Source organism: Paraburkholderia acidicola (assembly GCF_002362315.1).
In the GTDB taxonomy this organism is placed as follows: domain Bacteria; phylum Pseudomonadota; class Gammaproteobacteria; order Burkholderiales; family Burkholderiaceae; genus Paraburkholderia; species Paraburkholderia acidicola.
In genome coordinates this window covers 858,759-971,887 of the sequence record NZ_MTZV01000004.1, presented here as the reverse complement: position 1 = coordinate 971,887, position 113,129 = coordinate 858,759, and the positions used below count along the sequence as shown (strand labels likewise).

Sequence of the window (113,129 nt, the reverse complement as noted above, 5' to 3'; positions counted from 1 at the left end):
GAGAGTTGCGCGAGATAGATGTACGCCTGGCCTGCGTCCGCGCCCGGCGTCGTTTCGGCTTTCTGCGCATACTGCGTCAGATAGGTCTGGGCTTCGGCCGGTTGCTTCTGCTGGATCTTGATGAGTCCGAGCGCCATTAACGGCGTGAGATCGTTCGGATTGTCCTTGTGCATGATCTCGAACTGCTTCTGCGCGTCGTCGAGACGATTGCTGGCCAGGTAGACCTGGGCGAGCGCGAGGCGCGCATCATGCGACTTCGGATTCTGCTGGACGTATTTTTCGATCGATGCGGTGCCTTCCTTGCGCTCGTCCGGGCCCATCTGCGTCAGCGTCAGTGCTGCCGGCAGGTAGTCGGGCTTCAGGCTGAGCGCCTGCTCGAGCGATTTGCGCGCGCCTGGTGCGTCGTCCGCAACGAGTTGCTGGCGAGCGATGGCCAGTTGCGCTTCGGGTCGGTTCAGGTCGTTTTTCAGCAGGTCTTGCAGCACGTGCAGACCGCCGACACGATTCGGTCCGCGCGACAGCAGCAGCTGCAACGCGAGAATGCCGTTGCCGCGATTGTCGGCCGGAATTCTGGCGAGTTCGCGGGCAAGTAGCGGCTCAGCGTCGTCGGGCTTGCCGGACAGCACGAGCAGCGATGCGTCGAGCTGGGCCGCGCGTTCCGAGCTGGGCGCATATTGCTGCCACAACTGCGCCGCGGTCAGCGCATCGGACGGGCTCTGGGCGGCCAGCGCAATTTCGGTCGCGCGTTGCGCCATGCGCGGGTCGTGCGTGTCACGCGCGAGCGCAAGATACGTCTGATAGGCCGGCGCCGGCTGGTTCCGCTGCAACGCGACTTCGGCCGCGAGTACCTGGAACACGATCTGGCTGTTCAGCTGAATGCTCGGCAGATCCTTCGCTTCAGCGGACGTTTGCGGACCGAGTGCGTCGGGCAACGTCACCGAGGAATCATCGGAATCCGACGATGAGTCTTGCGCGTGCGCAGGCAGCGCGGCAAACGTCCAGGCAGCGAGAACGGCGGCGCCGAGTAGCCGGCGCGGGGAGACGGCGTGCGGCAGATGCGAAGCGCGCGCGGCGCGCTTCATCGAAAGCAGCTTCACGAAGGACAGGTTCATGGAAATCCGTTCAATGTTTCGGACGATTGTAACGCGCTCGCTACAATACGCGCACAACCACTCACGCAAGTTGCAGACCAGTTAGACATGCCAGAGTTGCCAGAAGTTGAAGTTACCCGTCGAGGAATCGAGCCCTATGTGGCCGGCCGCCGCGTCGAACGCGTCGACGTGCGCACGCCCGCATTGCGCTGGCCGATCCCGGCAGGACTCGCCGCAACCTTGCGCGGCCGGATCGTCCACAAGGTCGAGCGGCGCGGCAAGTACCTGCTGTTCGAAGTCGACGACGGCTGGTTCATCGTGCATCTCGGCATGACCGGTACGTTGCGGGTGCTGCGCAATATGCCGCACCCGCCTGTCGCCGCGAAGCACGATCACGTCGACTGGATTTTCGACGAGTTCATTTTGCGCTATCGCGATCCGCGCCGCTTCGGAGCCGTACTGTGGCATCCGCGCGCCGACGGCGATGTGCTCGGCCATCCTTTACTGGCGGGGCTTGGCATCGAGCCGTTCGCCTCGGCGTTTAACGGCGCGCTGATGCATCGCGAGACGCGCGGGCGCAAGGTGTCCATCAAGCAGGTGCTGCTGGCGGGCGAGGTGGTCGTAGGCGTGGGGAATATTTACGCTTCCGAAAGCCTCTTTCGCGCGGGCATCCGTCCGACCACGCCCGCGGGCCGCATCTCGCTGGTTCGTTACGGTTTGCTTGCGGATGCGGTTCGTGTGACGCTCGCGGCCGCCATCGAAAAGGGCGGTAGCACGTTGCGCGATTTCGTCGGTAGCGATGGTGAGAGCGGTTACTTCCAGCTCGACTATTTCGTCTATGATCGCGCGGGGCTGCCATGCCGCGTGTGCGGAACGCCGATCAAACAGATCGTGCAGGGGCAGCGTTCGACTTACTACTGCCCGACCTGCCAGCGCTAGGCGCTCACTATCCATGTACGTATCGTCCTCTTCGCGACGCGCTTCGTCTGCCGCCGCCGATGCTTCCGGCAATGCCGCGGTTTTGCCCGCACCGGCGGTGCGTGCCGGTTTTGCCGCGCGCCTGATTGCCTGGCAGCGCCAGCACGGTCGTCATGACCTGCCCTGGCAAAACACGCGCGATCCCTATCGCATCTGGTTGTCGGAAATCATGTTGCAGCAGACGCAGGTGTCGACGGTGATTCCGTATTACGCGCGGTTTCTCGCGCGTTTTCCGGACGTCGCCGCGTTGGCCGCCGCGCCGCTCGACGACGTGATGGCGCTATGGGCCGGTCTCGGCTACTACTCGCGTGCGCGTAATCTGCATCGCTGCGCGCAGGCGGTTGTCGAGCAGCATGGCGGGGCGTTTCCTGCATCGGTGGATGCGCTGGCGGAATTGCCCGGCATTGGTCGGTCGACGGCGGCGGCGATCGCATCGTTTGCATTCGGTGCGCGCGCAACGATTCTCGACGGCAACGTGAAGCGGGTGCTGGCGCGTGTGTTCGGTGTCGAAGGATTTCCTGGCGAGAAACGCATCGAGAACGCGATGTGGACGCTCGCCGAATCGCTGTTGCCATCGAGTACGAATGACGTAGACGTAAGCGCCTATACGCAGGGTTTGATGGATCTGGGTGCGACGTTATGCGTGCGCGGCAAGCCAGAATGCGGACGGTGCCCGTTCGCGGCCGACTGCGTTGCGAATGCGACCGGACGTCAGCGCGAGTTGCCCGCAGCACGTCCGAAGAAAGCCGTGCCGAGGCGACGTACGTGGATGCTCGTGCTGTGCGATGGCGATGCCGTGATGCTGGAGAAGCGCCCGCCGTCCGGCATCTGGGGCGGACTGTGGAGCCTGCCCGAAGCCGCCGATGAAACCGCGCTCGCAGAGCGCGCGCATGCGTTCGGCGCGAACGGCGCAGTGTCGCCGCTCGCACCGCTTACGCACACGTTCACGCATTTCAAGCTCGATATCGAGCCGCGTATTGCCGAACTTGGACGTGGCGTTGGAGCAACCATTGCCGCGGGTGATGCAGAAACCGCGTGGGTCTCGCTGCGCGATATCGATGCGTACGGTGTGCCCGCGCCGGTTCGCAAGCTGCTCGACGGTTTGCAGGGATCGTTGCTGTAGAGGTGCGATGACGCGCGGAACTAAAGCAGCTGATGTTGCTGCATGTAGTGATGAACCACGTCGATACGCGCCCCTGCATCCTGCAGTTCCATCAGCTTTTGCCGCGCGCGTAGCGCGATCGGCAGCACTTCGGCCAGACGGTTCGATACCCACGACGGATCTTCGAGTCTGAACGGTTCCGCGAACGGCAGACTGTCAGCGTCGCGTTCGCGGATCGTTGCGATGATGCGTTCGAGCACTTCTGCACACGCGCCGAATTTCGCGAGTTGTTCGTTTCCTTCCAGCGGCATATCGTCGCCGAGCGGCTCGGCCATCCCGACCAGCAAACCACCCGTTTCCACTCGATGCGACAGTAAGCGAAAGCGCCGCGTACCGCGTGCGCGGATCAGCAACACGCCGACGGTTTCAACGTCGCATTGCGAAATTTCAGCGAGGCAACCGACTGCTTCAGGTACCGACGGTTCGTCGGACTTCGCGACTTCACCGCCGCTTTTCAGCAGACACACGCCGAACGGCGTTTTAGCGCGCAGACAGTCGCGCGCCATGTCCAGATAGCGCGCTTCGAAAATCTTGAGGGGCAGCAGCCCATCGGGGAACAGCACCGTATGCAGCGGGAAGAGCGGCAAGTCGGCAAGCACGGCAGGGGTAGGCATGGCGCAACGCTTCGGTTAGGGCCGCGCGATACGGCCGGTTAAGCGATCAGTTTCGACGATTCGCCGACCTCGATCGGCGCGTCCCTGTGCCGCACGATGACGTTTGCTGCCTTCGCGAGACGCGCGGCGAGCGTCTGCGCAATGAACACCGAACGATGCTGCCCACCGGTGCATCCGATGGCGACGGTGAGGTAACTGCGATTGTCGTCGCGGAAATGCGGCAACCATTTCACGAGAAACGCTTCGATATCGTCGATCATCTCGTGCACAACCGGCAATGCGTCGAGGAAATCGATGACTGGTTTGTCGAGACCTGTAAGCGGACGCAACTCGCGGTCGTAGTATGGATTAGGCAACGTACGCACGTCGAAAACGAAATCGGCATCGAGCGGCACACCGCGTTTGAAACCGAATGATTCGAACGTCAGCGCAAGGCCGTTGCGTTCCTGTTCGACGAAGCGCTTGACCCATGCGCGTAGTGCATTGGCGCGCAGGTTGCTCGTATCAATCTGGTGGCCGAATTCGGCGAGACCCGCGACCAGTTCACGTTCGCGCTCGATTGCTTCGCCGAGCGAGGTAAGCAGGCCGACGTCGGCGTCGTGCGCGGTCGAGCCCGACAGCGGATGGCGGCGGCGCGTTTCCGAAAAGCGCTGAATCAGCGACTGCGTGCTGGCGTTGAGGAACAGTACGCGGACATCGTGTTCGCGGGCGAGATCGCGGATGATGGCGGGCATTTCGTCGAGCGACGCGCTGGAGCGCGCATCGATGGCGACAGCAAGTTTGTCTTGCCGGTCGTCGGCGAGGTAAGCAGCGAGTTCGGGCAGGAAACGCGGCGGCAGGTTGTCGACGCAGTAATAGCCCGCGTCTTCGAGCGCGTTCAGTGCAACCGATTTGCCGGAGCCGGAGATACCGGTGATCAGGATAATGCGCATGGAGTCGTGAAATCCGTTCGTTTCATCATAGCATCTGCTCTCCGCACCGGTACCCTGCAGAAGCCCGTCAGATCAGCTTGCCGGGGAACTGACTGTCCGGGTCCTGCATCGCGAGACGCTGACGATCCATGAAGTCGCGCAGCGTATCGATGCCGCGCAGTTGCAGGATCGTGTTGCGCACCGCCGCTTCCACCAGCACGGCAAGGTTGCGACCTGCTGCGACCTGAATCGTGACCTTGCTGATCGGCAGGCCGAGTACATCGACGGTCTGGCTTTCCAGCGGCAAACGCTGGAATTCGCCGTCCGGGCGCCGGACCAGTTGAACGATCAACTTCAGCTTCATTTTGCGGCGGACCGCCGTTTCCCCGAAGATCGTCTTGATGTCGAGCAGACCGAGGCCGCGCACTTCGAGCAGGTTCTGCAGCAGCGGCGGACAGCGACCTTCGACGAAATCCGGCCCGAGACGCACGAAATCGACCGCATCGTCGGCGACGAGGCCGTGGCCACGGCTGATCAGCTCGAGACCGAGTTCGCTTTTGCCGAGACCAGAGTCGCCGGTGAGCAGCACGCCCATGCCGAGAATATCGAGGAACACGCCGTGCAGCGTGGCGCGCGGCGCGAGAATCCGCGACATATAAAGCCGCAGACTATCGATCACCGCCGCCGGCGACATCGGCGTCGTAAACAGCGGTGTGGAGGAGCGCGTGCAGCGCAGCACCAGTTCCGGCGGCGCCGCGACACCACCAGCGACGACGAGGAACGGGGGTTCCAGCGCGATCAGTTCGGCCATGTGGCGCGAACGGTCTTCGTCGCTCTGGCGCTGGTAGTAGTTGGTTTCGGCATCGCCGAGCACCTGGATCCGGTTGGGGTGGATCAGGTTCAAGTGGCCGACGAGGTCGGCGCTCGAGGTCGCGGTGGTGACCGTTTCAGCGGAAAACCCGCGTTCCCAGCCTTCATGCCCCGTCAGCCAGCTGAGTTTCAGCATGGCGGCGTTGTCGTCGAAGATGCTTTGGGCGTTGATGCTGGACGTGTCCATGAGTCCGTGACTCCAGTGGGGGCCGTGGCGGCTGCTCGCTCCGTGCAGCCCGCCGCGCTAGCGCGGCGATTCCGGCCAGACTGCGCCGGGTGCGGCAAGAAGCGTCGCCCGCGTGACTGCGGGCTGCCAATAATGCATCAAGGTTGCCACTGAGTCAGCAACTGGTGCAATGCCTCGCGGTTTTCTTCGGTGTGCAGGCGTTCGCGTGTGCCGCGATCGGATAGCAATTGCGCGATCTCCGAGAGAATCTCGAGATGCTGCTGGGTGGCCTGTTCCGGCACCAGCAGGAAGATCAGCAACGAGACCGGCTGGCCGTCCGGCGATTCGAACGGAATGGGTTCGGCGAGGCGCACGAACGCAGCCAGCGGCTGCTTCAGACCCTTGATCCGGCCATGGGGAATCGCGACACCTTCGCCGAGTCCCGTCGACCCGAGGCGCTCGCGCGCGAACAGATTGTCAGTGACCGTGCTGCGGGCGATACCGTTCTGGTTTTCGAAAATCAGGCCCGCTTGCTCGAAGACGCGTTTCTTGCTGGTGACGGTGAGGCCGAGGACGACGTTCTCGAGGGGAAGAAATTTGGCTAAACGATTCATGTTGGCAGGCGAAAACGTGGCCTGGATTTTCCTCGCTGTGGCATTTGAGTGGCGTTCTGCGCCCGACGCAGGCTCGCAATGACGTGCGATTGGGCCTGAAGGCGCGGAACTCCGGCTGAGCGACCCCGACATAGTACGACCGGAAGTAACCGGGACATTATAGAACAGGGTTGCCGCAGATGGTGCGACGCGCAATCGTTGCTGTGCATAGCGAGAACGCCTGTGGAAGGCCGTGACAAAGCGGCCGCAGAATCAAAAAACCGCCCTTGCGGGCGGTCTCTTCGGGGTGAGGTAAACCCTCTAATCTTGCCTATTGCGGTGGCACATCGATTTGCGGCGCCAGCGGCTGATACTTGATCGCGTCATGCTGGTGGCCTTGCAGGCGGTCTTTGTGCTGCACTACCTTGCGGTCGAGCTTGTCGATCATCAGATCGATCGCGGCGTACAGATCGCCGTTCGCGCTCTCGACAAAAATATCCTTACCCTTCAGATGAAGGTTGATTTCAACCTTCTGTCTCTTGTCCTTTTCCTTATGATTGTCGACCGAGAGGACCACACTGCCGTCGATCACCTGATCGAAGTGCCGTAGCACCCTATCCAGTTTGGTGATCACATATTCTCGCAACGCAGGCGTTACTTCGAGATGGTGTCCACTGATCTTCAGATTCATAGTGCTTCTCCAAGCTAGTGGCCGCTTGTCCGCATGTTGCGGGAGCGCTGGTCGATCTGTCGCCCGTTTCGTCGTCCCCGGTGACTGACTGCTGACGGGTCCTATCGGCCAACCTGCTCCGCATAACGCGGGGCGGCCGGAAAATGCCCGCCGCACCACGCAGCAGGCTACAGAGACTTGCGCAGATTGACCGCTGGAATTCGGAGCGCTTCGCGGTATTTCGCGACGGTACGCCGTGCGACCACGAAACCCTGCTCTGCCAGCAGTTCGGCTATGCGGCTGTCTGAAAGAGGAGATTTCGGGTTTTCCGCTCCTATCAGTTGCTTGATGAGTGCGCGAATGGCTGTTGAAGAGGCCGCGCCCCCGGTGTCGGTGGAAACGTGCGATCCGAAGAAGTACTTAAATTCAAGCGTCCCAAACGGGGTAAGCATGTACTTGCCGGTTGTTACACGCGAAACCGTCGACTCGTGTAACCCCAGCGTATCAGCAATTTCTCGCAAAACCAAGGGGCGCATGGCAATTTCGCCGTGCACAAAAAAATTCTTCTGACGTTCGACAATAGCCTGCGCAACCCGCAGGATCGTCTCGAAACGCTGCTGAATATTTTTGATCAGCCAGCGCGCTTCCTGCAGTTGCTGGCGCAACGAACCGCTGCCAGGATCGCTGCGGTTATTGCGCAGGATGTTCGCATACAGATGATTGATACGCAGTTTCGGCACGACTTCCGGATTCAGTTCGGCCTGCCATCCTTGTGCTGTTCTGCGCACCATGATGTCGGGCACTACGTAATCGGCTTCGGCCTTGCCGTACGCTGCGCCGGGGAATGGTTCGAGCGAACGGATCAGGGCGTGAGCGTCGCGCAGGTCGTCGTCGTTGGCCTTCAACTGCTTGCGCAGGCGGGTGAAATCGCGTGCGGCCAGCAGTTCCAGGTGATGTGCGACGATATCGATGGCGAGCGTGCGGGTCGGTGTCGCAACGAGTCGAACTAGTTGCAGGCGCAAGCATTCCGATGCAGACCTCGCACCGACTCCGGCGGGATCGAAGCTGTGCAGCAACGCGAGTGCCGCATTCAGTTCGTCGACGTCGACTTCGAGTTCTTCGGGTAGATCGGTCAGTATCTCTTCGAACGTTGCGGTCAGATAACCGTCGTCGTCGAGCGATTCGATGAGGAACGTGACGAGCGCGCGATCGCGTGGACTTGCCTGCGTGACGCGTAATTGCGCCATCAGATGATCGCGTAGCGAGGTGCTCGATTCGTGGATTTGTAGCGGCGGCAGGTCGTCGTCGTCGGATGCGTTGCCCGAGCGGCCGTAGTCGTCGAGATTCCACTGGCTCGAGTCGGAGTTGCTGTCGTTGCCAAGGCCGTTGTATTCGTCGACGCCGCGTGGTTCGCCATCGTCGCTACGTTCGTTCGATGAAGCCGACGACGTCGACGATGATGGGCCGTTCATCGATTCCGGTGCCGATGTGCCCTGCGTTTGCGCGATCAGCGAACCATCTGCCGCGACGCGCAACGGACTGGCAATCCAGTCGTCCTCGTTTTCAAGCAGCGGATTCTGCGCGATGGCCATCGCCACCTCCTGCTGCAATTCGAGCGTCGACAGCTGCAGCAGCCGGATGGACTGTTGCAGTTGAGGTGTCAGCGCAAGATGCTGCGACAGGCGGAGTTGGAGGCTGGCTTTCATGGCAATGTGAGATTCATTGTAAAGAGTTTGCCACGACCGCGATACCTTGCGACATTCGCGAAAACGCGTGTGCCCGGTTTCGGTGCGACAGGGCGCGCCGCGGGGCGGCCCGTCAGAAATAGCCAGGGGCAAGCGAAGGGACAGGCGTGCCAGTGCGTCGCACTGCCGCGCCCGATAGACGGCCCGCGCAGTTACATGCGGAAGTGTTCGCCTAGATAGACGCGCCGGACGTTTTCGTTTTCAATGATGTCGCCGGGCGCACCGGCGGCCAGCACGCTGCCGTCGCTGATGATGTATGCGTGATCGCAGATACCGAGCGTCTCGCGCACGTTGTGATCGGTGATGAGCACGCCGATATTGCGCTGCTTCAAGAACTTCACGATCTTCTGGATTTCCAGCACCGCGATCGGATCGACGCCCGCGAACGGTTCGTCGAGCAGGATGAAGCTCGGATTCGTCGCGAGCGCGCGGCAGATTTCCACGCGCCGGCGTTCGCCGCCTGACAGCGACAGAGCCGGATTTTCGCGCAGATGTGCGATCTGCAGTTCATCGAGCAGCGCTTCGGTGCGCTGCGAAATCGCGTCTTTGGTGAGGCGTTTGCCGTTGTCGTCGGTTTGCAGCTCGAGCACCGCGCGGATGTTTTCCTCGACGCTGAGCTTGCGGAACACCGAAGCTTCCTGCGGCAGATACGACAGGCCGAGCGAGGCGCGCTTGTGGATCGGCAGCAGACTGATCGACTTGCCGTCGAGATCGATCTCGCCGGCATCGAGCGGTACCAGGCCGACGATCATGTAGAACGATGTGGTCTTGCCGGCGCCGTTCGGGCCAAGCAGGCCGACCACTTCGCCGCTTTTCACGTCGAGCGATACGTCCTTGACGACCGTACGCGAACCGTAGCGTTTCTTCAGATTGCGCACGACCAACGAACTGCTGGTGCCCGCAGGCTTGCGATGGGGGAGCGTAGGCGTATTCACGGCTGGGGTGCTCCGGGCGCGGGGAATTGCGTCGCGGGCACAAGGGTGGCAGAGCCGCCCGTCAGCGGCGCAGGGCCGCCGTTGCGCGGCGCGAGCATCGCACGTACGCGGCCGTTCGGGTTGCCCGGACCGGCGACGTCCTTGCCGGCCTTCGCGGTATAGAAGTCGTTCTGGCCGTCGTAGGTGATCACGCTGCCGTGCACTTCGTCCATGACCGTGGACAGCCCCTGCAGACGATGCACCGTAGCGCGCGTCGTGAGGGTGGTCAGGTCCTGTTTGCCGTCGTAGTCGATCCGTTCGGCCGTACCGTCGATATATTCGTCGAGGCCCTCACGTTTCTGGCGGAAATAGGCGAGATCGTTGCCAGTCGATGTGCCCGTCGCGTACTGGTAGCCCTGCGGATCCTGATGCACCTCGACGCGATCGGCCTTGATCACGATCGTGCCCTTCGTTGCGACCACATGGCCGGTGAAGATGTTGAGCTGCTTCAGGTCGTCGTATGTCATGTTGTCCGCTTCGATGTTCAGCGGCTTGTCGCGGTCGGCGCGGTCGGCGTGCGCGAGCGGCGCAAAACCGGCCAGCGGCAGCGCGACGAGCAGCGCGGCTAGCCCGGCGCGCCATGTGGCGAGGGACGAGGCCAGCGTGCGCGGACAGCCGGTATCAAAGCGGAGGAGCGATTCGTTCATGCAGTCACGCCTGGAATGGATTACCCGGGTTGCCTCAGGGAGCCGCCGGACGAATCTGACGGGGCGATCGCGCCGCGGACGTTGCCGAAGAGCTGTATGACCCGGGTGACGTTGTTGTAGTTCATGCCGCTGGCCGTCATTACAGACAGGCCGCGCTGAAGTTTAACCGGCTTTTCGGTCTCGATCACATCGTCGTTCACGAGCACGCGGAAATGTTCGGAATTGGCTTGCATCTGCGGATCGCCGTCGCCGGGGGCCCGCAGGATCTGCGCGTTGCCGTACAGATCGACGATCGACGCGTCGCCGTTGACCTTGCCGGTATCGCCCGTTGCCGTGACGATCGGCTTGCCCGGCTGGAACGCGCGCAGGGCCGGCAACGTCAGATCGCTGTCTTCGTCGTCTTCGTAGTGGATCAGATGCTTCGCCGTCAGCCGATACTGCGTCGCTCCCGACTGATCGAGTTCGGAAACCGAGAAATTATCGGCGAAGTAGTCGGGTGTATGCGTTTTGGGGCGCACCAGACCTTCATTAGGCGGCGGCAAGGTGGCCTGCAGCAGCCACCACGTGATCCCGGCGAGCGCGGCCATAGCGACGAGCGGCAGCAGCGAGGTCAGACGAAACCGGTTCATCCGTTCACCCTTCGCACGCGGCTTTCAGCAGCGCATCGTAGCGCTGCTGCGCATGCAGCAGCGTGTCGCACAGTTCGCGCACCGCGCCGTGACCGCCGCGTGCCTTGCTGACCCAGTGCGCGCGCGCGAGTACCTCGGGGTGCGAGTTGGCCGGCGCGGCCGCGAAGCCGACTTTCAGCATCACGGCGAGATCGGGCCAGTCGTCGCCCATATAGCCGCATTCTTCGGGCGCAATGCCGGTTTCCTTCAGCAACGCGTTAAACGCGACGAGTTTGTGCTCGACGCCCTGATACAGGTGTTTGATTCGCAGTTCTTTGGCCCGCACGGCGACGATGCCCGACTGCCGGCCGGTGATGATCGCCGTATCGATGCCGCCTTCGCGCAGCAGCTTTGCGCCGTGGCCGTCCATCGAGTTGAACGACTTCATCGTGTCGCCTTCCGCGGTGAACATCAGGCCGCCGTCGGTCAGCACGCCGTCGACGTCGAAAATCATCAGCTTGACGCGGCTGGCGCGTTCAGTGGCGCTCAGGGTGGAGGCAGGCGAGGAAGCCATCAGATCACCTTCTTCGAGAACAGGTCGTGCATGTTGAGCGCACCGATGAGTTTGCCGGCGTCGTCGACGACCAGCATCTGGTTGATGCGGTGGCGCTCCATCAGTTCCACGGCTTCCACGGCCAGATGGTCCGCCCCGATGGTACGCGGCGCGTGTGTCATCACCGATGCGATCGGCAGTTCGCGGAAGTCGCCGTCCCGTTCGAGCACACGGCGCAGGTCGCCATCGGTGAAGATGCCTTCCACGCGGTCGTGATCGTCGACGATCGCGGTCATGCCCATGCGTTTTGCGGTTAGCTGGAACAGCGCGTCGCGCACGGTGGCCGCGCCGGTGACCTTCGGTATCTGGTCGTCGGTGCGCATTACGTCGCGCACGTAGGTGAGCAGGCGCCGGCCGAGCGCGCCGCCCGGATGCGAGCGCGCGAAATCATCGACGCCGAAGCCGCGCGCATCGAGCACCGCGACCGCAAGCGCATCGCCGAGCGCGAGCGCCGCTGTGGTGCTGGCGGTGGGCGCGAGATTCAGTGGACACGCTTCTTTCGATACGAACGCGTTCAGATGGACGTCTGCCAGTTGCGCGAGGCTCGATTGCGGGCGGCCGGTTACGGCGATCAACTTTACGCCGAGCCGCTTGATGGTTGGGAGGATCGCCACCAGCTCTTCGGATTCGCCGGAATTCGACATCGCGACGAACACGTCTTCGGCGGTGATCATACCGAGATCGCCGTGGCTGGCCTCCGCGGGATGCACGAAGAACGCCGGCGTGCCGGTGCTGGCAAAGGTCGCCGCAAGCTTGCGGGCGATATGGCCGGATTTGCCGATGCCCGAGACGACCACCCGACCGCGGCAGCTCAGGATGAGGTCGATCGCTTCGACGAAGCCTTCGTCGAGCTGATCACGAAGCGCGCGCACGGCGTCCGCTTCGATGTCGAGCACGTCGCGAGCGAGCGCAAGTGCCCGGTCGCCATTGATTTTCGCTATCATTCGCGGAGTATAGCAAAGGCGTATGTTCGCCGCGCCGGGCCGGACCAGCCTGGCGGCTGCCCTCAGGGGCCTCTCGACCCTGCCGCGCATGCCCTCGCACCGGGCCCGCGCGCCGGTTCCGCTGACGAACGAGGACGCTTTTCCGATGCGTTACTGCCGATGATTTCCCCGCTCGAAATGACGCTGTTTCTGCTGCTGGCTTCAGTGGCGGGCGTCGTCGTGTTCCGTTACCTGAATCTGCCGCCGATGCTCGGTTATCTGAGCGTCGGCATTGTCGTTGGGCCGCATGCAACCGGCGTCGTGCCGGATTCGGTGGGCGCGCAGAATCTCGCGGAATTCGGCGTCGTGTTCCTGATGTTTTCGATCGGCCTGGAATTTTCGCTGGCCAAGCTGCGCTCGATGCGCCGGCTCGTGTTCGGTCTCGGGCTGCTGCAGGTGCTCGGCACGATCGCGGTTGCGGTGTCGCTCGGTTTCGTGCTGGAGCGCTGGGTGCACATCACGTGGCAGGCGAGCATCGCGCTGGGCGGCGCGCTCGCGATGTCGTCGACGGCGATCGTCAGCAAGATGCTCGCCGAGCGGATGGAGATCGAAACCGAGCACGGCAGAAATATTTTCGGCGTGCTGCTATTCCAGGATCTGGCCGTGGTGCCGTTGTTGATCATCATTGCGGCGCTGGGGGGCGATTCGAAGGATCTGGTTGCCGCGCTCGGGCTCGCGTCGGTGAAGATCGTCGTGGCACTGGCGCTGCTGCTGATCGTCGGGCAGAAGTTCATGACGCGCTGGTTCAACGTCGTCGCGCGGCGGCGCTCGCAGGAACTGTTCATCCTGAACCTGCTGCTCGTCACGCTCGGTGCGGCGTTTATTACCGACAAGTTCGGCCTGTCGCTCGCACTGGGTGCGTTTATCGCCGGCATGCTGATTGCCGAGACGCCGTATCGGCATCAGGTGGAAGAGGACATCAAGCCGTTTCGCGACGTGCTGCTGGGGCTCTTCTTCGTGACGACCGGCATGCTGCTCAATCCGCGCGTGATGTGGGAGCACCCGTTCATCGTGCTCGGCTTCCTGATCGGGCCGCTGTTGCTGAAAACCGTGATGATTACGGCGCTGTCGCGCCTGTTCGGTGCGACGCCGGGTGTCGCGATGCGCACCGGCCTCGGGCTCGCGCAGGCCGGCGAATTCGGCTTCGTGTTGCTGAACCTGATTCTCGACAAACACCTTGTCGATGCGACGCTGCTGCAGGCGATTCTCGCCGCGATGCTGCTATCGATGCTCGCCGCGCCGTTCCTGATCCAGAACGCGGATCGCATCGTGCTGCGGCTGTCGTCGACGGAATGGATGCAGCAGTCGCTGCAGATGACGCGTATCGCGACGCAAAGCCTCAAGCAGAGCGGTCACGTGATCATCTGCGGGTATGGCCGTGCGGGACAGAACCTTGCGCGCATGCTCGAACACGAAGGGCTTTCGTATGTCGCGCTCGATCTCGATCCCGACCGTGTATCCGCGGCTGCGACGGCTGGCGAATCGGTCGTGTTCGGCGATGCGGGGCGGCGCGAGTCGTTGCTTGCGGCCGGTATTCATCGCGCGGCGACGATCGCGATCACCTATGCGAACACGCCGTCGGCGCTGCGCGTGCTGCATAACATCCACGAACTCGAACCGACGCTGCCCGTGATTGTGCGTACCGTCGACGACGCCGATCTCGAGAAACTGCTGGCGGCAGGCGCGACGGAGGTGATTCCGGAGATCGTCGAAGGCAGCCTGATGCTCGCGTCGCATACGCTCGTGCTGATGGGCGTGCCGATGCGGCGCGTCGTGCGGCGCGTCGAAGAAATGCGCGACGAGCGCTATAGCCTGCTGCGCGGTTATTTTCACGGTGCCGACGACGTCGAAGACGACGACGGCCACGAACAGGTGCGGCTACAATCGGTGCCGGTCGATGCAAAAGCGGATGCGGTGGGCCGCACGCTCGCCGAACTGGGCCTGTTCGATGTCGGCGTCGAAGTGACGGCAATTCGACGTCACGGCATTCGCGGCGTCGAGCCGGACCCGTCCACCAAGCTGCGCGCGAGCGACATCGTCGTGCTGCGCGGTTTGCCGGAGGCGCTGGCGCAGGCTGAAGAGCGCCTGTCGAAGCATCGGCGGGCCAGCGCCACAACCGCCTGAGTCCGGCGGTTCATAGTCCATAGCAATCGAAGCCCCTTCGCGATCTTTGGGGCGCACAGCGAAATCGTCAGGGAGACATCATGTCCAACGTGCCAGCGAACCCGCCGTTCGACGCAGCCGGGTTCGTCAACAGCCAGATTCGCACGGTGCCGGACTGGCCGCAGCCGGGCGTGCAGTTTCGCGACATCACGCCGCTGTTGCAGCACCCGAAGGCGCTGCGCGTGCTGGTCGACCTGTTCGTGCAGCGGTATATCGAAGCGAAACTCGATTACATCGCGGGTCTTGATGCGCGCGGCTTCATCATCGGGCCGATCGTCGCGTATGAGCTGAACCTCGGTTTCATCCCGATTCGCAAGGCTGGCAAGCTGCCGTATCGGACCGTGTCCGAATCGTACGATCTCGAATACGGCGCGGCGACCGTGGAGATTCACGAAGACGCGTGTGGTCCTGGCGACCGGATCGTTATCATCGACGATCTGATTGCGACGGGCGGCACGATGATGGCCGGCAAGAAACTGCTCGAACGGCTCGGCGCCGTCGTGGTGGAGGGCGCGGCGATCATCGATCTGCCGGATCTCGGCGGGTCTGGACGGTTGCGTGCGACGGGTTTGCCGCTCTATACCGTTACGGAATTTGGCGGTCACTAGGCTGTTCTCGTTCAACTCGATACTTAGGTTATCGACTATGCCCAATTTCCTGCTGTTTCTCGCGACCTCGGTTGCCATTACTTTTGCGCCTGGCCCGGACAACCTTCAGGTGCTCGCGCGCGGCATTTCGCAGGGCCGTGCGGCGGGCCTCGTCGCCGCCTTCGGTTTTGCCGCCGGCCTGACGTTTCACACCACGCTGGCTGCGCTTGGCGTTGCCGCGGTGCTGCGTTCGTCGCCGGTGGCGTTCGAGATCATCAAGCTTGCCGGTGCTGCGTATCTGGTGTGGATCGGTATCAAGGCGCTGCGTAGCCGCGGGCTTTCTACCGCTCATGAGCGCCCGCCGCAGCCGCTGTCGACGGTGTTTCGCCAGAGCGTGCTCGGCAACATCCTGAACCCGAAGGTCACGCTGTTCTTCATCGTGTTCCTGCCGCAGTTCGTCGATCCGCACGGCTCGCAGGGCGTCACGCTGCAGATGCTCGAACTCGGCTTGCTGTTCATGCTGCAGACCGTCGTGGTGTTCTCGATTTTCGGCGTGTGCGCGGGGATGATCGGCGGCTGGTTGCGGCGCCGGCCGAGCGTCGGTGTGTGGCTCGACCGGCTTGCTGGCGCGACCTTCATCGCGATCGGCATCCGCGTAGCGCTGCGCGACTAGAAGACGCATCGACACGAGGAGTTCGCATGAGCTTGCCCTGCATTACCGCTGCACGTCGTTTCGATCCGGCTGCGCATCGACCGTTCTGGATCGACGCGCAGCAGGTCGGCTGGATTCGCGCCACCGACGTACCGCTGCTGACGCGCTGGCCCGATGTGTTCGAGATCGACGCATCACGTATCGCGCTGGCACCACATTTCGCCACCGCCGACGAACGTAGCGCCGCGCTCGGCGCGGTAATCGGCGCGCTGGCCGCGGATGGCCGGATTCCAGGTTGGCGCGACGAAACTTACGCGATCCGCAATGCATTCGATGCAGCGCCGCTCGCCTACATCGAGCGGGCCGCGTCGCGTTTCTTCGGCACGATGACGTACGCGGTGCATCTGAACGGCGTCGTAGAATACGCGGACGGTGCGCCGCAGATGTGGATCGCGCGGCGCAGCGACACAAAGGCAACCGATCCGGGCATGCTCGACAACGTCGTGGCGGGTGGCATCGGTTGGGGCTTTGGGATCAGTGAGACGATCGTCAAGGAATGCTGGGAAGAAGCGGGCATTCCCGAGGACATCGCCGCGCGCGCGACACCGGGCCGCACGGCTCACGTGCTGCAGTCGCTGCCGGAAGGCACCCAGGCCGAACAGATCTTTATTTACGACCTCGCGCTACCTGCTGGCTTTGTGCCACGCAATCAGGATGGCGAAGTAGGCGAGCACCGGCTTGCGCGCATTGACGAAGTTGCACGCTCGATCGAAGAGGATGCGATGACAGTCGATGCGAGCCTGGCAACGCTCGATTGCCTGCTGCGCCGCCGATGGATCGACGAAGAAGCCTGCACGGGTATCGACGCAATATTTGCGCCGCCGGTGCTGCGCTGAACGCGCTATCCATTGAACATTGAAATCAGTCAACGATTAACCCAGGGAGCCCTCAGCGCATGTCGACCGATCACAGCTTCATTCTCAAACTTTCGTGTGCCGATCGGCCGGGCATCGTCCATGCGGTATCGGGTTTTCTGTTCGACCTCGGTAGCAACATTCTCGACTCGGCGCAGTTTGGCGACAGCGGGACTGGCGAGTTCTTCATGCGGGTGCATTTTCAGCAGGTCGGCGGCGATCCGGGTCTGGATGCACTGCGTGCGTCATTCGATAAGCTTGCGCAGCAGTTTGGTATGCGTTGGGAGCTGCACGATGCGACGGTGAAACCGCGCGTGGTGATCATGGTGTCGAAGATCGGACACTGCCTGAACGATCTATTGTTTCGCTATCGCACGGGACAACTATCGATCGAGATTCCCGCGATCATTTCGAATCACAAAGAGTTCTATCAACTGGCTGCCAGCTACGATATTCCGTTTCATCATTTTCCGTTGCTAGGTGGCACACCGGATGCGAAGGCTGCGCAGGAGGCGCGTGTGCTGGAAGTGATCGAAGAACAGCGTGCGGATCTGGTCGTGCTTGCGCGGTATATGCAGATTTTGTCGCCGCAGCTATGCGAGCGGCTGGCTGGCCGGGCGATCAATATTCATCATTCGTTTCTGCCTAGTTTTAAGGGGGCGAAGCCTTATTACCAGGCGTTCGATCGTGGTGTGAAGTTGATTGGTGCGACAGCGCACTATGTGACTACTGATCTCGACGAGGGTCCGATTGTCGAGCAGGAAGTGGAGCGTGTGGATCACAGCATGACGCCGGAGCAATTGACGGCTATTGGGCGCGATGTAGAGTGTGTGACGTTGGCACGTGCCGTTAAGTGGCATGTGGAGAATCGGATTTTGATCAACGGCAGCAAGACCGTTGTATTCAGGTAAAGGTTTGGTGCCTCAGCGCGGCGCAGGCGTTGGCCCGGGTCTCCAGTCCGCACACTAGATAAGAAAAAAGCCTGCCACCACGAGGGTTGCAGGCTCCTTAATTACATTTCACGAAAGATATTCGTTAGAACGGAATATCGTCATCCATCTCATCAAACCCACCGCCCGCCGGCGCGCTCGGACGGCTTGATCCGCCACCACCGCCGCCACCACTACGCGCCGCGCCGCCACCCGACGATGCCGGCCGCCCACCACCCGAGCTACGCTCCGACGGCTCGCCGCGGCTATAACTGGCGCCGCCGTCATCGCCTGCACCCGCTGCACCGCCGCGCCCACCCAGCATCTGCATCTGGTCAGCCACGATTTCCGTCGAATAACGGTCGGTGCCGTCCTGAGCCTGCCATTTACGCGTACGGATACGGCCCTCGATATACACCGACGAGCCCTTCTTCAGATATTCCGACACGATCTCCGCGAGCCGTCCGAAGAACGACACGCGATGCCATTCGGTGGCTTCCTTCATTTCGCCGGACGCCTTTTCCTTATAGCGGTCGGTCGTGGCAAGGCGGATATTCGCCACCGCGTCGCCGCTCGGAAGATAACGGACTTCCGGATCGGCGCCGAGATTGCCGACGAGAATGACCTTGTTCACGGATGCCATGAGTTTCTCCTGTTGATCCTGATTCCGTTTCGGGCGGCGTTGCGCTGCGCGGTTTTCGCGTCGCGGCCGCCTGTTGACAGGTCGCCGGCAGCGGAAAAGACCACAGCCGGCGGCCCGGTAAGTTCTGTTACGCCTTGCGTGGCGGCGGCTGCATATTTGCGGCGATTATAAGCCAGCAGAACACCAGAGCAGAACACGCGTAAAACACCACACTCGCCCCGTCCGCCTTGAGCAACCACCCGCCCACCACGCCGCCGAGCGCGAGCCCAATAGACTGCGTCGTGTTGTACACGCCCACGGCCGCGCCCTTGCGCGTACCCGGTGCGAGCTTCGACACCAGCGACGGTTGCGACGCTTCGAGAATATTGAAGCCCAGGAAATAGACGAAAAGGATAGCGGCCACGCTCAGAATCGTATGCGGAGCGGCGCCGAGCAGCAATTGGCCGATCAGGATAAGAGCGATCGCCGAGACGAGGACGACCTTCATTTTTCCGCGCTTTTCTGCAGCGATGATCGCCGGCACCATCATGACGAACGACAGGCCCATCACGGGCAGATAAATTTTCCAGTGTGACGCAACCGGTAACCCGCCCGCTTCGAGGATGCGCGGCACCACGAGAAACAGCGCGGTCTGAGTGGCATGTAGCACCAGCACGCCGAAATTGAGTCGCAGCAATTCGACGTTATGCAGCACTTCCGCGAACGGCGCCCGCACGTGTACGGGCCGCGGCGCATCGGGCACGATCCACAGCACGACGCCAACCGCGAGGACCGACAGCGCACCGACAATCGTGAACAGCCCGCTCATGCCGACCCAGTGGAACACGATCGGCGCACCGACAATCGCCACCGCGAACGACACGCCAATGCTCCCACCGACCATCGCCATCGCCTTCGTGCGGTGTTCCTCGGCGGTCAGGTCGGCGATGAACGCCAGCACCGCCGACGACACCGCTCCCATCCCCTGAATCACCCGCCCGACGATGATCCACGTCATGTCGTGCGCGCCCGCCGCGACGAAACTGCCGAGCGCGAAGATCAGCAAGCCCGTGGCGATCACCGGCTTGCGGCCGACCTTGTCGGAAATCCAGCCATAGAAGATGTACAGCATCGACTGCGTGACGCCGTACGCGCCGAGCGCGATACCGACGAGCAGCACGTTGTCGCCGCCGGGAATCGTCTTCGCGTAGATCGAGAAGACCGGCATGATCATGAACAGGCCAAGCATGCGCAACGCGAAGATCGCGGCCAGCGACACGGTCGCGCGCAACTCGGGCGCGCTCATGCGTGAGGAGAGAGCGGTCGGATTGGTGGACATCGGGGACGATTTTCGGATGATCGGGCAGCGTGCGGAGCGACGCTTCGGCTGCGAACCCGCCGCTACCTTGCAGTCGCGGGAAATGACCGCAACTACCGGTGGAACGCCCCGATCACGAAACCTGCGCGCGACGCTGGGCCGTTGCCGCGCCGCCTGCGTCGCGTCTTCACGCGCCGTCAGGACGCCGTAACGGCGGTCTGGAAAAGTCGTTATAGTAGCAGGTTTGGTTTCCTCCTCTTTCCGCCAGTTCAGGAATAAATGCGTGGAACAAATCCGTATCCGTGGGGCCCGTACCCACAACCTGAAGAACGTCAACCTCGACCTGCCGCGCCATAAGCTGATCGTGATTACCGGGCTGTCCGGCTCGGGAAAATCGTCGCTTGCGTTCGACACGCTCTATGCAGAAGGCCAGCGGCGCTACGTCGAAAGCCTGTCGGCGTACGCCCGGCAATTCCTGCAATTGATGGAAAAACCGGACGTCGATCTGATCGAAGGGCTGTCGCCGGCCATTTCTATCGAGCAGAAGGCGACTTCCCACAACCCGCGCTCCACGGTCGGCACTGTCACGGAAATCCATGACTACCTGCGGCTGCTGTACGCCCGCGTCGGCACACCTTACTGCCCGGATCACGACATTCCGCTCGAAGCGCAAAGCGTGTCGCAGATGGTCGACGCGGCGCTCGCGCTGCCGGAAGACACCAAGCTGATGATCCTCGCGCCGGTGGTCGCCAACCGTAAGGGCGAGCACGTCGAGCTGTTCGAGGAGATGCAGGCGCAGGGTTTCGTGCGCTTCCGGGTGCGCTCGGGCGGTGGCACAGCAAACGAAGGCGTCGCGAAGATTTACGAAGTCGAGACGCTGCCCAAGCTGAAGAAGAACGACAAGCACACGATCGACGTGGTGGTCGACCGTCTGAAGGTGCGCGCGGACATGAAGCAGCGTCTCGCGGAATCGTTCGAAACTGCGCTGCGTCTCGCCGACGGCCGCGCCATTGCGCTCGAAATGGACAGCGACGTCGAACATCTGTTCAGCTCGAAGTTCGCGTGCCCGATCTGTTCGTATTCGCTGCAGGAGCTGGAGCCGCGGCTCTTCTCGTTCAACAATCCGATGGGCGCGTGTCCGGAGTGTGACGGTCTCGGGCAGATCACGTTCTTCGATCCGAAGCGGGTGGTTGCGCATCCGTCACTGTCGCTGGCGGCCGGCGCGGTGAAAGGCTGGGACCGGCGCAACCAGTTCTACTTCCAGATGTTGCAAAGTCTTGCGGCGTTCTACGAATTCGACATCGATACCGCATTCGAAGACCTGCCGGAGAAGGTTCGCAAGATCCTGCTGTACGGCTCGGCCAAACAGACCATCCCGTTCTCGTACATCAACGAACGCGGCCGTACGTCGGTGCGCGAGCACGTATTCGAAGGGATCATTCCGAATCTCGAGCGGCGTTATCGCGAGACTGATTCGGTTGCAGTGCGCGAAGAGCTCGCGAAGTACCAGAACAACCAGGCTTGCCCGGCGTGCGAAGGCACGCGGCTGCGCCGCGAGGCGCGCTTCGTGCGCATCGGCGCGGGTGGCGACGCACGCGGCATTTTCGAAGTCAGTGGTATGCCGCTGCGCGATACGCTCGGCTACTTCCAGATGCTGCGGCTCGAAGGCTCGAAACGCGAGATCGCCGACAAGGTCATCAAGGAAATCGTCGCGCGGCTCACGTTCCTGAACAACGTCGGGCTCGACTATCTGTCGCTCGATCGCAGCGCGGAAACGCTGTCCGGCGGCGAGGCGCAGCGCATCCGTCTTGCTTCGCAGATCGGCTCCGGCCTGACCGGCGTGATGTACGTCCTCGATGAACCGTCGATCGGTCTGCACCAGCGCGACAACGATCGCCTGATCTCGACGCTCAAGCACCTGCGCGACCTCGGTAATTCGGTGATCGTCGTCGAGCACGACGAAGACATGATCCGGATGGCCGATTACGTGGTCGACATGGGGCCGGGCGCGGGCGAACACGGCGGCATGATCATTTCTGAAGGTACGCCGACGGAAGTGCAGGCCGATCACGCATCGATAACCGGCCAGTACCTGTCCGGCGCGCGCACGATCGAATACCCCGACGAGCGCAAGACGCCCGACGAGCGTCACCTGCGCATCGTTGAGGCATACGGCAACAACCTGCGACACGTCACGCTCGATCTGCCGGTGGGCTTGCTCACCTGCGTGACGGGCGTGTCGGGTTCGGGCAAGTCGACGTTGATCAACGACACGCTGTATCACGCGGTGTCGCATCACCTGTATGGATCGTCGACCGAGCCTGCGCCGTATGAATCGATCGAAGGGCTCGAGCATTTCGACAAGGTGATTAGCGTCGACCAGTCGCCGATCGGCCGCACACCGCGCTCGAATCCGGCTACGTACACTGGCCTGTTCACACCGATCCGCGAACTGTTCGCGGGCGTGCCTGCAGCGAAAGAGCGCGGCTACGATCCGGGCCGCTTCTCGTTCAACGTGAAGGGCGGCCGCTGCGAAGCGTGTCAGGGCGACGGCGTGCTGAAGGTCGAGATGCACTTTCTACCGGACGTGTACGTGCCGTGCGACGTGTGTCACGGCAAGCGCTACAACCGTGAAACGCTTGAAGTGCAGTACAAGGGCAAGAACGTCAGCGAAGTGCTCGACATGACCGTCGAACACGCGTACGAATTCTTCCGTGCAGTACCGGTCGTCGCGCGCAAGCTGAAAACGCTGCTCGACGTGGGGCTTGGCTACATCCGCCTCGGCCAGTCGGCCACGACGCTATCGGGGGGTGAAGCGCAACGGGTCAAACTTTCGCTGGAACTGAGCAAGCGGGATACCGGTCGCACGCTATATATACTCGATGAACCGACTACCGGTCTGCACTTTCACGACATTGCGCTGTTGCTCGAAGTGATTCACCGGCTTCGCGATCAGGGCAACACGGTCGTGATCATCGAGCATAATCTCGACGTGATCAAAACCGCCGACTGGGTCATCGATCTCGGTCCGGAAGGCGGAGCGGGGGGCGGCCAGATCATCGCGCAAGGCACGCCGGAGCAGGTGTCGAAGTCGAAGGCAAGTTTTACCGGTCGATATCTGGCGCCCCTATTGAAGCGCGCAGCGGCTGCCCAGCAATAAGATTTACGCAACCTGAAGCTGGAGACTGGAAGGAGCCATGACCAAGCGTAACGAGGCGCCCGAGGAAGGGCAGGTGCAGGACCTGCGCCCACGCCAGGTCAGGCTGACGAGCGATATGAGCCTGCCGAAGCTATCGGCGGTCGAGGTCGGCAGCTATGTGGTCGCGCTGTTCGTGCTGTGGGCCGTGCTGTATCTGAAGCTGCTTGGTGCGCTCCTCGCGGGCATGCTCGTCTATCAACTCGTTCACACGATAGCCCCGCGCATCGAGCGACATATGTCGAGCAAGCGGGCGCGCTGGCTGTCGGTGGTGCTGTTGTCGGTGGTGATAGTCGGCGGGCTGACGGGATTTACGCTCGGCATCATCGAGCATTTCGAGAACGACGTGCCGAGCGTGCAGGCGCTACTCGACCAGGCGATGCAACTGATCGACCAGGCACGCGGCCGTTTGCCGGAATTCGTTGCCACCTACCTGCCGGTCGATACCGACCAGATGAGGCAGAAGGCGACCATGCTGATGCAGACGCATGCGAGCCAGTTGCAGCAGGGCGGCAAGAGTGCGGCGCGGGTGTTCACGCATGTGCTGATCGGCATGATCATTGGCGCGATCATCGCGGTCGGTGCGCAAAAGCAATCGGCGCGGCTACCGCTGTCAACCGCCTTCGTCACGCGCGTGAGCCGGTTCGCCGATGCGTTCCGCCGCATCGTCTTTGCGCAGATCAAGATATCGCTGTTGAACGCGGTGTTCACCGGTTTGTTCCTGCTGGTGCTGCTGCCGCTGATGCATGCGCAGCTGCCGCTGTCGAAAACGCTGGTGATGGTGACGTTTATCGTCGGGTTGCTGCCGGTGATCGGCAATCTGATTTCGAATACGTTGATTGTCGCGGTGGCGTTGTCGGTGAGTTTTCCGGCTGCGATTACGTCGCTAGGGTTTTTGATCGTGATTCACAAGCTCGAGTATTTTTTGAATGCCCGGATTGTGGGTGGGCAGATTGAAGCGCGGGCGTGGGAGTTGCTGGTTGCGATGCTGGTGATGGAAGCCGCGTTTGGAATTCCTGGGGTTATTGCTGCGCCGGTTTTCTATGCGTATATCAAGCGTGAGTTGATTTATTTGCGCTTGGTATAGGTTTCGTGGCGCTGCCTATGCTGACGCCGGCTCGGCAGTGACTGTCTGCGGCAAATGTTCCTCAAGCATCTTCACGACAAGTTGTGTCTTCGTAGGAACCGGCCGTACGACAGGAAGTAGCGCATGCAAGTCGAATCCGGGAACAAGATAATTCGGCAACAACCTGATTAGCTTCCCGGTCTTCAATGCGTCGAGACATACGATTTCCTGAAGCACCCCAATCCCGACACCGTTGAGCAGTAGCTGATACACCGGACCCCAATGGCTGACTGACGCGACGATATTGATAGGAGTCGATCGTGCTGCTTCGTGTCGATGCAAGAGATGAAGTTGTCCATCGCCGAAGAGTCCAGCAACGCGGATAAAGGGATGTCCAACCAGCTCGGTTGGTTCTTTCGGCAGACCGTGCTTCTCAACATATTCCGGAGAGGCCACGAGAACACGGCGGATATGGCCGAGACGCCGCGCCACAAAATTTCCATCTCCCATTTGACCGAGCCGCAGCGATATATCCACGCCTTCCGTGACCGGATCGGTTACCTCGTCGTTCAGTATTAAATCGATATGCAGTTCAGGGTTCTGATCCCGAATGATCGCAATGATGTCGGGTAAAACGACATCCCCGAGCCCATGAGGCGCTGCAATCCGTATTCGTCCCCTGACTATTTTATTGCCGACTGTCACCGCCGCTTGCGCCTCGTCGGCCGCGTCAAGAACAACCTTGCTCTTTTGATAGAAAAGCGAGCCTTCGTCCGTACACGACAGGGCACGTGTACTTCGCAGCAGGAGCTTGACGCCGAGATGCTGCTCAAGGCGCTCTATCCGGTCGCTGACGGCGGGTTGACCCAGACCAAGATCTTTCGCGGCTCTCGATAGATTACCTCGCTCGACAACCCGCACAAAAATACGCATTGCGGCTAGCAAATCCATGATTTTCCCAATGGGTTTTCGAGCATCGTAACGAACCTGTCATTCATCAGTATCTCTGATAGCTGAGATCGAAAGCGCGAATCTACTCTCAAGTGGGGCCGTCGGCTACTGTGGGCACCAAGTTCAATCGGTAGAGGTCCCGCATGTCGAAATTAGATTTGAAATCACTAGGCCCATGCCTGCTCGCGATCGCGATCGATGCAATGGGATTTGGTCTGGTCTATCCGATCATGGCCGCCATTTTCTCCGATCCCCACTCGGGAATTATCAGCGCAGACGCCAATCAACATCTGCGCAATTTCTACCTCGGACTCGGATATGGCGTGTATCCGCTTTGCATGTTCTTTGGTTCGTCGCTGATGGGCGAGCTGTCTGACGGGTATGGCCGCCGGAAAATCCTGCTGCTGTGCGTATTCGGTCTGGCGCTCAGCTATCTATTGATGGCGGTGGGCGCGTTGATGCCCAGCATCGCGCTCCTTCTCATCGGACGTGGTCTGAGTGGCCTGATGGCCGGATGCCAGGGTATCGCGCAAGCGGCCATTACCGATGTGAGTACGCCGGAAACCAAGGCGTACAACATGAGCATCATGTCCATCGCGTTCAGTGCGGGCGTCATCGTCGGGCCGGTGCTCGGTGGCGTGACCTCGGATCGGACGATCGCGCCGTTCTTCAACTACGGTACGCCGTTTCTGCTCGTCGCCGCGCTCTCGGTGGTGTGCGGCCTCTGGACTTTCTGGTTCTATCGCGACGCCGTCGCGCCCAAGGGCGGTGCCCGCGTCGATCTGTTGCTGCCGCTGCGCATCATCTACGAAGCGGGCAAGCACCATCGCGTGGCGTTTCTCTCCGTCGTGTTCTTCCTGATGCAGGTCGGCTACGGCCTCTATCTGCAGACCATCATGCTGGTGCTGCAGACCCGGTTCCAGTACACCAGCTCGCAACTGGGTCTGTTCAGCGGCCTGATCGGTATCTGCTTTGTGTTCGGGCTGATGGTCGTCGTCCGGCTGATGTTGAAGGTGTGGGGCGTCGTCGACATCGCGAAGACCGGGCTGCTGATTGCCGGCATCGGACAGATTCTCTCGGCGCTGCTGCCGCACGAAGGAATGCTGTGGGTACTCGGCATGGTGGTGGGCTGCTTCGACATGGTCGCCTACACGACGATGTACACCGCTTACTCGGACGCTGTCGCCGTCGAGCGGCAAGGCTGGGCACTCGGCGTCGCCGGATCGGTGATGGCGATTGCATGGGTAGTGACGGGCTTTCTAACCAACCTGCTGCCTGTACTCGGCGAACTCGGTCTGCTGACGGTGGGTGGTGTCAGCTTCATTCTCAGTTTCCTGATGATGATGGCGTACGGCCGCAAGTGGTCGAGGCCGACCGTCAGTGTCGGTACGCGCGTCTACGACTGACCTTGGGCGGTTGCGACGTGCCGCTCGTCTCTCGCCTCTCAACATTGAAGGATCAACATGCTGACTATCGCTAAAGAAGATAAACGCTACGACATGGTCATCGTTGGAGCGGGTGTTGCCGGTCTGTACATGCTATATCGCGCCATGAAAGCCGGATTGACCGCGCGGCTGTTCGATGCGGCCGGCGGTATCGGTGGAACCTGGTATTGGAACCGCTATCCCGGCGCTCGCGTGGACATCGAGAGCTTCGAGTACTCGTACTCGTTCTCCGACGAACTTCAGCAGGAATGGCAATGGTCGGAACGCTACGCTTCGCAACCTGAACTGCTGCGCTACCTCGATCATATCGCGCAACGCTTTGGGCTCCATGAACACATCCAGCTCGATACGCGTATCGATTCAGTCGTATTTGACGAAGCACGTGCTGAATGGACGGTCGGGACACAGACGGGAGAAACATTCCAGTCATGCTTTTGCGTCATGGCAACAGGTTGCCTGTCTGCGCCGAAGGTACCCGACATCCCCGGATATGGGCGCTTCGCAGGCGAGAGCCACTTTACATCGCGCTGGCCAGATGAGGCGGTCGAGTTTGCCGGCAAAAGGGTTGGCGTGATTGGCACCGGCTCGTCGGCGATCCAGCTGGTTCCAGTCGTCGCTCAATCGGCCAGCCACCTGACGGTTTTCCAGCGCACGCCGAACTACAGCATTCCGCTTCGCAATCGCCCGATGGACGCTGCGTACGAGAAGCACATGAAAGCGAACTACACGGCGTTGCGCGACATGGAGTGGCGCTCGTTTGGCGGTTTCGTCTGCGTGGGCGGCGAGCCCCGGCCGCCGCTTCAATGCTCGGCGCTGTCGGTATCGGCCGATGAGCGTCAGCGTGAGTATGAAGCGCGCTGGGAAGCAGGCGGGCTGTGTTACTACACGTCCTACAGCGATCTACTGACAAACGATGAAGCTAACGCCACGTTATCGGAATTCGTGCGCGCGAAGATTCGCGAGAAGATCAACGATCCCGCCATCGCGGACAAACTTGTTCCGCGCGATCATCCGATCCTCGCCAAGCGCCTGTGCGCAGATAGCGGTTACTTCGAAACCTTCAATCGCGACAACGTCTCGCTCGTCGATCTTCGGGAAGGGCCGATCGAGGCGATGATGGAACGCGGCATTATCGTAGGCGGTGCCGAAATCGAACTCGACATGATCGTGTTTGCAACGGGATTCGATGCGGTCACCGGGGCCTTGCTGAACATCGATATTCGCGGCCGGCATGGTCAGTCCTTGCGAACCGCATGGCAGGAAGGACCGCAGACGTATCTGGGTTTAATGAGCGCCGACTTTCCGAATCTGTTCAATATCGCGGGCCCGGGTAGTACCGCATCGCTGAGTAGTGCGATTCCGTGCGACGAGCATCAGGTCGACCTGGTCGCGAAGCTCGTCGAACGCGCGCGGTGTGCTCGCAGACCGGTCGTCGAGCCGACCCACGCGGCCCAGGCTGCATGGACCACACGGATTCTTGCCATCGCGGAAGGGTCGCTGATTCATCGCAGCAACTCATGGTACGTCGGTGCCAACGTGCCAGGTAAGCCGCGCGTGGTGTTGCTGGATCTCGAGGGATTCGACTCGTATATGGCTTTCTGCGATGGCGTTCTGGCGCGTGATTTTGAGGGGTTCGTGTTTGGTGAGGTAGAGGCACCCAAAGTCGGGATCGAAAAGCTGCTCGCCGTCTGACGTTGAATTACGCACGTCATCAACGACGACCAGGAACTTCGATTGCTCCTACATCGACCGACCGGAGCGCGCTATGACCGCGGCGTGCGCGTCACGACACGGGCCCCGGCGTTATCGGTGACGGGATAGTCGCGGTATGCCGAGAACCCGTAGTTCAGAAGGCTACCCGCTCCCGCAATCCGGTCGTTCGCCGTCGGTGCACCCAGCACGACGGCGAACACCCGCCGCATCATCGGCGGCGCCGTCTGTTTGCGTTTTGCCGTCGCGACAATGCAGAAACCCGCTGCCTGAGTGTGCCCCGTCTTCATTCCATCGACGGACGGATCTTTGCCGAGTAGCCAGTTCTTGTTTCGCTTCTGGAACTTGCCATAAGCGAAGTGCTGTTCTGACGAGAAGGTGTAGTACTCCGGGAAATCTTTCGTGAGACGCAACGCGAGGACGGACAGGTCGCGAGCCGTTGTGTAGTTGCCGTCGGTTGTGATGCCAGAGGGTGTCGAGTAGTGGGTGTGATTCATTCCCAACTGATGAGCCGTCGCGTTCATCAACTGCTCGAAGCCCGCGGGCGAGCCGCCGATGCGCTTCGCGAGAACTAACGCGGCGTCGTTCGCAGACGCGGCGATGAGGCCCTGGACGAGTTCCCTGACCGGCACTCGTTGCCCTGGCACCAGGTACATTCTTGCTTCATCGTTTCCGACATGGTCGATGTCGGCATCATTGACCAGTAGCTTTTCGTCCCAGCTTAGTGTGCCGTGCTTGAGAGCATCGAACACGACGTAGGCGGTCATGAGCTTGGTGAGCGAGGCCGGTTGACGCTCGTTGTCTGCGCCATGTTCGACGAGCGTCTGACCTGATTCGCCATCGACAACGATCCATGACACAGCATGAACGTTAGAGGGTGGCTCGGCGGCGGTGCTTCCGGTTGCGGTGATGAGGCACGATGCGATAGTCAGGGTAAAGATCGATCGTCGGAGAAGAGATGGGCGTAGTGGTGATTTCAAGTTGCGATCTACGTGAAGGGGTTGTTGCGGGGTAAGAAAAGCAGTCGTTGACGCAGTGGCGTCATGCTATCAGAGCTGTAGCATCGTGGCCGGTTCCATCAGATGCCAAAGCTAGACATCGCTAGGTCACATCGCGCAGCCCGTGCCTGATCAGCGCGACGTCGTCGTAGCCGTAGTTCCATCGAAGTTCTTCATCCGCTTCGATCTCATTCGCTGCGAAGAAAGCGACGAGCGAAAGCGGTATCCCCTTCGCTGTCTGGCACCTGAACGACTGCGCATGCACGTTATGAGGCCGGGTATCCTGGGCGACAGCTCGTCCTGTGTCGTCGAACAGCAGCATCGTGTTCATGAGGCTCAGGATATTTTCCCCATTCACGAAATAGTCGGGTCCACCGGGAGCGGTCACCTTCGCGAGATAGCGTTTGTCCGACAACATGATCAGGCTCTCGCTGTCCAGCAACGTACCGCCATAGACGCCGATGCAAGTGCCTTCGGCAATGCGGTGTCTGGCAAACACGCCCCATTGACCGACCAGTGCGCGTTCCTGCGGCTGAAGCAAATCGCTTTCGATGATTGGCCTGCAATAGAGATTCGCAGCATACAAACTCGCGCGATCCGAGTTGGACGACGCCGGATCGACGTAGGGTTTGATCCGATCGGATTGAGCCTGACTGAGATCGTTAGCGGGATCCGCATCGATTGTCACCGCAGCCTGCTCGCCATCGAGCCAGCGGAATGGATAGGCTCCGTCCAGCTCGACATCGTAACTGCGCCTTGGATCGGTGAATTCGTTCGGCGCGATGCTCCACAAGACGTGGTCCACCGTGGCCAGTACCAGGTTAAACAGGCGCAGTTCGTGCCTCGCACGCACCGTGGGATCGCAATCTTCGGGGCTGGCAAACGACGGCGGTCCGATCTCGCTGCTCGCCTTCTCAACCCAGGGCCAACTCGGGTTCCAGAAGAGATCGCTTCCGCCGAGCGTATTGAGTACCGCCCAACTCTCCTGAGAGATGAGCCGCTGACTTTGCTGGAGCATCTCGCGGGTCATCGACCAGAACGCGTCCTTTTTCGCCGTTACGTCGCGAGTCTCATGGATTGCCGTAAATTGCCGTAGTACCTGCGCTTCCAGCGCGTGCATCTGATCATCGGCGGAGCGGTATTGTGCGACGGTCTCCGCCAGCCCGGTGAGGTCTGGGTCGAGGGCACGGGCGTCTGTTATCGGAGATGAGGTGAGGGTCGACATAAGCATTCTCCGCAGCGATATTCCGGGTCGAGCATTGACGCAACGGTACCCGGAAAATCGCTACTGATCGGTTTTATCTCCAGATAGTCGCGCTTGAGTGGCGAAGCTCAGCAAGGAGACGTGACGTGGATCTAGCGATTCCATCGAGAGAGTAACGCGCAGATTGGCGAGCCACCAGGCGAGCTTCGCAAACTGGCAAAGAATTTCCGATTGTGTTTCGATTCGCTATGTCGGATGGGGGTTCTAACTCGCCTGCTGTCTATCTTTGGCAACGCGTTCTCATGGATTCTGCGACCGTAGATGAGCTTGCGTCAGCGTGCTGACCGTATACGCCAGCGTCCAGGCCATCTGGCAATGGTGCGAATCTTTCACCTGCCTGACATGCAGAAAACGCCCACGATGCCAGATCGGACATTCTCACCTTTCGACGTCACGGCCGTCTGGAGCCTGCGCGCTCACGGCAAACTGCGGCCCGGTGTGTGCATTCCTGCGAGCGCAGGGTCTGGTCGTCGGGTACTGCTTTTAGCGAACGGCCGGACTCTGGAATTCTGCAAGATCGCTGCGCGGGCTTATCAAAGCCCATACCCGCGCGATCACTGCACGTTGAAATGCACCCGCACGTCGCGATGACTTTCGACAGGACGGCCGTTGTCTAGCGCAGGGAAGAAGCGCCAGTTGTGTAGTGCTTCGAGCAGAATCTGATTGAGGCGCGGATTCTGTGTCGGCTTGATCAACTCCACATCGCAGGTGCCGTCGACGTGAACTGCGAAGCGCGCAATGGCTACTGTCTGATAGGCGACTTCGCGCAGATCGTCGGGTAGTTCGGGCAATGGTTGCGATAGCAGGCGTGCTTCGGCGAAACCGGTTGGTTTCGGAGTATCGGTAGCGGTGGCGGTGCTGGGTGCATGCGCTGTGGGTGCCTCTGTGGCTGCTGCGGCGGGCGCGGGCGCTGGCGATGGGGCAGGCTCCGCAGGCGCCTCCGTCTGCGCACGATGCGGCGCCGCACGCTCGCGCACCGCTGGCTGCGATGGACGCGCCGCGGTCGTATGCGACGGCGATTCAACGGGAGACGGCGCAGGCGATGGCGTCGGAGGCGATGGAGGCGGCGGCAGTTCGACCAGTTGCATCTGCAGAGCGGGTGGCGGCGTGACAGGTTTCGCGTCGTCGCCGAGCCATCCACCGATCCGCGTCAACAGCAACGTCCATACGATTGCCGCAACAACGAACGCACCGGAAAAACGCGCACACGACTGGTCCATCACCGCAAGCACGTACCGCATACCGCTATTCACGATGCACGGCGACGAGGAAATGCACGGCGCCTGCCTGACGCGCGGCGAGCATCGCCTGCACGACGATGCCGTGCGATGCGGTGTCGTCGGCGGCGACGATGACGTTGCCGTCGCGATGCAGCAGCTTCGCCACCGCCTCGGTCACCTGGTCGAGCCGCACCGGTTGACGGTTGATATAGATCTGGTTGGTGCGCGTGACGGCGAGCGTCAGCGGTCCGTCTGCGGACATCTGTTCCGCCCGGCCTTGCGGCAGATCGACGCGCACGGCGTCGAGCCGCTGCATCGCCAGCGACGTCAGCATGAACGTGGCAAGCAGAAAGAACATCACATCGATCATCGGAATGATCTCGATGCGACCGCGCTTTGATGCGCGCGTGCGACGCAGCTTCATGACCGCACCGAGCCCGGTTGTCCGGCCAGATGGACACCGGTGTCGCGCTCCTCCACGAGACGCATCTCGCCGAGGCACTCGTTCGAGAACGATTCAAGCTCATCCATCAACCGGTCGATGCGGCGCGACAGATAGTTGAACGCGAACAATGCGAGCAGTGCGATGACGAGGCCGATCGCAGTCGCGATCAGTGCCTGCGCGACGCCGCCCGAAACACCGGCGGGATTGACCAGACCATCGCCACCGATCAACCGGAACGAATGCATCATGCCGACGATCGTACCAAGCAGCCCCAGCAGTGGAGCCGCCGTGACGATCGTTTCGAGCAGCCAGAGACCGCGGCTCATGTCGCGCTCGATTGCAGTAGCAGCCGTCTGAACCCGCGCTTCGATTTGCCAGCGCGGCGCACGGGCATCGAACAGCCGGCCGATGCGACGCAGTGCGTGTTGCGGTGGCAGCGTGTCGTGGATGCGGGGTATGCGGGTATCGCCTGCATGACCCGCATCCACATCGGCGGCCACGTTCGATTCAGGCATGCGCGCGAAACGCCACAACGCATACGTGCGGTCGAGCACGATCGCCAGCGCGAGCACGGCGAGCAGCGTCAACGGATAGATCACCCAGCCGCCGAGGCGCAACGCATCGGCGAGACTCGTCCAGTCATTCATCGTCAGTCCTTGCGCGCGATGTATCAGAAGTGTTTCGTGATGCCCGCGTAGATCGCGCGCTGCGGACCGTATTGCGGCGCACCGACACCGATGCCGGAGCCGTCGCGCAACTGGTATATGCGCCCGAATGCGTTCACAAGCACGAGGCGCGCATCGACTTTGCCGATGTACGGTTCATTGAAATGCTGGATCACACCCAGATTGATCTGCGCGTACCACGGCAGCTTGTCGGTGTTCGCAAAGCCGCTGCGCAGCCCGCTACCTACAATGCCGTCAGCGGTCAACGTGGTCTGGCCAAGCGTGTACGAACCGCCGAACGACGCCGTCACGCGCTGATCGTGATCGAGAAAGACCGAGTTGCTCGCGATGAAGTTCAGTTCGTCCTGCCCGAAGTTGAACTGCGCCGACTCGATGTTCTTGCCCTGCGCGCGGCTATACGCGATGTTCAGATAGGCGGAGACGTTGTCCTGCCGGTAGCTCGTGGTGAATTCGAGCCCGTACACATGACCGTACTGATAATTGAACGGCGTGTAGATCAGTGCCGAACCGAACTGCCCTTCGTCGAGCAGGTCCGATGCTTTTTTGTAGTACGCGTCGAGCCCGACGGTCAAGGCAGGCGTGAGGCGCTGCGTGACGCCGATGTCGAAATAGTGACTGCGCTCGGGCTTGACCGGGCTGTTCTGCGACGTCGGACTCTGGTTCGTCGTACCGTTGAACAGACTCACCGTCGAATCCGACACGAGTTCGAACGCGGGCGGCGTGAAATAGCGCGAGTAGCCCGCATGGATCGTGGTGGCATTGGTCGGCTGATACACGAGCCCGATTCGCGGGCTCAACTGGCTCGCCTGCACGTATTCGTCCATGCGGTCGTAGCGCAGCCCGTAGTTCAGCGTGAGCTGGCTCGTCAGCTTCCACTCATCCTGCACGTAGGCGCTATACAGGTAGCCGGTCTTGTGGCTCGAATCGTTGATCGTGAACGGCACGCCGGATAGCTGCCCGCCGTCGGCATTCGTAGCGAAGACAGACACGCTGTCGTCGAACGCGGCGTGTTCCTGCTGGAACATAAGCCCCGCGCGCACCGTGTGCGTATCGTTCAGACGCCAGGTCGTATCCGCCTGCACACCGTTCGCGCGGTTGCTGTGGAAGTCCTTCGACGCCACGCCATTGAACATCAGATCGCCGATCGGATCGGGATTGAACTGGGTGCGCGTGTACCGTGTGAACAGCGCGACCTGATAGTCGAGCGCACCGCCGTTCGTGCCTTGCAACGCGAGTACGGCGAAGTTGTTCAACTCCGACTGGGTCTCGTTGAGATCGGCTGAATTGAACGACGTGCGGCCGTCCAGCGTGAATTGAGTCGGCAGGTTCGGTGTGTTGGGAATCTGGAACTGGTTGCTCGCGGTGCCGAACATCAAGCTCACGCGTGTGAGCGGATTGATCAGGTACGACATGTAGCCGAAGCCGTTGCCTTGCCGCGTGTGATCGTGCAGCGGACTGCCATCGGAGGTGGGCGCCTCGATACCGAGGTTGTTCACGCCTAGCGAGCCCGTGAAGTAGTAGCTGAACGGTCCCTGCGAGCCGAAGACGTCGGCGCTGGTCTTCAATGTCTGGCGGCTGCCGCCGTAGACATCGATCGATCCACCGTTGCCGGTGTCGCCAGATTTCGTGCGGATGTCGACGACGCCGGCCGTGCGATAGCCGTACTGTGCGGGTAACGCGCCGGTAATCAGGCTCACCTGATCGACGATACGCGTATCGAACGACTGACCAAATCCGCTGATCGGCTCCGGCACGACAATGCCATTGATCCGGTATTGCAGGTCTGCATGGTCGCCGCGTACATGAAGCTGACCGTAGGAATCGTTGGCGACGCCGGGTGCTTGCAGCAGCACCTGGTTGAGCGGCGTGTTGGCGCCCTGCGGCAGCGTGGCGATGTCAGCCTGAGTGATGCGGTAGACGCTGGCACCGACTTCCGGCAGCAAGCCGTTGCGCGCACGATCGAGACGCTGCGCGTTGACAGTGACATCGAGCGTGGCATCCTGCTTCAACACCACCTTCAACGGATGAGGCGTCTGCCCGGCTTCGACTGTCGCAATGCTGGTCGTACTGCTGAAGCCCTTTGCATCGATGGTTGCCGAGTAGGTGCCAGCTCCGACACCGGGCAGACCGAAGCGACCGTCGTTGCCGGTTCTCGTATGGCCGACTGTATTCCCGCTGGCATCCTGAATCGATACCTGTGCGTTAGCGACGCCGTGTCCCTGCGCATCTGTGACGGTGCCCGCGAGTTCGGCGGAGGCGCCGGCGGCGAAAACATGAGCGGATAGTGCCTGAGCGAACAGCAGCATGCTGGCGCGCGCAATCAACGTGCGGTGGTTCATTTTTCTGGTTCGGAGCGAGTGGAAAGAAAATGCAGGCGTGCGACGACAGCGCGATGCCGGAGCGGCTCATCGCGATGTCATGGAGCGAGGTCGAACGATTTTGTTACTAGATGTTATAACATAACAATTCCGCGTTGCAATCGAAATGATGGTTCTGCGGTTGCGGCGGTTTTTGCAATTACCGGAGCGAGCTGGAGCGGTGGTCGCTGTGCCGGATGAAGCTCAACGGCCATGCGGCGGCGATGGCCACCCCAGGCAACGGTGGCTTCTGCGTTGATCCGGAGGATGCGTAGTTGCGCGTACTTTGCGCTATCCAGCCTCGTGCGCGAGTGCGACACGCGCCTTCGCTTCCGGGCTGCCGTCGACAAAGTATTTCGCCGACCATCGGTTGTCCGGCTGCAGGATCAGCCGTTCGCGCGTGCCATGTTGGCGTTGCTCTTCGATTGCGATTGCGCGTGCCCGGTAGTGCTCGTACAAACGCAGAAATTCCGCGAGATAGATGCCCGCGATTCGTTTGTCGCGAATCTCCAGCAGGTTCTCGTCGTTGTAGTGTTCCGAGTTCTGGCTCATGTTGGCCGAACCCGAGTACACGATCGGATCGCTGCCTTCCGCGTCGATCACCAGAAACTTGTGGTGAACGATGACCGGTGCGTACGGTGGTGCCTTCTCGCCGGGAAACACCTGCATTTCCGGCGTGAAACCCTCCGGCACGGTGGCGGGCGAGAAGTAGTTCGCATCGATGACGTCACGCTCGTCGCGGCTGCGGTGATACAGCTCCAGGTTCGCCAGTTGCGTCGTGCTGACGATCTTGCCCGCGTGCTGCGCAGCCTCGGCAGCAACGGCCGATGTCGTGCTGATGTGATTGACGAGCCCGAACATCATCAGGTCGCGGTCTCCGGCGCTGAAGCACGCATCGCGCAGCGGTGCGTCCGTTGGCATGAACAGACAGAACACGACCGAATGTTTCGCGCGACCGATTGCATCGACGATCGTATCGATCTGCGTGCGCTGGTCTTTGGGCTCAGGCGAATAGCAGACGCGCACCTTTGCGCTTCCCACGGTCACGCTGTTTGACCAACCCGGCGTGAGTTGGGCGGTGGCTGCGATCGTCGGATTGCTCGACAGCGCTGCGGCACGATCGCTATAGAACTGTGCCAACTGAGGTGATTCGAACAGATGCAGCACGTTCGCCTGTTCGGTGATGCCTTCGGTGGTGAAGTTGGCGGAACCGGTCAGCACATGCGAGGGCGCGGTCCCCGCGTTCCCATCGCCAGCGACGATAAACTTGTCGTGCATGATGTGCGTTTTATCGCGCGGCAGGCAACGCGCGATATCACGCAGCGCATCGACGGCTGGCTGGTTCGGTGACGGCTCCGACGGCTTGCCCTTCACTTCGACCCGATGCGCGTCGTACACCACTGCAAGCGCGTCCTTGCCATGCGCTTTACCGAATGCCTCGAACGCGGGAAGCGCCCACAGTGCGTCGGTCAGGTGATACACCGCCGACGCCGCCCGCGCCGCGTCAGCAAACACGGTTTCGAAGACCTGCTCCAGATCGTTGGCAAGCCACGTGCGCAGACGCAGCGCCTGCTGCGGCGAAGGCACATCGCCCTTACCGATCCGCATCGCGGCCACCTGGTGCGCGAATGCCTGGGAACTCACGACTGCGCGATTGAACCACGTACCGATGCCGTCCTCGATATGCGCGGGCAGCGTAACCGAACAATGGCCCACGTCGGCGTCGAGCCGCTGCGGCGCGGCCGGTGTGCCGACCACCGGATAGACATCGTAGGTGAAAGTCTTCTGCCGGTCGGGAGGATCGATACGTGCGTCCCACCACATGAACTTCTGGATCGGCGCTTCGGTGGTCGGCGCATCGTGTTGCGGGTCGGCAGCGGGGCCCGCGAAGGTCACGCGGTTCGGCAGCCAGCTACTGGTTTCACGCGTATGCCCGTCTACACTCAGGAACCCTGGTGTGCGCCGGATCGCAAATCCGAGGAAATCACTGCGCGCATGGCCTTCGGGCCAATCGAACGCGAGCAGCACGAGTGTCGGGGAAACATAGCTCCGAACGCTGACCTTCATCCTTCACCTCCGCCGTTATCGATCGGATGAAGTATGCCCGCGCTGCTTGTTGAAAAGATGACGGCGAGGGTCGTCCAGATGGCTAATCGTGCAGGGCAAAGCAAACGGCGCCCGCCCTCCGGTCTCAGCTAAAAAGCCGCGTCAACGCATCGCGCGCATTCGTCACCAGTGAGCTTTCGCCAGGCCGCCCGGGCAACAGGTGAAACTCCACCGACGGCAGCGCCGGCAACCCGCTGCCCGCAGCACAGGCCACGACACCCGCACCCAGCGACGATTCGTTCAGACAGGAAATGCCCAGTCCCGCCTTCAGCGCCAGCAGCAGCCCCGCCACCCCCGATGCCGAATGCGAAATCAGATACGGCACCTTGCGTTCATCGAGCAGCTTCACGACGAAACGCTGTAACTGGCAGCTCGACGGCAGCAAGACCAGCGGGTAGGGCCGCACCGCACGCGGATCGGTATCGGCCGCGCTCACCCAAACCAGCTTCTCGCGACGGACTACCGTGCTACGCGCGTGCGCACTGCCGCCCGACGCATGTCCGCGGCCCGGCGTAAGGAGCCGCAGCGACAGGCCGATATCGTAGGCCGCGTTGTCTTCGGCGCCGCTGTCGATGGTCGCGCTCGGCATCACCGTTACGTGCAGGCGCAGACGCGGATGCTGTTCCGAGAAAGCCTTCAGCACGCGGGCGATGTCGTGCGGACGGTAGTAGTCGGTGATCGCGATGCGCAGTTCGCCGTCGAGCGAGCGGCCTTGCAGGTCTTCGAGCGCGGCCTCGCTCATCGCCAGAATGCGGCGGGCGTGATCGAGCAGCTTCGCGCCCGCCGGGGTGGCCGTGACGCCCTGCTTGCTGCGCACGAAGAGCGGCTGGGCCGCGCGCTCCTCGAGTTTCTTGAGCTGCTCGCTCACCGACGACTGCGACAGAAAAATCCGTTCGGCGCCCGCCGACACGCTGCCCGCCTCGGCCACGGCAACAAAGGTCCGCAACTGGTTCAGATCGAATCCACGCTGGCTCATGATTCGGAATATCCGATGGAAGGTATCCTATTTTCCCGCTTTTCCGATGATAGGTCCATCCCTACGATAACGCCATCAATCATTGGAACGGGAGGCAGTTGTCATGGAATCGAACCGCTCAAGGGCCGGCGGGCTCGCCGGTAATCATCGATGGAAGGTGCTGGGTGTGGGTTTTGCCGCGAACGCGAGCTTTTCGGCCGCGTTTTCCGGCATTCCGACTACCGCGGTGTTGCTGCGCTCGGGCTATCACCTCGGTAACGGCGGCCTCGGTCTCGTGCTGGGGATGCTCGGGCTCGGCATCGCGATCAGCGAGCTACCGTGGGGCATGCTGACCGATCGCTGGGGCGACCGGCGCGTGCTGCTGCTCGGGCTCGGTGCGACGGCGCTGGCGCTGGCCGCGATGGCGCTATTCGTCGTGCCTGGCGCAGCGTCGGTCCCCGGCGTGTCCGCGCTGGCGCTGTGGCTGCTGCTGGTCGGGCTGCTGGGCGGCAGTGTCAATGGATCGAGTGGGCGCGCGGTCATGGCGTGGTTTCGCGAAGGCGAGCGTGGCCTCGCGATGAGCATCCGCCAGACCGCGGTGCCCGCCGGCGGCGGTCTCGGCGCGCTGATGTTGCCGGTGCTTGCCGTACATCTCGGCTTCAGCGCAGTGTTTGGTGTGCTGGCGATCCTGTGCGCGGTGACCGCAGGGTTCGCATGGCGCTGGCTGCACGAGCCCCCCGCAACCCACACAACCGATGCCGCACACGGGACGCAACGTGGCACCGTATCAACCGTAGCGACCGCATCGACCTCGCCATTGCGCAACATCCCGGTCTGGCGTGTTGCGATCGCGGCCGGCATGTTGTGCGCGCCGCAACTGGCGGTCATCACGTTTGCAACGGTCTTTCTGCACGACTTCGGTCACGCCAGCATCGTCACGATCAGCGCGACGATGGTAGCCGTGCAAACGGGCGCCGCGATAGCGCGTGTCCTGAGCGGCCGCTGGACCGATCGCAAGGGTAACCGGCGCGCCTATATGCGGGCCTGCAGTCTCGTCACCGCGGTTTTGTTCGCGGCGCTTGCGCTGATATCGGCCGCGGTCGGCATGCCGCACACGGTGATGATCGCGGTGTGCGCGGCGATGATCGTCGCCGGTGGCGTATGCGCGTCGGCATGGCACGGCGTGGCGTTCACGGAGCTCGCGACGCTCGCCGGCACGAGTCGCGCCGGTACCGCACTCGCAATGGGCAACACCTGCGTGTTCATCATGCTGTTCCTGACGCCGCTCGCGATTCCTGTGTTGCTGTCGGTCACGTCGTGGCCGGTGGTGTGGGCAGTCGCGAGTCTCTTTGCGTTGATCGCACTGCCCGTGTTCCCGCGTGCAGTCGTCGTGCGGAAGGCGAGTACGGCGCACGCCTGAGCGCGCAGCGTCGACCGCCGCAGGGCGGGCGATGCCGTCTGTCCGACGGCGCCCTCGCATTTTTCTTCGCAACGCCCCGTCGATTCAGACACCTCCTATTTTTGTCGACCAAAGGCGGTGCTCTGATGGCGGAACGCGCCGCCTGTGCGGCGCGCTTCGCATCAGTAGGGGACTAAGAGAAAAACATGGGGAACCTTCGCGTCATCGTGGCGGACGATCATCCGTTTGTATTGCTGGGAATTCGGGCCGCGCTCGCCGCGCAGGACGGCATCGACATTGTCGGAGAAGCGGATAGCCCGACGGCGCTGATCGATCTGTTGAAAACCACGCCGTGTGACGTGCTCGTCACCGATCTGACCATGCCCGAGGCCAGCGGCCTCGCGGAGGATGGCCTGCGCCTTGTGCGGCGTGTGTGCCGCGACTGGCCCGAGGTGCGCATCGTCGTGCTGACTGCTCTCACGAATGCCGCAATCCTGCGCGCGATCATGTCGCACGGCGTGACCGGCATGCTCAACAAGACTGAGTCGATGGAAGATCTGGTCGTGGCGATTCGCTGCGCCGGGTATGGCCGCCCTTACGTTGGCCAGCCGATACTCGATGCGCTCGCCACCGCGAGCGGCGACCCGGTCGGTCTCGGGCCGATACGCCGGTTGTCGCCGCGCGAGATGGAAGTCGTCAGTCTCTTCGCGGGCGGTCAGTCCATCTCCGAAATCGCGCACACACTTAGACGCGATATCCGCACCGTCAGCCGGCAAAAGCGCAATGCGATGATCAAGTTTGGTGTGAGCAACGATGCCGGGCTGTTCATCTACGTGCGCGCATACGGAATTTCCTGACGTATCGGATGTCGGGTTATTCCAGCGCGGCCACAATTCAGAACTGTCTTATATCGACGGGTTAGCCGATACCGCACGCTTGTGCGCGGACTCGTCGCTATGAACACACAGCGCGAGCCGACGACGCGGAGTCGCCGCATGCCGGCCAGTTGACGGTCAGCATCGTAAAGACGCGACACCGTGAGTTCGATACGTCCCGGGGATGCACGTAGTGCAGGGACGTCATGGGTATAACGACAATCAAATGAAACAGCATATCCGCGTCATCGTCGCCGACGATCACAGTGCGATTCGCGTCTGCGTACGCCATCTGCTTTCCTCCGTTGCGCATATGTCGCTGGTCGGTACCGCGTCCGATACCGCATCGCTCGCCGAACTCTTCGATACCTGCCCTTGCGATGTGATCGTCACCGATATCGGCATGCCGGCTGTCAACGGCGAAAACAGTGCGGTCTCGCTACTGCGCCGGATCTTGCGCGATCCTGCCTGTCCACCGATCGTCGTGCTCACGATGCTGCGACATCCGCCCGTGTTGAGCGGATTACTGGTGCTCGGCGTGACCGCGATCGTCGACAAGCGCGACACCGTGCATGAACTGATCGATGCGATTGATGCGGCCAGAACCCGCACGCCTTATCTGTCTGAGCGCGTACAGATCGTACCGGAGTCAGACGACGCGTCGACTCAGCCACGTATCGGCATGCTGAGTGCGCGTGAGTGGGAGGTGTTCCGGTTTTACGCACGCGGTTTCGGCGTTACGCAGATTGCCTCAACCCTGGGCCGTAGTGTGAAAACGGTCAGCACGCAGAAGCGCAATGCGATGCGCAAGCTCGGTCTTGAGACCGACGCTGAGCTGATGAGTTATGCGAATCAGATAGGTCTGGCGTAACGATTTGCGTCGATAAACAACACGCTGTAGATCAGGCATCGACGGATACGACACACAGATTGCCATTTGCGATTCTTCCTATTAGTTCTGGGTAGACGGCAGGGTGCCGCTGCAAAGCGCTGAATGGAGGGTGGTATGGCATGTGTGGGGAAGGGGTTGTCGATTTGCGCGGGTTCGATGCAGCTCGCGTGGTCCGGCGAGCAGGGCCCGGGCGTATCTCGTGTGCCACGGGAACGGGCGGTTGGCGTGTCGCTTCTGTTGGGTGCGTCGCAATCGCTGCTACGTACCATGACCATGGCAGTCATGTTTCTTGCAAGCGATATTGCGCAGGCAACGGACGATCCGCGCCGAAGCGCCGAGCGAGCAAGCGGCGCATTTCTGTCGATACACACTGCGGTGGCGGTCAATCACACGGGCGCGCGAAATAACGATCGCCCGGTGATCAACCCGCGCTGTGACGATTGCAACATGCTGTTGTCTAAAGCAAGCGCGCAAAGTGTGGTCGCGGATAGCGCGGTACGCACTCGCAGGCATGACGCGCGCGCTGTGGCTAGCGACAATAGCGAGTGGCGTATCTACACGTTGTGCCTGCTGCCGTTACTGCTCGCAGTCATCGCCGCCCTTCTGATTGCGTTGCGCACACTCCGCCTGCTGCGGCGTGAAATCATCGAGCGCAAACAGGATAAGCAGCGGCTCACGTCGCAACTCAATCTCGCCCAGACCACGTCGCAAACGAAGGACGATTTTCTCGCGACGATGAGCCATGAATTGCGTACTCCGATGAACGGTGTGCAGGGCCTCGTCGACATGCTGGAGCGCATGCCACTCACCGGGGAACAGCGCGAGATGCTCGGCATGATCAACGGCTCGGCGACCACGTTGCGGCAGATTCTCGACGACCTGCTCGACTACTCGAAAATCGAAGCCGGGCACCTCACCGTCGAATCCGGACCGTTCGACATGCGGGAATTGATCGACAGCACGGTGGGCCTGCTGGCGATCCGTGCGCACGAGAAAGGATTGAGTGTCCGGACGGACATCGCATCTCGCCTTGCGGCGACACTGCGAGGCGACAGTACCAAGTTGCGGCAGATCCTTCTCAACCTGCTCGGCAATGCGATCAAGTTCACGTCGGTTGGGCAGATCGACGTGCGTGTCTCGGTTGCGGATGCCGGTGCACAGCACCAGGCCGTTGAGATCGCAGTGACGGACTCGGGCATCGGCATTGCGCCGGATATGCAGTCCCAGATCTTCGAGCCATTCGTGCAGGCGGAGCCATCGACGGCTCGGCGTTTCGGCGGCGCGGGCCTCGGTCTTGCGATCTGCAGACGGCTTGCTCATCTGATGGGCGGCACGCTTGAGTTGCGCAGCGCACCGGGTGTCGGTACCTGCGTGACATTGCGCGTTGTTTTACCGGTCGCGTTGGATGCGCCACACGAACGGCCGATACCGTCGTCGCCCACATCCGCCGATGACACACCCGCGTCGCCCGATCGCAATCTCGCGATTGCCAGCAAAACACTCGTGCTAGTCGCCGAAGACGATCCGGTTCACCAGGCGTTGATTCGCCATCAACTGACTTTGCTTGGCTTTGCCTGTGATATCGCGGATGACGGTGCGCAGGCGCTCGCCGCACTCAAGCAGACGCACTACAGTTGCCTGATTTCAGATTGTCATATGCCGGGAATATCGGGCTACGAGCTGGCAAGGTGGGTACGGGAGAACGAGCGGGACACGCACGGCATAACGCAACGAATGCCGATTCTCGGCATCACGGCGAACACCGGCCCCGACGATCTACGTCTGTGCCGCGAAGCCGGCATGGACGGCTGCATCGTCAAACCCGTGCGCCTCGCTACCTTAAGCGAGCTTCTCGGCAAATGGTTCGGTGGGCCTGTTGCAGACACGTCGTCCGCGTCGTCGGTACAAGAGACGCCACGACCGGATGCATCGATCGATCTCACCTGCATGATCGAGTTATGGGGCAGCGAAACGACGGTGAAGACGCTACTGGAGGCTTTTGTGTCCGCGGTACGCGACGACGTCCGCGCGCTGCAATCATTGCTCGACGATCCCGATGTGGAGCGTCTGATGGAGTGGCACCATCGCGTCGCGGGTGCCGCAAGCGTGCTGCAATATCCGCCGCTACTCGATGTGCTCGAAGCGTACCGGCGCGGTATCGTCACGAAGCCCATCGAATGTTTGCGCGCCGATGGGCTCGCCTTGCTCGATACCTGCAACGCGATGCTGGACGATATCGAGGCGCAGGCGGCGTCACTCGCCTAGCGAAAAAAAACGCGGCCGAAGCCGCGTTTAAACTTGGAGACATCCTTCGATGAAGGAGTCACTTCTCGCAGACGTAGCGTAGCAGGGGTTTGCTACGGCATTCAGTGCGAATCGCGCAATTGTCTATTGGAGAATGTGGAGGGTATCGTCGTCAGGCAGCGGGAATTCACGCGCCTGCACACCCTGCGCGCAGGTTCGATCGAGCCGCGCGGCGGGTCTGAAATTGCCCTAGTATGTGTTCACCCCGCGCGGGCAACCGCTTGTGCGGTGCGATACGAGTCCGGAGAAAAAGATGATTGCGATACGCAAATTGAATCTGGCTGTCGTGTTGTGGGCGCTCGCAACGGGCGTGGCGTTCGCCGATACGGTGGCGCTCAAGGCCGACCTCGAACCGTCCAGCGAAGTGCCGCCGCGCGTGAGTCATGGGCACGGCATGCTGAATGCATCGTTCGATACGTCGACGAAAGCGCTGCAGTGGACCGCGACTTACGAAGGCCTGACGGGCCCCGCAACGATGGCGCATTTCCACGGGCCTGCGCCGGTCGGACAGAACGCGAAAGTCCAGGTGCCGATCGACAAGAGCGCGCTCGCCAGTCCGATCAAGGGCGCAGCGACGTTGACCGATCAGCAGGCCGCCGATCTGATGGCCGGCCAGTGGTATTTCAATGTGCACACAGCGCAGAACCCGTCAGGTGAAATTCGCGGGCAGATCCTGCCGGCCAACTAGACAGCTTCACGGCCGCTGCGTTTAGAGCGGCCCGTCGAACGGTGCGTTGCCGATCGCACGTACCATGGCCGCCTGGCCGTCCGAGGAGCACGTTCCAATGAGTTGGCAAAGCACGATCGCCTGCTGGTTCATCCGCAGGAAATTCCGTCCGCACACGTTGCGGACAACAGTCAATGCCGAAGCGGCCCGCGCCGTGATGAACAAAGGCGCCCGGGTGCCCCGCGTGCCGGCGGGCTGGACGCTGCGTGAGCAGTACGGTCCGGACGACGCGCCACTGTATGGTGAATGGTTCGAGCGTGCCGGCGCGGCGCCGACAGCGCCCGTCATTCTGTATCTGCACGGCGGCGGGTATTACTTCTGCTCGCCGCGTACGCACCGGGCCATCACCTTCGGGTTGGGCACGCGCACCGATGCGCGCGTGTTCTCGCTCGACTATCGCCTCGCTCCCGAGCATCCGTTTCCCGCTGCACTCGACGATGCGCTCGCGGCCTATCGCCGGCTGGTTACGCAGGGCATCTCGCCCGGGTCAATCGTGATTGCCGGCGATTCGGCCGGCGGCGGACTGGCTCTCGCGACGCTGGTCGCACTGCGCGATGCCGGCGACGTACTGCCGGCCGGCGCGATCCTGTTTTCGGCGTGGACCGATCTTGCCGCGACCGGCGCGACGATCCGCACCAACGATGGCGCCGACCCGATGTTCAGCGGTCCGGCAATCGGCCGTGCGGCGAAGCTCTATCTGGCCGATACGCCCGCCACGAATCCGTATGCGTCGCCGCTGTATGCCGACCTGCACGGCTTGCCGCCGCTCTTCATGCAGGCTGCGAGCACCGAAGTGCTGCTCGACGATTCGCGCCGGGTCGCCGACAGCGCTCGCGCAGTCGGCGTGACCGTCGACTTCGAAATCTGGCCGAAGATGCCGCACGTCTGGCAGATCTGGACGCCGTTCATTCCCGAGGCCCGCCGCGCACTCGATCGCGCCGCCGATTTCGTGCGTCAGGTCACGCGCGTAGAGACCGCTCAGCCCGCGAGCGAAATGTCGATCGTCTGATATGCGGCTTCGACGGTTTCGGTGCCGTACTGACGCTCCAGCCTGCGCACGGTGAAGTGGCCGTGCGCGACCTGCTGGAAGTGATCGATGAAAACCGTGTTGACCATCGCGCCCAGTACTGCACCGATCGCCGGAATCGATTTCGCCGCGACCTGCTCGCTGACCTGCACCGAAAAGCGCGCGGCAATCGTGTTCACAAGCCGCAGTAAAGCGGCCGAACCATGTGTGGCAAATCCCTTGCTCGCAATCTCCGATGATGCCTTCGATACCGCCTGCGCCAGCGCACCGCGCATGATGAAGTAGCCGAAATCGGCGTCGTCGTCGGCGTTCGACGCGCTGCCCATACCGAGCACGGTTAGACACTGCAACTGCGTTTCCACCGACGACAGATCCTCTCCTTCGCTACGCGCGATGTCGCAGATCGAACGGAACATCAAGGTTGTCGTGACCGGCAGTTCGACCGGTAGGGCAAACAGGCCGAACGCGCCGCCTGCCGCGCCGGTCGTCGCAACTGCGAACTTGTGCAGCAGGTTGCTCGGCTTATCCAGCGTAGCCGGTGTAGTTGAAGAGGCTGCTGGATCCGCCCGGTTGAGCGTGCGCAACGCGAGTTGCAGGCATTTGCGCAACGCGAGCTGGGTGGCATCGCCGACCTTCTCGTTGGCGAACGCAGGCATCCGGGCCAGCAGTTTTTCCAGCGGCGCACCGACGATACTCGCGAGCTTCATCGTCAGCGCGGGGCTTTCGAGTTCGTGTTTCGCGCGGCGCAGCGCGTTCAGATCGTCGGGGGACAAGACGGGTGTGGCGAGCGGATTCGACTCCATGGACCTCCCGGTCATCGTTGCGAGTGTTGCAAGTACGGCTTGGCCGACTTTAACCGCCGACCGGGCCAGTTTAGAACTTCCCGCTATGGTATGATTCCCGATCGTTTGACGAGTCAACTGTTGCACGATCAAAAATGGCTGTCCATACTGCGGCCCACCACTCGAGTGGGCAAGTTTTACCGTTCCGTGAATCGCTACTAGCGATGCTCGGCATCTCCTTCGTGACGATGCTCGTCGCGCTCGACCAGACCGTGGTCGGCACGGCGTTGCCCACCATCGTGTCCGAGCTGAAAGGCTTCGACCTCTACGCGTGGGTCGCAACCTCCTACCTGCTGACCTCCGTCATCACCGTTCCGATCTTCGGCCGGCTCGGCGACTATTACGGGCGCAAGCCGTTCGTGATTGCGTCGATCGTGCTGTTCACCGGCGCGTCGGTGCTGTGCGGCGCCGCCAACAGCATGCTGTTCCTCGTGATCGCGCGTGGGCTGCAGGGGATCGGTGGTGGCATGCTGGTCGGCACCGCGTTCGCGTGCATTCCCGACCTGTTCCCCGATTCGGTCGTGCGCCTGCGCTGGCAGGTGATGATGAGCTCGGCGTTCGGCATCGCGAATGCGGTCGGACCGTCGCTCGGCGGCTTTCTCACGCAGTATTCGGGCTGGCGCTCGGTGTTCTACGTGAATCTGCCCGTCGGTCTGCTCTCGCTGTTCTTCGTCTGGCGTTATCTGCCGCATCTGCGGCAGGTCGTGCATAAAGGCAAGATGCGACTCGACTGGCCCGGCGCCTTGCTGATCGCCGCCGCGCTCGGTTGCCTGCAACTCTTCGTCGAAATGCTGCCGAAGCACGGGGTGTCCGTCGGTACGATCGCGCTGCTCGCAATCAGCATCGCATCGGCATACGGCTTGTGGCGCTGGGAAAAGTCGTTCCCGCAAGCCATCCTGCCCGTCGACATGTTCCGCAATCGCAGCCTGTCCGCGCTGTTTACGCTGTCGGTGCTCGGCGGCTTCACGATGTTCTCGATGCTGTTTTACGCACCGCTGCTGTTTCAGGGCGGGTTCGGCATGTCGCCGAAAGAGGCGGGTCTCGTCATCACACCGCTCGTCGTGTTCATCACGATCGGCAGTATCGCGAACGGCCGCATCGTGTCGCGGGTACGCAATCCGAATCTGATGCTGTTTGTCGGCTTTGCGCTGCTCGCGATCGCGTGCCTCGGCGTCGTCGTCGCGACGCGCTCGATGCCGCAATGGCTGCTGATGTCGTTCATGGTTATCGGCGGCCTGGGGCTTGGCTTCGTGATGCCGAATCTGACCATCTTTGCGCAGCAGACCGCGGGCCGCGAGCACCTCGGCATTGCGACCGCGCTGCTGCAATCGCTGCGGATGATCGGTGGGATGCTCGGCACAGCGCTTACCGGCACGCTCGTCACGCACATGTATGCGAGCGGCGTGCGCAATGCGCTGGAAAGCGATCACGCGATGCAGTGGATTACCGATCTCGGCGATCCGCAGATCCTGATCAATCACGACGAGCAGCAGACCTTGCTCGGCCAGCTCGCGCATGCCGGACACAATGGCGGCATGCTGCTGGAGTCGGCGCGCGAAGCGCTCGTCGGTGCGATCCATGTCGGGCTCGCACTGGCCGCGGTGATCGCCGTCGTGTCGATCTGGCAGAGCCGGCGCGTGCCGCCCATCAAGCTGCATCGACAGGTTGAACCGACGGTTCACGTGGACTGATCTGATACACCGATTTCGCCCAGGCAGATTCTTATGGAAGTACACGACCGCGTCGCCATTGTTCAGCAGTTCGGCCGCACGTATCGCGCGTTCATGGCGGCGTTCGAACAATATGTCGGCCACCCGATGCCGCGTTGGCGGATTCTGCTCGCGCTACACGAGCACGAAGGGGAGTCGTCGCAGAAGCGGCTGGTCGAGCGTCTGCGCATTGACCCGGGCGCGCTCACGCGTCAGCTCAAGACACTCGAACAAATGGGCTGGATCGCGCGCAGTATGGACACACGCGACAACCGCGTTACCAACGTGAAGCTCACCGACGAAGGGCGTGCGGTGGCGGAAGCGAGCATGCCGCGTCGCCAGGCGTTCTTTGATGACACGATGGGGGCGCTACCGGACGATGCGGTGGTCGCGCTGTCCGGTGCGTTGGGGATGCTGGAGACCCGCATCGGCGAGGTCGCTGCGACGGCGATCACAGAAGCCGACGAGAGTTAAACCGCGAACCTCACCGTGTACGGTGAGGTTCTTGGCGCAGACGCGCGACGCGTCAGAAAAACGTCTCGATGACTTCCGTCACGCGATAAGCCGGATCGACAACCAGCAACTGACGCCATTTGTCGAACGTCAGGCACGGATGCGAGATGTCGAAGGCGATCATGTCGCCGACTTTCAGATCGGCGCCTGCCGGGATGCGCAGATACGCATGCTGGTCCATCAGTCCGAATATTTCCCAACCTTCGCTCGCGGCGATGTCGCGCGGCTGTCCACCAGTGCCTGGCCGATAGTGACGCGCCGGCTCTGGCATGCCCGAATCGAAGGCGGAATCGCGCTTGCCGAGACCGATAATCGCGCGATCGGGTTCAGGAATCGACTGCACGTAGGCCCACAACTGCAACGCCGGCAATAGCCCTTCGCCCATTTTCTTCGCCACTGGATTGCGCGCGAAGATATCGGTCTGCGCCTTCCGGTACACGCCGACATCGTGCGTCAGATAGCAGCCGGGGCGCAGTACGATCTCGATGCGCTCGCCATCCGACGCCTTCGAGAATTCTTCCGCGACCACGTCGTACCACGCCGATCCCGCACCCGACAGCACCGCCGGCGTGCGCGCGAAACGGCCTGCATCGGCAAGTGCGAGCGTCGTCGTCACCGCGCTGCGCAGAAACGCGCGTACTTCGTCTTCTTCCTTCAACACGCCTTCATACATCTCGACGCCGGCGAGCTTCAACGCATCCGGATAGCGCGCAATCGCGTCGAGCACCGCGTCACGCTGTGCCTCGTTGCGCACGCCGGTGCGGCCGCCCGGCACGCCGAGTTCAAGCAGAACCTGCAGCGACTTGCCCACCGAGCCGAAGAATTTCCCCAACTGCTCGACACCATCGACGGAATCGACAAGGCAAAAGAATTCGAAGTTCGGATCGCTCAGCAGCTCCGCGATCATCAGCATGTTGCGCTTGCCGACCAGTTGATTTGCCATCAGCACACGCGACACACCGCCGTGATACGCAGCCCGCACCTGATGCGCGGTCGCGAGCGTGATGCCCCACGCACCGGTTTCGATCTGCCGGCGAAACAGCTGCGGCGCCATCGTCGTCTTGCCGTGCGGTGCGAGCTTGAGACCGTACTCCGTGACGAACGCCTGCATCCACTTGAGGTTGTGTTCGACACGCTCCGCATACAGCACAGCGGCCGGCAGGCTGACGTCTTCGTCGAGCAGATTCCATTCGAGACGCGCGGCATCCGTCAACTGGATGCTGGTACCGGGAACCATGCCCAAGCCCTTGCTATAAGGATCAATCGTCGCGCCCTGATAGTTTGTAACTTTCATGTAATCCGGCTCCATCATCCAGTTAAATCGATTCGAAGTTGACTTTAATATGGTACAGAAAGTACGATGATCTGCGAAATGTTATTTAGTACCAGCGTTCGTGGTACCCCACCCACGGCCTTGCCGATGAATTCAACGACCGAACCGCTTGCCTTCGATATCGTCGCGCGCATCGCCGAATGCGCGCCCGATCTGCGTTCGGCCGAGCGCAAGGTGGCGGCGCTGATTCTCGACGATCTGACCGGCGCATCGCGCGCGAGCATCGGTGCGCTTGCGCAGCAGGCGGAGGTGAGCGCGGCAACTGTGACGCGCTTTGCGAAAGCGGTCGGGTGCCGCGACGTGCGCGAACTGAAGCTGCGGCTTGCGCAGGCGGCCGCGGTCGGACAGCGCTTCCTGAAGGCCAGTACCTCTGCGGATACACCCGAGCCGCTTGCCACACGCGTCTTCGACGAAGTGCAGACGGCTTTGACCCACAATCACGCCTTGCTGCGCCAGGCGCCGCTCGCTCAAGCCGCAGCGGCGTTACGCGAAGCGCGCATGATCTACGTGTTCGGCATGGGCGGTGGTTCGACCGCACTCGCCGATGAAATGCGCTTCCGGCTCGTGCGCCTCGGCCGTCCGGTCGCAACCTACCAGGAAGGGTTGCTGCAGCGGATGGTGGCCAGCACGGTGTCGCGCGAATGCGTGGTGATCGCACTGTCCGCTACAGGCCGCGTGCCTGAGATTGTCGAGAGCTGCCGGATCGCGCGCAGCTACGGCGCGACGCTGATCATGTTGACCGCGCCAGCCTCGCCGCTCGCAAAGCTCGCCGACTGGCTGATTCCGATCGTCGCCTTCGAAACCGATTTCATCTACAAGCCATCGTCGTCACGCTACGCGATGATGATGGCACTCGACGTGCTCGTCACCGAACTCGCCGTCAGTCTCGGTGACGAGAGCCGCGAACTGCTGCGTCGCATGAAGCATGCGCTCGATGCGCATCGCGGCGGCGACGACCGACAACCAATAGGAGACTGATTCATGCACTCGCATCCCGAAGCTGCCGATACATTGATCGTCGGTGCGCAGTTGTACGACGGCACAGGTGCGCCGCCTGTCGAACGCGATATCGCGGTGCGCGACGGTCGCATCGCCGCGATCGGCAATCTGTCGAACTGGCTCGCGGAAGAGGTCGTCGAAGCGAACGGCCGCGCGGTTGCGCCCGGCTTCATCGATGTCCACACGCACGACGACACGCACGTCATCCGCTCGCCGCAGATGCTGCCGAAAATCACCCAGGGCGTGACGACGGTGATCGTTGGCAATTGTGGAATCAGCGCGTCGCCGGTCTCGCTGAAAGGCGAGCCGCCCGATCCGATGAGCCTGCTCGGCGAGCGCGATGCGTTCAGCTACCCGACGTTTGCCGCTTATGTCGAAGCGGTGAATGCAGCGCGGCCCGCGGTGAATGTCGGCGCGTTGATCGGCCATACGGCGCTGCGCAGCAACCACATGGACAGGCTCGACCGCGGGGCGACGCCGAGCGAGATCGACGGCATGCGCGCGCAGCTCGAAGAAGCGCTCGCGCATGGCGCGCTCGGTCTGAGTACGGGGCTCGCGTATAGCTCCGCATTCGCCGCGCCGACTGAAGAAGTGATGGCGCTCGCAGAGCCGCTCGCCGCAGCGGGCGCGCTATACACGACACACATGCGCACCGAGTTCGACGCGATCCTCGATGCGATGGACGAGGCATACCGCATCGGCAAGCATGCGCATGTGCCGGTTGTGATCTCGCATCTGAAATGCGCGGGCCCGTCGAACTGGGGGCGCAGCCGCGAAGTGCTCGAATCGCTGGATGGTGCGCGCCGGTTGCAGCCGATCGGTTGCGATTGCTATCCATACAACCGTAGCTCGACGACGCTCGATTTGCGGCAGGTGACGGGCGATATCGACATCACCATCACGTGGTCGCAACCGCACCCCGAAGCCGCGGGCAAGCTCGTGAAGGACATCGCAGCGGAGTGGGGCGTGACGCAGCAGGAAGCAGCGAAACGTCTGCAACCGGCGGGCGCGGTCTATCACAACATGTCGGAAGACGACGTGCGCCGCATCCTCGCGCATCCCGCGACGATGGTCGGTTCCGACGGCCTGCCGAACGATCCGCTGCCGCATCCGCGGTTGTGGGGCGCGTTTCCGCGCGTGCTCGGCCACTACGCACGCGATGCAGCGTTGATCCCGCTCGAAGAAGCCGTGCGCAAGATGACCGGCTTGTCGGCGCGACGCTTCGGGCTCGCGCAGCGCGGCGAAGTGCAGGTCGGCTATCACGCGGATCTGGTGCTGTTCGATCCGGCGCGGGTGCGCGATACGGCGACGTTCGAGAAGCCGCAACAAGCCGCCGACGGCATCGACGCCGTGTGGGTGAACGGCGTGCTGTCGTATCGCGACGGCCAGCCGACCGGCGAACGAGCGGGGCATTTCGTTGCGCGCGGTGCCGCGTCGCGCGGCGATGCGCACGGCGCATTCTGAAATCGAAACAGTGCGCGGGGATGAATCCGCGCGCACCTTGTCATGAACTTGAGGAGCGAAACGATGAAGCGATATGGTGTGGAAGGCGGTAAAGGAACGGGCGGACAGCATATGCCGTTTGCGCGCGCAGTCGAAGCCGACGGCTGGCTGTACGTGTCGGGCCAGACACCGATGGAAAACGGCGAAGTGATCGACGGCGGCATCGTCGCGCAGTCGCACAAGGCGATCCAGAACGTGTTCGCGATCCTGAAAGAAGCGGGCTATGGCGCGGAAGACGTCGTGCGCTGCGGCGTGTGGCTCGACGATCCGCGTGACTTCGCTTCGTTCAACAAGGTGTTTCGCGAGTATTTCGGTGAGAACCCGCCGGCACGCGCGTGTGTGGTGTCGAGCATGGTGATCGATTGCAAGGTCGAGGTGGATTGCGTGGCGTACAAGGCGCCTGCGGGAGCCTGATCGCTCGATGTAGACGGATGGAAACGGCCGTGATATCTCGGCCGTTCGGGAGGGGCCGCGTATGCGGCCCCTTTTGTTTTTGCGGTTGAAGACCAAAAACGCCCGATTTCCCAATATATGAATCGAACACTCACATATTGGAGATTCTGAAAACTCCGTCCTACAATCCGAACCAGCAAGCCCGCCGCAGGACACATCGCCACGCGGCAGAGGCAGCAAACACGGAGACAACCCGGCCATGCCGTTCACCTCGAGACAGGAAGTACGCGTGCAGCCCGCCCCGCCGTCCCGCGCACGCACCAGCGCGACGGCACCCCAGGCCACGCCCGCCCCGCACGATCCCGCCGATTCGATCGCTCTGCCCAGCACCTTGCTCGACATCACGCCGCAGCAGGCCGGCACGCAGACGTTGTTGCGCGGTCTCGCGATACTCGAAGCCGCTGCCGCGGGCGTGCGCGATCTGCGCACCTTCGGCGCGGCGCTCGGAACGACGCGCAGCACGACGCACCGGCTCGTCAGCAGCCTCGTCCAGGCGCGCTATCTGCGCCAGGTACAGGGCGGCTATCTGCTCGGTCCGAAGCTCATCGAACTCGGCACGATCGCGCTCGAACAGATGCCGCTGACCGCGGTCGCGCGTCCGCATCTCGAGTCGCTGGCCGAACAGACGCTCGACACGATTCACCTCGGTGTGCGCGATGGCGACGACGTGCTGTACATCGACAAGATTCCCGGCACGCGCGGCCTCGAAATGCGTTCGCGCGTCGGCCACCGGATGCCGCTGGCATCCACGGGCATCGGCAAGGCAATGATGCTCGACCTCGTGCCCGACGTATGGCAATCGCTTTTCGATGCATCGCGCCGTGCGCTCGCTGGTGTCAGCTTCAAGCCCGACAACCGGCCCGATTCGCCGACCTTCATGCAACGCATGACGAACTACGCAGCGGGCGGCTACACGTTCGATCTCGAAGAAAACGAAGCGTCGATTCGCTGCGTCGCCGCGCCAGTGCGCGACGCGTCGGGGGCGATCGTCGCGGCGGTGTCGGTGGCGAGCACGATTCCCTACATGTCGCTCGAACGCATGGACGAACTGATTCCGGTCCTGCAACGCGAAGCGCGCGCGATCTCGGAAGAACTCGGCTGGCGTGCGCCGCAACCCGTCACACGCAGGATCAAACGATGACAAGATCGGCTTCACCCGTGCCGGCACCCGGCACGGCGACAGACGCAGTTGCCGTCCCTTTCGCGCCCGCCGGCGATGTCGGCGCCCAATCCAGCCGTGAGCTTGCCGCGCGTGCCGCCTTGATCGCGCTCGACTGGGGTACCACGTCGCTGCGTGCGTATCTGTTCGACGCAGAGGGCCAGGTGCTGGCGACGCAGGCATCGGGCGCGGGCATCATGAATCTGCCGCATGCGGCGAGCGCAGGCGGTTTCGACGCAGCGTTCGATGCAGTGTGCGGCGCATGGCTCGAAGCTGCACCGACCCTGCCGGTGATCGCAGCGGGGATGGTCGGTAGTGCGCAGGGCTGGGTGGAAGCGCCGTATGTCGATGCGCCCGCCGCCGCCGATGCGCTGGTCGCCGGCATCGTCCGTGTGCAGTCTGCGCGCGGCACGACGCTGCATATCGTGCCCGGTGTGCTGGAGCGCGGCGAACTGCCAAACGTGATGCGCGGTGAAGAAACACAGATTTACGGCGCACTTTCCGGCGACGCGGCTTTTGCAGACGACGGCGATAGTGAAACCCGCACGCTGGTCGGTCTACCCGGCACGCACGCAAAGTGGGTCGTCGTGCAGGATGGCCGCATCGAACGGTTTCATACGTTCATGACCGGCGAAGTATTCGCGGCACTGTCCGAGCATACGATTCTCGGCCGCACGATGAAGACGCCCGATCAACCCGATACCGATGCGTTCGTGCGCGGCGTGAATATCGCGCGGCAACGAGGCGAAGCGGGTCTGCTCGCGACCGTGTTCAGCACCCGCACGCTCGGCTTAACCGGTCAGCTTCCCGGCGACAAGCAACCCGACTATCTGTCTGGTTTGCTGATTGGCCACGAACTCGCGGGTCTCGAAGCGGTGCTTGCACAACAACAGACAACCCTCGCCGGTCGCCCGCTACGACTGATCGGCAACGAGGCGCTGTGCGAACGTTACCGCCTCGCGCTCGAACAGTTCGGCTGCCATGAAGCGGTGCTGGTGAAGCAGGCCACCGAGCGCGGCCTGTGGCGTATCGCCAGCGAAGCAGGTCTCGTCGCACCGGTTGCAGGCGCGGCCCACGCTGTGCACGCCGGCTAACGGCAGCGCAGACGACCCGACGACATTCAAAGGAATCGACATGCAACCCCACATCACTCTGCCCGCACCGTATCTGCCGCACACGGGTCTGATGGCGGCCTTCGAAGCATGTCCGCTGATCGCCATCCTGCGCGGCGTGACACCCGCCGATGCCGCCGAGCATGCACGCGCGCTCTACGAAGCGGGCTTTCGCATCGTCGAAGTGCCGCTCAATTCGCCTCGACCGTTCGACAGCATCGCCGCGATTCGCGAAGCGTTGCCGGTCGATGCGATCGTCGGCGCGGGGACCGTGCTGCATGCGAGCTTCGTACACGACGTGAAGGCCGCAGGCGGTGAACTGATCGTGATGCCGCATAGCGATCCCGAAGTCGTATCGGCAGCGAAAACACATGGCATGGCGTGCGCACCGGGCGTCGCGACGCCGACGGAAGCGTTCATCGCGTTGAAGAACGGCGCGGACGTACTGAAGATGTTTCCCGCCGAGCAGCTCGGCGTACACGTGGTCAAGGCATGGCGCGCGGTGATCGCCGCCGAGGTGCCGCTCGTGCCGGTCGGTGGAATTTCACCGGACAACATGGGGCCGTTCCTGTCCGCGGGTGCGAACGGTTTTGGGCTTGGTTCCGCGCTGTACAAGCCGGGCCAGAGCGTAGCAACGACGGCGGCGCACGCACAGGCGTTCGTCGACGGATTGCGCGCTGCCCGGGCGGGTGCGAAGTCATGAATCGACTGACCGGCAAAGTCGCGCTGATCACCGGTGCCGGTCGCGGCATCGGTGCGGCGATTGCCGATGTGTTTGCGCGCGAAGGCGCAGCGGTCGTGCTCGCTGAACTCGATCTCGAGACCGCGCAACGTACCGCGCAGGAAATCGAAACCCGGCACAGCGCACGCGCACTCGCCGTGCAGACCGACGTGACGCAATCGGCGTCGGTGCAGCATGCGGTCAGCGAAGCGGAACACGCGTTCGGTCCGCTCGACATTCTGGTGAACAACGCGGGCATCAACGTGTTCTGCGATCCACTGACGATGACCGATGAAGACTGGCGCCGCTGTTTTGCTGTCGATCTCGACGGTGTGTGGAACGGCTGCCGCGCGGTATTGCCAGGCATGGTCGAGCGCGGCGCGGGCAGCATCGTGAATATTGCGTCGACGCATGCGTTCAAGATCATTCCCGGGTGCTTTCCGTATCCGGTGGCGAAGCATGGTGTGCTCGGCCTCACGCGCGCGCTCGGTATCGAGTACGCGCCGCGCAACGTACGCGTCAACGCGATCGCGCCAGGTTATGTCGAAACGCAGTTGACACACGACTGGTGGAATGCGCAACCCGATCCGGCCGCTGCGCAGCAAGCCACGCTCGCGTTGCAGCCGATGAAGCGCATCGGTCGTCCGGAAGAAGTCGCGATGACCGCGGTGTTCCTCGCATCGGACGAAGCGCCGTTTATTAACGCAAGCTGCATCACAGTCGATGGCGGGCGCTCGGCGCTGTATCACGACTGAGACGCGAGCCTGCTGCAGGGCAAGGCAGAGCAGGACGCGCGCGACGAACACGGGAGAGCGCGCGGCAGGAGTAGTAGAAAAAGTGTGAACCGGTTTAACGCACGGGCCGCGTGTGTCGAACCGGCAACAAGAAGACGCGGCCGATACCTTCTCGTTACCAATTAGTCAGGAGACACGCATCATGAAACGTAGAATTTTTCTCACGCTGGCCGCCGCGGCGACAGGAGTGCTCTTCAACGCACCGGTCGCGCAGGCCGCTGACCCGGTGAAGATCGGCTTCCTCGTGAAGCAACCGGAAGAACCCTGGTTCCAGGACGAGTGGAAGTTCGCTGAAATCGCAGCGAAGGAAAAGGGCTTTACGCTCGTGAAGATCGGCGCGCCGTCCGGTGAAAAGGTCATGAGCGCAATCGATAACCTCGCTGCGCAAAAGGCCCAGGGCTTCGTGATCTGCACGCCTGACGTCAAGCTCGGACCGGGCATCGTCGCAAAGGCGAAGGCCGACGGCCTGAAGATGATGACGGTCGATGACCGCCTCGTCGACGGCTCGGGCAACCCGATCGCGAGCGTGCCGCACATGGGCATTTCGGCGTACAACATCGGCAAGCAGGTCGGCGACGGCCTGGCTGCGGAAATCAAGAAGCGCGGCTGGGACGTGAAGGATGTCGGCGCGATCGACGTGACGTACGAGCAGTTGCCCACTGCACATGACCGCACGAGCGGCGCGACCGATGCACTGGTTGCCTCGGGTTTCCCGAAGGCCAACGTGATCGCAGCACCGCAGTCGAAGACGGACACGGAAAACGCGTTCAATGCAGCCAACATCGCGCTGACGAAGAATCCGCAGTTCAAGCACTGGGTGGCTTACGCGCTGAACGACGAAGGTGTGCTCGGCGCGGTGCGTGCAGCAGAAAGCCGCGGCTTCAAGGCCGACAACATGATCGGCATCGGTATCGGCGGTTCGGACTCGGCGCTCAACGAGTTCAAGAAGGGCTCGCCGACGGGCTTCTACGGCACCGTGATTATCAGCCCTAAGCGCCATGGCGAAGAAACCTCGACGCTGATGTACGACTGGGTCACGCAAGGCAAGGAACCGCCGCTGCTCACGCTGACGACGGGCATGCTCGCCACGCGTGACAACGTCGCCGACGTGCGCGAGAAGATGGGCCTCGCGTCGAAGTAAGCGACGGTATGTGGCGGATGCGCGTTGCATCTCGCCGCAAGCCAGGCAGTGCAGGCATGCGCGCGGTACGGACGAAGGTTCGCGCCGCGCGCACGCAGGATGAGACAGGCCGCCGCCGGCCGCGCAGACAATCTGCGTGACCGGACTCTGGCGGCGTATGGATGCAACAGGAGGCGAAGTGTCAGCGACGCTACGTTTTGACGAAATCGGCAAGGTGTTTCCAGGCGTGCGTGCGCTGGACGGTGTGTCGTTCGACGTGCATGCGGGTCAGGTGCACGGCTTGATGGGTGAGAACGGTGCCGGCAAATCGACGCTGCTGAAAATTCTCGGCGGCGAGTATCAGCCGGATTCGGGCCGTGTGCTGATCGACGGTAACGAGGTGCGCTTTTCGAGCGCGGCCGCGTCGATCTCAGCCGGTATCGCGGTGATTCACCAGGAATTGCAGTACGTGCCGGATCTGACCGTCACGGAAAACCTGCTGCTCGGCCAGTTGCCGAATTCGCTCGGCTGGGTCAACAAGCGCGAAGCAAAGCGCTTCGTGCGCGAGCGGCTCGCGGCGATGGGCGTGGCGCTTGATCCCGATGCGAAGCTCGGCAAGCTGTCGATCGCACAGCGGCAGATGGTCGAGATCTGCAAGGCGCTGCTGCGCAATGCGCGCGTCATTGCACTCGATGAGCCGACCAGCTCGCTGTCGCACAGCGAAACCGAAGTGCTGTTCAAGCTCGTGCGCGATCTGCGTGCGGACAATCGCGCGCTGATCTACATCTCGCACCGCATGGACGAGATCTATCAGCTGTGCGACGCGTGCACGATCTTCCGCGACGGCCGCAAGGTCGCGTCGCACCCGAGCCTCGTAGACGTGAAGCGCGACACCATCGTCAGCGAGATGGTCGGTCGCGAGATTTCCGACATCTACAACTACACACCGCGCGCGTTGGGCGAAGTGCGCTTCTCGGCGCAGGCGATTGTTGGCCATGCGCTGGCGGAGCCAACCAGCTTCGAAGTACGGCGCGGCGAAATTCTCGGCTTTTTCGGCCTGGTCGGCGCAGGGCGTAGCGAACTGATGCACCTCGTGTACGGCGCGGATCACAAGAAAGGCGGTGAGCTGAAACTCGATGGCAAGCCCATCAAGGTGCGCAGTGCCGGTGAGGCGATCCGTCATGGCATCGTGCTGTGCCCCGAAGACCGCAAGGAAGAGGGCATCGTCGCGATGGCGAGCGTGTCGGAGAACATCAACATCAGTTGCCGCCGCCATTATCTGCGCGCGGGCATGTTCCTCGACCGCAAGAAGGAAGCTGCTACGGCGGACCGCTTCATCAAGCTGCTGAAGATCAAGACGCCCGGTCGGCGTCAGAAAATCCGCTTCCTGTCGGGCGGCAACCAGCAAAAAGCGATTCTGTCGCGCTGGCTCGCGGAGCCTGACCTGAAAGTGGTGATCCTCGACGAACCGACGCGCGGGATCGACGTCGGTGCAAAGCACGAAATCTATAACGTGATCTATCAGCTCGCGGAGCGCGGCTGCGCGATCGTGATGATCTCGTCGGAATTGCCGGAAGTGCTGGGCGTCTCGGACCGCATCATCGTGATGCGCCAGGGCCGCATTTCCGGGGAGCTCGCGCGCGGCGAAGCGACCGAACAGTCGGTGCTGGGCCTTGCATTGCCGCAAAGCTCGACCGCGCCCGAAACCGCTCAGGCGGCCTGAATCTGAAGTCCAACCCGTGGGGAACGGGAGGAGTATTGACATGCAAGCTAGAGAAAACCTCGCGCAACAGGCCGCCGCAAGCGCGACCGAAGCGCTGATTCCGCAGGGCAACGACCGGCAGAAGTGGTGGCAGCACGTCACCGAGTACAGCCTGATCGTGATCTTCGCGCTGATGTTCATCACGATGTCGCTGACCGTCGATCATTTCTTCTCGATCGAAAACATGCTCGGCCTCGCGCTGTCGATCTCGCAGATCGGCATGGTCGCCTGCACGATGATGTTCTGTCTGGCGTCGCGCGACTTCGATCTGTCGGTGGGCTCGACCGTTGCGTTTGCTGGCGTGCTGTGCGCGATGGTGCTTAACGCGACCGGCAATACGTTTATCGCGATCATTGCGGCGGTCGCGGCCGGTGCTGTGATCGGTTTCGTGAACGGCGCGGTGATTGCGTATCTGCGCATCAACGCGCTGATCACGACGCTCGCGACGATGGAAATCGTGCGCGGCTTCGGCTTCATCGTGTCGCACGGCCAGGCGGTCGGCGTGTCGTCGGATACGTTTATCGCGCTCGGTGGCCTGACGATGTTCGGCGTATCGCTGCCGATCTGGGTCACGTTGCTGTGCTTCATCGTGTTCGGCGTGATGCTGAACCAGACCGTGTACGGCCGCAATACGCTCGCGATCGGCGGTAATCCGGAGGCGTCGCGCCTCGCTGGTATCAACGTCGAACGCACACGTGTCTATATCTTCCTCGTGCAGGGCGCGGTGACCGCGTTGGCCGGTGTGATCCTCGCGTCGCGTATTACGTCGGGACAGCCGAACGCCGCCGAAGGCTTCGAGCTGAACGTGATCTCGGCGTGCGTGCTGGGCGGCGTGTCGCTGCTCGGCGGGCGTGCAACGATCTCGGGCGTCGTGATCGGTGTGCTGATCATGGGCACGGTCGAGAACGTGATGAACCTGATGAACATCGACGCGTTCTACCAGTACCTGGTGCGCGGCGCGATCCTGCTGGCCGCCGTGTTGCTCGACCAGTTGAAGAACCGCGGCTCGCGCGACTAAGATTCATTCCCAAAGCTTACGAAGGAACCGAACGATGTCTTCTCCGGCAAACGCAACCGCCCGTCAGGCAGACGACCTGTACGCGCGCTATCCGAGCCTCGTCGACCGCACGGTGCTGATCACCGGCGGCGCGACCGGCATCGGCGAATCTTTCGTCGAGCATTTTGTCGCGCAGGGTGCGCGCGTCGCCTTCTTCGATATCGATGCAGGCGCCGGCGAGGCGCTGGCCGACCGGCTCGGCGATGCGCGTCACAAGCCGCTGTTCCTGACGTGCGACCTCACCGATATCGATGCCTTGAAGAAAGGCATCGCCGATGTGAAGGCCGCGCTCGGTTCGATCGCGGTGCTCGTCAATAACGCGGCCAACGATCGCCGTCACAAGATCGCTGAAGTCACGCCCGAATCGTTCGATGCGGGCATCGCCGTGAACATCCGCCATCAGTTCTTCGCGGCGCAGGCCGTGATCGAAGACATGAAGGCTGCGCACAGCGGCGCGATCATCAACCTCGGCTCGATCAGCTGGATGCTGAAGAACGGCGGTTACCCGGTGTACGTGATGTCGAAATCAGCGGTGCAGGGGCTCACGCGCGGACTTGCGCGCGATCTCGGACCGTACGGTATTCGCGTGAATTCGCTGGTGCCGGGCTGGGTGATGACGGAGAAACAGAAGCGTCTGTGGCTCGACGACGCTGGGCGACGCGCGATCAAGGAAGGGCAGTGCCTCGACGCTGAACTGCTGCCCGCCGATCTCGCGCGCATGGCGCTGTTCCTCGCCGCCGACGACAGCCGGATGATCACCGCGCAGGACGTGATCGTCGACGGAGGCTGGGCGTGAGCGCAACGGCACATACGTATCGCGCGACGTTGCTCGTCGATGCGAAATGCACGCTCGGTGAGGGTGCGACGTGGTGTGCGCGTAGCGGTCGCTTCTACTGGACCGATATCGAAGGCGCGCGACTGTGGCGCTACGATCCGCGCGACGGTAGCAGCACGTCGTGGTCGATGCCCGAGCGGCTCGCCACCTTCGCGCTGTGTGCCGACGAGAACGTGCTGTTGCTCGGCCTCGCTACGCATCTTGCGTTTTTCGATCTCGTCAGCGGCGAGATTCAACCTATCGTTGACGTCGAGCCGGGTATGAACACACGCGTGAATGACGGTCGCTGCGATCGTCAAGGGCGCTTCGTGTTCGGCACGAAAGACGAGAGCACACCGGTGCGACCGGTAGGCGGGTTCTACAGGCTGAATCACGATCTAACGCTCGAGCGTCTGCCGTTGCCCGCACCGGCGATCTCGAACAGCATCGCGTTCAGCCCGGACGGCGCGACGATGTACTACTGCGATTCACCGACCCGCGAGATTCGCACGTGCCGTTACAGCGCACAGGGCCAGGTGTCGCACGATCATGTATTCGTGCGTCTCAGCGATATGACAGGCGAGCCCGATGGCTCGACGGTCGATAGCGATGGCGGCTTGTGGAATGCGCAGTGGGGCGGCAGCCGGGTCGTTCGCTACGACGCGCACGGCGCGGAAACCGCACGCGTTGCCGTGCCGACCGTGCAACCGAGTTGCGTTGCGTTCGGTGGTCCGCGGCTCGGCACGCTGTATATCACGAGCGCACGCATCGGTCTCGATGCGGCTGCGCTCGCTGTCGACTCGCGAGCGGGCGGTGTGTTCGTCTCGACACCTGCGCGACGCGGCTTGCCGGACGCAGTTTTTCGGGGACGCCCACGCAGCGCGTCTGGCGCGGCACACGGACGTCGCCGCAGTAACGTGTCGTTCTCCGGGTAGTACGAGTACGGTAGTACGTTTCGTAGCAGCGCACGCAGTACAGACCTGAAGAGGCGGCAACCGGTTGTCCGAGCCGCCCGCAGACGCAGCCGTCGTCGACGGTTGCCGTGTTCTACGCCTCTCGATGGAGCCTGATATGACAGTCGCGAATCCTGCCGGCCCGTCTACTTCACCGTCGTCGCGGCTGCGTCGTGCGCGGCTCGCGGCGACTTCACATCCGGTGCTTCCCGGGCCTAGCACCTCGGCGGTTGCGATCGGTGCGGGCATCGACAGCGATATCGCGGGCGTGACGCTGGCCAACGCGCATCTGCGTCTCGATGTGGCGCCGCTGCTTGGCGGCGGTGTGACGCGTTTCGACTGGCGCAGCGACGGCAACTCCGTGCCGATCTTTCGCCGCTGCCGGCACGTCACCGCCGACACCGATCCTAACGAACTCGCCTGCTATCCGCTGCTGCCGTTTTCGAATCGGCTGGGCGGCGGACGCTTCAGCGTGGCGGGGCGCGTGATCGACGTGCCGCGCAATCGCGCCGCCGAAGCGCTGCCGATTCACGGCGACGGCTGGCTCGCGTCGTGGCAGGTCGATGCGGCGAGCGACGAAAGCGTGCGGCTGACGCTCGATCGCAGTGACGGCAAGCCGTACGCGTATCGCGCGGTACAGACCTACACGCTCGAAGGTTCGACGCTCGCGATCGCGCTGGAAATCGAAAACGTTGGACGCGATGCGCTGCCGTTCGGTCTCGGCATCCATCCGTTTCTTGTGCGCGATGAGGATACGGTGCTGTCGGCAGCCGCGGGCGGTCTATGGCTATCCGGCGACGACTGGTTGCCCGTGCGCCACGTGCCGGTGCCGCCTGCGTGGCAGTTCGGCGTTGCGTATCCGTTGCCTGGTGCAGTCGTCAATCATGCGTTCACAGGCTGGAGTGGCCAGGCCACCGTTGCATGGCCGAAACGGAGGCTGTCGCTGACGGTGGCGGCGAATACCGATTACTACGTCCTGTACACACCACCCGGTGAGACGTTCTTCTGCTTCGAACCGGTCGATCATCCGATCAATGCGGTCAACTTGCCTGGTGGTGCAACCGAGCACGGCATGACCCTGCTCGCACGCGGCGCACGACTCAGGCGTGAGTTCCGCTTCACGGTCGAGCCGATCGGATTGCGCGCGACGGCGACGGCCGGCGGTCGCGCGAAGCGGCAAGCGCACACTGACAACTGACCGCTCACAGTTAACGCGCGTCGCATCTTCGCTGGGCCGCGACCCGGGCCGGGTAAAATACAGCTCCTACCCGTCATTCCGCCGCGAGCCCTTCACCATGCCTTCATTCATCCAGACGCTCAACGGCGCGTGGCAGCGCACGAATTCGCTGCTGTGCGTCGGTCTCGATCCCGATCCCGCGAAGTTTCCCGGCGCGCTCGCGAACCGGGCCGATGCAATCTTCGATTTCTGCCGCGCGATCGTCGATGCGACTGCGCCTTACGCGTCTTCGTTCAAACCGCAGATCGCCTATTTCTCGGCACACCGCGCCGAAGATCAGCTCGAACAACTGATCGCGCACATTCACGCACATCATCCGGGCTTGCCGGTTGTGCTCGACGCGAAGCGCGGCGATATCGGCAGCACCGCCGAGCAGTACGCGCGCGAAGTTTTCGAGCGTTACGGTGCGGATGCGGTTACGGTCAATCCGTACATGGGTTTCGATTCGATCGAGCCTTATCTCGAGCATGACGGCAAGGGCGTGATCGTGTTGTGCCGTACGTCGAATGCGGGTGGTTCCGATCTGCAGTTCCTCGACACGGCGGGACGTCCGCTGTATCAGGTGGTCGCGCAGCTTGCGGCAGAAAAGTGGAACGCCAGCGGACAACTTGGGCTGGTGGTGGGCGCGACGTTCCCGAAGGAAATTGAAGTCGTGCGTGGGATCGTCGGCGATATGCCGCTGCTGATTCCGGGCATCGGCGCGCAAGGCGGCGATGTCGAAGCGACCGTGCGCGCAGGGCGCACGGCGTCGGGGGCGGGGATGCTGATCAATTCGTCGCGCGCGATCATCTATGCAAGCAAGGGCGATGACTTCGCGCAGGCTGCTGCGGCTGCAGCTCAATTGACGCGCGATACGATCAACGCATCGCGCTGAAGCTGCGTATCAAGTGACGCGTCGGTCGGCGTGGCCGATCGACGCTACAGCGGTTTTTTAACGCGGCCCAAGCCGCGCGATCAGCCCACGATGCTGCGGCCACGCCTGCTCCAGCGCGCTCGCATCGGCGAGCTCGAACTCGCTGAACTCGAAACCGGGCGCCACCGTGCAACCGACGAGCGCAAAGCTCGCCGGATCGGCGCATTCCGCGGCAAACCACAAGCCAGCCGGCACCACCGCCTGAAACACCGTGTCCGGATGCGTCAGCGCATTGCCGAGCCGATGCGTGGTGAGCTGTCCGGCGTCGTCGAGCACGTGCACGTCGAGCGGTTCGCCGGCATAGAAATGCCAGACTTCGTCGGAGCGAATGCGATGCCACGAGGAATGGGCGCCGTCGCACAGCAGGTAGTAGATCGCTGTCGACGCCGAACGCAGCTCGGTTGAGCCTTCGCGATGCACGCCGTCTGCGGCCCGATAGGTTTCACTGAAGAAGCCGCCTTCCGGATGCGGCTTCAGGTCGAAGCGGCGGATCAGGGCGTGTCGATCGAGGTCGTTGGTCTGCATGGGAACCATGAAAAAGGCCAAGGTGGCGGCCCGCAGCAAGGGCCGGCGGAAATCACGCAACAAGAATACTAAGAGACGACGAGCGGCGCTTCAGCGTTCCTGCTCGTCGAGCAGCGCAAGCACGCCGCGCAACGCGTGCGCGGCAGCCTGTACCCGGATCTGCTCGCGGCCGCCCTTGAACACGACGGTTTCGACGGCAGTATGCAGACGGTTGCTCCAGCCGAACGACACCATGCCGACCGGCTTGGCCTCAGTGCCACCGCCCGGCCCGGCCACGCCGGTAATCGACAGTGCAACCTGCGCGCGACTGTTGCGCAGCGCACCCTCCGCCATCGCACGCGCGACCGGTTCGCTGACCGCGCCATGACGGTCGATCATCTCCGCGGGCACACCGATCATTTCGCTCTTCGCCTGGTTCGAATAGGTGACGAAGCCGCGTTCGAACCAACCGCTGCTGCCGGAGATATCGGTGATCGCGGTGGCGACCATGCCGCCGGTGCAGGACTCGGCGGTGGCGAGCATCAGGCGTCCGTCGCGCAGCCGGTTGCCGACGCGGATGGCGAGCTGATGGACGACGGAATCGGTAGGCATGCGGGGGTCCGGTAACGGGTGTCGGTCAGACCGACATGCGCCACAGCGCGATCACGAGCAACGTGTAGAACGCGGCGGCAAGATCGTCGAACATGATGCCAAAACCACCTTTCAGCTTGCGGTCGAAATAACCGATGGGTGGCGGTTTCACCATGTCGAAGAAGCGAAACACGACGAACGCCCACAACTGCCCCGTGAACGTGACGGGTGTCACCATCAGTAGAACGAGCCAGAACGCGACGATTTCGTCCCAGACGACCGGTGATGGGTCGTTGGTGCCGAGCCGCTTCGCGGTGAAACCGGTGATGACGATGCCGGCGAAGAACCCGATGACGATTAGCAAACCCCAGTCGATGACCGTCAGATAGCGGCTGAACGCATCGAACGAGGCCCACGCGAACAGTGTGCCGACGGTGCCGGGCATGATCGGCGAGAGCCCGCTGCCGAACCCGAGCGACAGGATATGAAACGGATGCGACAGCATGAAGCGGGGGTTCGCGCGGCGCGGTCCCGGTTTGCCGGGGTTGGGGCCGGAGCCGCCGGGGAGATCGTCGGTGGGGACGAGCGGGGGTTCAGTCTGCATGGAAATGATCGAAGCCTTGCAACGTCAGGGTGAGCGGTGTGCCGGCCGCGTCGCGCCAGGCGATCGCGGGCGCGGTTGCAGGTGCGCCTGCCTCCGCTTGAAGAGCGGTTATTGTACCGATGCGCGTCACGGTTACGCTGGCCTCGCGGCCCGCGGCTTCGACCGCCGCGCGCGCTGCCTGCGGAGCGGTGAAGCACAGTTCGTAGTCGTCGCCGCCGGCGAGTGTGCAGCGCTGCTGTATGTCGGCGGATAGCTGGCGCAATGCGGCGGAACGCGGCACGGCGTCGACATCGACGGTCGCGCCGACCTGCGAGCGCTCGAGGATATGCAGCAGATCGCCGGCGAGCCCGTCGGACAGATCGAGCGCCGCGTGCGCGATGCCGCGCAGCGCAAGGCCGAGCGCGACACGCGGCTCGGGCCGCTCCATCGCGCGACGGAAAAGCGCGGCATCCGCGTCGTTCGTCTGCCATTCGCCGCGCAAAACACCTAAACCGGCTCGCGCGTCGCCGAGTACGCCCGAGATCCAGATGTCATCGCCGGGCTGGGCCGCGTCGCGTCGCAGTGCATGCTGAGGCGGTACCGAACCGAACACGGTCAGACACAGATTGAGCGGTCCGCCCGTGGTGTCACCGCCGATCAGCGGACAGTCGAATCGCTCGGCCAGTTCGAACAGGCCGTTGCTGAACGGTTCGAGCCACGCTTCGCTCGCTTGCGGTAGCGAGAATGCCAGCGTGAACCCCTGCGGCCGCGCGCCCATCGCCGCGAGGTCCGAGAGGTTGACCGCCAGCGCCTTGTGACCCAGCGCATGCGGATCGACATCGGCGAAGAAATGGCGCCCTTCCACCAGCATGTCCGTCGAAATTGCCAGCATTTCTCCGGCACGTGGTGCCAGCAGCGCACAGTCGTCGCCGATACCGAGCGGCACGTCGGCGCGCGGCGCACCAGCCGCGGCGCGCCGGGCAAAGAAGCGATCGATCAACGAGAACTCGGAGAGCATGGGGGTGTCCGGCGTGCGCCAAAGCGAAGGCAAATGCGGTTAAAAGCGCGCATGGTAGCGCGTACTGCACGGTAAAACCAGGCAAGTAGCGATGTAGCGCAATTACCGTGGCGGTTTTTTCAGCGCTATTTCGGGTGCGGCAGTTGTACCCTTTCCGACGGAATCAGGCGGGGGATTGGCGCTACAATGCCGTCGAATATCCATTCTAATCCGCACCTCGAAGCCCGCCTCATGTCCAATCCCACCGATAGCAAACTTCGCGAAGCCGCACTCGATTATCACGAGTTTCCCACCCCGGGAAAGATCGCGATCGCGCCGACCAAGCAGATGATCAACCAGCGCGATCTCGCGCTCGCGTACTCGCCGGGCGTCGCTTTCGCGTGCGAGGCGATCGTCGAGAATCCGCTGAACGCTGCCCGCTTCACCGCGCGCAGCAACCTGGTCGGCGTCGTGACGAACGGCACCGCGGTGCTCGGCCTCGGCAACATCGGGCCGCTCGCGTCGAAGCCGGTGATGGAAGGCAAGGCGGTGCTGTTCAAGAAGTTTGCCGGCATCGACGTGTTCGATATCGAGCTGAACGAATCGGACCCGCACAAACTGGTCGACGTGATCGCCGCGCTCGAACCGACGTTCGGCGGGATCAACCTCGAAGACATCAAGGCGCCCGACTGCTTCATCGTCGAGCGCGAGTGCCGCAAGCGCATGAAGATTCCGGTCTTCCACGACGACCAGCACGGCACGGCCATCGTCGTCGCGGCGGCGATCACCAACGGCCTGAAAGTGGTCCAGAAGGACATCAAGAGCGTGAAGCTGGTCGCCTCGGGCGCCGGCGCTGCCTCGCTTGCGTGTCTGGACCTGCTCGTCGATCTCGGCCTGCCGATCGAAAACATTCTGGTGACCGACCTCGCCGGTGTCGTCTACAAAGGCCGCGTCGAACTGATGGACCCGGACAAGGAACGCTTCGCCCGTGAGACCGACGCGCGCACGCTGGCCGAAGCGATTGGCGGCGCGGATATTTTCCTGGGGCTGTCGGCGGGCGGCGTGCTGAAGCCGGAAATGGTCAAGGGAATGGCCGCCAGGCCGCTGATCCTCGCACTTGCGAACCCGACGCCGGAAATCATGCCGGAGCTGGCGCTCGAAGTACGACCGGATGCCGTGCTCGCAACCGGCCGCACCGACTATCCGAATCAGGTCAACAACGTGCTGTGTTTTCCGTTCATCTTCCGCGGTGCGCTTGATGCCGGCGCCACGACGGTGACGCGCGAGATGGAAATTGCCGCAGTGAATGCGATCGCCGAGCTGGCTCGCCAGGAGCAGAGCGATATCGTTGCGACCGCTTATGGCATTCAGGATCTGTCATTCGGGCCGGAGTACCTGATTCCGAAGCCGTTCGACCCGCGCCTGATCGTCAAGATCGCGCCGGCTGTGGCGAAGGCCGCGATGGATTCGGGCGTGGCGACCCGGCCAATCGAAGACATGGATGCGTACGAACAGCATCTGCAGCAGTTCGTCTATCACAGCGGCACGACGATGAAGCCGATCTTCCAGCTGGCGCGCAGCGTCGAGCCGGAGAAGAAGCGCATCGTATTCGCGGAAGGCGAAGAGGAGCGCGTGCTGCGCGCGGTGCAGATCATCGTCGACGAGAAGCTCGCGAAGCCGATCCTGATCGGTCGTCCGTCGGTGATCGAACAACGCATGACGCGTTATGGGCTGCGGCTCACGGCTGGCCAGGACTATACGGTCGTCAACACCGATCACGACGAGCGCTATCGCGATTACTGGCAGGAATATCACAAGATGATGGCGCGCAAGGGCATCAGCGAGCAGATGGCCAAGCTCGAAATGCGCCGCCGCACGACGCTGATCGGCTCGATGATGGTGAAGAAGGGCGAAGCGGACGGGATGATCTGCGGCACGATCAGCACGACGCATCGCCATCTGCACTTCGTCGACCAGGTGATCGGCAAGCGCGCAGGCTGCAGCGTCTACGCGGCGATGAATGCGCTGGTGCTGCCGGGCCGGCAGATCTTCATCGTCGACACGCATGTGAACGTCGATCCGACGCCGGAACAGCTCTGCGAAATCACCATCATGGCCGCCGAAGAAGTGCGCCGCTTCGGTATCGAGCCCAAGATCGCGCTGGTCTCGCATTCGAACTTCGGCACGAGCCACGCGCCGTCCGCGCAGAAAATGCGCGACACGCTGGCGTTGCTGCGTGAGCGCGCGCCGGATCTGGAAGTGGACGGCGAAATGCACGGCGACGTAGCGCTCGATGCGAACCTGCGCCGCGAAGTGCTGCCGGAATCGACGCTCGAAGGCGACGCAAACCTGCTGGTGCTGCCGAACATCGACGCGGCAAATATCTCGTACAACCTGCTGAAGACGGCCGCCGGCAACAACATCGCAATCGGTCCGATGCTGCTGGGCGCGGCGCAACCGGTGCATGTGCTGACTTCGTCGGCGACGGTGCGCCGGATCGTCAACATGACCGCATTGCTGGTCGCGGATGTGAGTGCTTCGCGCTAATTTCCCGTAGAAAATTCGCCCGGATAAAAAGAAAGGCGTGCCTGCCACGGCACGCCTTTGGGCGAACAGGGGAATGTCGCCCGAAAATGGCTCCGGCGCTACTGCGCCAGCTCCGGGTGGCCCTGACGATCGAGAGGGAGAAATGCTCCTACGAGGCCCTCTCGACGTGTCATTGAGTTAATTTTATCTTGATCTAGATAGAATATTTGTCAAAAGTCGTCAAAACTACCGTTTTGCGAGGCTTTTCTGTGCCAAAGGAACCTTGCATACGGCGCATGAACATTGATTCCAAAGGCTATTAGCGATACCCTTACGGCTTTCATGGTCGTCGAACTCGTGATTCAACAACGGGAATCCTGATTCATGGCACGCAAGTGGCTCCGCAACGGCGTGCTCATCGCCGCCCTGACGGTCAGTCTGTGCGGGGGGCTAGTCCCAGGCGCTTCGGCGCGCGACTATGCGGCTCCAGCCGGAATTCAGGCGCAGGGTACCGTCGCGGTGGCGCAACTGCCCCGCGAAGCAGTCAATACATTGAACTTGATTGCGGCAGGCGGGCCTTATCCGTATGAGAAGGACGGCATCGTATTCGGCAACTACGAGCGGTTGCTGGCGCCGCAGCGGCGCGGCTATTACCACGAGTACACCGTTCCCACGCCCCGTGCGCGCAACCGCGGTGCACGGCGCATCGTCTGTGGCGGTCCGCTCAGGCAGACCGACAATTGTTTTTACTCCGACGACCACTACACCAGTTTTAAACGTATTGTTGAATGATATTGGGATGAACGGCATGAGCGACAACGTCTACGCGCACGACACTGGAGTCGCGACGGATCTTTTCGCGGCCGGCGACGGCAATCTGTTCCAGCGCGTCATGCAGATGCGCGCCGCCGGTCACGACGGGGACAACCAGAGCGAAGCCAGCACGGTGCTTTCATCGAATGAGGAGCCCATGAGTCTTTTCAAGACCGTACGACCGAACATCGTACAGTCGATCCGCGCGTTTCGCGTGCAGGATCTGGCCGACGAGGCAAACCAGCTCGGCCAGCATTTTCTGTATGCGCAATGCGCGTGCGCACAATCGAAGCAGGAAGTGCTCGAAACGATCGCGACGTCGTTTTTGTTTCCGAAGCATTTCGGCAAGAACTACGACGCGCTTTTTGACTGCCTGACCGACCTGGTTCTCAAGGCCGGCGAGCAGCCTGGTTTCGTGATCGTGCTCGATGCCTTGCCAGTGGCGCAGAAATTCGACAAGGAAGGCCGCGAAACGCTGCTCGACGTATTCCGTGAAGCCGCCGAGTTCTGGGCCGAGCGGAAGGTCGCGTTCCGGGTGTTCTATTCGTTTGCCTGAGCGTCGCGTGATTTGACTGCGGGCGTGATTGCACGGCGCGAGCGTCGTTCGATATAGCAGACAGGAAGCACAGGGCCCGCCATCTGGCGGGCCCTGTGCTTTTCGACGTGCGAGCGCCAAGCGCTACTAGCGGACTACCGCGATCACCATCCGCCCCAGCGCGCCGCCAGTGCGGCGAGCACTGCGATGCCGGCGGTTTCGGTGCGCAACACACGCGGCCCGAGCGCGACAGCGGTGAATCCGCGGGCTGTCGCCGCTTCCTCTTCCTCAATCGACAGGCCGCCTTCTGGGCCGATCAATAGAATCGTTTCGCCGCGCGGCGGTTCGGCTGGCAATGCTGTGAACGCGATGCTTGCGCGCGGCGATAGCAGTAATCGCAATTCGCCGTCAGTGGGCGTTGTGCTCAGTGTGTCGAGCCACGCGGTGAATTCGCGGACCGGCGCGACGGTGGGCAACCGGTTGCGCCCGCACTGCTCGCAGGCCGCCCGCACGATGCCTTCCCAATGCGCAAGTCGTCGCTGCGCCCGTTCGCCGGCAAGACGGACGACGCTGCGTGCCGTTGTCAGCGGTACGAAGTTCGAGGCGCCGAGTTCGACCGCCTTCTCGATCAGCCAGTCCATCTTGTCGCCGCCGGCGATGCCCTGCGCGAGCGTCAACCGATACGGCGGTTCCGCTTCCGCGGCGTCGAATGCGCCGATCTTCACCGACGCCGAGCGTCGCTCCACTTCAATCAATTCCGCCTGATATGCGCCGCCCTCACCGTTGAACAGCACGAGCGAGTCGCCGGCCTGCAGGCGCAGCACCTGGATGTGACGCACGACATCGTCGGGAAGCGACACGACATCGCCGGATTGAAACGACTTGCCGACAAAAAAACGGGGCATCGATGCAGCACTCCCAGGATCACGAAATGCGCCGGGCGAGCGCCCAGCGGTAGCCGTCCAGATCTTCGATCTGGGCGAAACGGTCGCCCCAGAACTGGTCCTGCGGCTCACTGAGGGACTTCGCGCCGGCCGCGAGCGCCCTGGTATAAACCGCATCGACATCGTCGACATACAGATAGAACGACTGCGGTGCGATTGCGCCTGCGCTCTTCGGCGTCTTTGCCGTCGAACCGAACGCGCCTTCGGGCGCGAACATCACGATCAGTTGATCCTGCCAGGTCATCTCGACGTGCATGATCACACCTTCGTCCTGCACGCTGTCGCGTAGCGCAAAACCGAAGGCCGCTTCGTAGAACGCGATCGCGGAGCGTGCATCGCGCACCGTCATGTAAGGAGTCAACCAGGGTACACCGGCTGGGCGAGGCACAGTCATCAAATTCTCCGTATCCAGGGGGCGTCCATGCAGTGCGCCGGTCGGACGGCTGTTGCGCCAGGGCCGTCGATGGCTAGCTGCGGCAGCGTCCGCCAACGTCACCGCGATGGCTGTAAGACTCTGCTTAGTTTATCGCGCACTGCGTAAGGTTCTGCAAATAATGCGGCGTGCAGTGCCGGGTCGTACCACTTCAACCCGGCGATGTCTCGCGTGGCGAGTTGGGCGGCCGCTTGTTCCGCGGTGAGCGCGGCGGGATCGAGCGTGTCGCTTGCCGTTGCCATCAGCCACAGCGTGCCGTAGAGCGGCACGAACGCCGCCATCGTGCGGACCACCGCAAATGAAGCGCGCAGATCGTCGAGTAGCGCCTCGATGCGGGCAGCGTGGAAGTACGGCGCGCCGAGATGGATCGACAGTGCTGCTTGTGGCGCCATCGTGCGTTTGAGCGCGGTGTAGAAGCTTCGCGTGTACAGGCCGGCTGCGGGCGAATCGGGCGGTGTCAGATCGAAGACCACGAGATCGAACAGCTCATGCGATTGCTCGACGAAGACCGCTGCGTCGCCGATCGCGAGTTCGACGCGCGGATCGTCCCACGCGCCACCGTGCACGTCGGGTAGATGCTCGCGTGTCAGGCGGACGACGTCCTCGTCGAGTTCGGCGACGACAATTCGCTCGATGCCGGGATGCTTCAGCAGTTGTTTCGCCGCGCCGCCATCGCCACCGCCGAGCACGAGCGCCGCACGCGGCGCGGGATGCGCGAGCGCAGCCGGGTGGACCATGCACTCGTGATAGATGAATTCGTCACCGGCGGACGTCATTGGCCGACCGTCGAGCGTGAACAACCGGCCGAGCAGCGACGTGTCCCAGATCTCGATGTGCTGGTAACGCGAATCGACGCGCGCGATGCAGTGTGCGTCCGCAAAACCGTAGACGGCATCGGGCGAAGGGCGGAACAGCAGCGGAGGGTTCACGGCGGCGGGGCGCAAGGGCGCGGCGTTTCGATGGGCGAATTATAGTGCCGCGGATTACGGTAGAAGCTCGTCACCAAGCCCCGCCCAGCCCCCACCCGTCCCGGTCCGCAGCGAACGATCTGCTAGAATGTCACGCTTTGCAGCCCCGTCCGTTTGCTCTGCCCGTCTCGCGTCTTCAGGCGCCGCACCGTGCGCGCCACCGGACTGCCGTCGAGCTTCCGGACACCGCCCGCGCCCCGCTTTTTGGACCCGTTCTCCGGACTCGACATGACGACCCCATCTCCCGCTCCCACCTCCCTGATGGCCAACGCGATCCGCGCGCTCGCGATGGACGCCGTTCAACAAGCAAATTCCGGCCACCCCGGCATGCCGATGGGCATGGCCGAGATCGGCGTGGCTTTGTGGTCGCGTCATCTGCGCCACAACCCGGCCAATCCGAACTGGACCGATCGCGACCGCTTCGTGCTGTCCAACGGTCACGGCTCGATGCTGCTCTATTCGCTGCTGCACCTGACCGGCTACGACCTGCCGATCGAAGAGCTGAAGAACTTCCGGCAGATGCATTCGAAGACGCCGGGTCACCCGGAATACGGCATCACGCCGGGCGTCGAAACGACCACCGGCCCGCTCGGTCAGGGGCTCGCCAACTCGGTCGGCATGGCACTCGCCGAAGCGCTGCTCGCCGCCGAATTCAACAAGCCCGATGCGAAGATCGTCGATCACCACACGTACGTGTTTCTCGGCGACGGTTGCCTGATGGAAGGCATCTCGCACGAAGCGTGTTCGTTTGCGGGCACGCTGAAGCTGAACAAGCTGATCGCGTTCTACGACGACAACGGCATTTCGATCGATGGTGAAGTCGTCAACTGGTTCCACGACGACACGCCGAAGCGTTTCGAAGCGTACGGCTGGAATGTGATCCCGCACGTGAACGGCCATGACGTCGACGCAGTCGACGCTGCGATCGTCGCAGCGAAGCAATCGAACAAGCCGACGCTGATCTGCTGCAAGACCGTGATCGGCGAAGGTGCACCGACCAAGGCTGGCAGCCACGACGCGCACGGCGCGCCGCTCGGCGCCGAAGAAATCGCGAAGACGCGTGCGGCGATCGGCTGGAAGTGGGAGCCGTTCGTGATTCCGCAGGAAGTCTATGCCGCGTGGGACGCAAAGGAAGCCGGCAAGCGCTTCGAGTCCACATGGAACGATGCATTCGCGCAATACCAGGCGAAGTATCCGCAGGAAGCGGCCGAATTCACGCGCCGCACCGGCAAGAAACTGCCCGCCGACTGGGCGCAGAAAGCACAAGCGATCATCGCTGCTGCCAACGAACGCGCCGAAACGGTAGCGTCGCGCAAGGCGTCGCAGCAAACCATCGAAGCGCTGGCTGCGGTGCTGCCGGAACTGCTCGGCGGTTCGGCCGATCTGACCGGCTCGAACCTCACCAACTGGAAGGCATCGAAGCCGGTGCGCGCCGCGCATGACGGCGAAAGCGGCATCCAGTGGGGCAACCACGTCAACTACGGCGTGCGCGAATTCGGCATGAGCGCCGGGCTCAACGGCATTACGCTGCATGGCGGCTACAAGGCGTTCGGCGGCACGTTCCTGACGTTCTCCGACTACAGCCGCAACGCACTGCGTATGGCCGCGCTGATGAAGGCGCCGTCTATCTTCGTGTTCACGCACGACTCGATCGGCCTCGGCGAAGATGGCCCGACCCACCAGTCCATCGAGCACGTCTCGAGCCTGCGGTTGATCCCGCATCTGGACGTGTGGCGTCCGGCCGATACGGTCGAAACCGCGGTGTCCTGGACGCAAGCTGTCGAACATCACGGCCCGTCGGTCCTGATCTTCACCCGTCAGAACCTGCTGTTTTCGGCGCGCACCGATGCGCAGATCGCGAACGTTGCGAAGGGCGGCTATGTGCTGCGCGACTGGAACGACGACATCGTTGCGCGCAAGGTGATCCTGATCGCGACTGGCTCTGAAGTCGAACTCGCGCTGAAAGCGGTCGAACCGCTCGCGCGCGACGGCATTGCGGCACGTGTCGTCTCGATGCCGGCCACCACCGTGTTCGACCGGCAGGATGCCGAGTACCGCGAACGCGTGCTGCCGAAGGGCGTACGCCGCGTGGCGATCGAAGCGGGTGTGACGGATTTCTGGCGCAAGTACGTGGGTCTGGAAGGCGGCGTGGTCGGCATCGACACGTTCGGCGAATCGGCCCCGGCTGGCGTGCTGTTCAAGCATTTCGGTTTCACCGTCGAGCATGTTGTCGAGACGGCGAAGGCTGCACTGGGCTAAGCGGCGCTAATTGGCGTTGTAGTGGCGCACGCGGCGTGCTTCACGCTGCGGCGCTCCGCCCGCAGGACCGATCGAACGTATTTTTTTCAGCCATCAGGAGATAGACCATGACGATTCGCGTCGCAATCAACGGCTACGGCCGGATCGGCCGCAACACGCTGCGCGCCTTCTATGAAAACGGCAAGAAGCACGACATTCAGTTCGTGGCGATCAACGACCTCGGTGATGCGAAGACCAATGCTCACCTGACGCAATACGACACCGCGCACGGCAAGTTCCCCGGCGAAGTCGCAGTGGACGGCGAGTACCTCGTCGTGAACGGCGACAAGATCCGCGTGCTCGCAAACCGCAACCCGGCCGAACTGCCGTGGGGCGAACTGGGCGTCGACGTCGTGCTGGAATGCACGGGCTTTTTCACGACCAAGGAAAAGGCTGGCGCCCACATCAAGGGCGGCGCGAAGAAGGTGGTCATCTCGGCACCGGGCGGCAAGGACGTCGACGCAACGATCGTCTACGGCGTGAACCATCATGTGCTGAAGGCCGAGCATACGGTGATCTCGAACGCATCGTGCACGACGAACTGCCTCGCACCGCTCGTCAAGCCGCTGAACGACAAGATCGGCCTCGAAAACGGCCTGATGACGACGATCCACGCCTACACGAACGATCAGGTGCTGACCGACGTGTATCACGAAGACCTGCGCCGCGCGCGCTCAGCCACGCATAGCCAGATCCCGACGAAGACAGGTGCTGCTTCCGCCGTCGGCCTCGTGCTGCCGGAACTGAACGGCAAGCTCGACGGCTACGCGATCCGCGTCCCGACGATCAACGTGTCGATCGTCGATCTGTCGTTTATCGCGAAGCGCGACACGACGGTCGAAGAAGTGAACGCGATCATGAAGGAAGCGTCGGAAGGTTCGTTGAAGGGCATCCTCGGCTACAACACGGCGCCGCTGGTCTCGATCGACTTCAACCATAATCCGGCTTCGTCGACATTCGATTCGACGCTGACGAAGGTGTCGGGTCGTCTCGTGAAGGTGTCGAGCTGGTACGACAACGAGTGGGGCTTCTCGAACCGCATGCTTGATACGGCGGTTGCGCTGGCGAACGCGAAGTAAGCAGGAAGTCGCTGTGTCGTAGCGCATCAAAAAAGCCGCTCTTCGGAGCGGCTTTTTATCGAGGCTAAGAGCGACGACGGTTCAATGCTTGCGATGCGGGCAATTCTCTTTTATGCAGGCGCCGTACAGCGCGAGCGCGTGTTCCTGTAGCTTGAAGCCACGCTCTTTTGCGATGGCCTGCTGACGGGTTTCGATTTCCCCGTCGAAGAATTCTTCGACGAGCCCGCAATCGAGACACACGAGATGGTCGTGATGCGTGCCTTCGTTCAGTTCGAACACGGCTTTGCCGGATTCGAAGTTGCTGCGCGACAGCAGCCCCGCCTGCTCGAACTGTGTAAGCACGCGGTAAACCGTGGCGAGGCCGATGTCGAGCTCTTCGTGAAGCAGGTTCCGGTAGACGTCTTCTGCTGTCAGATGGCGGACTGGGCTATGCTGGAAAATCTCCAGAATCTTGAGGCGCGGAAGGGTCGCCTTGAGCCCGATATTCTTGAGATCGGTCGGATTGGTCATGACAAGGGATCCCTAGAGTACAATGCACGGCTCCAATAGTAATGTGTTTTTGCGGTTCAAGGCCATCTTCGGCGGAATGAAACTCGCGCGGCTTGTCATCGAGCCCGCACGGTGATGAGTGAAATGATTTCAAAATCTTTATCGATCTACCGGGGGAGCCGCATGCGGGGTACCTTGAGCGCGGTTGCGGCAGTGGCGGTTATGACCGTACTCGTCGGATGTTCTACCTATGACAACCTGACGCAGCGCATCGCGCAACGCATCACACCGTATCGCATCACGGTCGTGCAGGGCAACTTCGTTTCGAAGGAAGCCGCGGCGCAGATGCAGGTTGGCATGACGCGGGCGCAGGTTCGCCAGGTGCTGGGCACGCCTCTGCTGGCCGACATGTTCCATGCTGACCGCTGGGACTACGTCTTCTACTTCAAGCGCGGCTCGACGTCGATCGTCCAGCAGCGCGATTTCGTCGTGATGTTTGCCGGCGATAACGTCGCGAGCTGGTCGGGCGGCGAGGATCTGCCGTCTAATCTGGAACTGCTGGCGGAGATCGACGGCGACCGGTTGGGCAAGAAATACAAGGCAGCTGCGGCTAGCGCGGCCAGCGCGCCGTCTGCAGCAGCATCAGACACGGCGGCAGCCGCTGCGCCCGCCGCCACCGATGTCGACGCCAACGCACAGGCCGCACAAGCCGCGAACCGTGCGACGAGCGCGGCGGAAACGTCGTCCGACAGGCCGCGAGTACGCGCAGGTGTACCGCAGTCGAACGGTGGCGTGCCGCAAGGCGCAACGGCGCCGGGACAGCCGCAGTTCCAGTTCCACCGTCCGCCGCCGCCGACCGTCCAGGGTGTGCCGCAGGACAATCCAGTGGGACCGACCGGTTCGAGCAGTGGTGGTCCGACGCTCAACGCACCGTTGACGGCGCCTACGTCGGGAACGAGCAACTAGGCTGACTGTCCACTGGTGTGACGGGCCCTGCGCAACGCGCGGGCTCGTTGCGAGTCGCCAGGTTTCCTGGGCACGTCGCGCGCGGCACGCGGATTACCCGCGTGCTTTTGCGTTACCGCCTTTGCGTCGTCGCTTTTCGCGGTTGTTTCTTACGCTTGCTTTTCGCGGATTACCCATGAAGATTGCCATCGCCGGTGCATCGGGCCGTATGGGCCGGATGCTCATCGAAACAGTCCTGAACGATTCCGCTACCACGCTCTCCGGCGCGCTCGACCGTGCCGGCTCGCCGCAGCTTGGCCAGGACGCGGGCGCGTTCCTCGGCAAGCAGACCGGCGTCGTGCTGACCGACGACCTCGACCGGGTGCTGGCCGAATCCGACTACCTGATCGATTTCACGCGTCCCGAAGGCACGATGCAGCACATCGAGGCCGCGCTGCGTCACAACGTGAAACTCGTAATCGGCACGACTGGTTTCGATAACGCGCAGAAAGCGCAACTGCATGCGGCCGCCGACAAGATCGGCATCGTCTTCGCGGCGAACATGAGCGTGGGTGTCAACGTCACACTGAAGCTGCTGGAATTTGCCGCGCGCCATTTCGCGACCGGCTACGACATCGAGATCATCGAGGCGCATCATCGTCATAAGGTCGACGCGCCCTCGGGCACGGCGCTGATGATGGGCGAGGTCATCGCCGATGCGCTCGGGCGCAATCTCGACGAATGTGCTGTCTATGGTCGCGAAGGCGTGACCGGCGCACGCGATCCTTCAACCATCGGTTTTTCCGCGATTCGCGGCGGCGATATTGTCGGCGATCATACGGTGCTGTTCGCTGGTATCGGCGAGCGTATCGAGATCACGCACAAGTCCGCGAGCCGCCTGTCGTATGCGCAAGGTGCGCTGCGCGCCGTGCGCTTCCTCGAAGACCGCTCTACTGGTCTTTACGACATGCAGGACGTACTCGGCCTGCGCTGAGCACGCTGAGCGTTCTCCGGCAGCCGGCGGCGTATAGCCGCCGCCGCGCTTCATCCAGACAGCGAGGCCCGATGGCAAGCACCGGCATCATCCATTACCTGCAAACCAGCGACGCGATCACGCACGCCGTCGCTTATGTGCTGCTGGCCATGTCGGTTGCGAGCTGGTGCTTTCTGATCGTCAAGAGCTGGATGCTCGGCCGCGCAAAACTGCAGGGGCCGCGCGCAATCGCGAAGTTCTGGCAGGCGCCGACGCTGTCCGACGGTGTGGACGTACTGCGCCGCGCCGATCGCGAACGGGTTTTCGCGCCGCTTGCCGAAGCTGCGTTGCATGCGGCCGAAGCCGACATTCCCGGCATGCTGCTGGCCCGCGTCGATCGTAACGAGCGCGTCATGCGCGCATTGCGGCAAGCGCTCAACGCGTCGCAACGCCGGCTTGAATTCGGCCAGGTGCTGCTTGCCTCGGTGGGCAGTACGGCGCCGTTCGTCGGATTGCTTGGCACCGTCTGGGGCATCTATCACGCGCTTGGCAGCATTGCTTCGAGCGGCCAGGCGATGATCGAGAACGTCGCAGGCCCGGTCGGCGAGGCGCTGATCATGACCGCGTTCGGTCTGGTCGTCGCGATTCCCGCGGTGCTCGCGTACAACGTGCTCGGACGGATGGTGCGGCAATTGTCCGAGGAACTCGACGGCTTCGCGCACGACCTGCACGCGTACGTGTGCGCGCCCGCGAACTGACGCATCCCGGTATCGCGGCAGGCGGAGGACGATATGGCATTCGGCGGATTCGAGAAGAAGCAGCAGGCCGCGCCGATGGCGGACATCAACATGACACCGCTGATCGACGTGATGCTGGTGCTGCTTGTCATCTTCATCATCACGGCGCCGCTGTTCACGCACGCGATCCGGCTCGATCTGCCGCGCGTTGCCGCCGATTCGGCGCGCCAGACGCCGCAAACTATTTCCATCTCGATCGATGTGGCGGGCAAGCTGTACTGGAATGGCAATCCGGTCGCGCTTGACCAGCTACGCGCGCAACTGGTTCAGGCCGGACGTAGCGCGGACCAGCCGGAGATCCATCTACGGGCGTCCCGCGATACGCGCTACGAAGTGATCGCGCAGGTGATGGGCGCGGCGCAGCAGGCGGGGCTTGAGCGGCTCGGTTTCGTGACCGATCCGCCGCCGCCGGGACAGAAGCCCTGATGCACGACGTCGGCGAACGCCTGGCGTAATCGCCTCGGCTTCACGCCTGGCTGGTATTTGCCGCCGCCGCTGTAGCGACGTGGCGCCCACCGCGCGCAGCCACCGGCGCGCAACCCACGGCGCGCAACCCACGGCGCACCGCCCGTCGGACGGTATAATCAGCGCTTTCCCCGTCCACGGGGAGCCGACGACATTTCGTTACGCAGAGCACCACGTCCGGTGCGAAAGCACCGAACCCAGCGATCCATCACACCATGCAAGAAAAATACGTTCCCTCCGACGTCGAATCTGCCGCGCAGTCCGAGTGGCGCGCCAGCGACGCCTACAAGACGACGGAACTCGCCAGCAAGCCGAAGTTCTACTGCGTCTCGATGCTGCCGTACCCGTCGGGCAAGCTGCACATGGGACACGTACGCAACTACACGATCAACGACGTGATGTACCGCTATCTGCGGATGAACGGCTACAACGTGCTGATGCCGATGGGCTGGGACGCGTTCGGCATGCCCGCCGAAAACGCCGCGATGGCGAACGGCGTGCCGCCGGCGCGCTGGACCTACGACAACATCGCGTACATGAAGGGGCAGATGCAGTCGATGGGACTCGCCATCGACTGGTCGCGCGAAGTCGCGACCTGCAGCCCGGCCTACTACAAGTGGAACCAGTGGCTGTTCCTGAAGATGCTCGAAAAGGGCATCGCGTACAAGAAAACCGGCACCGTGAACTGGGACCCGGTCGACCAGACTGTGCTCGCGAACGAACAGGTGATCGACGGGCGCGGCTGGCGCTCCGGCGCGCTGGTCGAGAAGCGCGAAATCCCGATGTACTACATGCGCATCACGCAGTACGCGGATGAGCTGCTGAGCGACCTCGAAGGCCTCGGCTGGCCAGAACGCGTGAAGGTCATGCAGCAGAACTGGATCGGCAAGAGCTACGGCGTGAACTTCGGCTTCCCGTATGAGATCGACGGTGAGGAAAAGCTGCTGCGCGTGTTTACGACACGCGCCGACACGATCATGGGCGTCACCTTCTGCGCGGTGGCCGCCGAGCATCCGCTCGCCACGCGTCTTGCGCGGGACAAGCCGGAACTGCAGGCCTTTATCGAAGAGTGCAAGCGCGGCGGTGTCGCGGAAGCCGACGTTGCGACGATGGAAAAGAAGGGCATCGGTACCGGCTTCTACGTGACGCATCCGCTCACGCAGGAACGCATCGAAGTGTGGATCGGCAACTACGTGCTGATGAGCTACGGCGAAGGCGCGGTGATGGGTGTGCCGGCGCACGACGAGCGCGACTTCGCGTTCGTGAAGAAGTACGGTTTGCCGATCAAGCAGGTGATCGCTATAGAAGGCGAGTCGTTCTCCGCCGACGCATGGCAGGAGTGGTACGGCAGCAAGGAAGGCTGCGTCTGCATGAATAGCGGCAAGTACGACGGCCTGAACTACACGCAGGCCATCGATGCAGTGGCTGCCGACCTCAAGGCACTCGGTCTCGGTGACAAGCAGGTCACCTGGCGTCTGCGCGACTGGGGCATTTCGCGGCAGCGTTACTGGGGCACGCCAATCCCGATCATTCATTGCGACACGTGCGGCGACGTACCGGTCCCGGAACAGGACCTGCCCGTCGTGTTGCCGGAAGACCTCGTGCCGGATGGCACCGGCAATCCGCTCGCGAAGTCCGAAGCGTTCGTGAACTGCGTGTGTCCGAAGTGCGGCGCGCCGGCCAAGCGCGAGACCGACACGATGGACACCTTCGTCGATTCCGCGTGGTACTTCTCGCGTTACGCCGCGCCCGATGCGGAGACCATGGTCGACGAACGCACCGACTACTGGATGCCGATGGACCAGTACATCGGCGGCATCGAACACGCCATCCTGCATCTGCTGTATTCGCGCTTCTGGGCCAAGGTGATGCGCGACATGGGTCTCGTGAAATTCGCCGAGCCCGCGAAGAACCTGCTCACGCAGGGCATGGTGCTCAACGAAACCTATTACCGCGAGAACGACGCAGGCAAGAAGGCGTGGTTCAATCCCGCCGATGTCGTCGTCACGCACGACGACAAGGGTCGCCCGGTCGGTGCGACGCTCAACGCCGATGGTCAGCCCGTGGTGCTCGGTGGCATCGAGAAGATGTCGAAGTCGAAGAACAACGGCGTCGATCCGCAGATCCTGATCGACCTGTACGGTGCCGATACCGCGCGCCTCTTCACGATGTTCGCGTCGCCGCCGGAGCAGCAGCTCGAGTGGTCGGGCGCGGGTGTCGAAGGCGCGAGCCGGTTCCTGCGTCGCGTGTGGTCGTTTGGACAGAGCAATGAAGCGGTGTTGCGCGGTGGTTCGTCGGCGGCTACGCAAGCGCCCGGCGATGTCGACAAGACTGTGCGTCGCGAGATCTACAGTGTGCTGAAGCAGGCCGATTTCGATTATCAGCGGCTGCAGTACAACACGGTTGTCTCGGCGGCGATGAAGATGCTCAACGCACTCGAAGGCGCGAAGGGCGCGCAGCCCGCTGTGCTGCGCGAAACCTACGGCGTGCTGTTGCGCGTGCTGTACCCCGTCGTGCCGCACGTCACGTTCCAGTTGTGGCGCGAACTCGGCTATGCCGACGAATTCGGTTCGCTGCTCGACGCGCCGTGGCCAAAGGTCGACGAAGCCGCGCTCGAGCAAACGGAGATCGAACTCGTGCTGCAGGTGAATGGCAAGGTGCGCGGTGCGGTGACGGTCGCGAAGGACGCATCGCGCGAAGCGATCGAAGCAGTAGCGCTCGCGCACGAGATGGTTACGAAGTTCAGCGAAGGCAAGCCGCCGAAGAAGATCATCGTCGTGCCGGGCCGGCTGGTGAACATCGTCGTTTGATATCGACGCGGAGCGCCATGTGATGTCGTGTTGTCCGCCGCAGTGCGCGGCGACACACGATGCACCGCGGGATTTACTGCGAACCAGGGAGCCAATGTGATTCGCAAATCGTTTCTGATGCTGACGTGCAGTGCGCTGCTCCTGTCGGCGTGCGGCTTTCAGCTGCGCGGCCAGCAGGACTATGCGTTCAAGCGCCTGGCCATCGCCGGCGGACAGGCAGCCGGTATCGCGCGCCTCACGCGCATGGTGCAGGGCGGCAGCGACACCGTGGTGGTGAACAACGCAGCCAACGCCGACGCGACGCTGCATCTGTCGGAAGGGCAGGGCACCAGCGTGCTGACGCTGAATGCGCTGGGAGTCGTCGAGGAATACCAGATCAACTACACGCTGAACTACTCGCTCGTCGGCGCGGACGGCACACTGCTGATTCCGCCGAGCGCGATCGCACTGAACCGTGCGATGACCTATAGCGACCAGTATTCGCAGGCGAAGTCCGCGGAATACGACCTGCTGATCGCCGACATGCGCAACGACGCCGTCGACCAGTTGATGCGCCGTCTCTCGGTCGTTCACACGCTGCACCCGGGCCCGGGCCAACAGGTACCAGGCGTCGCGCCGCGCGCACCGTTGCCGCCGCCGCCGCTGTGATCGGCATGACGATTTTCACCGGCCACTAGCCATGCAACTGCGACTCGACTCGCTCGAAACACACCTCGCGAAAGGGCTCGCGGGCCTCTACGTCGTGTACGGCGACGAGCATCTGATCGCGCAGGAAGCGTGCGACCGCATTCGTGCGTCGGCGCGTGCCGCTGGCTTTACCGATCGCTCGGTGTTCACCGTGGAGCGCGGTTTCGACTGGAGTTCGCTACTCGGCGCGAGCCAGTCGATGTCGCTGTTCGGCGACCGGCAACTCGTCGAGCTGCGCATTCCATCGGGCAAACCCGGCAAGGAAGGTGCGGATGCGCTGAAGTCGCTGGCTGCTGCGGTGAATGACGAGGTGCTGACGATCGTTACGCTACCGCGGCTCGACGCCGCGACGCAGAAGGCTGGCTGGTTCACCGCGCTATCCGAAGCGGGCGTCGCCCTGAAGATCGATTCTATCGAACGGGCGCAGTTGCCGAACTGGATCGGTCAGCGGCTGGCGCAGCAGGGACAGCGGATGGCAGCCGGCGAAGACGGGCGGCGCGCGCTGCAGTTCATCGCTGAGCGTGTGGAGGGCAATCTGCTCGCCGCACATCAGGAAATCCAGAAGCTCGGGCTGCTCTATCCAACTGGTGCGTTGAGCTTCGAGCAGGTTCACGATGCGGTGCTGAACGTAGCCCGCTACGACGTGTTCAAGCTGAACGAAGCGATGCTCGCCGGCGATGTCGGGCGGCTTTCGCGCATGCTCGACGGTCTGCGCGGCGAAGGCGAAGCGGCGGTGCTGGTGTTGTGGGCCGTGGTCGAGGAAGTGCGCACGCTGTTGCGTATCAAGCGCGGTGTCGCTGCGGGCAAACCGCTCGCGATGCTGCTGCGCGAGAACCGCGTATGGGGTCCGCGCGAACGGCTCGTCGGACCGGCGCTGTCGCGCATCACCGAGCCGGCGCTGGAAAAAGGTCTCGCGCTTGCCGCGCGGCTCGACCGGCAGGTGAAGGGGCTGTCGGGCAACACGCCGGGCCAGCCGCGCGACAATCCGCCGCCTGATCCATGGGATGGCCTGTTCGAACTGGCGATGAGTGTTGCCGCGCCGCGCAACGCGCCATCGGCTGGTGCGCCAGCGCGTCGCGCGGGCTAGCCTAAGCGTCGTAGCCCGCCTGGCGCAACCTCATGCGGTAGTGCGAACAGTCAGCCCGACGCTACGGAGCGGCGCCTGACAAACCAGCGCGACAAGACTTACAATCGACGCATCTCCCGCTCAACCCCGCAGTACGCCGCGCCGGCCGCGATTGGCAGTTTCCGGTCCGCGTGGGCACCCGAGAATCACGAAGATGGATATCGACCAGTACATGACGGACCTCGGCCGCCGCGCCCGCCTCGCATCGCGTGCGATGGCGCGGGCGTCGACGGCGGCGAAGAATGCCGCGCTCGATGCGGTTGCGCGCGCCATCGAGCGCGATGCCGCGTTGCTCAAAACCGCCAACGCACGCGATGTCGCGCGGGCTCGCGAGAAAGGGCTCGACGCTGCGTTTATCGACCGGCTCACGCTGTCTGACAAGGCGCTGAAGACGATGGTCGAAGGCTTGCGTCAGGTCGCCGCGTTACCCGATCCGATCGGTGAAATCACCAACCTCAAATATCGTCCGAGCGGCATCCAGGTCGGTCAGATGCGCGTACCGCTCGGCGTGATCGGAATCATCTACGAATCGCGTCCGAACGTAACGATCGATGCTGCCGCGTTGTGCCTGAAATCCGGCAACGCGACGATCCTGCGCGGCGGTTCTGAAGCACTCGAATGCAATACGGCGCTCGCGAAGCTGATCGGCGAAGGGCTGGAAGCAGCCGGCCTGCCGCAGGACGCGGTGCAGGTCGTCGAAACGTCGGATCGCGCGGCTGTTGGTGTACTGATCACGATGACCGAATACGTCGACGTGATCGTGCCGCGTGGCGGCAAGAACCTGATTGCGCGTCTGATGGAAGAAGGGCGCGTGCCGATGATCAAGCACCTCGACGGCATCTGCCACGTGTATGTCGACGACCGCGCGGATCTCACGAAGGCGCTGACCGTGTGCGATAACGCGAAGACGCATCGCTACGGCACCTGCAACACGATGGAAACGCTGCTGGTCGCACGCGGTATCGCCAGCGAGGTACTGCCGCCGCTCGGCAGGCTGTATCGCGACAAGCAGGTCGAGCTGCGCGTCGATCCGGCAGCGCGCGCGGTACTCGAAGCGGCGAAGGTCGGCCCGCTCGTCGATGCCACCGAAGAAGACTGGCGCACCGAATATCTCGCGCCGGTGCTGGCGATCAAGATCGTCGATGGCCTCGATGCCGCGATCGATCACATCAACACGTACAGCTCCGCCCACACCGATGCGATCGTTACCGAAGATCACGATCGCGCGATGCGTTTCCTGCGCGAAGTCGATTCGGCGAGCGTGATGGTCAACGCGTCGACGCGTTTCGCCGACGGTTTCGAGTTTGGTCTCGGCGCGGAGATCGGCATTTCGAACGACAAGCTGCATGCGCGCGGGCCGGTTGGACTCGAAGGGCTGACCTCGCTGAAATACGTCGTGCTTGGGCACGGTGAAGGGCGGCAGTAGATCGCCTGTAAAGCGGCGCGCATTGCATTGCATTAGCGCGCCGTCTGCTTCTCGTACCCGCAGTCAATCATGCCTTGTAGCGACCATGCGAGTCGCCACAAGGCAACAACATCTCATCGAGGACCGCCGATGCTCTGGGTCAAGACGTTTCACATCGTTCTGGTGGCTGCCTGGTTTGCAGGACTGTTCTACTTGCCGCGCATTTTCGTGAACCTTGCGATGGAGACGGAGCCTGCGGCGATCAAGCGTCTGCTCATCATGGCGCGCAAGCTGTTTCGCTTCATGACGTTTATCGCGGTGCCTGCGTTGCTGTGTGGACTGTGGCTGTGGCTCGTGATCGGCGTCGGACGCGGGCAGGGCTGGATTCACGCGAAGGTCGGTGTCGTCGCGCTGCTCGTGATCTATCACGCGTATTGCGGCAGGCTGCTCGCAACCTTCGAGCGCGGTGAAAACCGCCGTTCGCACAAGTGGTATCGCATGTATAACGAACTGCCTGTGCTCGGCCTGCTAGCAGCCGTTGCGCTGGTGGTGATCAAACCGTTCTAAACGACTCGATGCGGGGCCGGCCCTGCCGCCAGGCACGCCGACCTTGTAACATGCCGCAACGCTAGCCAGCGTTGCGCGCCTCCGCCTCACTCCTTCGGACCAATACGCCTGCGCGTAATCAAGTCCTTCGCTCCCGCCAGCTTTTCCGTCAACGCCGGTCCGCACTGCAGCGCGACACCGACCGCGAGAATATCGCCGATCGCGAGATGCGACGTTCGCGAGGTCATCGGTGAGAACACGTCGGTGTCTTCGTCGACGTTCGCGTGCAGCCCGACCGATGCGAGCCGCGCGAGCGGCGAATTGCCGTGCGTAACCGCGATCACTTTTGCGCCGCTTTCGAGCGCGGCTTTCGCCGCGTCGACGATGTCGCGTGTGCGCCCGGTGTTCGAGATCGCGACGACCACATCGCCTGGACCGAGCAGCGCCGCCGACATCAGAAACGTCTGCGGATCCGAATACGCGACGCTCGGCATGCCGAGCCGGAAGAACTTGTGCTGCATGTCCTGGGCTGCGATGCCGGACCCGCCCGCACCGTAGAACTCGATGCGCCGCGCGCCCGCGAGCAGCGTGATCGCATCGGCGACCGAATCCGACGAAAGATTGTTGCGCACCTGGATCAGCGCACCGATCGTCCGGTCGAGGACCTTCGCCGCTACGCCGGGTACCGGCTCGTCGGGGCGCACGTCGCGATAGACGGCGGGTACGTCGGCGGCGACGCCTTGCGCGAGGCGGATCTTGAATTCGCGGAAGCCCGAAAATCCGAGCGCGTGACAGAAGCGCGCGATGGTCGGTTGGCTCACGCCGGCACGCTGCGCGACCTCCGTCATCGACAGATCGAGCACCTCGCGCGGCGCTTCGAGCACGTAATCGGCGAGCTTGCGCTCGGACGGCCGCAACTGATCGCGCATCGCTTCTACCTGGGACAGCATCATCGGAAAACTCGCACTATGCTGAAAGATCCGTGGACTATAGCGGATTCACGGGTTTGTACAAATACTACATATCCTGCCTAGGTATATTCCCTGGGTTGTCGATGAAAAGCCTGTAAGTGCCGTGTGTATTGGGCTTGTGCAAGGCGCGCGCACAACGAGTCAGGTCTGAATTGCCGTTGCGAACGTGTAGTTTTTCTACTAACATTCGAATCAAGATGCCGGGACCACCCGGCCGCGCCTTACCTGTGCATCACGTCCCCGCCAGAAGACGAAGGAGATTCGATGGTTTCCCCGCATTCGCATTTGATGAAGGTCACGCGACGCGTGATCGAGCGCAGCAAGCCCACGCGCGCAGCCTATCTCGCCCGTATCGATGCAGCGCAGGGCAAGTTCCCGGCGCGCGGCGCACTGTCGTGCGCGAACCTCGCACACGGATTCGCGGGCCTCGAAGGCAACGACAAGCTCACGATCAAGGCCATTCGCGCGCCGAACATCGGCATCGTCTCCTCGTATAACGAAATGCTGTCGGCGCATGCGCCGTACAAGGACTATCCCGATCTCATCAAGCAGGCTGCGCGCGAAAACGGCGGCGTCGCGCAGTTCGCAGGCGGCGTGCCCGCGATGTGCGACGGCGTGACGCAGGGCAATGCGGGCATGGAACTGTCGCTGTTCTCGCGCGAAGTGATCGCGATGAGCACAGCGATTGCGCTGACCCACAACATGTTCGATGCCGCACTGTGTCTCGGCATCTGCGACAAGATCGTGCCGGGTCTGCTGATCGGCGCATTGCAGTTCGGCCACCTGCCCACGATCTTCGTCCCCGCGGGCCCGATGGCAAGCGGTCTGTCGAACGACGACAAGGCGAAGATCCGCCAGCAGTTCGCGACCGGCAAGGTCGGTCGTGACGCGCTGCTCGAAGCTGAAGCTGCCGCATATCACGGCCACGGCACATGCACGTTCTACGGCACCGCGAACAGCAACCAGATGTTGATGGAAGTAATGGGCCTGCATCTGCCGGGCTCGGCCTTCGTTCACCCGCATACACCGCTGCGCGATGCGCTCACGGCTGCCGCGGCGCGGCGCGTGCTCGATCTGACGGTCGAGCGCGGTCATTACACGCCGGTTGGCCACGTGGTCGACGAGAAGGCGATCGTCAACGGCATCGTTGCACTGCTTGCTACGGGCGGCTCGACCAACCACACGCTGCACCTCGTCGCGATTGCGCGGGCGGCTGGTGTGATGATCGACTGGGACGACTTCGACGAATTGTCGCAAGCTGTGCCGTTACTCGCGAAGATTTACCCGAACGGCAAGGCCGACGTGAATCATTTCCACGCGGCGGGCGGCGTTGCGTTCCTCGTGCGTAACCTGCTCGAAGGCGGCTTGTTGCATGAAGACGTGACGACGGTCGCGGGTCGTGGTCTGTCGCACTACACGCAGGAACCGAAATTGCTCGATGGTCAGTTGACATGGGTCGACGGCGCGCCGAAGAGCGAAGACACGACCGTGCTGCGTGGCATCGAAGACCCGTTCCAGGCAGATGGCGGTTTGCGTCTGATGCAAGGCAAGCTCGGGCGCGGTGTGATCAAGATTTCGGCGGTAGCGGCGGCACATCGGAAGGTGACCGCGCCCGCGATCGTGTTCGATTCGCAGGAAGCGGTGCAGGAAGCATTCGACAATGGCGAGCTGAAGCGCGATTTTGTCGCGATCGTGCGGTTCCAGGGTGCGCGCGCAAATGGCATGCCGGAACTGCATCGTTTGACGCCGCTGCTTGGTGTGTTGCAGGATCAGGGTTTCCATGTCGCGCTCGTCACGGACGGCCGTATGTCAGGCGCGTCGGGCAAGGTGCCTGCCGTGATCCACGTGTCGCCCGAAGCACTGCTGCAAGGGCCGCTCGGCAAGGTGCGCACCGGCGACACGATCGTCATCGACGCCGAGGCGGGCGTACTCGACATCGATATCGATGAGACGGAATGGGCCGCGCGTCCGGAAGCCGAGCCGGTTCATCAGGCGGGCAACGAAGTCGGCTTTGGCCGGGAGCTGTACGGTGTGTTTCGCGCGGCGGCGGCTCCCGCGGAACTGGGTGCATCGGTATTCGGTCCGCTGGTTGGAGAGCGCGCTGAGATCCATCACACCCTCCAGGAACTGCAGAAACAAGGAGCATGACCATGACGACAAAAACAGTAAGCGACATCGTGCGCCTCGGCCCGGTCATTCCGGTCCTCGCATTCGATTCGGCGGAGCAGGGCGAAAGCGTTTCGCGCGCGCTGCATGCGGGCGGCGTGAAGGTTCTCGAGATCACGCTGCGTACCGAAGCGGGTCTGAAAGCAATCGAACGCGCGAGCGGGCTCGCCGACGATATCGTCGTCGGTGTCGGCACGATTACGCGGCCCGAGCAATGCGCACTCGCGAAGAAAGCGGGCGCGCAGTTCGGTGTATCGCCGGGTCTGACGAAGGAGATGCATCAGGCTGCGCTCGATGCGGGCTTGCCGCTGTTGCCCGGCGTCATGACGCCGACGGACATCATCGCGGCGCTCGAACTCGGCTATGAGATCGTCAAGTTTTTCCCCGCGCAGCCCGCGGGCGGCGTGCCGATGCTGCAAGCCTTTCACGGTCCGTTTCCGACGTTGAAGTTCTGCCCGACGGGCGGCATCACCGCAGAATCGGCGCTGAATTTCCTCGCGCTGCCGAACGTGGTGTGCGTCGGTGGTTCGTGGTTGACGCCGAAGTCCGCCGTAGCTGCGCAGAACTGGGCCGAAGTCACGCGCCTTGCGCGTGCAGCCAGCGAACTGGCACCGCCTGTGCGCTGAACGTAGACGTGCGCACGGATCGAAGCTAGCGGGAACGACGCTTGCATACAGAGCCTCGCCGATGCAGCCAGCAGGCTGTGTGGCGAGGCTCTGTGCTGTCGGAACCATGCGCCACACGCAGCGGTCGTGCTGCCGCGCGCTGCACTGCAGCGACGTCAGCCCACATCCCATGCAATGTTCACGCGCCATCCGCGACAACAAACAGTAGAATTCAGCGACCACGCGGCGGTTTCATCGGTACCGCGTCGAGTTGCCACGCAGGATGCCCGCGCGCTGCATCCATATCGATAACGCAGAGGAGGCGCTTCACTCATGGACGCAGTTCACGGCAGCATGCTGCTCGTTTACGCATTGATCGCCATCGCGGCGCTGATCCTGTTGATCACGCGCTACAAGGTGTATCCCTTCCTCGTCCTGATCATCGTCTCGCTGCTGCTCGGGCTTGCGGTCGGCATGCCGATGGGTCAGATCGTGAAGTCGTTCGAAACCGGTAACGGTAATACGCTAGGACACATCGCGATCGTCGTTGGCCTTGGCACGATGCTCGGCAAGATGATGGCCGAATCGGGCGGCGCGGAGCGCGTCGCGACGACGTTGATCGACTGGTTCGGCGAGAAGAATATTCACTGGGCGATGGTGTGCGTCGCGGTGATCGTCGGCTTGCCGGTGTTCTTCGAAGTCGGCTTCGTGCTGTTGATCCCGATCGCGTTCAACGTCGCGAAGCGCACCGGTAAATCGCTGCTGCTGATCGGGCTGCCGATGGTCGCGGGGCTATCGGTTGTACACGGACTGATTCCGCCGCATCCGGCCGCGATGCTCGCGGTGCAGGCGTATCACGCCGACATCGGCAAGACCATCCTGTATGGGTTGATCGTCGGTATTCCGACGGCGATTGTCGCCGGTCCGTTGTTCGCGCTGCTGATACACCGCTATATCAAGCTGCCGGAACACAATGCGCTCGCGGCGCAGTTCACCGGTTCGAGTTCGCAGGATGCTGTGAAGGGCGATGCAAAGGGTGACGCGAAGCCGGATGCAAAACGTACGCTGCCGAGCTTCGGTATCACGCTCTTCACGATCCTGCTGCCGGTGATCCTGATGCTGATCGGCAGCTGGGCCGATCTCGTTTCGACACCGAAGACCCTGCCGAACGATCTGCTGAAATTCGTCGGCAACTCCGACGTCGCATTGCTGATCTCCGTACTCGTGAGCTTCTGGACCTTCGGTGCAAGGCGCGGCTTTAATCGCGAGCAGATCCAGAAATTCTGCGGCGACTGTCTCGCGCCGATTGCGGGGATTACACTGATCGTCGGTGCGGGCGGCGGCTTTGGACGCGTGCTGATGGACAGCGGCATTTCGAAAGAGATCGTCGAAGTCGCAACGAATGCGCATCTGTCACCGCTGTTATTCGGCTGGTTCGTCGCTGCGCTGATCCGCCTCGCTACAGGCTCCGCGACGGTCGCGATGACGACAGCCTGCGGTATCGTCGCGCCGATCGCATCGGCGGCCGGCGCGCAGGTGAGCCCGGAACTGCTGGTGCTGGCCACCGGTTGCGGCTCGCTGATCTTTTCGCACGTGAACGACGGCGGTTTCTGGCTGGTCAAGGAATACTTCGGCATGACAGTGGGGCAGACCTTCAAGACATGGTCGCTCTGCGAAACCATCATTTCGGTGATGGGTCTCGGTTTGACGTTCGCTCTCGCGGCGGTCCTGTAAGGAGCAGTAGATGATCTTGATAGCAATGGGCGTGTCGGGCGCAGGCAAGACGCGCATCGGCGAGATGCTGGCGGAACGCCTGCACTGCGGCTTCACTGATGGCGACGCGTTTCACAGCGCCGCCAACAAGGAGAAGATGCATCACGGTATTCCGCTGACCGACGAAGACCGCTGGCCGTGGCTGCGCACAATCCGCGCGGCGATCGAAGAAAAGCAGCGGGCCAGCGAGACTGCAGTGTTCACGTGTTCGTCGTTGAAGCGCTCGTATCGCGACATTCTGCGCAATGGCGATCGCGACGTAGTTTTCGTGTATCTACATGGTTCGCTGGAAACGCTGCGCGAACGGTTGAAGACGCGCACGGGTCACTTCTTCGATCCGTCGCTGCTGCAAAGCCAGCTCGATACGTTAGAAGAACCGGACGCTGAAGAAGCGATTACGGTGAGCATCGATCTGACGCCGGAGCAGATCGTCGATGAGGTGTTCGCGCAACTGAAGACGCGCGACGGGGTGTAGTTAGCAGTAACGCGGCAGGCGGCAGGTCGGCACATCGACCGCACGAAAAAAAAGGCACTCGCAAGGAGTGCCTTTTTCATTGCTGGCGGCGTGTGCGTTACTTAAAGCCGCCGCCGTTCATGCCGCTGCAGCAGGACCTTTACTTGATCCGCTTCGCCAGTTCAATCGCCTTGCCGACGTACGACGCAGGCGTCATCGCGAGCAAACGCTCTTTCGCATCCGCAGGAATCTGCAGGCCGCCGATGAACGTCTGCAACGCATCGCGCGTGATGCCCTTGCCGCGCGTCAGTTCCTTCAACTGTTCGTACGGATTCTCGATGCCGTAGCGGCGCATCACCGTCTGCACCGGTTCGGCAAGCACTTCCCAGCAGTTGTCGAGATCGTCGTTCAGACGCTGCGGATTGACTTCGAGCTTGTCGAGACCGCGGATCAACGCATCGTAGGCAAGCAGCGAGTAACCGAACGCAACGCCGATATTGCGCAGCACCGTCGAGTCGGTCAGATCGCGCTGCCAGCGCGACACCGGCAGCTTGTCGGCGAGATGTCGCAGCGTCGCGTTCGCGAGGCCGAGATTGCCTTCCGAGTTTTCGAAGTCGATCGGATTGACCTTGTGCGGCATCGTCGACGAACCGATTTCGCCGGCCTTCGTTTTCTGCTTGAAATAGCCGACCGAGATATAGCCCCACACGTCGCGGTCGAGATCGAGCAGGATCGTGTTTGCACGCGCGACGGCATCGAACAGTTCGGCCATGTAGTCGTGCGGTTCGATCTGGATCGTGTACGGATTGAACTTCAGCTTCAGGCGCTGTTCGACCACATCGCGCGAAAACGCTTCCCAGTCGAACTCCGGATAGGCGGACAGATGCGCATTGAAGTTGCCGACCGCGCCGTTCATCTTGCCGAGCAGTTCGACTTTGGCGATGCGCTCGATCGCGCGTTCGAGCCGCGCGGCGACGTTGGCGATTTCCTTGCCGAGCGTCGTCGGGCTGGCGGGCTGACCATGCGTGCGCGACAGCATCGGCTGTTCGGCGTGCAGGTGTGCGAGCTTGACGAGGCGCTCGTACACCGAGCGCAGCGCCGGCAGCATGACGTGCTCGCGCGCACCGGCGATCATGAGGCCGTGCGACGTGTTGTTGATGTCTTCCGACGTACACGCGAAGTGGATGAACTCGCTTGCGCGTTCCAGTTCGGGCTGGCCTTTCACCGATTCCTTCAACCAGTATTCGACCGCTTTCACGTCGTGATTCGTCACGCGCTCGATGTCCTTGATGCGCGCGGCATCGTGCGCGGTGAAGCGCTCGACGAGTTGCAGCAGGAACTGTTCGGACGCATCGGAGAAACGCGGCACTTCGTCGAGGCCGGCGCGCGACAGCGCGATCAGCCAATGGATTTCGACGGTCACGCGATGGCGCATGAACGCAGCCTCCGAGAGCCACTCGCGCAGGGCTTCGGTTTTCGACGCGTAGCGGCCGTCGAGCGGGGACAGCGCAGTCAGCGCGAACAGGGTGTCGGGGCGGGTGTCGGACATGATGGGGCGGACCGGAGGGTGAAGATCGGGAGAACCGCGAATTTTACCACCGTGCGGGCCGTGCCCCTTCCAGGGTCTGCTTTGTACGTGCGCCGTGCCGCCCGAATCGCGCCGCGCCGCTAGAATGCCGCTACTTACTGCCCGCTGCCCAAGGTCCCATGGAACTGAAATGGCTTGAAGACTTCGTTTCGCTTGCGGAAACCCACAGTTTCAGCCGCTCGGCGGAATTGCGTCATGTCACGCAGCCGGCGTTCTCGCGTCGCATCCAGGCGCTCGAAGCGTGGCTCAGCACGGAACTGATCGATCGTTCGGTCTATCCGACGCGGCTCACGGGGGCCGGGCAGGTGTTCTACGAGCAGGCGCTGGCGATGCTGTCGCAGTTCCACGAAGCGCGCACGCTGCTGCGCGGGCACACCGGAACGCCGGCGGCGACCATCGAATTCGCCGTGCCGCACACGCTCTCGCTTACGTATTTTCCGGGCTGGCTGCAGCGCATCGAATCGCGGCTCGGTCCGGTGCACACGCGGCTGCGCGCACTGAACGTGCACGATGCGGTGCTCTCACTGGTGGAAGGCGGCTGCGACCTGGTGATGGGCTATCACCACCCGAGCCATCCGGTCGCGCTCGACCCGGCCCGCTATGACATGCTGACCATCGGGATCGAAACGATCAGTCCGTTTTCGGCTGCGTCGCGCGCGGGGCGGCCCCGTTACACGCTGCCAGGCACGCCCGACGCGCCGGCGCCGTATCTGTCGTACACAGCGAACGCGTACCTGGGGCGCATGACCGAGGTGATCATCTCGAACGCACCGGCGCGGCTCTACCTCGACCGCGTGTATGAAACCGATATGGCCGAAGGGTTAAAGGCCATGGCGCTGGCCGGGCACGGCATTGCATTCCTGCCGCATAGCGCCGTCGAGGATGCAACCGCCGACGGCCGCCTCGTCCGGCTCGATCGCGCGACCCGCGGCGTCGCCGAAGGCCAGTTCACACTCACGATGGAAATCCGCCTGTATCGCGACAAGATGGCCGTGCAGGGCGACGATCCGCGCCATGTGCTAATCCGCAAGCTCTGGGATATCGTGAGCGCGGAACTGGCGGAGCGTGCCGGATGAGCGAGATTGCGGCCATGCCGTTTCGCGACCGCTTTTTTCGACTTTTTCGACGTTATGCGTGAAAAGCATAACGGGATGAACAAACGGCATTGGATTTCACGACGGCGTTTTTCGACAATGTGCGCACCCGATCGACGCTGGAGCGTTCATGTCATCACAACCGCAGTCCGCATCATCTTTGCAGTCCGTCCCGTCCTACCTCAATAGCGACAATCTCGGCCCGTGGGGTAACTATCTGCGGCAGGTCGACCGCGTCGCGCCGTACCTCGGCCCGTTGTCGCGCTGGCTCGAAACGCTGAAGCGCCCGAAGCGGATCCTGATCGTCGACGTCCCCATCGAACTCGATAACGGCACAGTTGCCCACTTCGAAGGCTACCGCGTGCAGCACAACGTATCGCGTGGTCCGGGCAAGGGCGGCGTGCGTTATCACCAGGATGTCACGCTGTCGGAAGTGATGGCGCTGTCGGCCTGGATGTCGGTGAAGAATGCGGCCGTGAACGTGCCGTACGGCGGCGCGAAGGGCGGTATCCGTGTTGATCCGCGCACGCTGTCGCGTGGCGAACTCGAGCGCATGACACGTCGCTACACCAGCGAAATCGGCATCATCATCGGACCGAACACCGATATTCCTGCGCCGGACGTCAACACGAACGAGCAGATCATGGCGTGGATGATGGACACCTACTCGATGAACCAGGGCCAGACGGCCACGGGCGTCGTGACGGGTAAGCCGATCACGCTCGGTGGTTCGCTGGGCCGCCGCGAAGCGACGGGCCGTGGTGTGTTCGTTGTCGGCTGTGAAGCGGCGCGCCGCATCGGCTTCGACATCGAAGGCGCACGCATTGCGGTGCAGGGCTTCGGCAACGTCGGCGGGATCGCCGCACGCCTGTTCCAGGACGCCGGTTCGAAGATCGTCGCGGTGCAGGATCACACGGGTTCGCTGTACAAATCGACTGGGCTGGATTCGGCCGCGTTGCTCGAACACGTGGCGAAAACCGGTGGCGTAGGCGGTTTCGCCGGTGCCGATCCGATCGCGAACGACGAATTCTGGACCATCGAAACCGACATCCTGATTCCGGCTGCACTCGAAAACCAGATCACCGAAAAGAACGCACACAAGATTCGCACGAAGATCGTCGTGGAAGGCGCCAACGGCCCGACCACGACCGCCGCCGACGACATCCTCCATGACAAGGGCGTCCTCGTCATTCCGGACGTGGTGGCGAATGCGGGTGGTGTGACGGTGTCGTACTTCGAATGGGTGCAGGATTTCTCGAGCTTCTTCTGGACCGAGGACGAGATCAACCAGCGCCTCGAACGCGTGATGCGCGAAGCGTTTGCAGCAGTGTGGCAGGTATCGAGCGAACAGAAGGTGTCGGTGCGCACGGCGGCGTTTATCGTCGCGTGTAAGCGCATCCTGCAGGCGCGTGAAATGCGCGGCCTGTACCCCTGATCGACCTGAATCCGGGCTGATTTCCGGGTTCATTCTCGACGTTCACACGCGGTCGACAGGACTGCGTGCAGTACCGGCGGGTGGCATCCATGCGATGCCGCCCGCTTTTTCACGTCTGCGCATTACCAAAGCACTACGGCACGCTGTCAAAACCAACATGGTTTACAACAATTACTTTCATATTGGTTACTTTGCTAAACTGACGCGGTTATGCCAAGGAGATCACACATGAAGGTTAAAAAAGCTGCGCTGCTGCTCGCCACCCTGGGGCTGTTTACGGTGGGTGCACACGCACAGGAAGCCGGAACGCTGAAGAAAATCAAGGATACGGGAGTCATTTCGCTGGGCCACCGCGAGTCGTCGATTCCGTTCTCGTATTACGACGACAAGCAGAACGTCATCGGTTACTCGTATGAGTTCCAGATGAAAGTCGTCGAAGCAGTGAAGCAGAAGCTTAATCTGCCCAACTTGAAGGTCAAGTTCACGCCGGTCACGTCGCAGAACCGGATTCCGCTGGTACAGAACGGTACGGTTGACATCGAGTGCGGTTCGACGACGAACAATCTCGAGCGTCAGCAACAGGCGGCATTCTCGAACACGATTTTCGTGATCGGTACGCGCCTGATGACACGCAAGGATTCGGGCATCAAGGACTTCGCCGATCTGAAGGGCAAGACCGTCGTCACGACGGCAGGCACCACGTCCGAGCGGCTGCTGCGCAAGATGAACCAGGACAAGAGCCTGGGCATGAACATCATCAGCGCGAAGGACCATGGTGAATCGTTCCAGACGCTGGAAACGGGCCGTGCCGCTGCATTCATGATGGACGATGCGCTGCTCGCGGGCGAACGCGCCAAGTCGAAGTCGCCGAACGACTTCGTGATCGTCGGTACGCCGCAATCGCATGAAGCGTACGGCTGCATGATGCGCAAGAACGATCCTGAGTTCAAGAAAGTGGTCGACGACGCAATCGCGAAGGTCGAAACCTCGGGTGAAGCGGACCAGATCTACAAGAAGTGGTTCGAAACGCCGATTCCGCCGAAGGGTCTCAACCTGAACTTCCCGGAAAGCGACGACATGAAGGCGCTCTTCAAGAGCCCGAACGACAAGGTAATCGATTAAACCTTGGCAGTCAGTTCAGTACGCTGAACGAAACGGAAGAGGCAACGCGCTTCTTCCGTTTCTTTTTGTTGTGGAGTCTTCGTTATGTCATATCACTGGAACTGGGGCATTCTGCTGAGTCCGGTTTCCACCGGCGAGCCGACTACCTACCTCGGCTGGTTGATCTCCGGCTTCTGGGTGACGATCACGGTGTCGCTGGCGGCATGGGTGATCGCGTTGATTGTCGGGTCGTTGTTCGGGGTGCTGCGCACCGTGCCGAATAAATGGCTGTCCGGCATCGGCACCGTCTATGTCGGAATCTTCCGGAACATTCCGCTGATCGTGCAGTTCTTCATCTGGTATCTCGTGATACCGGAGTTGCTGCCCGCTTCGATCGGTACCTGGTTCAAGCAACTGCCGCCCAACGCGCAGTTCTTTTCTTCGGCGATCATCTGCCTCGGTCTCTTTACCGCCGCGCGCGTGTGCGAACAGGTGCGCTCAGGCATCAACGCGCTGCCGCGCGGACAACGTGCCGCGGGCCTCGCGATGGGCCTCACGCAATGGCAAACCTATCGCTACGTGTTGCTGCCGGTTGCGTACCGCATCATCGTGCCGCCACTTACGTCGGAGTTCCTGAACATCTTCAAGAACTCGGCGGTTGCGTCGACGATCGGGCTGCTCGATCTGTCCGCGCAGGCTCGTCAGCTGGTCGATTACACCGCGCAGACCTACGAGTCGTTTATCGCGGTCACGCTTGCGTACGTGATCATCAATCTCGTCGTGATGCAGCTCATGCGCTGGGTCGAACGCAAGAGCCGTTTGCCCGGCTATATCGGAGGTAAGTGATGCATCATTTCGACTGGAGTGGTATTCCGGGCGCCTTGCCGACGCTGTGGACCGGCGCAATCGTCACGATCCAGATCACCTTGCTCGCTATCGTGATCGGTATCGTCTGGGGCACGGTGCTCGCCGTCATGCGGCTGTCGTCGTTCAAGCCGTTCGCATGGTTCGCGAAGGGCTACGTCACGGTGTTTCGTTCGATCCCGCTCGTAATGGTCCTGCTGTGGTTCTTCCTGATCGTGCCGCAAGTGCTGCAGAACGTGCTCGGTCTTTCGCCGGACATCGATATTCGCCTCGCGTCTGCGATGGTGGCGTTTTCGCTGTTCGAGGCGGCGTATTACTCGGAGATTATTCGCGCGGGGATTCAGGCGGTGCCGCGCGGCCAGGTCAACGCGTCGTTCGCGCTCGGCATGAGCTACAGCCAGGCCATGCGCCTCGTCGTGCTGCCGCAGGCGTTTCGCGCGATGGTTCCGCTGCTGCTCACACAAGCCATCGTGCTCTTCCAGGATACGTCGCTCGTCTACGTGATCAGCCTCGCCGACTTCTTCCGTACCGCTACGAATATTGGCGACCGTGACGGCGTGAATGTCGAAATGGTACTGTTCGCGGGCGCGTGTTATTTCGTGGTTTGCGTGATTGCGTCGAGCCTTGTCAAAGGTCTTCAGAAAAAGGTCGCACGATGATTTCTATCAAGAACGTCTCGAAGTGGTACGGTCAATTCCAGGTACTGACCGACTGCACGACGGAAGTCAAAAAGGGTGAAGTGGTAGTGGTTTGCGGACCTTCGGGGTCGGGTAAATCGACGCTCATCAAAACGGTGAACGGACTCGAGCCGTTTCAGTCAGGCGAGATCCTGATCGATGGACAATCGGTCGGCGACAAGAAGACGAACCTGTCGAAGCTGCGCGCAAAAGTCGGCATGGTGTTCCAGCATTTCGAACTGTTTCCGCATCTGTCTATAACGGAGAATCTGACGCTGGCGCAGATCAAGGTGCTCGGCCGCTCGAAGGATGAAGCGGCGGCGAAGGGGCTGAAGCTGCTCGATCGCGTGGGTTTGCGTGCGCATGCGGACAAGTTTCCGGGGCAACTGTCGGGTGGTCAGCAGCAGCGCGTGGCGATTGCACGGGCATTGTCCATGGACCCGATCGCGATGCTGTTCGACGAACCGACCTCGGCACTCGATCCGGAAATGATCAACGAAGTGCTCGACGTGATGGTCGAACTCGCGCAGGAAGGCATGACGATGATGTGCGTGACACACGAAATGGGCTTTGCCCGGAAGGTCGCGCATCGCGTGATCTTCATGGACCAGGGGCTCATCGTCGAGGACGATCGCAAGGAAGAGTTCTTTGCGAATCCGAAGTCGGATCGGGCGAAGGAATTTTTGGCGAAGATCCTGCATTAGGCGTCGCGCCGAACGGTGCAATAAAAAAGCCCCGCATTTGCGGGGCTTTTTTACGATCGTGGCAACGCACGTGTTGTGCAGCCTGCGGCTCAGGATTCGAATGCCGCCGCGTCATCTGCTTCGAGATCGAGTGCCACCGGCTCGCGGACCATGGTCGCCGACGCGGATACGTCGCATGCCGGGTTGCGCGCCTTTTCGAGCACGGCGGGCGGCACCGGCACATTCACACGGCCGATCACTTCGCCGTGCTGGAACATCAGCAGATCGCCGGGTTCGAAGGCAGTCCACACTTCGTCGTCGGTGAGCGGTTGCGTCGCGATGACCGCAACGCGATCTTCCGGTGTCGTGTACTTCGCGAAATCGATCGATACGTCCGTGTCCACCAGATGCGCGGTCGAGAACGGCCAGCGGCGCACGAGGTAATGCAGATGTGTCGAGCAATGCGCGAACAGCGCCTGGCCGTTCGACATCAGGAAATTGAACACGCCGAACTGCGTGATTTCGCGCGTCAGCGTTTCGAGCGCGGCGAAGAGTTCGTCGAGCGGCGGCTGGCTGCCGGGAAACTGTTTGCGCAATCCCTGCAGCAACGCGCAGAACGCGAGTTCGCTGTCGGTGGTACCGACCGGCTGATAGACACCAGTGAGAAACGGCTGATAGCCCTGCAGGTCGCCGTTGTGCGCGAAGATCCAGTGGCGTCCCCACAGTTCGCGCATGAACGGGTGGCAGTTTTCCAGCAGGATGTGACCTTGGGTCGCCTTGCGGATGTGCGCGATCGTGTTCTTCGACTTGATCGGATAGCGCTTGACCATCTCGGCGATCGGCGACGTGGCCGACGACTGATGATCGATAAACAGGCGGCAGGCCTTGTCTTCGAAGAACGCGATACCCCAGCCGTCGGCGTGGTGGTCAGTGACACCGCCGCGCGCCGCGAAGCCGGTGAAGGAGAACGTGACGTCCGTTGGCGCGGCGCAGTTCATTCCGAGGAGTTGGCACATGATGCTGAGGCGGGGCCTGTGAACGGGATCGACCCGTTACAATGATGATTTTCCAAGCATATCACCGAGCCAGGCGCGGCAAAGAAGCAAATAGCAAAATTGACGGGGATGCGATCCGTCATGTTGCGGTTTGTCCACGTCGCGCGACCACGCGGTGAATGCCATCCTCCTCGCCATGACCGCTTCTACCGCTCCTATCGATTCCCTGACGCTGGCCCGCCCCGACGACTGGCACCTGCACGTACGCGACGGCGCGATGCTCGCAGCGGTGCTACCGCATACCGCGCGGCAGTTCGGCCGCGCGATCATCATGCCGAACCTGCGGCCGCCGGTCACAACCACGGCTCAAGCGCTCGCGTATCGCGAGCGGATCGTCGCGGCGATTCCGCCCGGCGTGAAGTTCGAACCGCTGATGACCCTCTACCTCACCGACAACACCCCCGCCGACGAGATCCGCCGGGCGCGTGAAAGCGGCGTCGTACATGGCGTGAAGCTTTATCCGGCAGGTGCGACGACGAACTCGGACGCGGGCGTGACGAGCATCACGAAGTGCGCGAAGACGCTCGAGGCGATGCAGGAAACCGGTATGCCGCTGCTCGTGCATGGCGAAGTCACCGATGCATCGATCGATCTGTTTGACCGGGAGAAGGTGTTCATCGATCGCGTGATGACGCCGCTGCGGCGCGATTTTCCGGCGCTGAAGGTCGTGTTCGAACACATCACGACGAAGGACTCAGTCGACTATATCAATGGTGAAAATGCGGCGCCCGGACTGCTCGGCGCGACGATCACCGCGCATCACCTGCTGTACAACCGCAACGCGATTTTCCTCGGCGGTATCCGTCCGCATTACTACTGCCTGCCGGTGCTCAAGCGCGAGACGCATCGCGTGGCGCTGGTTGAGGCGGCGACGTCGGGCAATCCGCGTTTCTTCCTCGGCACCGACAGCGCGCCGCATGCGAAGGGACTCAAGGAACATGCGTGCGGATGCGCGGGTTGCTACACCGCACTGCATGCGCTCGAGCTGTACGCGGAAGCGTTCGACAATGTTGGCGCGCTGGCGCGCCTCGAAGGCTTCGCGAGCTTCTTTGGCGCGGACTTCTACGGTCTGCCGCGCAATACCGAACAGGTGACGCTGCGTCGCGAACAGTGGACGCTGCCCGACGAAATCACGGTCGGCGAGACGCCGGTCGTGCCGTTGCGCGGCGGCGAGGCGATCGGCTGGCGTCTCGTCTGACGGCGGAGCGCGACACTGTGTCTTCGGTCGCGAGGAAGGCGCCTGGCTTTGCCGACATCGACTGGTCGGCGCCCTGGTTTGCACCGTTCGCGGTACGCGGCAGACGCTGGCAACAGGCGGCACTGACCAGCGAGGTCGCTTTGCTCGACGCTATGAACGCGGATGCGCAGCTATCGCAGCACACGGTGCTCGACGGTCGGCATCTCGCGTTCGTCGCGCAAGCCGAACTGCCCGCGCATACCGCCTACGAAGCCCATATCGGCGCGACCGGCTGCGTGCCGACGCGACACAACCTGCACGATTTCTTCAACGCGCTGTCGTGGTTTCAATTTCCACGGATGAAGGCGACGCAGACCGCACGTGGCTCGGCGGCGGTGGGTTCGTTGGGCAGGGGACCGACGCGCGGCGGGACGCGCGACGCGTTAACGCTCTTCGATGAAAACGCTGTGCTGTTCGCGAGCGCCGATCCGTCGCTGAGCGCGGCACTGCGTGCGTTCGACTGGCAGCGCCTGTTCGTCGCGAACCGGGATGCGTGGGGACAACGCTGCGAGTCGCGCTGCTTCGGTCATGCGTTGCTAGAAAAGCTGACGACGCCGTTCAAGGCATGCACCGCGCATGCGTGGATCGTCGATGTACCACTTGAGTATTTCGCATGGCCCGACGAGCACCGCAGTGCGTGGCTCGATGACTCGGTCAGCCGCGAGTTTTCCGGCAACGAGCCGCTCAGCAGCCAGGCATTTGCGCCCTTGCCGGTGCTCGGCATCCCCGGCTGGTGGCCCGCAAACGAGGAACCGTCGTTCTACGACGACGTGTCGGTGTTCCGCCACGGCCGGCGCACCCGATCCAGCGATGCTAGAATCGCGCCCAGCAAAGCGAGCCAGGCAGTCGCGGCTTTTCCGGTTTCGGCCGGGAAGGGCGAGGAAAGTCCGGACTCCACAGGGCAGGGTGATGGCTAACGGCCATCCGTGGTGACACGCGGAACAGGGCAACAGAAAGCAAACCGCCGATGGCCCGGCGCAAGCCGGGATCAGGTAAGGGTGAAACGGTGCGGTAAGAGCGCACCGCGGCTGCTGCGAGGCAGACCGGCACGGTAACCTCCACCCGGAGCAATTCCAAGTAGGCAGGCTAGCATCTTCGAGATGCAGGATGGGGCCCCCGTCACGTCTGCGGGTAGGAAGCTTGAGCGCGTCAGTAATGGCGCGTCTAGAGGAATGACTGCCACGCGTTGGTATCTTCGGATGCGGGCGCGCACAGAATCCGGCTTATCGGCTCGCTTTGCCACTAAACAAAAAATGCCGGCGTCCAGTGATGGACGCCGGCATTTTTCCTTGTGACGGGCGGGCGTAATGCCCCGCACGTCGGCTCAGCCTGCGACGATATCGAACGAGTGCGTCAGTTCGGCCGTCTTCGCGATCATGATCGACGCGGAGCAGTACTTGTCGTGCGACAGATTGATGGCGCGTTCGACGGTTGCGGGGTTCAGGTTCTTGCCCGTGACCGTGAAGTGAAAGTGGACCTTGGTGAATACTTTCGGATCTTCGCTCGCGCGCTCGGCTTTCAGCGTGACCGAGCAGCCGGCAATTTCCTGACGGCTTTTCTTCAGAATCATTACGACGTCGTACGCCGTGCAGCCGCCGGTTCCGAGCAGGACCATTTCCATCGGGCGCGGCGCAAGATTGCGGCCACCGCCTTCCGGCGCGCCATCCATCGCGACCAGATGACCGCTACCGGTCTCCGCCGCAAACGCCATGCCATCCGTCCCCATCCAGCTTACTTTGCATTCCATGCCCGTACTCCAGCTCGCTTTGCTTACATTCGAGACGGCATTGTAGTCCTTCGTTTACGGGTCTGCCCGAAGTCATCTGGCATGTCGGATCGGTGCCGAGGGCCTTGTGTGCTGCGGCGCGGCATGCTGGGCGCATAAGGGATTGCCCCGACAATTTTTAGGGGCATCCCTCTACTCTGGGCCCTCTTAAAAGGGAGTGGTACGCGGTGGGATATTGTTTTTAAAGGATTTTTTCATCGTGACGCGCATATTACGCATTTTTCGAATGATGAAATCACTTTTCGTAATGCAACCATTCTTGCGTCGCACAAGGTCTGTTCATATACTGCTTCTCATTGGTCGTCGACGTCTGACAACCTCCGCATGTCTCCTCCACCCTCCTCCTTTGGTGGATTAAACCCGAACCGCGAGTTCGGGTTTTTTTTGCCTGCCTTTTTACCCGCCCGGTTTCCCGATCTACCGAGATTTTGACTTGGCCGCTAGATTTCCTTTATAATTCAGGGCTTTTCCGCATATGCCCGCGGGAGAAGAACAGGGAGAGCCTGCACAGCGCCTCGATGCGCGACACACTAAGCAGGAAAAAACACAGGGCACAGCATTTTTATTTTGGATCGATCATGAAGACGTTTTCCGCAAAAGCCCATGAGGTGACGCGTGAATGGTACGTGATTGACGCGACGGATAAGATTCTCGGACGTGTCGCCAGCGAAGTGGCACGCCGTCTGCGCGGCAAGCACAAGCCCGAGTTCACCCCGCACGTCGACACCGGTGATTTCATCATCGTCATCAACGCCGGCAAGCTCAAGGTCACGGGTAACAAGACCACGGACAAGAAGTACTATCGCCACTCGGGTTACCCGGGCGGTATCTATGAGACGACGTTCGGCAAGATGCAGGAACGCTTCCCGGGCCGCGCGCTCGAGAAAGCGGTCAAGGGCATGCTGCCGAAGGGCCCGCTCGGCTACGCGATGATCAAGAAGCTGAAGGTCTACGCCGAAGCAACGCACCCGCATTCGGCGCAACAGCCGAAAGCGCTCGAGATCTAAGGGGAGCCCAGATGATCGGTAACTGGAATTACGGAACGGGCCGCCGCAAGAGCGCCGTCGCACGTGTCTTTATCAAGGCAGGCAAGGGCGACATCGTGGTGAACGGCAAGCCCATCGCCGACTACTTCTCGCGCGAAACGTCGCTGATGATCGTGCGCCAGCCGCTGGAACTCACGAACCACTCCGGCACGTTCGACATCAAGGTGAACGTGACGGGCGGCGGTGAAACGGGTCAAGCCGGTGCGGTTCGCCACGGCATCACCCGCGCGCTGATGGACTACGACGCAACGCTGAAGCCGGAACTGTCGAAGGCCGGCTTCGTGACGCGTGATGCCCGTGAAGTCGAACGTAAGAAGGTCGGCTTCCACAAGGCACGCCGCAGGAAGCAATTCTCGAAGCGTTAATCGTTTCGGGAAGCCGGTTCCGCTTTCGGGCGGGACCGCTGCGAAAAAGAACCGCCTGCGCATCCGCAAAGGCGGTTTTTTCGTTGTTGCAGCAAGCGTGCGGAAAGCTTCGCCAGTCGCAATACCCCTGAAGAACCTGTTGATTTCATGGGCTTCAGCACGATATTGGGATCAGCCCTACAATAGCGGCTAGCAGCATTTTTTGGAGAGTTCGAATGAACGCAGTCACCGACACCCCCGTGGCCGAGATGCCGGGTCCGTTTGTCTTTACCGACGCCGCGGCTGACAAGGTCAAGCAACTGATCGAAGAAGAAGGCAATCCGGACCTGAAGCTGCGCGTGTTCGTGCAAGGCGGCGGCTGCTCGGGCTTTCAGTACGGCTTTACCTTCGACGAAGCGGTCAACGAAGACGACACCGTGATGGACAAGAGCGGCGTGCAGTTGCTGATCGATTCGATGAGCTACCAGTATCTGGTCGGCGCCGAAATCGATTATAAGGACGACATCAACGGTGCGCAGTTCGTGATCAAGAATCCGAATGCGACGACGACTTGCGGTTGCGGTTCGTCGTTCTCGGTCTGAACGACTGGTTTTACCTACCGGTATGGTTGTAAAGAGAAACGGGGCTTCGGCCCCGTTTCTCGTTGTCGTGCTGCCTGCGCCATGCGCAGTCAATGCGGATAGATCGCTCCCAGTATCCGTTCGCCAGCTGCACCCGTGACGGACGGCACATTCCCCGGCAGGCGCGCGACGCAGCGCATCGCCAGCCAGGCGAACGCGAGTGGCTCCACCTGATGCGGCGGCACGCCGAGCGCTTCGGTGGTCAGGACCGGTACGCCACTGACGCCGCTTTCTTCCAGCGCACTCTGCAGAGCCTTCAGCAGTTCGGGATTGCGAGCGCCGCCACCGCACACGTAGACCGCCCGGCAATCCGGCGCATGCAGCTCGATCTCGCGTGCAACCGTCACGGCAGTCAACGCGGCGAGCGTCGCCTGGACATCGGCGGCGGGGAGTGATGTGAATGGCTGGAGCTTCGCATCGAGCCATGCGGGGTTGAACAGGTCGCGACCGGTGCTTTTCGGCGGCTTTTCCGCGAAGAACGGCTCGTCCAGTAGCGCATGCAGCAGCGGCCGATGCACCTGCCCGCTGGCCGCGAAATGGCCGCTTTCGTCGAACGGTTTGCCGAGATGCCGTTGCGCCCATTCGTCGAGCAACGCGTTCGCGGGGCCGCAGTCGAAGCCGCGCACATTGCCCGATGCGCTGAGTATCGTGATGTTGCTGATGCCGCCGAGATTGCAGACGACCCGCGTTTCGCCCTTCGCGCCGAACACCGTCGCGTGAAACGCCGGGACGAGCGGTGCGCCCTGACCACCGGCCGCGACGTCGCGGCTGCGGAAATCGGCGATCACGTCGATGTGCGCCATTTCCGCGAGCAACGCCGGATTGTTGATCTGCCGCGTGTAGCCCTTTTCCGGGCGGTGCCGCACAGTCTGTCCATGTACACCGATCGCCCGCACTTCGCTCGCGGTCAGGTTGCCGCCGCGCAGCAGCTCATGACAGCAGACCGCATAGCGCGCGGCGAGCGCATTGGCGGCCAGCGCTTCACGCTCGATTTCGTTGTCGCCAGGTTGTTGCAGTTCGAATAGCGCGTCGCGCAGGCCCGCCGAAAAGCCCACGAACGCCTCGGCCCGCACGACCGGCGGCTTGCCTGCGGCGAACTTGACGGCGATGCCGTCGACGCCGTCCATGCTCGTGCCCGACATCAATCCGAAGTACACGCCATCTACCGTGTCTTGCGCCACGTTTTGCTCCTCTCGGTGGTCGTTGCGAACGTTGTATGTTGTAGCAGATTATCCGCGCAAACGAGGGGTCAGGCCACGCGCTTCCGCCTTGGGGCGCGCGACGCGCTATCTATGGGACAATCTCTCTTTTTGCGACCTTCCGTATCCAGCATGAGCACCGAGTCCACGTCCAAACCCAGCGCCGCGTTCCCGATCACCGACGAAGTCCGCCACGCGCTTGCCGTCACGAAGCGCGGCGTCGACGAACTGCTGATCGAAGAAGAGTTCGCGCAGAAGCTCGCAAAGAGCGCCGCCACCGGCACGCCGCTGCGCATCAAGCTCGGTCTCGATCCGACCGCGCCCGACATCCATATCGGCCACACCGTCGTGCTGAACAAGATGCGTCAGCTGCAGGATCTCGGCCATACGGTGATTTTCCTGATCGGCGATTTCACGTCGCTGATCGGCGATCCGTCGGGCCGCAACGCAACGCGTCCGCCGCTCACGCGCGAACAAATCGAATCGAATGCGAAGACGTACTTCGATCAGGCCGCGCTGGTGCTCGATCGCGAGAAGACCGAGATTCGCTATAACAGCGAGTGGTCGATGCCGCTCGGCGCCGACGGCATGATCAAGCTGGCGTCGCGCTACACGGTGGCGCGGATTCTCGAACGTGAGGACTTCACGAAGCGTTTCCAGGGCGGTGTGCCGATCTCGATCCACGAACTCCTGTATCCGTTGATGCAGGGCTACGATTCGGTCGCGCTGAACGCCGATCTCGAACTCGGCGGTACGGACCAGAAATTCAATCTGCTGGTGGGCCGCGAGTTGCAGAAGCAGTACGGCCAGGAGCCGCAGTGCATCCTGACGATGCCGCTGCTCGAAGGGCTCGACGGCGTCGAGAAGATGTCGAAGTCGAAGCACAACTACATCGGCATCAGCGAGAAACCGAACGACATGTTCGGCAAGCTGATGAGCATTTCCGACGTGTTGATGTGGCGTTACTTCGAACTGCTGTCGTTCCGTCCGATGGACGAGATCGCCGGTTTCCGCAGTGAAATCGAAGCCGGTCGCAATCCGCGCGACTTCAAGGTGATGCTGGCGCAGGAAATCGTCGCGCGCTTCCATTCGCAGAGTGATGCCGAACGTGCGCTCGAAGATTTCAATCACCGCGCGAAGGGTGGCGTTCCCGACGATATCCCGTCGGTCACGCTGGCGGGCGCACCGCTGGGCATTGGCCAGTTGTTGAAGCAGGCGAACCTGGTGCCGTCGACGAGCGACGCGTTGCGCAACATCGAGCAGGGCGGTGTGAAGATCGACGGTGCAACGATCTCCGACAAGGCGCTGAAGGTCGAGGCCGGCGAATACGTCGTGCAGGTCGGCAAGCGCCGCTTTGCGCGCGTGACGCTGACCGCGTAACGGTGCGCTTGCCGGAGCCGCGCGCATGATCGCGTTGATCCAGCGGGTAACGCGCGCCGAAGTGCGCGTCGGTGAGCGCGTGACCGGCGCGATCGGCGCGGGCTTGCTGGCGCTGGTCTGTGCCGAGCGCGGCGACACCGAAGCCGCCGCCGATCGACTGCTCACCAAGCTGCTCGGCTACCGCGTGTTTAGCGACGCGGCCGGCAAGATGAATTTGCCGGTGCAGAACATCGACGGTGCAGGGCGCGCGGGTGGCTTGTTGCTGGTGTCGCAGTTCACGCTCGCCGCCGATACCAACAGCGGCCTGCGTCCGAGCTTCACCCCGGCCGCCGCACCCGACGAAGGGCGGCGGTTGTTCGATTATTTCGTCGCGGCCGCACGTGCGAAGCATCCGGTGGTCGAGACCGGTGAGTTCGGTGCCGACATGCAGGTATCGCTTGTCAACGACGGCCCTGTCACGTTCTGGCTGCAAACACACGCCTGACCCGCGTCTGATTTTTCGCCGTCGCTTTTGCGACAATAGCGGCTCGCTGTTCCTCCTCCACTTCGCAACAACCCAACCGCGTCCGGCATCGCCGGACCGGATCACAGGTGCGCACTGACATGTCCACGCAGATTCTCTTCATCCGGCACGGCGAGACCGAATGGAACCGCATCAAACGCATCCAGGGCCACATTGATATCCCGCTCGCGGCGAGCGGCATCGAGCAGGCCGGGCGACTGGCGCAGCGCCTCGCGCGTGAGGCGGAACAGGGCGCACGTCTCGATGCGATCTATTCGAGCGACCTGTTGCGCGCGCAACAGACTGCACAACCGATTGCCGACGCACTCGGTTTACCGTTGCAGTTGAACGAAGGCTTGCGCGAGCGCTCGTACGGCGCGTTTCAGGGCTACGACAGCGAGCAGATCGCCGAACGTTTTCCCGACGAATACGCACACTGGCAAACCCGTGACGCGGGTTTTGCGCCGCCCGAAGGCGAATCGCAACGCGAGTTCTATCATCGCGTCCTGCATACACTGGAGCCGATCGTCGCGGCGCATCCGCAGGGCAGGATTGCGTGCGTGGCGCATGGTGGCGTGCTCGATTGCGTGTACCGGTTTGCACACGGCATTACGCTCGATATGCCGCGCAGCTACGCGTTGCTAAACACGAGCATCAACGTGGTGGAAATGGAGGGTGGCAAGGCGACGGTGCTGTCGTGGGCGGATGTGGCGCATCTGGATGCCCGTAGCGAGGACGACGGTTTGCGCAGGGTGCCCGAACCAGGACGTTGATTCAGCCGATTCAATCAGGCTGCGCGGCGGCGCGCCGTCGTGCGCGCCTCGACGCACCGTTGTTCAGCGCCCAGCGCATCACGGGCGCGACAAGCTTGACGCCGGGCCGTACCATCGCGCGGCGCACACCCGCAAGCGTGTCGAAGCCGAGCATCTGCTGGGCCCAGTCCGGCAGCAGGTCCACGCCTGCGTTCAGCATGAGCGCGCCGGCCGGCCGCATCGCGGCACTGGGCGCACGGGCATTCATCAGAATCCGCACGACTTCGTCGGTGCGCGGCCCGGTTTCGAGTTCCGGGCGCATGTTCAGCAGATACGCTCCGATGGCAGCGCGCGACTGCGGTACGTCGGCTGCGCCCAGCATCGCTGCAATCCGAGCGGTTTCCGCAAAATACTGGTCTTGTGCTTCGGCGGGCAGCGTGGGATTCACATAGCGCAGGTGCGCCGCGAGAAAGCTCGACACTTCGGCCACGTGAACCCACGTGAGCAGAGCGGGATCGCTGGCGCGATACGGCCGGCCGTCGGGTGCGGTGCCGGTCACGCCCAGATGAATCTGCCGGACCCGTTCGATGAGCGCCAGCGCATCGCGCCGGTTGCCGTACGTCGTACCGGTGATAAACGTCGCGGTGCGGCGCAATCGCCCGAGGATATCGGTGCGAAACGTCGAATGATCCCAGACACCCGCGAGCGCGAGCGGATGCAGCGTCTGCAGCAGTAGCGCGCTGACGCCGCCTGCCATCATCGATGTGAAGTCGGCGTGCACTTTCCAGCACACCGCATCGGATCCAAACAAGCCGGGGTCGCCGGGCGGCGATGACAGATCGAGTTGCGGGCCGCTCGCGACCGTGAGTTGCGTCACACCGTCGACAATCGCCATACGCACACGTCGGGCAAGCGACGCGCCGAGGCCGATGCGGGGCTCAGATTGACGACTGGCTGGGTCGGACATTGCGGAAGGCTCCTTGCGACCCTATGCGCGGCTCAGGTTTCGCCGGCTTCCCACAGACCCGGCAACGGATTCGATGCGTCGGGTGCGGCGAGGCCGAAGTGCCGGTACGTCAGCAGCGTCGCGACGCGCCCGCGCGGCGTGCGCTGCAGGAAGCCCTGCTGGATCAGATACGGCTCGAGCACGTCCTCGATCGTGTCGCGCTCTTCACCGATCGCAGCCGCGAGGTTATCGACGCCCACCGGGCCGCCGTTGAACTTGTGCAGGATCGCTTCGAGCAGCTTGCGGTCCATCAGGTCGAAGCCGACCGGATCGACGTCGAGCATCACCAGTGCATCATCCGCCACCTTCGCCGTGATGTTGCCATCGGCCTTCACTTCGGCGAAGTCGCGCACGCGCCGCAGCAGGCGGTTCGCGATACGCGGCGTGCCACGCGCACGTTTCGCGATCTCGAAGGCGCCGTCCGGATGGATCTGCGCGTTGAGCAGCGAAGCCGAACGGGTGACGATGCGCGCGAGTTGTTCGGCGGTATAGAACTCGAGACGCGCGACGATCCCGAAGCGGTCGCGCAGCGGGTTGGTCAGCATACCGGCGCGGGTGGTGGCGCCGACCAGCGTGAACGGCTGCAGGTCCAGCTTCACGCTGCGCGCGGCCGGACCTTCGCCGATCATGATGTCGATCTGGTAGTCCTCGAGCGCCGGGTACAGGATTTCCTCGACGACCGGCGAGAGCCGGTGGATTTCGTCGATGAACAGCACGTCGTTGGCTTCGAGATTGGTCAGCAGCGCGGCGAGGTCGCCTGCGCGTTCGAGCACGGGGCCCGAGGTTTGCCGCAGGTTCACACCCATTTCCCGCGCGATGATGTGCGCGAGCGTGGTCTTGCCGAGGCCGGGCGGCCCGAACAGCAGCACATGGTCCAGCGATTCGGAGCGGCGCCGGGCCGCTTCGATGAAGATTTCGAGCTGACCGCGCACCTTTTCCTGCCCGACGTACTCGTCGAGCTGCTTCGGACGCAGCGCACGCTCGAATGCCTCCTCGTTCGGCGACACGGGCGTGGCGGCGATGATGCGTTCGGCGGCGAGTTTGTCGGTTTCAATCATGGAGGGGATTGTACCGCGCGCCGCGCTATCGCAAACCCGGCCAACCCGCTAACCAGGCCAACCCGGTCGATCGGTCAGGGTGTGGGCCGCGCGGCGGCATGTGAAGCTCTATCCACGGCACGCGGCGAAGCCGGATGTCAGACTTTCGAGAGTGCCTTCAGCGCCAGTTTGATGCCGTCGGAAACCCCGGTGCCGGCCGGCACGTTCTTGATTGCAGCCAGCGCTTCCTTCTCGGAGTAACCCAACGACAGCAGTGCATTCAGGATATCGGGCGCGTGGCCGGAAGCCGATGCCGCACTCGCCATCGCGCCGAGATCCGCACCGAGCTTGCCCTTCAGTTCGAGCAGCAGGCGCTCGGCGGTTTTCTTGCCGATTCCCGGTACGCGTGTCAGGCGCGCCGCGTCCTGCAGCGTGACGGTTTGCGACAGCTCGTGCACGCTCATGCCCGACAGCACGGCCAGCGCCATCCGCGCACCGATGCCGCTGATCTTCAGCAGTTCGCGAAACGTGGTGCGCTCCGGCACGGTCGCAAAACCGTACAGCAGATGCGCGTCTTCGCGCACGATCAGCTGGGTGAGCAGCACTACGCGCTCGCCGGTGGAGGGCAGGTTGTAGAACGTGCTCATCGGCACGTCGATTTCGTAGCCGACGCCGTTGCAGTCGACCAGCAGGTGGGGCGGATTTTTTTCCAGCAGGACGCCGGCAATGCGACCGATCATGGCGGGTTCAACCGAATGAGAAAGCGCGAGTGTAGCGCAGCGCGCAGGTTAG

General features: G+C 62.4%; 106 protein-coding genes, 1 other RNA gene and 2 pseudogenes (2 of these 109 cut by a window edge). 66 read left to right on the top strand and 43 right to left on the bottom strand.

The window, feature by feature from the left end; all coding sequences use genetic code 11:
* Positions 1-1,112: the 5' portion of a tetratricopeptide repeat protein gene (locus BWP39_RS14615; RefSeq protein WP_096721269.1), read on the bottom strand. 733 nt of this gene lie to the left of the window's left edge; the window shows 1,112 of its 1,845 coding nt (coding positions 1-1,112); the start codon lies at positions 1,110-1,112; its stop codon lies beyond the left edge, outside the window.
* An 87-nt stretch (positions 1,113-1,199) separates the two neighbouring features.
* On the opposite strand from BWP39_RS14615, the gene mutM reads away from it, so the two are divergent.
* Entirely contained in the window at positions 1,200-2,030 is an 831-nt protein-coding gene (gene mutM / locus BWP39_RS14610; RefSeq protein WP_096721267.1) for a bifunctional DNA-formamidopyrimidine glycosylase/DNA-(apurinic or apyrimidinic site) lyase, read from the top strand.
* 13 nt (positions 2,031-2,043) lie between these two features.
* The gene (mutY, locus tag BWP39_RS14605; protein WP_096721265.1) at positions 2,044-3,192 is read left to right on the top strand and encodes an A/G-specific adenine glycosylase; all 1,149 of its coding nucleotides are present in this window, start codon (positions 2,044-2,046) and stop codon (positions 3,190-3,192) included.
* Positions 3,193-3,212: 20 nt separating this feature from the next.
* Here mutY and BWP39_RS14600 read toward each other — a convergent pair whose 3' ends face one another.
* The 11 genes from BWP39_RS14600 to kdsD form a co-directional block, all read right to left on the bottom strand.
* Positions 3,213-3,845, bottom strand: a complete 633-nt coding sequence (locus BWP39_RS14600) for an LON peptidase substrate-binding domain-containing protein (protein WP_096721263.1) — start codon at positions 3,843-3,845, stop codon at positions 3,213-3,215.
* 38 nt (positions 3,846-3,883) lie between these two features.
* On the bottom strand, positions 3,884-4,777 hold the full coding sequence (gene rapZ, locus BWP39_RS14595) for an RNase adapter RapZ (RefSeq protein WP_096721261.1): 894 nt from the start codon (positions 4,775-4,777) through the stop codon (positions 3,884-3,886).
* Positions 4,778-4,844: 67 nt separating this feature from the next.
* Positions 4,845-5,813: an HPr(Ser) kinase/phosphatase gene (gene hprK, locus BWP39_RS14590; RefSeq protein WP_096721259.1), complete on the bottom strand. Its 969-nt coding sequence runs from the start codon at positions 5,811-5,813 to the stop codon at positions 4,845-4,847.
* Between the two features lie 137 nt (positions 5,814-5,950).
* Entirely contained in the window at positions 5,951-6,406 is a 456-nt protein-coding gene (gene ptsN, locus BWP39_RS14585) for a PTS IIA-like nitrogen regulatory protein PtsN (protein WP_091009688.1), read from the bottom strand.
* 310 nt (positions 6,407-6,716) lie between these two features.
* Complete coding sequence (gene hpf, locus BWP39_RS14580) at positions 6,717-7,076, bottom strand: ribosome hibernation-promoting factor, HPF/YfiA family (protein ID WP_091009691.1); 360 nt, start codon at positions 7,074-7,076, stop codon at positions 6,717-6,719.
* Positions 7,077-7,243: 167 nt separating this feature from the next.
* Entirely contained in the window at positions 7,244-8,761 is a 1,518-nt protein-coding gene (locus tag BWP39_RS14575; RefSeq protein WP_096721257.1) for an RNA polymerase factor sigma-54, read from the bottom strand.
* Positions 8,762-8,952: 191 nt separating this feature from the next.
* A complete protein-coding gene (lptB, locus tag BWP39_RS14570; RefSeq protein WP_091009698.1) occupies positions 8,953-9,735 on the bottom strand; it encodes an LPS export ABC transporter ATP-binding protein in 783 nt (260 codons plus the stop codon).
* The gene (gene lptA / locus BWP39_RS14565; RefSeq protein ID WP_096721255.1) at positions 9,732-10,421 is read right to left on the bottom strand and encodes a lipopolysaccharide transport periplasmic protein LptA; all 690 of its coding nucleotides are present in this window, start codon (positions 10,419-10,421) and stop codon (positions 9,732-9,734) included. The genes lptB and lptA overlap by 4 nt, the downstream gene beginning before the upstream one ends.
* A gap of 20 nt (positions 10,422-10,441) precedes the next feature.
* Entirely contained in the window at positions 10,442-11,050 is a 609-nt protein-coding gene (gene lptC / locus BWP39_RS14560) for an LPS export ABC transporter periplasmic protein LptC (RefSeq protein ID WP_096721253.1), read from the bottom strand.
* 4 nt (positions 11,051-11,054) lie between these two features.
* Positions 11,055-11,603, bottom strand: a complete 549-nt coding sequence (locus tag BWP39_RS14555) for a KdsC family phosphatase (RefSeq protein WP_096721251.1) — start codon at positions 11,601-11,603, stop codon at positions 11,055-11,057.
* Positions 11,603-12,586, bottom strand: coding sequence for an arabinose 5-phosphate isomerase KdsD (gene kdsD, locus BWP39_RS14550; protein ID WP_096721249.1), 984 nt, complete (start codon positions 12,584-12,586; stop codon positions 11,603-11,605). Before kdsD ends, BWP39_RS14555 begins: the two co-directional genes overlap by 1 nt.
* Before the next feature lie 159 nt (positions 12,587-12,745).
* Between kdsD and BWP39_RS14545 the strand changes: the two genes are divergently transcribed.
* The 5 genes from BWP39_RS14545 to purU all read left to right on the top strand — a co-directional run bounded on the left by BWP39_RS14545 (position 12,746) and on the right by purU (position 17,852).
* On the top strand, positions 12,746-14,749 hold the full coding sequence (locus tag BWP39_RS14545) for a monovalent cation:proton antiporter family protein (protein ID WP_096721247.1): 2,004 nt from the start codon (positions 12,746-12,748) through the stop codon (positions 14,747-14,749).
* 80 nt (positions 14,750-14,829) lie between these two features.
* Positions 14,830-15,396 carry an adenine phosphoribosyltransferase gene (locus BWP39_RS14540; RefSeq protein WP_096721245.1) on the top strand — a complete coding sequence of 189 codons (567 nt, stop codon included), beginning with the start codon at positions 14,830-14,832 and terminating at the stop codon, positions 15,394-15,396.
* A gap of 37 nt (positions 15,397-15,433) precedes the next feature.
* On the top strand, positions 15,434-16,048 hold the full coding sequence (locus tag BWP39_RS14535; RefSeq protein WP_091009719.1) for a LysE family translocator: 615 nt from the start codon (positions 15,434-15,436) through the stop codon (positions 16,046-16,048).
* 26 nt (positions 16,049-16,074) lie between these two features.
* Positions 16,075-16,923: an NUDIX hydrolase gene (locus tag BWP39_RS14530; RefSeq protein WP_096721243.1), complete on the top strand. Its 849-nt coding sequence runs from the start codon at positions 16,075-16,077 to the stop codon at positions 16,921-16,923.
* 59 nt (positions 16,924-16,982) lie between these two features.
* Entirely contained in the window at positions 16,983-17,852 is an 870-nt protein-coding gene (gene purU, locus BWP39_RS14525) for a formyltetrahydrofolate deformylase (RefSeq protein WP_096721241.1), read from the top strand.
* Between the two features lie 124 nt (positions 17,853-17,976).
* Here the strand turns inward: purU and BWP39_RS14520 are convergent, their stop codons facing one another.
* Positions 17,977-18,513, bottom strand: coding sequence for a single-stranded DNA-binding protein (locus BWP39_RS14520; RefSeq protein ID WP_096721239.1), 537 nt, complete (start codon positions 18,511-18,513; stop codon positions 17,977-17,979).
* Positions 18,514-18,640: 127 nt separating this feature from the next.
* On the bottom strand, positions 18,641-19,831 hold the full coding sequence (locus tag BWP39_RS14515; protein ID WP_207556817.1) for an MFS transporter: 1,191 nt from the start codon (positions 19,829-19,831) through the stop codon (positions 18,641-18,643).
* A 262-nt stretch (positions 19,832-20,093) separates the two neighbouring features.
* Here BWP39_RS14515 and uvrA point away from each other — a divergent pair, with 262 nt between their 5' ends.
* Both uvrA and BWP39_RS14505 read left to right on the top strand, forming a co-directional pair.
* The gene (gene uvrA, locus BWP39_RS14510) at positions 20,094-22,970 is read left to right on the top strand and encodes an excinuclease ABC subunit UvrA (RefSeq protein ID WP_096721235.1); all 2,877 of its coding nucleotides are present in this window, start codon (positions 20,094-20,096) and stop codon (positions 22,968-22,970) included.
* Between the two features lie 37 nt (positions 22,971-23,007).
* Positions 23,008-24,093, top strand: a complete 1,086-nt coding sequence (locus BWP39_RS14505) for an AI-2E family transporter (RefSeq protein ID WP_096721233.1) — start codon at positions 23,008-23,010, stop codon at positions 24,091-24,093.
* Positions 24,094-24,108: 15 nt separating this feature from the next.
* Here BWP39_RS14505 and BWP39_RS14500 read toward each other — a convergent pair whose 3' ends face one another.
* Positions 24,109-25,023, bottom strand: coding sequence for a LysR family transcriptional regulator (locus tag BWP39_RS14500; RefSeq protein WP_096721231.1), 915 nt, complete (start codon positions 25,021-25,023; stop codon positions 24,109-24,111).
* A gap of 143 nt (positions 25,024-25,166) precedes the next feature.
* Here BWP39_RS14500 and BWP39_RS14495 point away from each other — a divergent pair, with 143 nt between their 5' ends.
* Positions 25,167-26,429 carry an MFS transporter gene (locus BWP39_RS14495; RefSeq protein WP_096721229.1) on the top strand — a complete coding sequence of 421 codons (1,263 nt, stop codon included), beginning with the start codon at positions 25,167-25,169 and terminating at the stop codon, positions 26,427-26,429.
* A gap of 57 nt (positions 26,430-26,486) precedes the next feature.
* Positions 26,487-28,160 carry a flavin-containing monooxygenase gene (locus tag BWP39_RS14490; protein ID WP_096721227.1) on the top strand — a complete coding sequence of 558 codons (1,674 nt, stop codon included), beginning with the start codon at positions 26,487-26,489 and terminating at the stop codon, positions 28,158-28,160.
* Between the two features lie 71 nt (positions 28,161-28,231).
* Here the strand turns inward: BWP39_RS14490 and BWP39_RS14485 are convergent, their stop codons facing one another.
* From BWP39_RS14485 to BWP39_RS14450, 8 genes are all read right to left on the bottom strand, one after another.
* Positions 28,232-29,158: a D-alanyl-D-alanine carboxypeptidase family protein gene (locus tag BWP39_RS14485; RefSeq protein WP_133116877.1), complete on the bottom strand. Its 927-nt coding sequence runs from the start codon at positions 29,156-29,158 to the stop codon at positions 28,232-28,234.
* Positions 29,159-29,279: 121 nt separating this feature from the next.
* Positions 29,280-30,401, bottom strand: a complete 1,122-nt coding sequence (locus BWP39_RS14480; RefSeq protein ID WP_133116876.1) for an SET domain-containing protein — start codon at positions 30,399-30,401, stop codon at positions 29,280-29,282.
* 593 nt (positions 30,402-30,994) lie between these two features.
* Positions 30,995-31,681 (bottom strand): energy transducer TonB, encoded by a 687-nt coding sequence (locus tag BWP39_RS32500; protein ID WP_096721223.1) that lies wholly within the window; start codon positions 31,679-31,681, stop codon positions 30,995-30,997.
* A 4-nt stretch (positions 31,682-31,685) separates the two neighbouring features.
* Complete coding sequence (locus BWP39_RS14470) at positions 31,686-32,084, bottom strand: ExbD/TolR family protein (protein ID WP_096721221.1); 399 nt, start codon at positions 32,082-32,084, stop codon at positions 31,686-31,688.
* A complete protein-coding gene (locus BWP39_RS14465) occupies positions 32,081-32,752 on the bottom strand; it encodes a MotA/TolQ/ExbB proton channel family protein (RefSeq protein ID WP_096721219.1) in 672 nt (223 codons plus the stop codon). The genes BWP39_RS14470 and BWP39_RS14465 overlap by 4 nt, the downstream gene beginning before the upstream one ends.
* Positions 32,753-32,775: 23 nt before the next feature.
* On the bottom strand, positions 32,776-35,130 hold the full coding sequence (locus tag BWP39_RS14460) for a TonB-dependent receptor (RefSeq protein ID WP_096721217.1): 2,355 nt from the start codon (positions 35,128-35,130) through the stop codon (positions 32,776-32,778).
* Between the two features lie 309 nt (positions 35,131-35,439).
* On the bottom strand, positions 35,440-37,215 hold the full coding sequence (locus tag BWP39_RS14455) for a phospholipase D-like domain-containing protein (protein WP_096721215.1): 1,776 nt from the start codon (positions 37,213-37,215) through the stop codon (positions 35,440-35,442).
* Between the two features lie 124 nt (positions 37,216-37,339).
* Positions 37,340-38,230: a LysR family transcriptional regulator gene (locus BWP39_RS14450; protein ID WP_096721213.1), complete on the bottom strand. Its 891-nt coding sequence runs from the start codon at positions 38,228-38,230 to the stop codon at positions 37,340-37,342.
* A gap of 103 nt (positions 38,231-38,333) precedes the next feature.
* On the opposite strand from BWP39_RS14450, the gene BWP39_RS14445 reads away from it, so the two are divergent.
* The 6 genes and pseudogenes from BWP39_RS14445 to BWP39_RS14420 all read left to right on the top strand — a co-directional run bounded on the left by BWP39_RS14445 (position 38,334) and on the right by BWP39_RS14420 (position 45,415).
* Complete coding sequence (locus tag BWP39_RS14445) at positions 38,334-39,629, top strand: MFS transporter (RefSeq protein WP_096721211.1); 1,296 nt, start codon at positions 38,334-38,336, stop codon at positions 39,627-39,629.
* Between the two features lie 185 nt (positions 39,630-39,814).
* The gene (locus tag BWP39_RS14440) at positions 39,815-40,465 is read left to right on the top strand and encodes a response regulator (protein WP_207556815.1); all 651 of its coding nucleotides are present in this window, start codon (positions 39,815-39,817) and stop codon (positions 40,463-40,465) included.
* Between the two features lie 244 nt (positions 40,466-40,709).
* Positions 40,710-41,354: a response regulator transcription factor gene (locus BWP39_RS14435; RefSeq protein ID WP_096721209.1), complete on the top strand. Its 645-nt coding sequence runs from the start codon at positions 40,710-40,712 to the stop codon at positions 41,352-41,354.
* Positions 41,355-42,062: 708 nt separating this feature from the next.
* Positions 42,063-43,640 (top strand): annotated as a pseudogene (locus tag BWP39_RS14430) (ATP-binding protein); the annotation flags it as partial.
* Between the two features lie 292 nt (positions 43,641-43,932).
* Positions 43,933-44,367 (top strand): CHRD domain-containing protein, encoded by a 435-nt coding sequence (locus BWP39_RS14425; protein WP_096722590.1) that lies wholly within the window; start codon positions 43,933-43,935, stop codon positions 44,365-44,367.
* Between the two features lie 97 nt (positions 44,368-44,464).
* On the top strand, positions 44,465-45,415 hold the full coding sequence (locus BWP39_RS14420) for an alpha/beta hydrolase (RefSeq protein ID WP_096721205.1): 951 nt from the start codon (positions 44,465-44,467) through the stop codon (positions 45,413-45,415).
* Here BWP39_RS14420 and BWP39_RS14415 read toward each other — a convergent pair.
* Complete coding sequence (locus BWP39_RS14415) at positions 45,385-46,236, bottom strand: EcsC family protein (RefSeq protein ID WP_096721203.1); 852 nt, start codon at positions 46,234-46,236, stop codon at positions 45,385-45,387. The two genes, BWP39_RS14420 and BWP39_RS14415, sit on opposite strands and share 31 nt — an antisense overlap.
* Before the next feature lie 134 nt (positions 46,237-46,370).
* Here BWP39_RS14415 and BWP39_RS14410 point away from each other — a divergent pair, with 134 nt between their 5' ends.
* Both BWP39_RS14410 and BWP39_RS14405 read left to right on the top strand, forming a co-directional pair.
* Positions 46,371-47,966 (top strand): MDR family MFS transporter, encoded by a 1,596-nt coding sequence (locus BWP39_RS14410; RefSeq protein WP_096721201.1) that lies wholly within the window; start codon positions 46,371-46,373, stop codon positions 47,964-47,966.
* A 33-nt stretch (positions 47,967-47,999) separates the two neighbouring features.
* Positions 48,000-48,458: a MarR family winged helix-turn-helix transcriptional regulator gene (locus BWP39_RS14405; RefSeq protein WP_096721199.1), complete on the top strand. Its 459-nt coding sequence runs from the start codon at positions 48,000-48,002 to the stop codon at positions 48,456-48,458.
* Between the two features lie 52 nt (positions 48,459-48,510).
* On the opposite strand, the gene BWP39_RS14400 is transcribed toward BWP39_RS14405, so the two are convergent.
* Positions 48,511-49,791, bottom strand: a complete 1,281-nt coding sequence (locus tag BWP39_RS14400) for an amino acid deaminase (RefSeq protein ID WP_096722588.1) — start codon at positions 49,789-49,791, stop codon at positions 48,511-48,513.
* 126 nt (positions 49,792-49,917) lie between these two features.
* Here BWP39_RS14400 and BWP39_RS14395 point away from each other — a divergent pair, with 126 nt between their 5' ends.
* The 14 genes from BWP39_RS14395 (at position 49,918) to pyrF (ending at position 64,388) form a co-directional block, all read left to right on the top strand.
* On the top strand, positions 49,918-50,808 hold the full coding sequence (locus tag BWP39_RS14395) for a MurR/RpiR family transcriptional regulator (protein ID WP_096721197.1): 891 nt from the start codon (positions 49,918-49,920) through the stop codon (positions 50,806-50,808).
* A 3-nt stretch (positions 50,809-50,811) separates the two neighbouring features.
* Positions 50,812-52,293 carry an N-acyl-D-amino-acid deacylase family protein gene (locus BWP39_RS14390; RefSeq protein WP_096721195.1) on the top strand — a complete coding sequence of 494 codons (1,482 nt, stop codon included), beginning with the start codon at positions 50,812-50,814 and terminating at the stop codon, positions 52,291-52,293.
* Between the two features lie 63 nt (positions 52,294-52,356).
* Positions 52,357-52,746 carry a RidA family protein gene (locus BWP39_RS14385; RefSeq protein WP_096722586.1) on the top strand — a complete coding sequence of 130 codons (390 nt, stop codon included), beginning with the start codon at positions 52,357-52,359 and terminating at the stop codon, positions 52,744-52,746.
* Between the two features lie 238 nt (positions 52,747-52,984).
* Positions 52,985-53,926, top strand: a complete 942-nt coding sequence (locus tag BWP39_RS14380) for an IclR family transcriptional regulator (RefSeq protein ID WP_096721193.1) — start codon at positions 52,985-52,987, stop codon at positions 53,924-53,926.
* Complete coding sequence (locus tag BWP39_RS14375) at positions 53,923-55,038, top strand: 2-dehydro-3-deoxygalactonokinase (protein ID WP_096721191.1); 1,116 nt, start codon at positions 53,923-53,925, stop codon at positions 55,036-55,038. The genes BWP39_RS14380 and BWP39_RS14375 overlap by 4 nt, the downstream gene beginning before the upstream one ends.
* A 40-nt stretch (positions 55,039-55,078) precedes the next feature.
* A complete protein-coding gene (locus tag BWP39_RS14370) occupies positions 55,079-55,759 on the top strand; it encodes a 2-dehydro-3-deoxy-6-phosphogalactonate aldolase (RefSeq protein WP_096722584.1) in 681 nt (226 codons plus the stop codon).
* Positions 55,756-56,532, top strand: a complete 777-nt coding sequence (locus BWP39_RS14365; protein WP_096721188.1) for an SDR family oxidoreductase — start codon at positions 55,756-55,758, stop codon at positions 56,530-56,532. The genes BWP39_RS14370 and BWP39_RS14365 overlap by 4 nt, the downstream gene beginning before the upstream one ends.
* A gap of 181 nt (positions 56,533-56,713) precedes the next feature.
* Positions 56,714-57,712: an arabinose ABC transporter substrate-binding protein gene (locus BWP39_RS14360; RefSeq protein ID WP_096721186.1), complete on the top strand. Its 999-nt coding sequence runs from the start codon at positions 56,714-56,716 to the stop codon at positions 57,710-57,712.
* 178 nt (positions 57,713-57,890) lie between these two features.
* Positions 57,891-59,414 (top strand): L-arabinose ABC transporter ATP-binding protein AraG, encoded by a 1,524-nt coding sequence (gene araG, locus BWP39_RS14355; protein ID WP_096722582.1) that lies wholly within the window; start codon positions 57,891-57,893, stop codon positions 59,412-59,414.
* Positions 59,415-59,454: 40 nt separating this feature from the next.
* Entirely contained in the window at positions 59,455-60,471 is a 1,017-nt protein-coding gene (araH, locus tag BWP39_RS14350; RefSeq protein ID WP_091009809.1) for an L-arabinose ABC transporter permease AraH, read from the top strand.
* A gap of 34 nt (positions 60,472-60,505) precedes the next feature.
* Complete coding sequence (locus BWP39_RS14345; protein ID WP_096721184.1) at positions 60,506-61,306, top strand: SDR family NAD(P)-dependent oxidoreductase; 801 nt, start codon at positions 60,506-60,508, stop codon at positions 61,304-61,306.
* Positions 61,303-62,259, top strand: coding sequence for an SMP-30/gluconolactonase/LRE family protein (locus tag BWP39_RS14340; RefSeq protein ID WP_096721182.1), 957 nt, complete (start codon positions 61,303-61,305; stop codon positions 62,257-62,259). The genes BWP39_RS14345 and BWP39_RS14340 overlap by 4 nt, the downstream gene beginning before the upstream one ends.
* A gap of 136 nt (positions 62,260-62,395) precedes the next feature.
* Complete coding sequence (locus tag BWP39_RS14335; protein WP_096721180.1) at positions 62,396-63,475, top strand: aldose 1-epimerase; 1,080 nt, start codon at positions 62,396-62,398, stop codon at positions 63,473-63,475.
* Positions 63,476-63,572: 97 nt separating this feature from the next.
* Complete coding sequence (gene pyrF, locus BWP39_RS14330) at positions 63,573-64,388, top strand: orotidine-5'-phosphate decarboxylase (RefSeq protein WP_096721178.1); 816 nt, start codon at positions 63,573-63,575, stop codon at positions 64,386-64,388.
* Between the two features lie 57 nt (positions 64,389-64,445).
* Here the strand turns inward: pyrF and BWP39_RS14325 are convergent, their stop codons facing one another.
* The 4 genes from BWP39_RS14325 to thiL form a co-directional block, all read right to left on the bottom strand.
* Complete coding sequence (locus tag BWP39_RS14325) at positions 64,446-64,952, bottom strand: cupin domain-containing protein (RefSeq protein WP_096721176.1); 507 nt, start codon at positions 64,950-64,952, stop codon at positions 64,446-64,448.
* Between the two features lie 90 nt (positions 64,953-65,042).
* Positions 65,043-65,543 carry a CinA family protein gene (locus BWP39_RS14320; RefSeq protein WP_096721174.1) on the bottom strand — a complete coding sequence of 167 codons (501 nt, stop codon included), beginning with the start codon at positions 65,541-65,543 and terminating at the stop codon, positions 65,043-65,045.
* A 25-nt stretch (positions 65,544-65,568) separates the two neighbouring features.
* Positions 65,569-66,126 (bottom strand): phosphatidylglycerophosphatase A family protein, encoded by a 558-nt coding sequence (locus BWP39_RS14315; RefSeq protein WP_207556812.1) that lies wholly within the window; start codon positions 66,124-66,126, stop codon positions 65,569-65,571.
* Positions 66,116-67,123, bottom strand: a complete 1,008-nt coding sequence (gene thiL, locus BWP39_RS14310; RefSeq protein ID WP_096721172.1) for a thiamine-phosphate kinase — start codon at positions 67,121-67,123, stop codon at positions 66,116-66,118. Before thiL ends, BWP39_RS14315 begins: the two co-directional genes overlap by 11 nt.
* 186 nt (positions 67,124-67,309) lie before the next feature.
* Between thiL and BWP39_RS14305 the strand changes: the two genes are divergently transcribed.
* The 3 genes from BWP39_RS14305 (at position 67,310) to BWP39_RS14295 (ending at position 70,997) form a co-directional block, all read left to right on the top strand.
* Complete coding sequence (locus BWP39_RS14305) at positions 67,310-69,649, top strand: NADP-dependent malic enzyme (RefSeq protein ID WP_096721170.1); 2,340 nt, start codon at positions 67,310-67,312, stop codon at positions 69,647-69,649.
* 363 nt (positions 69,650-70,012) lie between these two features.
* Complete coding sequence (locus BWP39_RS14300) at positions 70,013-70,420, top strand: ribonuclease (RefSeq protein ID WP_096721167.1); 408 nt, start codon at positions 70,013-70,015, stop codon at positions 70,418-70,420.
* 7 nt (positions 70,421-70,427) lie between these two features.
* A complete protein-coding gene (locus tag BWP39_RS14295) occupies positions 70,428-70,997 on the top strand; it encodes a barstar family protein (RefSeq protein ID WP_096721165.1) in 570 nt (189 codons plus the stop codon).
* A gap of 143 nt (positions 70,998-71,140) precedes the next feature.
* Here BWP39_RS14295 and BWP39_RS14290 read toward each other — a convergent pair whose 3' ends face one another.
* The 3 genes from BWP39_RS14290 to speE all read right to left on the bottom strand — a co-directional run bounded on the left by BWP39_RS14290 (position 71,141) and on the right by speE (position 73,282).
* Positions 71,141-71,881 (bottom strand): 16S rRNA (uracil(1498)-N(3))-methyltransferase, encoded by a 741-nt coding sequence (locus BWP39_RS14290; protein ID WP_096721163.1) that lies wholly within the window; start codon positions 71,879-71,881, stop codon positions 71,141-71,143.
* 19 nt (positions 71,882-71,900) lie between these two features.
* Positions 71,901-72,314 (bottom strand): VOC family protein, encoded by a 414-nt coding sequence (locus tag BWP39_RS14285; RefSeq protein WP_096722578.1) that lies wholly within the window; start codon positions 72,312-72,314, stop codon positions 71,901-71,903.
* A gap of 98 nt (positions 72,315-72,412) precedes the next feature.
* Complete coding sequence (gene speE / locus BWP39_RS14280; RefSeq protein ID WP_096722576.1) at positions 72,413-73,282, bottom strand: polyamine aminopropyltransferase; 870 nt, start codon at positions 73,280-73,282, stop codon at positions 72,413-72,415.
* A 267-nt stretch (positions 73,283-73,549) separates the two neighbouring features.
* Here speE and tkt point away from each other — a divergent pair, with 267 nt between their 5' ends.
* Positions 73,550-75,580 (top strand): transketolase, encoded by a 2,031-nt coding sequence (tkt, locus tag BWP39_RS14275; RefSeq protein ID WP_096721161.1) that lies wholly within the window; start codon positions 73,550-73,552, stop codon positions 75,578-75,580.
* Positions 75,581-75,687: 107 nt separating this feature from the next.
* Entirely contained in the window at positions 75,688-76,698 is a 1,011-nt protein-coding gene (gene gap / locus BWP39_RS14270; RefSeq protein WP_096721159.1) for a type I glyceraldehyde-3-phosphate dehydrogenase, read from the top strand.
* Positions 76,699-76,779: 81 nt separating this feature from the next.
* Here gap and fur read toward each other — a convergent pair whose 3' ends face one another.
* Positions 76,780-77,208, bottom strand: a complete 429-nt coding sequence (fur, locus tag BWP39_RS14265; RefSeq protein ID WP_096721157.1) for a ferric iron uptake transcriptional regulator — start codon at positions 77,206-77,208, stop codon at positions 76,780-76,782.
* 162 nt (positions 77,209-77,370) lie between these two features.
* Here fur and BWP39_RS14260 point away from each other — a divergent pair, with 162 nt between their 5' ends.
* The 9 genes from BWP39_RS14260 (at position 77,371) to BWP39_RS14220 (ending at position 86,962) form a co-directional block, all read left to right on the top strand.
* Positions 77,371-78,153 carry an outer membrane protein assembly factor BamE gene (locus BWP39_RS14260; RefSeq protein ID WP_096721155.1) on the top strand — a complete coding sequence of 261 codons (783 nt, stop codon included), beginning with the start codon at positions 77,371-77,373 and terminating at the stop codon, positions 78,151-78,153.
* Between the two features lie 175 nt (positions 78,154-78,328).
* A complete protein-coding gene (gene dapB, locus BWP39_RS14255; protein WP_096721153.1) occupies positions 78,329-79,126 on the top strand; it encodes a 4-hydroxy-tetrahydrodipicolinate reductase in 798 nt (265 codons plus the stop codon).
* Between the two features lie 71 nt (positions 79,127-79,197).
* The gene (locus BWP39_RS14250) at positions 79,198-79,863 is read left to right on the top strand and encodes a MotA/TolQ/ExbB proton channel family protein (protein ID WP_096721151.1); all 666 of its coding nucleotides are present in this window, start codon (positions 79,198-79,200) and stop codon (positions 79,861-79,863) included.
* 33 nt (positions 79,864-79,896) lie between these two features.
* A complete protein-coding gene (locus BWP39_RS14245; protein WP_096721149.1) occupies positions 79,897-80,328 on the top strand; it encodes an ExbD/TolR family protein in 432 nt (143 codons plus the stop codon).
* A 254-nt stretch (positions 80,329-80,582) separates the two neighbouring features.
* Positions 80,583-83,177, top strand: a complete 2,595-nt coding sequence (gene leuS / locus BWP39_RS14240; protein WP_096721147.1) for a leucine--tRNA ligase — start codon at positions 80,583-80,585, stop codon at positions 83,175-83,177.
* Positions 83,178-83,273: 96 nt separating this feature from the next.
* Positions 83,274-83,825, top strand: a complete 552-nt coding sequence (locus tag BWP39_RS14235) for an LPS-assembly lipoprotein LptE (RefSeq protein WP_096722574.1) — start codon at positions 83,274-83,276, stop codon at positions 83,823-83,825.
* A 31-nt stretch (positions 83,826-83,856) separates the two neighbouring features.
* Positions 83,857-84,951, top strand: coding sequence for a DNA polymerase III subunit delta (gene holA, locus BWP39_RS14230; protein WP_096721145.1), 1,095 nt, complete (start codon positions 83,857-83,859; stop codon positions 84,949-84,951).
* 193 nt (positions 84,952-85,144) lie between these two features.
* Positions 85,145-86,416 carry a glutamate-5-semialdehyde dehydrogenase gene (locus BWP39_RS14225; protein WP_096721143.1) on the top strand — a complete coding sequence of 424 codons (1,272 nt, stop codon included), beginning with the start codon at positions 85,145-85,147 and terminating at the stop codon, positions 86,414-86,416.
* Between the two features lie 129 nt (positions 86,417-86,545).
* A complete protein-coding gene (locus BWP39_RS14220; protein ID WP_091009875.1) occupies positions 86,546-86,962 on the top strand; it encodes a CopD family protein in 417 nt (138 codons plus the stop codon).
* An 86-nt stretch (positions 86,963-87,048) separates the two neighbouring features.
* Here BWP39_RS14220 and BWP39_RS14215 read toward each other — a convergent pair whose 3' ends face one another.
* Positions 87,049-87,894, bottom strand: a complete 846-nt coding sequence (locus BWP39_RS14215) for a MurR/RpiR family transcriptional regulator (protein ID WP_096721141.1) — start codon at positions 87,892-87,894, stop codon at positions 87,049-87,051.
* Between the two features lie 282 nt (positions 87,895-88,176).
* On the opposite strand from BWP39_RS14215, the gene edd reads away from it, so the two are divergent.
* From edd to BWP39_RS14195, 4 genes are all read left to right on the top strand, one after another.
* Positions 88,177-90,060: a phosphogluconate dehydratase gene (gene edd, locus BWP39_RS14210; protein WP_096721139.1), complete on the top strand. Its 1,884-nt coding sequence runs from the start codon at positions 88,177-88,179 to the stop codon at positions 90,058-90,060.
* Between the two features lie 2 nt (positions 90,061-90,062).
* Positions 90,063-90,704, top strand: a complete 642-nt coding sequence (eda, locus tag BWP39_RS14205) for a bifunctional 4-hydroxy-2-oxoglutarate aldolase/2-dehydro-3-deoxy-phosphogluconate aldolase (protein WP_091009882.1) — start codon at positions 90,063-90,065, stop codon at positions 90,702-90,704.
* Between the two features lie 312 nt (positions 90,705-91,016).
* Positions 91,017-92,417: a GntP family permease gene (locus BWP39_RS14200; protein ID WP_096721137.1), complete on the top strand. Its 1,401-nt coding sequence runs from the start codon at positions 91,017-91,019 to the stop codon at positions 92,415-92,417.
* A gap of 10 nt (positions 92,418-92,427) precedes the next feature.
* Positions 92,428-92,931 carry a gluconokinase gene (locus BWP39_RS14195; protein ID WP_096721135.1) on the top strand — a complete coding sequence of 168 codons (504 nt, stop codon included), beginning with the start codon at positions 92,428-92,430 and terminating at the stop codon, positions 92,929-92,931.
* 139 nt (positions 92,932-93,070) lie between these two features.
* Here the strand turns inward: BWP39_RS14195 and purB are convergent, their stop codons facing one another.
* Positions 93,071-94,459 (bottom strand): adenylosuccinate lyase, encoded by a 1,389-nt coding sequence (gene purB / locus BWP39_RS14190; RefSeq protein WP_096721133.1) that lies wholly within the window; start codon positions 94,457-94,459, stop codon positions 93,071-93,073.
* A 158-nt stretch (positions 94,460-94,617) separates the two neighbouring features.
* Between purB and BWP39_RS14185 the strand changes: the two genes are divergently transcribed.
* The 6 genes from BWP39_RS14185 (at position 94,618) to BWP39_RS14160 (ending at position 100,373) form a co-directional block, all read left to right on the top strand.
* Positions 94,618-95,574 (top strand): LysR family transcriptional regulator, encoded by a 957-nt coding sequence (locus BWP39_RS14185; RefSeq protein WP_096721130.1) that lies wholly within the window; start codon positions 94,618-94,620, stop codon positions 95,572-95,574.
* A gap of 148 nt (positions 95,575-95,722) precedes the next feature.
* A complete protein-coding gene (locus BWP39_RS14180; protein WP_096721127.1) occupies positions 95,723-97,027 on the top strand; it encodes a Glu/Leu/Phe/Val family dehydrogenase in 1,305 nt (434 codons plus the stop codon).
* A 228-nt stretch (positions 97,028-97,255) separates the two neighbouring features.
* The gene (locus BWP39_RS14175) at positions 97,256-98,149 is read left to right on the top strand and encodes a glutamate/aspartate ABC transporter substrate-binding protein (protein WP_091009897.1); all 894 of its coding nucleotides are present in this window, start codon (positions 97,256-97,258) and stop codon (positions 98,147-98,149) included.
* A gap of 84 nt (positions 98,150-98,233) precedes the next feature.
* The gene (locus BWP39_RS14170) at positions 98,234-98,974 is read left to right on the top strand and encodes an amino acid ABC transporter permease (RefSeq protein WP_096721125.1); all 741 of its coding nucleotides are present in this window, start codon (positions 98,234-98,236) and stop codon (positions 98,972-98,974) included.
* Positions 98,974-99,651 carry a glutamate/aspartate ABC transporter permease GltK gene (gene gltK / locus BWP39_RS14165; protein WP_096721123.1) on the top strand — a complete coding sequence of 226 codons (678 nt, stop codon included), beginning with the start codon at positions 98,974-98,976 and terminating at the stop codon, positions 99,649-99,651. The genes BWP39_RS14170 and gltK overlap by 1 nt, the downstream gene beginning before the upstream one ends.
* Positions 99,648-100,373, top strand: coding sequence for an amino acid ABC transporter ATP-binding protein (locus tag BWP39_RS14160; protein ID WP_096721121.1), 726 nt, complete (start codon positions 99,648-99,650; stop codon positions 100,371-100,373). The genes gltK and BWP39_RS14160 overlap by 4 nt, the downstream gene beginning before the upstream one ends.
* 89 nt (positions 100,374-100,462) lie before the next feature.
* Here BWP39_RS14160 and BWP39_RS14155 read toward each other — a convergent pair whose 3' ends face one another.
* A complete protein-coding gene (locus BWP39_RS14155; protein ID WP_096721119.1) occupies positions 100,463-101,368 on the bottom strand; it encodes a class II glutamine amidotransferase in 906 nt (301 codons plus the stop codon).
* A gap of 175 nt (positions 101,369-101,543) precedes the next feature.
* Here BWP39_RS14155 and pyrC point away from each other — a divergent pair, with 175 nt between their 5' ends.
* The gene (pyrC, locus tag BWP39_RS14150; RefSeq protein WP_096722572.1) at positions 101,544-102,605 is read left to right on the top strand and encodes a dihydroorotase; all 1,062 of its coding nucleotides are present in this window, start codon (positions 101,544-101,546) and stop codon (positions 102,603-102,605) included.
* 170 nt (positions 102,606-102,775) lie between these two features.
* On the opposite strand, the gene BWP39_RS32310 is transcribed toward pyrC, so the two are convergent.
* Positions 102,776-102,934: a hypothetical protein gene (locus BWP39_RS32310; RefSeq protein ID WP_235851423.1), complete on the bottom strand. Its 159-nt coding sequence runs from the start codon at positions 102,932-102,934 to the stop codon at positions 102,776-102,778.
* On the opposite strand from BWP39_RS32310, the pseudogene BWP39_RS14145 reads away from it, so the two are divergent.
* A pseudogene (locus BWP39_RS14145) lies at positions 102,863-103,378 on the top strand (DUF3025 domain-containing protein); the annotation flags it as partial. The gene BWP39_RS32310 and the pseudogene BWP39_RS14145 overlap by 72 nt on opposite strands.
* 96 nt (positions 103,379-103,474) lie before the next feature.
* An RNA gene (gene rnpB / locus BWP39_RS14140) (RNase P RNA component class A) lies at positions 103,475-103,886 on the top strand.
* 82 nt (positions 103,887-103,968) lie between these two features.
* On the opposite strand, the gene BWP39_RS14135 is transcribed toward rnpB, so the two are convergent.
* Positions 103,969-104,391: an OsmC family protein gene (locus BWP39_RS14135; RefSeq protein WP_096721117.1), complete on the bottom strand. Its 423-nt coding sequence runs from the start codon at positions 104,389-104,391 to the stop codon at positions 103,969-103,971.
* 617 nt (positions 104,392-105,008) lie between these two features.
* On the opposite strand from BWP39_RS14135, the gene rplM reads away from it, so the two are divergent.
* The 3 genes from rplM to erpA all read left to right on the top strand — a co-directional run bounded on the left by rplM (position 105,009) and on the right by erpA (position 106,422).
* Positions 105,009-105,437 carry a 50S ribosomal protein L13 gene (rplM, locus tag BWP39_RS14130; RefSeq protein WP_096721115.1) on the top strand — a complete coding sequence of 143 codons (429 nt, stop codon included), beginning with the start codon at positions 105,009-105,011 and terminating at the stop codon, positions 105,435-105,437.
* Between the two features lie 11 nt (positions 105,438-105,448).
* A complete protein-coding gene (gene rpsI / locus BWP39_RS14125) occupies positions 105,449-105,841 on the top strand; it encodes a 30S ribosomal protein S9 (RefSeq protein WP_096721113.1) in 393 nt (130 codons plus the stop codon).
* 215 nt (positions 105,842-106,056) lie between these two features.
* Positions 106,057-106,422 carry an iron-sulfur cluster insertion protein ErpA gene (gene erpA, locus BWP39_RS14120; protein ID WP_091009919.1) on the top strand — a complete coding sequence of 122 codons (366 nt, stop codon included), beginning with the start codon at positions 106,057-106,059 and terminating at the stop codon, positions 106,420-106,422.
* Positions 106,423-106,511: 89 nt separating this feature from the next.
* Here the strand turns inward: erpA and BWP39_RS14115 are convergent, their stop codons facing one another.
* Entirely contained in the window at positions 106,512-107,642 is a 1,131-nt protein-coding gene (locus tag BWP39_RS14115; RefSeq protein WP_096721111.1) for an anhydro-N-acetylmuramic acid kinase, read from the bottom strand.
* 150 nt (positions 107,643-107,792) lie between these two features.
* Between BWP39_RS14115 and tyrS the strand changes: the two genes are divergently transcribed.
* The 3 genes from tyrS to BWP39_RS14100 all read left to right on the top strand — a co-directional run bounded on the left by tyrS (position 107,793) and on the right by BWP39_RS14100 (position 110,315).
* Positions 107,793-109,040, top strand: a complete 1,248-nt coding sequence (gene tyrS, locus BWP39_RS14110) for a tyrosine--tRNA ligase (RefSeq protein ID WP_096721109.1) — start codon at positions 107,793-107,795, stop codon at positions 109,038-109,040.
* 25 nt (positions 109,041-109,065) lie between these two features.
* On the top strand, positions 109,066-109,524 hold the full coding sequence (gene dtd, locus BWP39_RS14105; RefSeq protein WP_096721107.1) for a D-aminoacyl-tRNA deacylase: 459 nt from the start codon (positions 109,066-109,068) through the stop codon (positions 109,522-109,524).
* Positions 109,525-109,643: 119 nt separating this feature from the next.
* Positions 109,644-110,315 carry a histidine phosphatase family protein gene (locus BWP39_RS14100; protein WP_096721105.1) on the top strand — a complete coding sequence of 224 codons (672 nt, stop codon included), beginning with the start codon at positions 109,644-109,646 and terminating at the stop codon, positions 110,313-110,315.
* 10 nt (positions 110,316-110,325) lie between these two features.
* Here the strand turns inward: BWP39_RS14100 and BWP39_RS14095 are convergent, their stop codons facing one another.
* The 4 genes from BWP39_RS14095 to ruvC all read right to left on the bottom strand — a co-directional run.
* Positions 110,326-111,261 (bottom strand): oxygenase MpaB family protein, encoded by a 936-nt coding sequence (locus BWP39_RS14095; protein ID WP_096721101.1) that lies wholly within the window; start codon positions 111,259-111,261, stop codon positions 110,326-110,328.
* Positions 111,262-111,293: 32 nt separating this feature from the next.
* Complete coding sequence (gene ruvB, locus BWP39_RS14090; RefSeq protein ID WP_096721099.1) at positions 111,294-112,358, bottom strand: Holliday junction branch migration DNA helicase RuvB; 1,065 nt, start codon at positions 112,356-112,358, stop codon at positions 111,294-111,296.
* 137 nt (positions 112,359-112,495) lie between these two features.
* Positions 112,496-113,077, bottom strand: coding sequence for a Holliday junction branch migration protein RuvA (gene ruvA / locus BWP39_RS14085; protein ID WP_096721097.1), 582 nt, complete (start codon positions 113,075-113,077; stop codon positions 112,496-112,498).
* Between the two features lie 48 nt (positions 113,078-113,125).
* Positions 113,126-113,129 carry the final stretch of a crossover junction endodeoxyribonuclease RuvC gene (gene ruvC, locus BWP39_RS14080; protein WP_096721095.1) on the bottom strand. Its footprint extends 539 nt past the window's final position, so the window shows 4 of its 543 coding nt (coding positions 540-543); the start codon falls outside the window, past its right edge; it ends in the stop codon at positions 113,126-113,128.

What these genes read in the sequence shown, in the direction of transcription:
- mutM (WP_096721267.1), top strand. Translation starts at nt 1,200, where the DNA reads ATGCCAGAGTTGCCAGAAGTTGAAGTTACCCGTCGAGGAATCGAGCCC.
- mutY (WP_096721265.1), top strand. Translation starts at nt 2,044, where the DNA reads ATGTACGTATCGTCCTCTTCGCGACGCGCTTCGTCTGCCGCCGCCGAT.
- BWP39_RS14600 (WP_096721263.1), bottom strand. Translation starts at nt 3,845, where the DNA reads ATGCCTACCCCTGCCGTGCTTGCCGACTTGCCGCTCTTCCCGCTGCAT.
- rapZ (WP_096721261.1), bottom strand. Translation starts at nt 4,777, where the DNA reads ATGCGCATTATCCTGATCACCGGTATCTCCGGCTCCGGCAAATCGGTT.
- hprK (WP_096721259.1), bottom strand. Translation starts at nt 5,813, where the DNA reads ATGGACACGTCCAGCATCAACGCCCAAAGCATCTTCGACGACAACGCC.
- ptsN (WP_091009688.1), bottom strand. Translation starts at nt 6,406, where the DNA reads ATGAATCGTTTAGCCAAATTTCTTCCCCTCGAGAACGTCGTCCTCGGC.
- hpf (WP_091009691.1), bottom strand. Translation starts at nt 7,076, where the DNA reads ATGAATCTGAAGATCAGTGGACACCATCTCGAAGTAACGCCTGCGTTG.
- BWP39_RS14575 (WP_096721257.1), bottom strand. Translation starts at nt 8,761, where the DNA reads ATGAAAGCCAGCCTCCAACTCCGCCTGTCGCAGCATCTTGCGCTGACA.
- lptA (WP_096721255.1), bottom strand. Translation starts at nt 10,421, where the DNA reads ATGAACGAATCGCTCCTCCGCTTTGATACCGGCTGTCCGCGCACGCTG.
- lptC (WP_096721253.1), bottom strand. Translation starts at nt 11,050, where the DNA reads ATGAACCGGTTTCGTCTGACCTCGCTGCTGCCGCTCGTCGCTATGGCC.
- BWP39_RS14555 (WP_096721251.1), bottom strand. Translation starts at nt 11,603, where the DNA reads ATGGCTTCCTCGCCTGCCTCCACCCTGAGCGCCACTGAACGCGCCAGC.
- kdsD (WP_096721249.1), bottom strand. Translation starts at nt 12,586, where the DNA reads ATGATAGCGAAAATCAATGGCGACCGGGCACTTGCGCTCGCTCGCGAC.
- BWP39_RS14545 (WP_096721247.1), top strand. Translation starts at nt 12,746, where the DNA reads ATGATTTCCCCGCTCGAAATGACGCTGTTTCTGCTGCTGGCTTCAGTG.
- BWP39_RS14540 (WP_096721245.1), top strand. Translation starts at nt 14,830, where the DNA reads ATGTCCAACGTGCCAGCGAACCCGCCGTTCGACGCAGCCGGGTTCGTC.
- BWP39_RS14535 (WP_091009719.1), top strand. Translation starts at nt 15,434, where the DNA reads ATGCCCAATTTCCTGCTGTTTCTCGCGACCTCGGTTGCCATTACTTTT.
- BWP39_RS14530 (WP_096721243.1), top strand. Translation starts at nt 16,075, where the DNA reads ATGAGCTTGCCCTGCATTACCGCTGCACGTCGTTTCGATCCGGCTGCG.
- purU (WP_096721241.1), top strand. Translation starts at nt 16,983, where the DNA reads ATGTCGACCGATCACAGCTTCATTCTCAAACTTTCGTGTGCCGATCGG.
- BWP39_RS14520 (WP_096721239.1), bottom strand. Translation starts at nt 18,513, where the DNA reads ATGGCATCCGTGAACAAGGTCATTCTCGTCGGCAATCTCGGCGCCGAT.
- BWP39_RS14515 (WP_207556817.1), bottom strand. Translation starts at nt 19,831, where the DNA reads ATGTCCACCAATCCGACCGCTCTCTCCTCACGCATGAGCGCGCCCGAG.
- BWP39_RS14505 (WP_096721233.1), top strand. Translation starts at nt 23,008, where the DNA reads ATGACCAAGCGTAACGAGGCGCCCGAGGAAGGGCAGGTGCAGGACCTG.
- BWP39_RS14500 (WP_096721231.1), bottom strand. Translation starts at nt 25,023, where the DNA reads ATGGATTTGCTAGCCGCAATGCGTATTTTTGTGCGGGTTGTCGAGCGA.
- BWP39_RS14495 (WP_096721229.1), top strand. Translation starts at nt 25,167, where the DNA reads ATGTCGAAATTAGATTTGAAATCACTAGGCCCATGCCTGCTCGCGATC.
- BWP39_RS14490 (WP_096721227.1), top strand. Translation starts at nt 26,487, where the DNA reads ATGCTGACTATCGCTAAAGAAGATAAACGCTACGACATGGTCATCGTT.
- BWP39_RS14480 (WP_133116876.1), bottom strand. Translation starts at nt 30,401, where the DNA reads ATGTCGACCCTCACCTCATCTCCGATAACAGACGCCCGTGCCCTCGAC.
- BWP39_RS32500 (WP_096721223.1), bottom strand. Translation starts at nt 31,681, where the DNA reads ATGCGGTACGTGCTTGCGGTGATGGACCAGTCGTGTGCGCGTTTTTCC.
- BWP39_RS14470 (WP_096721221.1), bottom strand. Translation starts at nt 32,084, where the DNA reads ATGAAGCTGCGTCGCACGCGCGCATCAAAGCGCGGTCGCATCGAGATC.
- BWP39_RS14465 (WP_096721219.1), bottom strand. Translation starts at nt 32,752, where the DNA reads ATGAATGACTGGACGAGTCTCGCCGATGCGTTGCGCCTCGGCGGCTGG.
- BWP39_RS14460 (WP_096721217.1), bottom strand. Translation starts at nt 35,130, where the DNA reads ATGAACCACCGCACGTTGATTGCGCGCGCCAGCATGCTGCTGTTCGCT.
- BWP39_RS14455 (WP_096721215.1), bottom strand. Translation starts at nt 37,215, where the DNA reads ATGAAGGTCAGCGTTCGGAGCTATGTTTCCCCGACACTCGTGCTGCTC.
- BWP39_RS14450 (WP_096721213.1), bottom strand. Translation starts at nt 38,230, where the DNA reads ATGAGCCAGCGTGGATTCGATCTGAACCAGTTGCGGACCTTTGTTGCC.
- BWP39_RS14445 (WP_096721211.1), top strand. Translation starts at nt 38,334, where the DNA reads ATGGAATCGAACCGCTCAAGGGCCGGCGGGCTCGCCGGTAATCATCGA.
- BWP39_RS14440 (WP_207556815.1), top strand. Translation starts at nt 39,815, where the DNA reads ATGGGGAACCTTCGCGTCATCGTGGCGGACGATCATCCGTTTGTATTG.
- BWP39_RS14435 (WP_096721209.1), top strand. Translation starts at nt 40,710, where the DNA reads ATGAAACAGCATATCCGCGTCATCGTCGCCGACGATCACAGTGCGATT.
- BWP39_RS14425 (WP_096722590.1), top strand. Translation starts at nt 43,933, where the DNA reads ATGATTGCGATACGCAAATTGAATCTGGCTGTCGTGTTGTGGGCGCTC.
- BWP39_RS14420 (WP_096721205.1), top strand. Translation starts at nt 44,465, where the DNA reads ATGAGTTGGCAAAGCACGATCGCCTGCTGGTTCATCCGCAGGAAATTC.
- BWP39_RS14415 (WP_096721203.1), bottom strand. Translation starts at nt 46,236, where the DNA reads ATGGAGTCGAATCCGCTCGCCACACCCGTCTTGTCCCCCGACGATCTG.
- BWP39_RS14410 (WP_096721201.1), top strand. Translation starts at nt 46,371, where the DNA reads ATGGCTGTCCATACTGCGGCCCACCACTCGAGTGGGCAAGTTTTACCG.
- BWP39_RS14405 (WP_096721199.1), top strand. Translation starts at nt 48,000, where the DNA reads ATGGAAGTACACGACCGCGTCGCCATTGTTCAGCAGTTCGGCCGCACG.
- BWP39_RS14400 (WP_096722588.1), bottom strand. Translation starts at nt 49,791, where the DNA reads ATGAAAGTTACAAACTATCAGGGCGCGACGATTGATCCTTATAGCAAG.
- BWP39_RS14395 (WP_096721197.1), top strand. Translation starts at nt 49,918, where the DNA reads ATGAATTCAACGACCGAACCGCTTGCCTTCGATATCGTCGCGCGCATC.
- BWP39_RS14390 (WP_096721195.1), top strand. Translation starts at nt 50,812, where the DNA reads ATGCACTCGCATCCCGAAGCTGCCGATACATTGATCGTCGGTGCGCAG.
- BWP39_RS14385 (WP_096722586.1), top strand. Translation starts at nt 52,357, where the DNA reads ATGAAGCGATATGGTGTGGAAGGCGGTAAAGGAACGGGCGGACAGCAT.
- BWP39_RS14380 (WP_096721193.1), top strand. Translation starts at nt 52,985, where the DNA reads ATGCCGTTCACCTCGAGACAGGAAGTACGCGTGCAGCCCGCCCCGCCG.
- BWP39_RS14375 (WP_096721191.1), top strand. Translation starts at nt 53,923, where the DNA reads ATGACAAGATCGGCTTCACCCGTGCCGGCACCCGGCACGGCGACAGAC.
- BWP39_RS14370 (WP_096722584.1), top strand. Translation starts at nt 55,079, where the DNA reads ATGCAACCCCACATCACTCTGCCCGCACCGTATCTGCCGCACACGGGT.
- BWP39_RS14365 (WP_096721188.1), top strand. Translation starts at nt 55,756, where the DNA reads ATGAATCGACTGACCGGCAAAGTCGCGCTGATCACCGGTGCCGGTCGC.
- BWP39_RS14360 (WP_096721186.1), top strand. Translation starts at nt 56,714, where the DNA reads ATGAAACGTAGAATTTTTCTCACGCTGGCCGCCGCGGCGACAGGAGTG.
- araH (WP_091009809.1), top strand. Translation starts at nt 59,455, where the DNA reads ATGCAAGCTAGAGAAAACCTCGCGCAACAGGCCGCCGCAAGCGCGACC.
- BWP39_RS14345 (WP_096721184.1), top strand. Translation starts at nt 60,506, where the DNA reads ATGTCTTCTCCGGCAAACGCAACCGCCCGTCAGGCAGACGACCTGTAC.
- BWP39_RS14335 (WP_096721180.1), top strand. Translation starts at nt 62,396, where the DNA reads ATGACAGTCGCGAATCCTGCCGGCCCGTCTACTTCACCGTCGTCGCGG.
- pyrF (WP_096721178.1), top strand. Translation starts at nt 63,573, where the DNA reads ATGCCTTCATTCATCCAGACGCTCAACGGCGCGTGGCAGCGCACGAAT.
- BWP39_RS14325 (WP_096721176.1), bottom strand. Translation starts at nt 64,952, where the DNA reads ATGCAGACCAACGACCTCGATCGACACGCCCTGATCCGCCGCTTCGAC.
- BWP39_RS14320 (WP_096721174.1), bottom strand. Translation starts at nt 65,543, where the DNA reads ATGCCTACCGATTCCGTCGTCCATCAGCTCGCCATCCGCGTCGGCAAC.
- BWP39_RS14315 (WP_207556812.1), bottom strand. Translation starts at nt 66,126, where the DNA reads ATGCAGACTGAACCCCCGCTCGTCCCCACCGACGATCTCCCCGGCGGC.
- thiL (WP_096721172.1), bottom strand. Translation starts at nt 67,123, where the DNA reads ATGCTCTCCGAGTTCTCGTTGATCGATCGCTTCTTTGCCCGGCGCGCC.
- BWP39_RS14305 (WP_096721170.1), top strand. Translation starts at nt 67,310, where the DNA reads ATGCCGTCGAATATCCATTCTAATCCGCACCTCGAAGCCCGCCTCATG.
- BWP39_RS14300 (WP_096721167.1), top strand. Translation starts at nt 70,013, where the DNA reads ATGGCACGCAAGTGGCTCCGCAACGGCGTGCTCATCGCCGCCCTGACG.
- BWP39_RS14295 (WP_096721165.1), top strand. Translation starts at nt 70,428, where the DNA reads ATGAACGGCATGAGCGACAACGTCTACGCGCACGACACTGGAGTCGCG.
- BWP39_RS14290 (WP_096721163.1), bottom strand. Translation starts at nt 71,881, where the DNA reads ATGCCCCGTTTTTTTGTCGGCAAGTCGTTTCAATCCGGCGATGTCGTG.
- BWP39_RS14285 (WP_096722578.1), bottom strand. Translation starts at nt 72,314, where the DNA reads ATGACTGTGCCTCGCCCAGCCGGTGTACCCTGGTTGACTCCTTACATG.
- tkt (WP_096721161.1), top strand. Translation starts at nt 73,550, where the DNA reads ATGACGACCCCATCTCCCGCTCCCACCTCCCTGATGGCCAACGCGATC.
- gap (WP_096721159.1), top strand. Translation starts at nt 75,688, where the DNA reads ATGACGATTCGCGTCGCAATCAACGGCTACGGCCGGATCGGCCGCAAC.
- fur (WP_096721157.1), bottom strand. Translation starts at nt 77,208, where the DNA reads ATGACCAATCCGACCGATCTCAAGAATATCGGGCTCAAGGCGACCCTT.
- BWP39_RS14260 (WP_096721155.1), top strand. Translation starts at nt 77,371, where the DNA reads ATGCGGGGTACCTTGAGCGCGGTTGCGGCAGTGGCGGTTATGACCGTA.
- dapB (WP_096721153.1), top strand. Translation starts at nt 78,329, where the DNA reads ATGAAGATTGCCATCGCCGGTGCATCGGGCCGTATGGGCCGGATGCTC.
- BWP39_RS14250 (WP_096721151.1), top strand. Translation starts at nt 79,198, where the DNA reads ATGGCAAGCACCGGCATCATCCATTACCTGCAAACCAGCGACGCGATC.
- BWP39_RS14245 (WP_096721149.1), top strand. Translation starts at nt 79,897, where the DNA reads ATGGCATTCGGCGGATTCGAGAAGAAGCAGCAGGCCGCGCCGATGGCG.
- leuS (WP_096721147.1), top strand. Translation starts at nt 80,583, where the DNA reads ATGCAAGAAAAATACGTTCCCTCCGACGTCGAATCTGCCGCGCAGTCC.
- holA (WP_096721145.1), top strand. Translation starts at nt 83,857, where the DNA reads ATGCAACTGCGACTCGACTCGCTCGAAACACACCTCGCGAAAGGGCTC.
- BWP39_RS14225 (WP_096721143.1), top strand. Translation starts at nt 85,145, where the DNA reads ATGGATATCGACCAGTACATGACGGACCTCGGCCGCCGCGCCCGCCTC.
- BWP39_RS14220 (WP_091009875.1), top strand. Translation starts at nt 86,546, where the DNA reads ATGCTCTGGGTCAAGACGTTTCACATCGTTCTGGTGGCTGCCTGGTTT.
- BWP39_RS14215 (WP_096721141.1), bottom strand. Translation starts at nt 87,894, where the DNA reads ATGATGCTGTCCCAGGTAGAAGCGATGCGCGATCAGTTGCGGCCGTCC.
- edd (WP_096721139.1), top strand. Translation starts at nt 88,177, where the DNA reads ATGGTTTCCCCGCATTCGCATTTGATGAAGGTCACGCGACGCGTGATC.
- eda (WP_091009882.1), top strand. Translation starts at nt 90,063, where the DNA reads ATGACGACAAAAACAGTAAGCGACATCGTGCGCCTCGGCCCGGTCATT.
- BWP39_RS14200 (WP_096721137.1), top strand. Translation starts at nt 91,017, where the DNA reads ATGGACGCAGTTCACGGCAGCATGCTGCTCGTTTACGCATTGATCGCC.
- BWP39_RS14195 (WP_096721135.1), top strand. Translation starts at nt 92,428, where the DNA reads ATGATCTTGATAGCAATGGGCGTGTCGGGCGCAGGCAAGACGCGCATC.
- purB (WP_096721133.1), bottom strand. Translation starts at nt 94,459, where the DNA reads ATGTCCGACACCCGCCCCGACACCCTGTTCGCGCTGACTGCGCTGTCC.
- BWP39_RS14185 (WP_096721130.1), top strand. Translation starts at nt 94,618, where the DNA reads ATGGAACTGAAATGGCTTGAAGACTTCGTTTCGCTTGCGGAAACCCAC.
- BWP39_RS14180 (WP_096721127.1), top strand. Translation starts at nt 95,723, where the DNA reads ATGTCATCACAACCGCAGTCCGCATCATCTTTGCAGTCCGTCCCGTCC.
- BWP39_RS14175 (WP_091009897.1), top strand. Translation starts at nt 97,256, where the DNA reads ATGAAGGTTAAAAAAGCTGCGCTGCTGCTCGCCACCCTGGGGCTGTTT.
- BWP39_RS14170 (WP_096721125.1), top strand. Translation starts at nt 98,234, where the DNA reads ATGTCATATCACTGGAACTGGGGCATTCTGCTGAGTCCGGTTTCCACC.
- gltK (WP_096721123.1), top strand. Translation starts at nt 98,974, where the DNA reads ATGCATCATTTCGACTGGAGTGGTATTCCGGGCGCCTTGCCGACGCTG.
- BWP39_RS14160 (WP_096721121.1), top strand. Translation starts at nt 99,648, where the DNA reads ATGATTTCTATCAAGAACGTCTCGAAGTGGTACGGTCAATTCCAGGTA.
- BWP39_RS14155 (WP_096721119.1), bottom strand. Translation starts at nt 101,368, where the DNA reads ATGTGCCAACTCCTCGGAATGAACTGCGCCGCGCCAACGGACGTCACG.
- pyrC (WP_096722572.1), top strand. Translation starts at nt 101,544, where the DNA reads ATGACCGCTTCTACCGCTCCTATCGATTCCCTGACGCTGGCCCGCCCC.
- BWP39_RS14135 (WP_096721117.1), bottom strand. Translation starts at nt 104,391, where the DNA reads ATGGAATGCAAAGTAAGCTGGATGGGGACGGATGGCATGGCGTTTGCG.
- rplM (WP_096721115.1), top strand. Translation starts at nt 105,009, where the DNA reads ATGAAGACGTTTTCCGCAAAAGCCCATGAGGTGACGCGTGAATGGTAC.
- rpsI (WP_096721113.1), top strand. Translation starts at nt 105,449, where the DNA reads ATGATCGGTAACTGGAATTACGGAACGGGCCGCCGCAAGAGCGCCGTC.
- erpA (WP_091009919.1), top strand. Translation starts at nt 106,057, where the DNA reads ATGAACGCAGTCACCGACACCCCCGTGGCCGAGATGCCGGGTCCGTTT.
- tyrS (WP_096721109.1), top strand. Translation starts at nt 107,793, where the DNA reads ATGAGCACCGAGTCCACGTCCAAACCCAGCGCCGCGTTCCCGATCACC.
- dtd (WP_096721107.1), top strand. Translation starts at nt 109,066, where the DNA reads ATGATCGCGTTGATCCAGCGGGTAACGCGCGCCGAAGTGCGCGTCGGT.
- BWP39_RS14100 (WP_096721105.1), top strand. Translation starts at nt 109,644, where the DNA reads ATGTCCACGCAGATTCTCTTCATCCGGCACGGCGAGACCGAATGGAAC.
- BWP39_RS14095 (WP_096721101.1), bottom strand. Translation starts at nt 111,261, where the DNA reads ATGTCCGACCCAGCCAGTCGTCAATCTGAGCCCCGCATCGGCCTCGGC.
- ruvB (WP_096721099.1), bottom strand. Translation starts at nt 112,358, where the DNA reads ATGATTGAAACCGACAAACTCGCCGCCGAACGCATCATCGCCGCCACG.
- ruvA (WP_096721097.1), bottom strand. Translation starts at nt 113,077, where the DNA reads ATGATCGGTCGCATTGCCGGCGTCCTGCTGGAAAAAAATCCGCCCCAC.